Origin of the sequence: Xenorhabdus bharatensis, assembly GCF_037996705.1 — a bacterium.
GTDB classification, from domain to species: Bacteria; Pseudomonadota; Gammaproteobacteria; order Enterobacterales; family Enterobacteriaceae; genus Xenorhabdus; species Xenorhabdus bharatensis.
Window position 1 is genome coordinate 1 of sequence record NZ_JBBMXG010000002.1, and the last position, 115,343, is coordinate 115,343.

A 115,343-nucleotide genomic window follows, 5' to 3' on the forward strand; every position below is an offset into this window, starting at 1 on the left:
CCACTGGTGTTCGGGTTGTCATGCCAATGGCACTGCCCGGTAGCTAAGTGCGGAAGAGATAACCGCTGAAAGCATCTAAGCGGGAAACTTGCCTTGAGATGAGTCTTCCCTTGTCCCTTGAGGACACTAAAGGAACGTTCGAGACGAGGACGTAGATAGGCTGGGTGTGTAAGCGTTGCGAGACGTTGAGCTAACCAGTACTAATGAACCGTGCGGCTTAACCTGACAACACCGAAGGTGTTTTGCGGGCTTTTGAGAAAAGACGAAGTTTCAGAGAAAACAGTGACCGAATGAAGACGGTCAGGCAGCTTGTTCGGGATTGAAAACAGAATTTGTCTGGCGGCAATAGCGCGGTGGTCCCACCTGACCCCATGCCGAACTCAGCAGTGAAACGCCGTAGCGCCGATGGTAGTGTGGGGTCTCCCCATGTGAGAGTAGGGAACTGCCAGACATCAATTTATCCGTGTTGCCAGCCCAAAAGGCAGCATGAAACAGCATTCGGTGGTGCGGTAGTTCAGTTGGTTAGAATACCGGCCTGTCACGCCGGGGGTCGCGGGTTCGAGTCCCGTCCGCACCGCCACCGATTTAGAGAAGCCCCTGAGAGAAATCTCAGGGGTTTTTTCTATTTCAGACATCTTCATCAGTATCTTGATTCGATTTTCAATCAACCCTTCTGTATACTCGAGTATTCCAATATCTTCTCACCAGTAATTTCCTACCAAATACGTTACTTTTTTAATCAATGGGAAAGATTTTCTGTATAAAATCTATTCTGACATTTACCCTTACAATTCATACTGTATTTTTAATGCTAAGGATTGCAATCAATTATAGAGATGTCATATTAATGAAGGCAGATGCATTAAGATCGGTTGGGGTGCAATTTGATAAGAAATAGGTATGTAAGAAGAGCCCGTGAGAGAAAAAATCTGGCTCAAAAAAATTATGCAGTCAGGTATATCGCAGGGCAGCCTGTAGAGAGGGTTTTTCCTACTTCCACGCGATTACTTGAAGAAGCACTTTTACCTTGTGGAGAGCCATTCTTGGCTGATAATAATGTGTTTTCTGTTGCTATTTGGAATATCCATAAACAGCAACGTCCACTGTGGCAAAGCGTATTATCTTCCTTAATTGACAAAAGTGATCTTATTTTATTGCAAGAAGCACAGACAACGCCTGATTTACTTAAATTTATCACAGCCAGTGGGTTAGTTGCAGATCAAGTCCCTGCGTTCGCTATCCCTCAGCACCCGTCGGGTGTGATGACATTAGCTTCTTCTTCTCCTATCTATTGTTGCCCGTTAAGGGAAAAAGAACCGATATTAAGGCTTTCTAAATCATCTCTTATTACTATGTATCCTTTGGCCGATGAACAGCAGCTGATGGTGGTTAACGTACACGCCATAAACTTCAGTCTCGGCGTTGATGTTTATAGCCGACAGTTGGATAACATTGGTATCTATATTAAGTTGCATGATGGGCCGGTGATATTTGCCGGTGATTTTAATGCATGGAGCCGCCGGCGATTCAGAGTGCTGGAGCGTTTTGCTCAGCGTATGGGGTTAAAAGAAGTCTATTTTAATGATGATCATAGAACAATTGTATTTGGTAAACCCTTAGACTTTGTTTTTTATCGTGACTTAACTGTTCAGAGCGCAACCGTTTTAACAACCATTGCTTCTGATCACAATCCGCTTCTTATCCGGTTTTCGTTATAAGGTACGAAGCTCTGCAATGAACAAGAGTGGTGAAAGGTAAAGTAGAGTAAAACGCCGGAAATTACCCGGCGCTTTTAGAGACCAATTTTATTGGTTAGCACGGTGAGATGTGACAAGTTTTTTCTTTATACTGAAAAAATAAGCAAGGGTTAGGATAATCACCCAGCCAGCCCCAATGTATAAAGCATCTCTCGTTTGCTCGAAAAACCCGAGTAGTAGGATAATTGCACTCATAAAAACAATCGTAATGATGGGCGCAATGGGCCACATTGGTACCGGAAATTTCAAGGTTCTGACTTCTTCTGCACTCATTTTGCGACGCATAGCCACATGAGAAAGCAGGATCATCAACCATACCCAGACAGTGGCAAATGTGGCGACGGAAGCAATTAGAATAAAAATATTGCCGGGAAGCAGCCAATTTAGCATGACTCCAAGCAGCAGAACCACAATCATGACCAGAACAGTCATCCATGGAACCCCATTTCGGGTCAGCTTTTTAAACGCCTCAGGTGCCTGCCCTTCCTGAGCCATGCCATACATCATTCGTCCGGCACCAAAAATATCGCTGTTGATGGCAGAAATGGCAGCAGTAATAACAACAACATTCAGAACATGCGCAGCTGCACTGATTTTCAGATCAGAAAAAATTTGTACGAATGGGCTTCCATTCTGACCAATCTGATCCCACGGATAGATACACATCAGGATACATAAAGTCAGGACATAGAAGATTAAAATACGGAAGGGAACAGCATTAATAGCTTTAGGGATTGTTTTTGCCGGATCTTTCGCTTCACTGGCAGTGATACCAATGACTTCTATTCCACCGAAAGCAAACATCACAATCGCCAATGATGCAACCACTCCGCTGATGCCATTTGGCATAAAGCCGCCATGTTCCCATAAATTAGTGATCCCGGTGGCATGCTCTGTTGTCTGACCAAAACCAAAGATCATAATTGCAAGGCCACCAATGATCATGGCAATAATGGCAGTGACCTTAACGATAGAAAGCCAAAACTCCATTTCACCGAAAATCTTCACATGGCATAAATTCAGCGCGCCAATAAAACAGACGATACCCAGAACCCAAATCCATTGATCAACATCGGGGAACCAAAATTTCATATACAAGCCGAATGCAGTGATATCAGCGAGGCAAACAAACAGCATTTCAAGAACATAGAGCCAGCCCGTCAGGAAACCGGCTAATGGACCCAGATAATGGCTGGCATATTGAGAAAAGGAACCAGAAACAGGATGGTGAACGGCCATCTCGCCGAGTGCTCTCATCACCATAAATACGGCGGCACCGCCAATTAAATATGCCAGCAATACAGCCGGTCCTGCTTGCTGTATTGCCGCTGCTGAGCCATAAAACAGCCCTGTGCCTATTGCAGAGCCTAAAGCCATGAAGCGGATATGCCTCACACTCAGACCCTGTTTAAGCTGATTTTCATTGTCTTGCATTCGTTAATCCCATCTATCTTTCATGCCAGAGAGTATTTTCAGGCATACAATGCTATTTCAGGCATATGCTATTTCAGGTATACAATGCCCTGTCTGGTGTCAGATACCAGCAAAAGCAACCTCGTACGATACCATAAAGATGGATGTCCGCGGGATAGATATCTGTAATAATAACGGGCAGTTTATTAAAACCAGAGTTTTTTTATGATTTACCCAATAAATGAGATGTTTCAGACTTTGCAGGGAGAAGGTGTGTTCACCGGTATTCCTGCTGTTTTCATACGATTACAGGGATGTCCGGTCGGGTGCAGTTGGTGTGATACCAAGCATACTTGGGAAAAAGAAGCGGATAAGCAGCGGGCGATGGAGAACATCCTGGTAAAATCCGAAGATAGCGATACTTGGGGCGCTGCCACACCGCAGCAAATCATTAATTTGTTCACTCGTCAGGGGTATACCGCTCGCCATATCGTAATTACGGGGGGAGAGCCGTGTTTGTATGATTTACGTCCTCTGACCGAAGTACTGGAAAATGCAGGCTATCAGTGCCAGATAGAAACGAGTGGTACACACGCGATCCACTGTACTGACAAAACGTGGGTAACCGTCTCACCGAAAGTGAAAATGCGGGGCGGATACAAAGTATTGCCTGAAGCGATGAACCGCGCAAATGAAATTAAGCACCCTGTAGGACGTGAGCGCGATATTGAATCATTGGATGATCTATTGACTATGCTTGATGAAAATAACAGGCCGGTTATTGCCTTACAGCCCATCAGTCAGAAAGAAGAAGCAACCCGTTTATGTATTGAAACCTGCATTGCCCGTAACTGGCGTTTCTCGATGCAGACACACAAATACTTAAATATCGCTTGATGTACGTTTGGCGCTTATTTATTGTGCATTCAGCACCAAAATTTGGTGCTGAATGTCTTACTCTCCACGATAGATACAACCGGCACTACAGGTTTCTTTAACCATAACGGCGCTGAGCTGTGGCAAAGCAGGCTGTAACTCTCTCCAAATCCATTGGGCCAGCACTTCACTGGTTGGGTTTTCCAGACCGGGGATTTCATTGAGATAATGGTGGTCCAACCGCTCCCAAATTGGCTTGAAGATAGCTTTCACATCGGCAAAGTCCATGAGCCATCCGCTGTGAGGATCAATCTCACCGGTGATTTCCAGACGAACCATAAATGAGTGCCCATGCAAGCGACCACATTTATGTCCTTCAGGAACATGTGGCAGGTGATGGGCCGCTTCAAATTGAAAATCTTTAAAGATGGTAGTGCTCATAATACTTTTTCCTGAATTCAAAAGGCCGGCTATTCTACCTGAACTTTTGCGCCTAACGTGATTTTTCTGTAGAAATAAAATCCAGCGTTTAACAACTTTATCGATATATTAAATCTGTAAATAAAGTTAGGTAATTTAGTTATTAGATATTGCTAACCTTTCTTTAAGTCCAACGCCTGTTCTGGGATAACCTTATGATTACTCCATGTTTGTGACTGTTAATCATGGGTATCGGCTATAGCAAAGGGCACTGGATAATGACTGCAAAACCACCTTCAACTGCATTACTACCTGTATCTCAGGAACAACTGTCACGCCTGCAATCAGAGGTTAGTGATTTTTCTGGTCACCAACTGGCTTGGTTATCAGGCTATTTTTGGGGAATGTTGAACTCTCAACCGCAAACCAACACGGTAGTATCGTCAGATGTGCCTGAACCTGAACAGGAAACCGTGACACTGATTTCAGCTTCTCAGACGGGTAATGCAAAGCGTCTGGCAGAACAGCTCAGAGAGGCTTTACTGGCGCAGAATGTGAGTGTGAATTTAGTTAATGCTGGTGATTATAAATTCAAACAGATCGCAAAAGAGCGCGTATTGATTATTATTGCTTCAACACAGGGTGAAGGTGAACCCGCCGAAGAAGCTGTAGCACTGCATAAATATCTGCATTCCAAAAAAGCAGCTTCGATGAAAGAGACAGCTTACGCTGTATTTGGTTTAGGTGATACTTCCTATGAACACTTTTGCCAGTCAGGTAAAGATTTTGATAGCCGTCTGAGTGAGTTAGGTGCGCAGCGATTACTTGATCGTGTTGATGCAGATGTGGAATATCAGGATATTGCTACGCAATGGTGTCAACAACTGACTGATATTCTGAAACAACGCTTACCAGCCCCGGCAAATACAGCAACAGTCACAATAAAGGCAGAAGTAGCCGCTGGTGTAGCGCTCTCAAGCCCTTATACCAAAGAAGCGCCATTAACGGCTTCTCTGCTGGTTAACCAGAAAATTACCGGACGCACATCTGATAAAGATGTCCGCCATATTGAAATTGATCTGGAAGATTCTGGTTTGCGTTATCAGCCCGGTGATTCATTGGGGGTTTGGTTCGAAAACGATCCGGTGTTAGTGGATGAGTTGATTAGCCTGCTTCATCTGGAAGGCACTGAATCCGTGACAGTGCATGGAAAGTCACTTGCTTTGCGTGAGGCTCTGACCAGCCACCTTGAACTGACACAAAACACGGGAGTGATTGTCGAAAAATATGCCACCCTGACGAAAGATGAAAATTTGCTGGTGTTGATCTCTGAAAAATCAACGCTGCAACAATATGCGCAAAAAACGCCTATCGTGGATATGGTCAGGCAGGTCGCTCAACAACCTGAAGCTCAGCAATTTATCGATATATTACGTCCATTAACACCACGTCTATACTCTATTTCTTCTTCTCAGGATGAAGTCGAAAATGAAGTACATATTACTGTTGGTGTTGTTCGTTATGACATAGACGGTCGTGCCCGTACTGGTGGGGCATCAGGCTATCTGGCTGATCGGTTACAGGAAGATGACAACATCCGTGTTTTTATTGAGCATAACGATAACTTCCGCTTACCCGCCGACCCACAAACTCCGGTTATTATGATTGGCCCCGGCACCGGAGTGGCTCCATTCCGGGCCTTTCTGCAACAGCGGGATAATCAGGGCGCTGAAGGTAAAAACTGGCTATTCTTTGGCAACCCTCATTTTGTAGAAGATTTTCTGTATCAGGTGGAGTTCCAGCGTTACGTCAAAGAGGGATTACTCACTCGCATTGATTTGGCATGGTCGCGGGATCAACAGCATAAAGTGTATGTGCAGGACAAGCTGCGTGAGCAGGGTGAGGAAATCTGGCGCTGGATTAGTGAGGGAGCACATTTATACATCTGTGGAGATGCCAATCGTATGGCAAAAGATGTAGAACAGGCATTGCTGGATATCATTTCACAACAAGGTGGGATGGATGCAGAGCAGGCCGATGAATTCTTAAGTGAACTGCGCCTTGAACGTCGTTATCAGAGAGATGTTTACTAGCAAAAATAACGAAAAACGATAAGCAATAAAAAAACAACGGGCAATGAAAACGATCATGAAAACAATGAGCAATGAAAAACAAGATCCTTTGATTGTTGAAGGTAAACTCGCTGACAGTGAACGTATGAAGTCAGAAAGCAACTACTTACGCGGGACGATCAGCGAAGATTTAAAAAATGGGCTGACAGGCGGGTTTGAAGGCGATAATTTTCTCCTTATCCGTTTCCACGGTATGTATCAACAGGATGATCGTGACATCAGAGCTGAACGTGCGGAACAGAAGCTCGAACCCCGCCATGCCATGATGTTGCGCTGCCGCTTGCCGGGAGGAATTATTACTCCCCGCCAGTGGCTGGGTATCGATCGGTTTGCGACAGAGAGCACGCTGTATGGCAGCATCCGGCTGACTAACCGCCAGACATTCCAGTTCCACGGCATCCTGAAAAACAACGTCAAACCGGCGCATCAATTACTGGCTCAAATGGGATTGGATTCATTGGCAACTGCCAACGATGTTAACCGCAATGTACTGTGTACTTCTAATCCGGTACAATCGGCTTTACATCAGCAGGCTTATGAGTGGGCGAAGAAAATATCCGAACACCTTCTGCCTCGTACCAACGCTTATGCTGAGATTTGGCTGGATAAAGAAAAGATCGCTACAACTGACGAAGAACCGATCCTCGGTAAAACGTATTTACCGCGTAAATTCAAAACATCAGTTGTGATCCCTCCACAAAATGATGTTGATCTGCATGCCAATGATATGAACTTCGTTGCTATTGCAGAGAATGATCAGTTGATCGGTTTTAACGTGCTGGTGGGTGGCGGGTTAGCTATGACTCACGGCGATAAGAACACGTTTCCACGTTTGGCGAGTGAATTTGGCTATATCCCACTGGAGCATACACTGGCGATTGCCGAGTCTATCGTGACAACACAGCGTGACTGGGGTAACCGAACTGAACGCAAAAACGCAAAAACCAAATATACCCTTGAGCGTGTCGGCGTTGAAACCTTCAAGCAAGAAGTTGAAAAACGTGCAGGTGTGAAATTTGAACCAGTCCGCCCTTATGAATTTACCGGACGGGGCGATCAGATTGGCTGGTTAAAAGGCATTGATGATCAATGGCATTTGACCCTGTTTATTGAAAATGGTCGTTTGCTGGATTACCCGAACAAACCACTAAAAACCGGTGTGGCAGAAATTGCCCGAATTCATAAAGGTGATTTTCGCCTTACCGCAAATCAAAACCTGATAGTAGCGGGAGTGGCGGAAAGTGAAAAAGCGCATATTGAATCCATTGCCCGTGCGCATGGCCTTATTGATGATGGCGTGACTTCACTACGGCACCACTCTATGGCGTGTGTTTCGTTTCCGACTTGCCCATTAGCGATGGCAGAAGCGGAACGTTTCCTGCCGACCTTTGTTGATCATGTCGATGCATTAATGGCAAAACACGGCGTCAGTCACGAACATATCGTTTTGCGTGTTACAGGCTGCCCCAATGGATGTGGTCGGGCGATGCTGGCAGAAATCGGGTTGGTAGGCAAAGCGCCGGATCGTTATAACCTGCATCTTGGCGGAAATCGTAATGGTAGCCGAATTCCTCGTATGTATCAGGAAAATATCACCTCTGCTGAAATCCTGACTATTCTGGATGAACTTATCGGTCGTTGGGCAACAGAGCGTACTGAAAATGAAAATTTCGGCGATTTCCTGATCCGAACTGACATTATCAAACCTGTATTGAACTCAGCTATCGACTTTTACGATTGGCAGGAAGCAGTATGAGCCTGCCACATTTAGCTGAATTATTGGCTTTGCCTCCTGAGCAGCGCACGGAAGCGCTCGCTAAGACAAACCAACAACTGGCGTTACTGGATGCCCGTCAACGCGTCATATGGGCACTGGAGCATCTACCCAGTGAGTTTGTCCTTTCATCCAGTTTTGGCATTCAGGCGGCAGTTTGCCTGCATCTGGTCACACAGGAATACCCTGATATTCCTGTTATCCTGACGGATACCGGTTACCTGTTCCCAGAAACGTATCGGTTTATCGATAAACTGGCTGATAAACTAAACCTGAACCTGAAGATATTTCGTGCAGAGCAAAGCCCGACTTGGCAGGAAGCGCGTTATGGCAAACTGTGGGAGCAGGGAGTAGACGGGATTGAACGTTATAACCAGATTAATAAAGTTGAGCCGATGAACCGCGCGCTGAAAACGTTAAATGCGCAGACATGGTTTGCAGGCTTACGTCGTCAGCAATCGGAAAGCCGAGCTAATTTACCAGTGTTGGCAGTGCAACGCGGTGTTTACAAGATACTGCCGATTATTGATTGGGACAATCGTAAGGTACATCAATACCTGACCGAACATGGCCTTGAATATCATCCTCTATGGGAGCAAGGCTACCTTTCTGTCGGGGATACCCATACGACGCAAAAATGGGAACCGGGTATGAGTGAAGAACAAACCCGCTTTTTTGGCCTGAAACGGGAATGTGGATTGCATGAAGGCTGAGTTCCTTTTGAACCTTTGGAATGGCCGTTTTATTCGGCCATTTTTATATATTGTCTAATGACATAACCACTCCCCGTTTTAGTAAAAATTTTTTATCTGTTGTTTATCTTATATATTTATAATCAATATGAATATTTTTGAGGTGATTTTGGGTGTTTAAATACAGGTAAAAGTAATGCTGGATATAAAAGAATGGATAAAAATTTGTAGGATCTATTATGCTAGAGAATAACACTGGAAATCTTCTTTATATACTATGAATCTATTATTTTTTTGGAGTTTCATTAGTTGATAACAATCTGAATTTGTGGGTGATGTAGGTGTATTAGATATAATTAATGATTTTCCTTTGGCTCTCCATTTCAACATCTTTATATGCCATAACAAAGGATATTGGTATGAGCGACATGTTATATTGTCCCAAGGATCTAATACCCAGCTTTCAGAGTCTGTGTTTTTTATAAAAATATCTTCTAATATAAATTGATGAGTGTTAGATAAAAATAAAAATGCATGGCCAAATGTTTTTCTAAAAGATTTTATTCCTATAATTGAAATGGAGAATGGTTTTTTATATATATTAGAGATATCTTCTTTTTTGTTTTTTAATAATTCGAATGCCATATAGGAGTAATGGTCACAATTGCCAGCATGATCATCTTTACCTTGCACTTTTAAAAGAACTTTGTTGATTTCATATGGTGTTTTTGAATGACGTGAATCCTCATACACTCTATTTATTAATTTTATTCTTTCAGAAATTTTTTTTGCTGAATAACTCTCTCTTTTTTTATCCGGTAATCTATCTAAATTTAGGTATATTTTATTTCCTGATTTGAGATTGAAAAATTTCCTTGAATCTTCTAATACATTATTGAGGATAGATTTCATAGGGTCAGTCATAGTATATACTCCATGTATATAAGATTAATTAATGTGATTTTTTTAGTGTTAATTTTGTTAAAATGAATATATAAACATTGTTTTTTAGACAAGCTTGTAGTTTTTTTGTGCTCTTAAACTACTATAGTTGATTGTATTAAAATGGAAGGTTTGTTGAATTCATTGTTTTGGCATTAATTCTGATAGATTGTACTAAAATTGATTATGTGGTGTTTTGTGAATCTGGAATGAAATTATTCTAGGTAGCAATGACACTCGATCATTTTCATATGTAAAACTTATGTAGTAGGAGAAAGTAAAAAGGTTATATCATAAATTATGATAGGCCGAGTTTTTATTATTCGGGGTTTAAAAACGTTCCTTAAAGAAAGAATAACATGCTAAAAAATGATGAATTGTGATTTTTGTCACAAAATAAAACTGTGTCTGTAACGAGAGATGCTCAATAAAAGCACTTTAATTTCCTCTGAATATTTCGCATATCACCATTTCATAACCCATTAAAAAACCTACCTTATACGATTCAGGAACTAATAATTACTTTTTGACATTTCATAACCTTATCACAGCCTCATATATTCATCTCTTAGATAATTATTAATAAATTAAACTCTGGATGGCATGTCACTGTGGATTACTTACCCTTATTCGTTGAGCTGAAATCGCGTGCTGTTTTGCTGGTAGGTGGTGGCGAAGTCGCTTCCCGCAAGGCCAGCCTGTTATTGCGAGCAGGTGCGGCATTAACAGTCGTTGCTCCTGAATTACACCCTGAATTGCAACAACGCCATCAAAAAGGGGAGTTTGAGTGGCGAAAGGGGACATTCCGTACGGATTATCTTGATGGTGTATTTCTTGTGCTTGCAGCGACTGACGATCATGATTTAAATCAGGCTATTTTTACAGAAGCTAACCGTCGCGCTATTTTGGTCAATGTGGTCGATGATCAGTCACTGTGCTCTGCTATTTTCCCCTCAATTATTGATCGTTCTCCGGTTATGGTGGCGATCTCATCTGCTGGAAAATCCCCGGTATTAACTCGGTTGCTGCGGGAAAAGCTGGAATCGCTGTTGCCTTTTCATCTTGGCGCGATGGCTGAAATCGCAGGTCGTTGGCGTGGGAAGGTAAAACAGAGCCTGAATTCCCTGCGCCAACGTCGTTATTTCTGGGAGAAAGCCTTTAACGGGCGTTTTGCCACGTTAGTTGCTAATGGGCAGTTACAACAGGCTGAAGAGCAACTGGCTCAACAGATTACTGATGAACAACAAAAACAAACCAGCAAGCAAGGTGAGTTGGTATTAGTCGGAGCAGGCCCCGGTGATCCGGGTTTATTGACGTTAAAGGGATTGCAGGTTATCCAGCAGGCCGATGTGGTGCTTTATGATCATCTGGTCAGCGATGAAATACTCGAATTAGTGCGCCGTGATGCCGACAAAATCTGTGTAGGAAAGAGAGCTGGCAGCCATTCTGTTGCGCAGGAAGAGACAAACGCTCTGATCGTCAAACTGGCACATCAGGGGAAAAAAGTGGTTCGCCTGAAAGGTGGAGATCCTTTTATTTTTGGTCGCGGCGGAGAGGAATTACAGGTTGCCGAATCCGCAGGTATTCCTTTTCAGGTTGTACCCGGTATAACTGCCGCCGTTGGTACTTCGGCTTACGCAGGCATCCCTCTGACACACAGGGAACACTCCCAAAGTGTCACGTTTATTACCGGGCATTGTCGAGAAAATGGCAGTGAACTGGACTGGCCCGCACTGGCGCGAGGTAATCAGACACTGGCAATTTATATGGGGATCATCAAGTCAGCCTTGATTAGCCAGAAACTCATTTCACACGGGCGGGAAGCCAGTACACCGGTTGCGGTCATTGGCTGTGGAACCCGAGCTGAACAGCAGGTATTGACCGGAACGTTGTCTGAATTGGAACAGTTGGCACAGAACACGCCATCGCCAGCGTTGCTGGTGGTGGGAGAGGTTGCTCAGCTTCACCATCAATTAGCTTGGTTTGGGCAGAAGTCGGTTGAACATCAAAATCTGGCAGAACAAACAGAATCTACTGAGCCGGCAAATCGCCCTGCTGTTGTTGATTTAGCATAAAAACTAGTTATGGAAGAACGATTAATTAATGGGGGAGCATTAATGGACAACAAAAGACTGACTCATTTGCAGCAGCTGGAAGCAGAAAGTATTCATATTATTCGTGAAGTTGCTGCCGAATTCGCTAATCCGGTAATGCTTTACTCCATTGGTAAAGATTCTTCTGTGATGCTGCATCTTGCGCGTAAAGCATTTTATCCGGGAAAGCTGCCTTTCCCGCTGCTGCATGTCGATACAGGTTGGAAATTCAGGGAAATGTATGAATTTCGCGATAAGACTGCCGAGAAATACGGTTTTGAATTGCTGGTCTATCGTAATCCACAGGGTGAAGAACTGGGCATTAATCCCTTTATTCACGGTAGTGCCAAACATACTGATGTCATGAAAACGGAAGGTCTGAAGCAGGCGCTGGATAAATACGGGTTTGATGCCGCATTTGGCGGTGCCCGACGTGACGAGGAAAAATCCCGCGCTAAAGAGCGTATTTATTCTTTCCGTGATCGCTCTCATCGCTGGGATCCGAAAAATCAGCGTCCGGAACTCTGGCGTAACTATAACGGCCAGATTAATAAGGGTGAAAGTATCCGTGTATTCCCGTTGTCTAACTGGACTGAACTGGATATCTGGCAGTACATCTATTTAGAACAGATAGATATTGTTCCTCTCTACTTTGCGAAACCCCGTCCGATCGTGCAGCGCGATGGTACGCTGATTATGGTTGATGATAATCGTATCGATTTGAAAGCGGGTGAAGTTATCAGTCAGCGCAGAGTTCGTTTCCGGACGCTCGGTTGCTGGCCTTTGACCGGCGCAGTGGAATCGGAAGCTGAAACATTGCCGGAAATTATCGAAGAAATGCTGATATCGACAACCAGCGAGCGGCAGGGGAGGCTGATTGATAGTGATCAATCCGGCTCAATGGAGCTGAAAAAACGTCAGGGTTATTTTTGAGGCACAGCATTATTTTTTGAGGGGAGTATAAAGATGCCGGCACTCGCACATAATGAGGTTATCGCCAACCAAATCAGAGAGCAGGGTGGTGTTGAATCCTATCTGAGAGCACAGCAGGAAAAGGGGCTACTGCGTTTTCTGACCTGCGGCAGTGTTGATGATGGCAAAAGCACGTTGATTGGTCGCTTGTTACACGATACCCGTCAGATCTACGAAGATCAGCTGGCGACTTTACAGAATGACAGTAAGCGGCTGGGCACTCAGGGAGAAAAGCTGGATCTGGCGCTTTTGGTTGATGGCCTTGCGGCTGAGCGGGAGCAAGGGATTACTATAGATGTTGCCTATCGTTACTTCTCCACGGAAAAACGCAAATTTATCATCGCGGATACACCGGGGCATGAACAATATACCCGTAATATGGCAACAGGGGCATCAACCAGTGATCTTTCTATTCTTCTGATCGATGCGCGCAAAGGTGTACAGGAACAGACTCGCCGCCATAGTTTTATCAGTACGTTGCTGGGGATCCGCTATCTGGTGGTGGCAGTAAACAAAATGGATTTGGTGGAGTACCGGCAGGATGTTTTCGATCAGATCAAACAGGATTATCTGGATTTTGCCAGCCAGTTGCCCACCGATATGCAAATTTATTTTGTTCCTCTCTCTGCACTGGAAGGGGACAATATCGTCAGTCACAGTGAGAAAATGCCGTGGCACAGTGGATCAACTTTGCTGGATCTCCTTGAAACAGTAGATGTACAGAAAAATGCGTCAGAGCAGCCTCTGCGTTTCCCGGTGCAATACGTTAATCGTCCTGACCTTGATTTTCGTGGTTACAGCGGCACATTATCATCGGGAATTTTACGTCAGGGGCAAAAAATTAAAGTGATGCCATCAGGCCGGGTTTCCACGGTAGAGCGGATCGTGACTTTTGATGGTGATTTACCTTTTGCTGTACCGGGGCAGGCGATCACTATTGTCCTGAAAGATGAAATTGATATCAGCCGTGGTGATCTGTTGGTTGCAGTTGAAAACCAAATGACGGTAGCGCGCCATGCTCTGGTGGACGTTGTCTGGATGTCAGAAAAGCCGCTGATTCAGGGGCAAAGTCTGGATATCAAGGTAGCAGGTAAAAAAAGCCGGGCAAAAATTGATAATGTCCAGTATCAGGTCGATATCAACAATCTGACTCAGAAAGTCGCGGTTGAACTGCCGTTAAATGCTATTGGGCTGGTGGAGTTTTCATTTGATGAACCGTTGTTGATTGACCGTTATCAGCAAAGTGCGGATACCGGTGGCATCATTTTGATTGATCGACTGACTAACGTTACCGTTGGTGCTGGGCTGGTGCGGGAAATTCAGACTGATGTCTATCAAGAGCCGCACGAATACAGTGAGTTTGAACTGGAGTTCAACCGGTTGGTGCGCCGCCATTTCCCACACTGGGGAGCACGTGATTTATTGGGAGGGAAGTAATTGGTTCAGGTCAGGGAGAATTCTCCTAATATTATTTCCCATAATGCGGTTTCGCCTAATGTCGTCTGGCATTCACATTCTGTGGGCAGACAACAGCGGGAAGCTGTGAATGGGCATCCGGCTTTGGTTATCTGGTTTACCGGTTTATCGGGTTCAGGCAAATCAACACTTGCTGGAGTCTTGGAACAAGCGCTGTTTTCACAGGGGATCAAAACCTACTTATTGGATGGGGATAATCTGCGTCATGGGTTATGCAATGATTTAGGTTTTTCTGAAGCTGATAGGCAGGAGAATATCCGCCGTGTGGGCGAAGTTGCGAAACTGATGCTTGATGCCGGGCTGGTGGTATTGACGGCCTTTATTTCTCCCAACCGTGCTGAGCGGCAAAAAATACGGCAATCCATGGCGCCAGAGCAATTTATTGAAGTATTTGTCGATACACCTCTGGCAATTTGCGAATCCCGTGATCCGAAAGGCTTATATAAGAAAGCTCGAGCCGGAGAAATCCTGAACTTTACCGGCATTGATTCCGATTATGAGCCACCAGAACACCCCGAGATTCATTTAGATGGAGCACAATCCATTGAGTTATTGTTGGGAGAATTACTTATTTCGCTCAACGAAAGAAATATTCTGACTCCCTGAGATCCCATTTTTATTTTCCATTTTCTGAACACATTTCCCGGACAAAGTAAAAACACATTATTGCGAGTCAGGTAATGTGTTTCTACACTCATGTCACTCAGTATTCTTTTGTGATCCATTTGCGATTCGTTTGTGATAGTGGCGTCATCCCCTGAGTTATGGGATGATTGGCGGGTTTTTCAGGGGGCGGAAATGGGTAAACTAACGCTACTATTACTGGTTTTACTTGGCTGGTTACAGTATTCGCTGTGGATCGGCAAAAATGGTATTCACGATTATATGCGGGTTAAGGATGAGGTTGCAAAGCAAGAGAAGGACAACCTTTTTCTGAAATCGCGTAATGACCAGCTATTTGCGGAAATTAAGGATTTGACAGGCGGCCAGCAAGCAATTGAAGAACGTGCCCGCAATGAATTAGGTATGATTAAACCCGGTGAGTCTTTTTATCGCATGGTGCCGGATACAACGAAACAAAATGCACAACAGGCTTCGGGACAAAATAACGAGAAATAAAACAGTGAACAATAATTCAAATGAATTGCTCAACGCTTCACTCTCCTGCTGATATTTTTATAACTGAATTTTATGACTGAAATAGTTGCTTTAATCCCTGCTGCGGGTATCGGTAGCCGGATGAAATCGGAGTGTCCGAAACAATATCTCAGCATTGCCGAAAAAACGATTATTGAACACACACTCTCTGCACTGCTTGAACATCCCCGCATACAGCAGGCCATCGTTGTGTTACACCCTGCTGACAGACAATTTAACCAATTGCCTATCGCTTCTGATCCGCGTATTACAACAGTTATCGGTGGTGATGAACGCGCTGATTCGGTATTAGCCGGGCTGAATCATCTGGCTGGTTTGTCGCCGGAATGCCCGGGTTGGGTTTTGGTTCATGATGCAGCCCGCCCCTGTTTGCATCGGAATGATCTTGATAACTTACTGCAATTGCTTGATGAGAAATCGTCCTATTCTGTGCTGAGTAGAGGATCATCTGATGAAGGACGGTTTTGTGGGGGATTATTGGCCGCCCCTGTCAGGGACACAATGAAACGTATGATGGTTGCTTCTTCGGGAAGAATAGCTGAAACAGCGCCACAGGCAGTCGATCATACCGTTGATCGCAATGGTCTTTGGCATGCGTTGACTCCACAGTTATTTCCGTTGCTGTTATTACGTGATTGTCTGATGAAAGCCCTTGCCGAACAGGCCTGCATTACAGATGAATCTTCTGCGCTGGAGTATTGTGGTTATCATCCAGCTCTGGTCAACGGTCGGGCGGACAATATAAAAGTCACTCAGCCTGAAGATCTGGCTCTGGCTGAGTTTTACCTATCCCGAAAATCAAAGGAACGTATCGTATGAGAATTGGTCACGGTTTTGATGTACATAAATTTGGCGGAGAAGGGCCACTGATCATTGGTGGTGTCCGCATTCCTTATGAACAGGGGCTGATTGCACACTCAGATGGTGATGTTGCCTTACATGCTGCAACAGATGCTTTGTTGGGGGCGGCAGCATTGGGCGATATCGGGAAACTGTTCCCGGATACTGACCCGGCTTTTAAGGGGGCAGATAGTCGTGAGCTGCTGAAAGAGGCGTATCGCCGCATTCGTGAAAAGGGTTATCGGATAGGAAATCTTGATATCACCATTATTGCTCAGGCACCTAAAATGTTACCTCATATTCCCCAGATGCGCGTCAATCTGGCAGAAGATCTTGAGTGTCATATGGATGATATTAACGTGAAAGCAACAACGACTGAAAAATTGGGATTTGTAGGTCGTAAAGAAGGTATTGCCTGTGAAGCGGTTGCTTTGCTGGTGAAGGAATAAGCATGATATTAAGTGAATTACACTGGCTTTATGGGCGTCCGGAAGCCACTGGTGTTGTTAAATCGATTCCGGAAGATTTTATTGTCCGGGAAGATTTAGGTTTTTCTCCTGATGGAGAAGGTGAGCACTTAATGGTGCATATCCGCAAGACAGGATGTAACACGCAGTTTGTTGCTGATAACCTTGCCCGTTTTGCCAAAATACCTGCACGTTCTGTCAGTTATGCTGGCTTAAAAGATCGTAATGCGGTGACAGAACAGTGGTTCTGTTTGCATTTGCCGGGAAAACAAGATCCTGATCTGGCTGCATTTCAGCTTGAAGGGTGTGAAATACTGGCGACTGCTCGCCAGAAGCGCAAACTGCGCATTGGTACACTGAAAGGTAATGATTTTACACTGGTACTGAGAGAAATTTCTGATCGTCAGGCAGTAGAAAAACGTTTACAGCAGATAGCCCAGACAGGTGTTCCTAATTATTTTGGTGAACAGCGTTTTGGGCGTGATGGGCAGAATCTGGTGCAGGCGCAGCGTTGGGCCACAAATGAAATACAGGTTAAAGAGCGTAATCGCCGTAGCTTTTATCTTTCTGCCAGTCGTAGTGCGATGTTTAATGCAATCACCAGCATACGTATCGGACGAGGCGAACATCAGCAAGTACAAAATGGCGATGCGTTGCAGTTAACAGGGCGTGGTAGCTGGTTTGTGGCGGATGAATCTGAACTGACTGTATTACAGCAGCGGGTTATGGACGGTGAATTACAGATTACTGCACCATTACCGGGTGATAAGCCATTGGGAACGCTACATCAGGCGCTGGATTTCGAACAGCAATGTTTGCAGGATTACGAATCTCTTTGGGGATTGGTGAAACGTGAGCGTGTTGAAAGTGCTCGCAGAGCGATGTTAGTAAAACCGCTTAATCTGCATTGGGAATGGTTAGATGACCAAACGGTTACCCTGCATTTTGCTTTGCCATCGGGCAGCTTTGCCACCAGTGTTGTCAGAGAACTGATTAATCAGAAGCAAAACAATACGGCTGATATTTCCGAGTAATGATTATTGTCCGGGCATGACTTTAGATATTTCAAGTTGCAGCTTACTGACAAAGCCGCAACTTGAAAGTCGATGGGAGAATACTACTGTGCAGTATATCCACCATCGACAAGTAATGTCGTGCCGGTAATAAATGATGCATCATCACTTGCTAAGAATAATACGGCTTTCGCCACCTCTTCTGGTTTCCCTAAACGTCCCAGCGGGTGAAGCGAAATGAGCTGTTCTTTTAGTTCCTCGGGGATCTTACTTAAGAGCGGAGTGTTGATATAGCCGGGGCAAACTGTATTCACCCTGATATGATTTTTGGCATAGTCAATCGCTAAAGTCTGACTTAATAATTTTACGCCGCCTTTAGAGGCTGTATAAGCTGTAATGGCTTCGCGGCTGACAAAGCTGTGGATCGAACCACAGTTGACGATCACACCGCCTGATTTTTGTTTAAGCATTTCATGGATAACAAACTTATCACACAGAAAAACCCCGGTCAGATTCACATCGATAGTTTTCTGCCAGTTGGCAACTGTCAGCTTATCTGCACTGCTATCTATTGCTATCCCTGCATTGGCAAATAAGACATCAATGCGTTTAAATTTTTCAACTGTTTTCGAGACCATATACTTAATGCTCTCTTCGCTTGTGACGTCAGTTTTAATAAAAATACATTCATTGCCTTTTGTATTAAGTTCCTCAGCAACTTTTTTCCCGTGATCTGAGAAATCGGCAATCACAACATGGGCACCTTCGGCAGCAAATGCTTTTGCTGTTGCTTCACCAATGCCACTTGCTCCGCCCGTAATAATCACCACGCTATTTTGGAATCTCATATAAGCCTCTGTTATTCCTATTTAATGTAGATAATAACTCGAAAGTGGTATTAACTATTCTAGGTTAATATAATTACTCTGGTGAAAATTATTTTACGGGATAATATGGCTGATTATTTTTACGAGAGGATTGTTAAAATTATCTGAAAGTTAATCTGGTTATTGCAGTTGAAGTTTTCTATATTAATTTTTGGAGTGTATTTCACATAATTAATTGAAATTTATGGGTTGTCTTATTATTTCATACTTAACGGAATAAGGTGGATTATATCTAATCTAATTAGTGTAGGTCTCAAATAAAAATGCTCTTGCGAGTTAATAACCTTTATATTGCTCTGATTAATGGAAGGTAATTTAATGTATTCATCAAAAAGATCTTCATCTGAAAATACGCTTTGCCAAGATAAATCTATCTCTCAGGAAAAAACGACTCAGCAGCAAAAAGCGGTTTTTCACATATTATGTGGAAAAATTGCTTCGGGGAAATCGACCCTCTCTGCAAAGTTATCTCAGCAGCCAATGATAATTGTTATGAGTGAAGATAATTGGTTATCAACGCTTTATGGTAGCGACATGAAAACGGTGTCTGATTATGTGCGCTATTCGGAAAAACTCAGAATTGCGATGGAGCCACATTTAATCTCCTTATTAAATGCCGGGGTTTCCGTCATTCTTGATTTTCCTGCCAACACGATTGAAAACCGGAAATGGATGAAGAAAATCATTGATATAACAGGAGTCGAGAACTATCTTCATTTTCTTGATGTTCCTGATAGTGTTTGTCTGGCTCGTCTACACTTGCGCAACCAGTCTGGTAAGCATCAATTTTCGGTCACAGACGAGCAATTTTCGGCTATCAGCCGTGCTTTCGTCGCTCCTCAGAAAGAGGAAGGGTTTAATATTGTGCTACATGGTAATAAAGAGATAAATCTCTGAACAAAAGTGAGTGCAACCAACAAAGGTGCAACTTAAAAGAAGCTGAGTATAAGTATGCTCTTATTTAAGTAAACGGGATGCAAAGCGCTCCACAAAACTGCTTGCGTCATGCTAAGATCAAACGATTTTCTGGCTAACCCTGATGTTGTTTAAGCGAAGATTTTTAAGGCGCGAGCAGAATAGCACATAGGGAAGTGACGGTATTAATCTATGTTTTAACAAATACCATGTTTCAACATTTACCATTTTTTAAGTACATTTAATGAGATATTTTAATGCTTCGGATATTGCTGAGTAATGATGATGGTGTTACCGCCCCGGGTATTCAAACGTTAGCGGCCAAATTGCGGGAACAGTATCACGTGCAGGTTGTAGCGCCTGATCGTAATCGTAGTGGTGCATCGAATTCTTTAACTCTGGATCGTCCTTTGCGTATCAGCATGCTGAATAATGGTGATGTTGCAGTTCAGGAAGGCACTCCGACAGATTGTGTTTATCTGGGGGTCAATAAGTTAGTTCGTCCCCGCCCTGATATTGTTGTATCAGGGATTAATTGTGGCCCTAATCTTGGCGATGATGTGATTTATTCCGGAACAGTAGCTGCTGCGATGGAAGGGCGTCACTTAGGGTTACCCGCTCTGGCTGTGTCACTGGATGGTGACAAACATTACGAAACTGCGGCCGAAATCACTGTTCGTTTATTGAATATGTTACAAAAATTGCCATTGAGAGCCGATAATATTCTGAATGTTAATGTCCCTGATGTACCCATTGAACAAATCAAAGGGTTCAAGGTGACGCGGTGTGGCTGCCGAAGTGCAGCGGAAGAAGTTTATTCTCTGGAAGATCCTAAAGGTAATATGCTCTATTGGATAGGGCCACCGGGAGAAAAACACGATGCTGGCCCGGAAACTGACTTTGCTGCGGTAGAAGAAGGGTTTGTTTCCATTACGCCTTTACAGGTAGATTTGACCGCCTATAAAGCACAGGAGCTGGTAACGGATTGGCTGTTGAAAGTCGGGGATGTCGGAGCATGTTAAGTCGGTTAATGAAAAATTTGCTGACACAGCTACACCAGCAGGGTATCCATAATGAACACCTGCTGGAAGTGATATCCAAAGTACCCAGAGAAAGTTTTGTTGATGAGGCTCTGGCACATAAGGCATATGAGAATACCGCATTGCCCATCGGATACGGGCAGACTATATCTCAGCCATATATCGTTGCCCGCATGACTGAATTACTGGATTTAACGCCTGAATCTAATGTACTGGAGATCGGGACGGGGTCTGGTTATCAGACTGCGATACTTGCTCATTTAGCCGGACATGTCTTTTCTGTCGAACGGATTAAGGGATTACAGTGGCAGGCTAAACGCAGGTTAAAGCAACTCGATTTACATAATATCTCAACCCGCCATGGAGATGGCTGGAATGGATGGCCGTCAAAGGGGCCATTCCATGCCATCATCGTCACAGCAGCACCTCCAGAAATACCACAGGCATTGTTACATCAGCTGGCAGATGGCGGCGTGATGGTATTGCCCGTTGGTGAAAGTTCTCAGTCGCTGAAAGTGGTACATCGCTATGGGAACGATTTTCATAGCGAGGTGATCGAATCTGTTCGTTTTGTACCTCTTATTCAAGGTGAACTGGCATAATCTGCTGATTTATTTTTTTACCGCTATTTTTAAATTAGCAGTCATTTTTTTGAGATAAAAAAAAAGTATTTTGCCTTAAATATTTTTGTGAATCTTAATTTCTTTATAAATCATAATGCTTGTCGCTTATATTTGCCTTTATGGGGGAATAAGGTATGAAAGTAGGAAACTTAATGAAAAAAATACAGTGGATAATAATCTATACAATTGCAGGCACAATACTGGCTGGCTGTAGTAATACACCGAATCGTCCAGCCCCAATAGTGAGTGTGGATAATCAGGAAAAAAATAGAATAATATCCTCCCGACCCTCATCGATTTCGACTCCAATTCCATCGTCTCCCCCGGTAATTTCCAAAAATAGTACAACAGATAATTATCCTGCAAACGGTCAATATCCAGTTAGTCATGCTGGAAATAATAATTTACAGCAGGGAAGGATCGTCTATAACAGGAATTATGGGAACATTCCTAAAGGAAGCTATAACGGAAAAACTTACACAGTTAAACATGGAGATACTTTATTTTACATTGCGTGGATTACAGGTAAGGATTTTCGTGAGCTATCTCACACAAATGGCATTTCAGAACCTTATGGCTTAAATGTTGGCCAAGTCCTGAGAATTGGCAATGTAAACTCCAGTAATGGTGTATTGGTAGCATCAAATAGTACCCAATCTAAAATTGAGCGGGTTGATTTTCAAAAAGGTAATGCGTATCCTGCAAATATTGACAGGCATAATTCACAAAAAATGTTGCCAAGAGAAACAATTCCTGATAGTGACGGTGTCCCTTCAAAAGTATCGTCTGCAGCAGATTTAAATGCGAGTAAGGCTATCACGGGTAAAACTATCAATAGTTGGAGATGGCCTGCTGAAGGAAAAGTTCTTGACGGTTTTTCAGATTCTCAGGGTGGGAATAAGGGCATTGACATAGCGGGTAATCGTGGCCAACCCGTTTTTGCAACCGCCAGTGGGAAAGTTGTTTACGCCGGAAATGCATTACGCGGATATGGAAATCTAATAATAATAAAACATGATGATGACTACCTGAGTGCTTATGCTCATAACGATACTATGCTGGTGCGAGAGCAGCAGGATGTACAGGCAGGGCAGAAAATAGCAACTATGGGTAGCACCGGAACCAGTTCAGTAAGATTGCATTTTGAGATTCGTTACAAGGGAAAATCCGTAAACCCGCTGCGTTATCTTCCGCAGCGATAAACCGGGGCAGGAATCTGAACTCCTGTCCGCATTATCATGGGTAGGAGCAGCTGATGAGCCAAAGTACGCTTAAAGTTAATGAGTTGTATGAAGAGGCGGATTTAGACGAAAATGGCACGGAAGCCGATGACTTTGATGAAGCGTTGCTGAAAGACGAGGATGATTTAACCAGTTTTGATGAAGATTTGGAGTTGTTGCAAGGTGTTAACCAACGGGTTCTTGATGCAACCCAACTTTATCTCGGAGAAATTGGTTTTTCTCCTCTGCTGACAGCAGAGGAAGAAGTTCTTTTCGCTAGACGGGCATTGCGGGGAGATATTGCTGCGCGCCAACGCATGATTGAAAGTAACTTGCGGCTGGTAGTCAAAATATCCCGAAGATATAGCAACCGAGGATTGGCGCTTTTGGATTTAATTGAAGAAGGCAACCTTGGTCTTATTCGAGCAGTAGAAAAATTCGATCCTGAAAGAGGTTTCAGATTTTCTACCTATGCCACCTGGTGGATCCGTCAGACAATTGAACGGGCGATTATGAATCAAACTCGTACGATCCGTTTACCCATTCATATCGTTAAAGAACTAAATGTTTATTTACGAACTGCAAGAGAGTTAGCTCATAAATTAGATCATGAGCCAAGTGTCGAAGAAATTGCTGAAAAACTGGATAAACCAGTTGATGATGTGAGCCGTATGATGCGGCTTAATGAACGCATTACTTCAGTTGACACTCCGATTAGCGGGGATTCAGATAAAGCGCTGTTAGATATTTTATCTGATGAAAACGATTCTGGGCCTGAAACAACCATTCAGGATGATGATATGAAACAAAGTATTGTCAAATGGTTGTTTGAACTCAACGCAAAACAACGTGAAGTTCTGGCTCGTCGTTTTGGCTTGCTTGGATACGAAGCGGAAACTTTAGAGGATGTAGGGCGAGAAATTGGATTAACTAGAGAAAGAGTTCGTCAGATTCAAGTTGAAGGGTTGCGCCGTCTCAGAGACATTCTGCATACCCAAGGGTTGAATATCGAATCCTTATTCCGTACTTAAATTTTACACCTGAGATAAAGAGATAATTAAATTAAAAGGTGGGATAATATAAGGCCCACCTTTCTTTTATCTATCGGCATATTTTTAATTTACAGGTATACCGCTATGGAATTTAAAATCAGAGTCGGCTGACTGAATAAGTTCAGCTTCTATTTGACCAAAATATTTTACTCTTTCTGTAATATCATTTTTAGATATAGATTGAGCCAGTGTTAAATAATCCTGATAATGGCGTGCTTCTGAACGCAGCAGGGAAATATAAAATTTACCCAATTCTTCGTCCAAATGAGGTGCTAATTTAGCAAAACGCTCGCAAGAACGTGCCTCAATATATGCACCAATAATTAATTTATCCACCAGAGTATAAGGCTCGTGATTAGTGATATGCTGAAACAACGATCGGGCATAACGGCTGGCGCTGATGTTGTCATAGCTTATTCCTCTGGATTCCATAATCTCCAGCACCTGATAAAAATGATGTAGCTCTTCTTTAATCAGCAGCACCATTTTATCAATTAACGACTGGCTATAAGGTGACTTTTCCCGTGCAGTAATTTGTTTCGTAATTTGGCTTTTGCCCTTTAACGAATGAATATTGCCGATTTTTTTATAGGCAAAATCCTCATAGGGCTGAAACCATGCCAGCAGCGTATCCGCGCTCGTCGGATCAACTGCATATTTGCGGATCAGAAACATTGCGCTTTGCGCTGCTTTTAATTCACATAAAAGGTGATCACGCAGCAAAACCGGAAGGTTCTCCGGTTGCCGTGCTTTCTCCACCCATTGATCCGGCGTTTCACACTGTAAAAATTGATAAATGGGTTCTAACAGGCTGGTATCACCTTTTATGGGCAAGCCTGTTATTTTGCGCCCTGTCATTTGTAAATCCGTCATGCTTACACCATGTCTTTTAAACGGTAAATCCACTCCAGTGCCTGACGTGGCGTCAGGGAGTCCGGATTTAGGTTTTCCAGTGCTTCTACTGCCGGGGAGGTTTCTTCCGCCAATAATGTCAGTTGTGGAGTATCGACATGACCTGCTGTTGCATTGTTGGAGAGTGACTCAAGTTCTTTTAGTTTCTGGCGCGCCCGTTTGATAACATCACGGGGAACACCAGCCAGTGACGCGACCGCCAGCCCATAGCTCTTGCTGGCTGCACCATCCTGTACATTGTGCATAAAGGCAATGGTATCGCCGTGTTCAACTGCATCCAGATGGATATTAACCACGCCTTCTAATTTTTCAGGTAGTGTCGTCAATTCAAAATAGTGAGTAGCGAACAACGTCATCGCCTTAATGCGGTTAGCCAGATTTTCAGCGCAGGCCCACGCGAGAGAAAGACCATCGTAAGTTGATGTACCACGACCGATTTCATCCATCAACACCAGACTGTGTTCTGTCGCATTGTGCAGAATATTCGCGGTTTCAGTCATTTCTACCATGAAGGTCGAGCGGCCGGATGCCAAATCATCGGATGCACCCACGCGGGTAAAAATACGGTCTACAGGCCCAATCACCGCTTTTTCCGCCGGGACAAAACTACCGATATACGCCAGCAATGTAATCAAGGCAGCCTGACGCATATAAGTACTTTTCCCGCCCATATTCGGCCCGGTAATGATTAACAGGCGACGTTGTGAAGAGAGAGTTAACGGGTTAGCGATAAAGGGTTCGCTGAGTACCTGTTCAACTACCGGATGACGGCCTCCCGTGATTTGGATGCCGGTTCTGTCGGTTAATGTCGGACAGGTATAATTCAGTGTTTCAGCTCGCTCGGCCAGATTTGCCAGCACATCCAGCTCTGAAAGCGCTTCAGCACTGGTTTGCAGGGCTGACAGATGAGGAAGTAATAAGTCGAACAGCTCTTCATACAGGGCTTTCTCAATGGCGAGAGCCTTGCCTTTGGAGGTCAGAACCTTATCTTCATACTCTTTTAATTCAGGAATAATATAGCGTTCTGCATTTTTCAGGGTCTGACGGCGTACATAGTGAATCGGCACGAGGTGACTTTGCCCGCGACTGACCTGAATATAGTAACCATGCACTGCATTGAAGCCGACTTTCAGGGTATCAATGCCGAGTTTTTCACGTTCGCGGATTTCCAGTTTGTCGAGATAATCACTGGCACCATCTGCCAATGCCCGCCATTCATCCAGCTCAGCATTATAACCGGGGGCTATGACTCCGCCATCACGCACCAGAACAGGAGGCGTTTCGACAACCGCATTTTCCAGCAATTGCTGTAACTCGTCAAAATGACCAATACGTTGTTGTAATGCCTGAATATACGGAGAATCAGACGAATCCATGATTTGGTGGATATCGGGCAACTGCTGAAAAGCGTGGCGCATTCTTGCCAAATCGCGGGGACGGGCAGAGCGGAGAGCAAGACGGGCCAGCACACGCTCTAAATCGCCAACCTGACGCAAGAACGGTTGTAGCTCAAAGCCTATCTCCTGAAGTGCAGAAATAGCCTGCTGGCGATTTTCCAGTTTATCCCGGTTGCGGATTGGAGTATGGAGCCAGCGTTTCAACATACGGCTGCCCATCGGTGTCACACATTGATCGAGCACAGAAGCAAGCGTATTTTCAGTGCTTCCTGACAGGTTCTGAGTCAACTCAAGATTGCGGCGGGTAGCGGCATCCATGATGACCGTTTCTTGCTGGCTTTCCATTGTGATATTGCGGATATGCGGCAGCGCAGTACGCTGAGTGTCTTTGACATATTGCAGCAGACAGCCTGCCGCTCGCAGTGCCTGTGGTGCCTTTTCGACACCAAAGCCGATCAGATCACGCGTGCCGAATTGCAGATTAAGCTGCTGTTTTGCCGTATCCAGTTCAAATTCCCACATAGGGCGACGGCGCAGGCCCTGACAGCGTTCAATCAAGCTCATGTGCTCAAAGGCTTCAGGGTAGAGTAATTCAGCCGGACGGGTGCGCTGGAGTTCAGCAGCAATGGTATCTTCATCAGCCATTTCAGAAACACGGAAACGACCAGAAGTGATATCCAAAGTGGCGTAGCCAAACCCCTGACTATCATGCCAGATAGCCGCCAGAAGATTATCCTGACGCTCTTGCAGCAATGCTTCATCAGTGACAGTCCCCGGCGTCACAATACGTACAACTTTACGCTCAACAGGGCCTTTGCTGGTGGCAGGATCGCCAACCTGCTCACAGATTGCCGCAGATTCACCCAACTGAACCAGTTTTGCCAGATAGTTTTCAATTGCATGATAAGGAACTCCAGCCATTGGGATTGGCTGGCCTGCGGACTGCCCACGTTTGGTCAGAGAAATATCCAGTAACTTTGCTGCCTTTTTCGCATCGTCATAGAACAACTCATAAAAATCTCCCATGCGGTAAAGCAGCAAAATATCAGGGTGTTGCGCTTTTAGGCGCAGATACTGCTGCATCATGGGAGTGTGGGTGCTTACATCCTTTGCTGGAGATTCTTTCATGTTGATTTGATTCAATTTTATTGTTCCTGTTGACTCGGTTGGGCTATCGACACTCAGTCAACCCATCTAAATGACAAAACCTAAATATAATCAGCTAAGGATAGAACGCTAGTGAACCTCTGCTGGGCGAAAACACTATCTTATCACTGATAATCTGTGCGATTCATCTGTGGATTCGATGGCTGATATTAAGAGGAAGAGTCATGCAGTAGGTTATCAGGATTGTGATCGGGAATGTATCGGATTTTTTGACTATTAAATGGGATTGCGAAGCGGCTCGATTTTAATCTTTTTCCCTGATGTATCGATGTTGGTCACTTTTGAACCAGTGGTGTTGGAGAGATAAATTCCCCATTAATGATAATTGTTATTGTTTGCATTTGTTTTTAGCATTAATTATCATTACCGCACTCTTATAAGAATGATACAGACATACCAACAGCACACAACAAATGAGTATACCTATTATTTCTCGCCCTAATCCCCCGCGTTTGGGGAGTTTTTCATTATTATTTTTGGTCGGAACACTTTTACTCATAGGTTGGTTATACGTTGCTGACTCTGGTGCTCATCAGTTATTTCCTACCCCCCAATTACTTGATGCTGAAAAGGCAATACAGCCAACAGCCAGCAGTGAATCAGCAGAAATAACAGAATTAAAACGTTGGAAGCTTGCGGTACAGAAGCACCTTAAGCAATACAGCTATTATCCTGTATCTGCTCATAGAAACGGGGAATCCGGGGTCTCAGTTGTTCGGGCAGTCATTGATAGAAATGGTCATTTGATTACCAAAGAAATACAGCAGAGTTCCGGTATTGCTTCTCTGGACAGAGAGGCCATGCGGGTTTTTAAAAGGGCAGAGCCACTACCAATACCTCCGGAAAAGGTATTGAAAAATAATAAAGTCAGTATCGTTCTGCCTATTCATTTCAAATTGAACTAATTATCACACTGGACTAATAACCATAAAATGGAAGCATTAAAAGTGGAATCATCAACAAACTCGTTCAGTTCCCCACTGAACCTGAGAACAGGGATTTTGTTAGCATTACTGGGAAACACAGTTTTTCCATCTTACGCAGCAGACACCGATAAAACATCGAAAACCGCGCCAGAAAATCCTCATAAGCCAGAAACAGTAGTACTTAAAGAACTCAAAGTTTCCGGGTTCAGTGAAGCACAGCTAAATGCTGATTTACCTTATATGACACCCGGTTCTAGTACTCATATTTCAGCGGAGCAGGTAGAACAGCGCCGTGGCACATCCGTGGGTGATTTTCTGAAGGGAACGCCGGGTGTGCTGAATAGTGAGAACCGTAACTCTGGTGCGCTGGATGTCAATATCCGTGGGATGCAGGGACAGGGAAGAACACCGGTTATTGTTGATGGAGCCATGCAGGAGACAACGATTTACCGTGGTTATTCAGGAGTCGCCGGACGTACTTATATTGATCCGGACTTGATCAGTTCAGTGGATATTGAGAAAGGCCCGAGTACAGGGGCTGATGCGAATGGGGCCATTGGTGGGGTAGTCAGGGTCAGTACACTTAATGTGAATGATGTTGTTTTACACGGCCAGACATTCGGTGTGAGAATGACCGGCGGCTTTAATAATAACAGTACAAGGCCTCCGGAAGTGGGTACGGTTGGGGGTTATCCGAGAACCCCTAATTATTTTACCAGAAAGCTTTATGAAACCTATGATGAATCTGACGGGATGGATCGGCATGGAGGTTTCCGGCCAACGGGGGGAAATGGCAGTATTGCATTAGGGTTTAAAAGTGAATATCTGGATATGGTTGCTGCTTTTGCTCGCCGACAAAATGGTAACTATTATGCGGGTAAAAGAGGTAAGAATGCGCCCCAACCCTATTTTTCCTCATCCGAAAGACTGACTCCTTACAGAATGAGTGAGGAAGTACTGAATACCTCAATGGATAATATTTCTCATCTGTTGAAAGGAAAGCTGAAGTTTGGTGAAGGCCAAGCCCTTGAACTGGCTAGAAACGAATATATCAGCCGCTATGGTGAAATAATGCCATCATCAATAGTGCGTTTCGGTGCGCCTTATGAAGGTTTTATGAATAAAATTAATGTTACTTCATATACGGCACAATATCGTTTCAATCCAGAAGGTAATTATCTGGTCGATTTAAAAGCTAATGTATTTTATAACCGGGCTGTGAGTCATATTAATAGCTCAAGTCCTTTATCAGGAATAACAGTAGACCGTACTTATAGTCAGACAGATAAATGGGGAGTAGGTATTAATAATACATCAGAGATCCTGTTTCCTTATGGGGATCTGTCGTTTACCTATGGCGCATCTTACACGTATGAAACTACTGGTTATCCGAAGAATGAGACCTATGACGTGCTTAAGAGCGGTTCTTTTAGGGAAGGATGGCGCAATGATTACAATATTTTTGCTAATGCCGAATGGAAGCCTCTGGATTGGCTAACCTTTGATGGTGGTTTGCGCTACTCATATTTTAAATCCCATGATAATAACCCTATATTCCCAGATACTTTTGATGAGAATTATAAACCGAAGACAGTGATTGAACCGGTGACCTATGGAGAAGGCCTAGAACGTACTGCCGACGGTTGGTCTCCGATTATCAATATGACTCTTGAACCTTTAGAAGGTCTCCAATTCTATGGCAAGTATGGCTCTGCTATCCGGTTACCAAGCCTGTTTGAAACGACCAAAGGCTGGTCTCAGACTCCGAATACAAACCTCCTGTTATCACCTGAGCGTTCCTTGTCATGGGAAGTCGGGGTCAATGTCTTGAAGAATGATCTGTTGATAGATGGCGATAAATTCCGTACTAAACTGAGCTATTTTGATACACAGGTGAAAGATTATCTGACCAGAATAAACAATGCGAAATCCATGAAGTCAGGGCCTGAGCTTACAATGATCAATGTTGATAGAGCGGAGTGGCGTGGTTTAGAGCTTTCATCAAGTTATGATGTGGGTTTTGCTTACGCTGAATTAGGCTGGTCATATTACACACACACGCTATTTTGTTTAACGCCGGAACAGGCAAGCATTAATCCTAAAATGCGCTGTAATCCGGGGGGTATTCCGGACAGCTATGTTGTTAACCATATCCAGCCGAAGAATAGTTATACAGTGACATTAGGCGGACGTGCTTTTGATAAGGATTTGGATATGGGAGCTACGCTAAGTTACTTTGGTAGCCGGCCTAGTGTAGGGCTGAGTGATGTTAAAGGGCAGCGTTCAAGTGTGTTGGTTCACGTTGAATGGGAACCTTACACAACCGTTGACCTGTTTGTGAAATATAAAGTTAATAAAAACATCCGGATTCAGGCAGGTATTGATAACGTGACTGATGTCTATTACCTCGATCCGTTAGCAATGGGATTAATGCCGGGACCGGGACGTACTTTCAGAACGAATGTGACTGTTAAGTTTTAATTACAATCGTTGTGAACACCTGACTGAAATGCCTATTCCTGAACGGAGTAGGCATTTTCTTTTCTGTATTATTTTCATTTCGGTTGTGAAGGCGGGTAAGAATGTGACAACGGGGTTAATTCTTCTGATTCATGATTATCAAAATTTCCCAGAATTAATCCAATCGTCGGGCCATCATCAATCGCACCTAATGAACTACCACAATGATGACAAAATGCCCGGCTGGAATAATCAGAAGATCGATATAAAGAAGGAAATCCACCCTTTCCCACCCATCGAACTGAATCTTTCGGAAATTCAACCCAGCAGAGCATTAATGCCCCTGAGTGTTTCTGACACATCGAGCATGAACAGGTATGGGGATTATTAGGTATTCCTGTCGCAATGAATCGGATATTACCGCATAAACATCCACCTCGATATTCAGATGTCCCCATCACCTTTCCTCATAGAAAATAAATGTACACTTCGTTTTTCAAGCTGTTTTTTTGTTGGCTGCGCTCGCTTACCCCGGTCACATTGTTATCTATGTTCCCGGGGATTACTGAGAGGCTCCTGCCTCTCACCGGAGGCCAGCCTTTGGCTGGGCAAATTCGTTCCCGATGAATTTGTTACTCTCTTGCCGCCGCGATGCATCTTGAAATCCATTGTGTATAGCTTGATGCGCAATGAATAAAAGACCCTTGCTATTTTATTCACTGGGATAAATAGCAAAGGCCCTTTATAATATTGCGAATTAGCTATTTCACCCGAATAAAGACAGATAACGATCTCTTGACCAACGATAATATAGGGCCAGCATATTATTGACTTCTTCGGAATAAAATTTTTCAGGTGAAAATACCTTGTCCGGGGAAACTTCAGTTTCACCATGTACCCATTCAAACATTTCCTGATATTCTTCATGGGCCGGATCATTAAGAATATTAAGCAGATCCCTATAGCCATAGACTCCGCCACAATCTTCCGGAGGACAGGATTGTTCTCCTTCAAGGCAGAATATCGGCATTGGTAATTCTTCCGGTGAATAATTACTGTTTTCTAACAAGATTTCATGTTCCCAAGAATCACCAAAATCATAAAGATAGATGAATTGACTTCCTTTGCGTTTGATGAGTGAATCCAGTTTGAACTTCCCTTCCTCATGGCCTTCTTCTGGTGTTTCAGGTCTTTCGGTAAAACGTTTAGAATCAAAAATAAATTCATGTAAATGACTATCTTCCCAGCCCATTACAACTTGAATGACATCATGTAATCTATCCAATGAAATATTGGACGGGACAATGAAGCGACGCCATATAGCGGGTTTTGTTTCTGTAAGTGTAATCTTTAATTGATAAAACTTTTTCATTTATTACCCTTAATGACTTGAATAATTTACAAAGAAATAGATGAGTTCAGTAAGGCATCATTACAGTATGAATTCCTTATAATGATAATGCGAACAAATTTTAATAAATAGCTTGAGTTATTCACTTATGCAAGGGCATGATTAATATACTCGATAAACTTCAAGTTATAACGGGTAATATGAGGCGAGTCCTTGTATCTTGAAGTTGAATGGGTATAGAAGACTCTACCTACTGAAAAAATAAGAGAAAATGAATGGCTGATAGTACAGGCGTATTGATTAAAAATGCAGAAGAAATAAAACGAATGGAGATTGCGGGACGTATGACGGGGCAGGTTCTTGAAGCTGTTCGTCCGATTATAGTCCCCGGAGTGACGACATTAGAAATAGATGAGTTTTGTCATCATTATATCGTTAATTCACTGGGCGCAATTCCCGGTAGTCTGGGGCAGTATGGTTTTCCCTATACAGTCAATACATCCGTTAATCATGTCGTTTGTCATGGCTGGCCATCTGATAAGAAACTGAAAAATGGTGATATTGTTAATGTGGATGTGACAGTAAAAAAAGAGGGATACTATGGCGATAGCAGTGTCACGTTTTGTGTCGGAGAAGTTCCCTCGCATGCCAGACGGCTGGTGGAGATAACACAAGAGTGTCTGTACAAAGCCATCAGGATTGTCAAGCCAGGGATCACATTAGGGGATATCGGGCAGACGATACAGCAGTATGCTGAGGCGAATAATTATAGTGTTGTCCGCGAATATTGTGGTCATGGTATCGGGAGCGGTATGCATGAAGAGCCTCAGGTTCTGCATTATGGGAGTGCTGGTGAAGGAATTGTACTGGAAGAAGGGATGACATTCACGATTGAGCCGATGATCAATCAGGGGAAAAAAGAGGTTAAGCTGCATAAAGATGGCTGGACTGTGACAACGAAAGATCGCCGCTTATCAGCTCAATTTGAGCATACTATTCTGGTAACGCATGACGGTTTCAGGGTTTTGACCTTACGGGATGAGGAACGTGAGATATTTGAGCGTAGCGAGCTTCCCGGACTTGTACATAACTAATAGTTATCTTTCTTTGTGATTTTAAGCAGGCTGTTTTTTGTTTTCTAATAGTCTGCTATGACGTAGTATTATCGGAAATTAAAGTCTATTGTTTAGTATAGCCATCGTTTTTCTGGATATATAAACAATAAAGGAACTGACTTACAACAATATTTATGGTTATAAGGAATACCGATAATATTATGTCCTCACTTTATAAAAATAAAAACATTTTTTATTTAATCTCTCTTTTTCTGCTGATATTACTGATCCATAACTGTTTGGGATATCAGTTAAAATTAATATATGTTTGTAGTGCTTTTGCATTCTTTTTATTTCTTGCTTCCAGTAATAAACGTTTATATGCCGTACTGATCGCTCTGTTTTCCATTGTCGGAATATTGTACGCACCGCTTGGTCTCAACTACGGTTTTCCGGATATCAATGCTGTCGGTTCAGTGCTCTATACAAACCGGAATGAAACACTGGAATATATCAGTGGGTTTCCTGTATCAACTTATGTGACTGTGTTGGCTATTTTTGTTCTGATGTTTTGCTCGGTAAAATTAAATGTCACTTTTTCAGCAAAAGGGAAGAAATGGTTATTGGCACTGTTTTTTATTTCTGCATTTTGGTCACCTGTTAAGGGATATGTGAAGTCGGGTTTTGTGGATAGCTATGAACTTCTGAATACCAGTTTACCTGAAATCCGCTTTTTCAAAGATGCCTACCAAAGTTATGTGAAGGTTATGTCTGAAAATAACCGGTTTGCCAGCGTTATCAAATATCAGGATGACTGGCAGCCCACCGTTAAAGAAGATAAATATGATACCTACATTATGGTTATTGGCGAAAGTGTCCGTCGGGATTTTTTAGGGGGATATGGATTCCCTGAGAAAAACACACCCTGGCTGGATAAAACGAATGCAACAATACTGACTAACTATATTTCTGCTGCACCATCCACTCAGCTTTCATTGACGAACTCACTGGCAATGCGTCAGGAAAATAAGATTAAGTTGAATAACAGTATTATTACACTGGCAAATAAGGCTGGTTTTGAAACTCACTGGATTTCCAATCAGGGAATGAAAGGCGGGTTTGATTCTCCTTCCGCAATGATAGGTCAGCAGGCTACGCACTCTGTTTTTCTGAAAGAGGGAAGTTCAGATGATAGGAGCTACATGCCGGATGAAAATTTATTGCCTCATATCCGTAATGCCCTGAAACAGGGCCATAAGAAGAGATTGATTGCCATTCATTTGATGGGTTCACACCCCCAGCCCTGTGCCAGAACTAATAATAAATACAGCCACTATTTTCACTCCAAAGATATCTCCTGTTATGTACAGAGCATCCATAATACGGACAGTTTATTGGCTGAAATTGAGAATATCGCCAGACACAACCAACTGAACTGGACGATGCTCTATTTTGCAGATCATGGTTTGTCTTTTGTGCGTAAAGGTACGGATAAAGAGAATCTGAACCATAGTGATGCCAATAAACAGAATTATCAGGTGCCTTTCGTCATTACTGGCTATGACTATAACGTTAAGACCAAAATCGATGCTCACCGCAGCGGGTTTCACCTTTTACCTATGTTATCCACGTGGCTGGGGGTGGAAGAACCTCGGTTATCTTCTGAATGTCACTGGTTCTCTGAGCAGCAATGCGACGATCAACACACTGTCATTTCATTTGATGGTAAGTATGCTGACTTTAACAGCCTGAAAGATGATGCCATTGATTTTGGCTTGTAGACGATAAGTATATTCACGAAATATTTACGCTAAAGCCACTGTAAAACCACTGATAGAAGGATTCTGACCGCTTAATGTGTTATTTCACCGTTAGCGCAGATCCTTCCCATCCCGGCGGAAGAAGTTTCGTATCATAGTACAGTGTGGCGAGTAGTATCGCTTCCTGCGGTAGTCGGATAACTGGCGTATAGAAGCGGAGAAATGAAAGAGTAACTTGCTGTTCGTCTTACCTTAAAAAGGGTGTTTTATGAACAATAATAAATTTTTAAAACATATCCCCTGGATGATACTGGGGATAATTGGGGCATTTTGCCTCGGAGTTGTTGCACTGCGTCGGGGAGAACATGTTAGTGCTTTATGGATAATTGTTGCTTCGGTGGCAGTTTATCTGGTTGCTTATCGCTATTACAGCCTTTATATCGCCACTAAGGTGATGAAGCTGGATGCAACACGGGCAACACCGGCGGTTATTAATAATGATGGCCTCAATTATGTACCAACCAATAAAAATGTTCTGTTTGGTCACCACTTTGCTGCTATTGCCGGAGCGGGGCCGTTAGTCGGGCCAGTACTGGCGGCACAGGTTGGCTATCTGCCGGGAACATTATGGTTGCTGGCGGGGGTTGTTCTTGCCGGTGCAGTACAGGACTTTATGGTGCTGTTTATGTCTTCCCGCCGCAATGGAACATCATTGGGAGAGATCGTTAAAGAAGAGCTGGGGCGGGTTCCGGGAACCATCGCCTTGTTCGGTTGCTTCCTGATTATGATCATTATTCTGGCCGTTCTGGCACTGATAGTCGTGAAAGCACTGGCAGAAAGTCCGTGGGGAGTATTTACCGTTTGTTCTACAGTTCCCATTGCTCTGTTCATGGGGATTTATATGCGGTATATCCGCCCGGGACGCGTCGGTGAAGTTTCCGTTATCGGTATCCTGTTGCTGATTGCTGCGATATGGTTTGGTGGCGTTGTCGCCGCTGATCCTTATTGGGGGCCGGCTTTAACTTTCAAAGATACCACCATTACTTATGCCTTGATTGGTTATGCCTTTGTCTCTGCCTTGCTGCCTGTTTGGCTGATTCTGGCACCACGCGATTATCTGGCTACTTTCCTGAAAATCGGTGTGATTGTTGGTCTGGCGGTTGGCATTGTGATCCTCAATCCTGATCTGAAAATGCCGGCTGTAACACAATTTGTTGATGGTACAGGCCCTGTCTGGAAAGGTACGTTATTCCCATTCTTGTTTATTACGATTGCCTGTGGTGCGGTATCTGGTTTTCATGCTCTGATTTCTTCGGGCACGACACCTAAGTTACTGGCAAACGAAAAGGATGCTCGTTTCATTGGTTATGGTGCAATGCTGATGGAGTCATTCGTTGCGATCATGGCTTTAGTGGCGGCATCCATTATCGAGCCGGGGCTTTATTTTGCCATGAATACACCGCCATCGGCACTGGGTATTACCATGCCGGATTTGCATAATCTGGGCACATCTGAAGCGCCTGTAATTATGGCGGCTTTGCAGGATGTCACCACTCAGGCGGCTGCCACAGTAAGTTCATGGGGTTTTGTGATTTCACCTGATCAAATTCTGCAAACGGCAAAAGACATTGGTGAACCTTCGGTTCTGAACCGAGCGGGTGGTGCACCAACTCTGGCGGTGGGTATTGCTTATGTATTCCATCAGATCATTCCGGCCGCAGATATGGGCTTTTGGTATCACTTTGGTATTTTGTTTGAAGCGTTGTTCATTCTGACTGCTCTGGATGCAGGGACACGTTCCGGCCGTTTTATGTTGCAGGATTTGTTGGGCAATTTCGTGCCATCTCTGAAAAAAACGGATTCTCTGATTGCCAGTATAATTGGTACAGCAGGCTGTGTGGGAATGTGGGGCTATCTGTTATATCAAGGCGTTGTCGACCCACTGGGCGGTGTTAAGAGCCTGTGGCCACTCTTTGGCATTTCGAACCAGATGCTGGCAGCTGTTGCGCTCGTGTTGGGTACGGTTGTGCTGATCAAAATGAAACGTACTAAATACATTTGGGTCACGGTTGTACCGGCTATTTGGCTGTTGATTTGTACTACATGGGCATTAGGGCTGAAATTATTCAGCGATAATCCTAAGCTGGAAGGTTTCTTATTCTTGGCGAAGGAATATAAGCAACGTATTGCGGAAGGCGGAGCAGATCTGACTGCTCAGCAGATCAATGATATGAGCCATATTGTCGTGAACAACTATACGAATGCTGGCCTGAGCATTTTGTTCCTTATTGTGGTCTATAGCATCATTGTTTATGGTATCAAAACTGCGATAAAAGCGAATAAAAACCCAGAGCGTACAGATAAAGAAACGCCTTATGTTCCTGTTCCGGAAGGTGGAGTAAAAGTATCTTCTACGCACTGATGCTAATACTTAAGCCATAGAGTAGCTTTGGCAACCACGATACCCCACATGATAGGTTTTGTATTATGTGGGGTATTTCTTTAAGGTGTAGTTTTAAGGTGTAGTTTTAAGGTATAGCATTAAGGAAATCACTTTTGAGAACAGTTATAGGAGCGTGTTATGTTTGGTAATCTTGGTCGTGCCGGAAAATATTTAGGTCAGGCAGCCCGGATGCTGGTGGGAGTGCCTGACTATGATACTTACGTACAGCATATGAAGGATAACCACCCTGACCAACCTTATATGACTTATGAAGAATTCTTCCGTGAACGCCAGAACGCACGTTATGGTGGTGATGGGAAAGGGGGAATGCGTTGTTGTTAGTGAGTGTAGACGGTACAAACCTGAGGCGCTTCGTCACCTTATTTTATCAAAAAGTGTCGATCGCGCCTCAGGCTAAGTCAGGTCAATCTGGTGGCTAAGTTGGCTGAATAATATTTTTTCTGTCTATCCTGAATGGAGAGATATTAAAAGAAGTACTTCCGTTTAATGCAAGATCGGCACAGGCTTTGCCAAATAATGGGGCAAATTTAAATGACCAGCCACCTAATGATAAGATAATATTTTTGTATTGATCATATTGTTGAGGTATAAAATCCAGAACGGCCGTATTATCAGGTAAATCAGCATGTAATGCTCTTGCCATATCAATGGGGGTTGTATCGACTCCCCTCATATATTTGATAGCGAAATCTCGGGTTATATCAATATCTAATTCCTTTGGTGCAAAACATCTCTCTTCCACATTATCAAAAGTATACGAAGCCCAATCTACGGCAAGGCGGATAAAGCCCTTTCTTGCAAAGTCATAACTAGGAAAGCCATAGAACAGGTTGCTGTAACCATTTTTAGCATTCTCAAATTGAAAAAACATAGGATAGTTTTTTTCCGGAATTTCTCCTGTTAGTTTATAATATGAAAAACACATATCCCAAATAATATAATTTATTTTTATTCCTAATGAGTTAGGTAATATTTGATTGGTGAAAGCATTAGAGGTAATTACTATTTTATCAGATTTATAGCTTCCATTGTTTGTTATAATCGAAACGCCATCTTGGCGGCTGATTATTTTACAGACTTTTGTTTCCTCAGTAACGGTAACATTATTTGACTCTTTCAAGTATTGACCAAGTTTTTTGATAATATTCTTGACATCTATGGTTGCATTATCAGGGCTATATAAACCCATATAATTATCGGGCAGGTTTTTGAAAGGATACTTACTTTCCAGTTCATCTTTGGTAATTACTTCATATTTTTTATTGAGCTTTTTTAATACTCTTACTGGCCCGAAGAGAGTGCCTTGTGGTGTTTCACCTGTTGCTATACCAAAATTGAGTAATCCATTCATGTACATGAATTTAGAATTCAGCTCTTTTTCTAAATCATGATACATATCTCCGGATTTGAAAGATAATTTGGCATGTTCAAGGTCATCATAAACGGTTCTCCACATTCTGACATGCCCTGCTGAGCTTGAGTCTTGTGTTCCGATAGTATTCCTTTCTATCAGCAGAATACTCTTACCAGACTTAGCGGCATAATAAGCAGTGCACAAACCAATAATTCCTCCTCCTATTACACAGATATCATATTTTTTATTATGGATATATTTATTTTCATGATCTTTTAATAGTGATTCCGTTTTAATAACATCATGTCGATTCATCTATATTCTCCAATTTTATTTATTGTTAAAGTTTAATTTATTAACTATAAAACCAGACACAGATTGCACGCCAAACACGATTAAGACTAAAATAGTATTCTATCTTTAAATTCATTGTGTATAGATAATTATCGGCCTAAATAATATTCTTCATCTAACCACTCAGGCCAATTAAGACGAAATGTTTCTTGTAATAACTTTTCTGTGACACAAAATGCTCCTTCAGTCCAGCCCTGATCCCCTGAATAAGCCTCACCGATAATATGCACTGATTCATTTTTTATTGGATGCCTCATAAAGGGCATGACTTCGTCAACAGATACTCCGACTTTCCATGCATGATACCCGCCTCCATAAGGATCCTTAGACCAGTCTTGAATTCTGGCAATATAAGGAGGTGGAATATCAATGCCATGTAGTTCTTGAACCTGATTCATTGCTTCTTTGACCAAATGTTTAGATACAGGCTCTCCGGGTAAAGAAGATTCTTTCAATTTTTCTTTTGATATTATACGAGTTTCACTGGGTTCATAGATAGCATCTTTATCTTTTATTGGTATCAGTGCTTTCCAAAATGTTACAGACCGCATGTCGTTATAACTTGATAGAAATAATGAATGTGAATTTTTATCGTCTGTGCCGAAGTAGTAGCATTGGCGAATAGATAAATCAGTAATGGATGCACCGGACTTGGTTTTAAATTGCTTATTCCACCACGGATACTCGAATCCCATTAATAATTTTAATGATGGCTCAGGAATAACAGTATTAATATTCTTATTTAATTTGGGGTGTGAATGTTTATCAAAGAAAAAATTGTATTGATCCAGAAGATTAAGGGATTGTTTTGGCATTGCCAGAATAATAGTGTCAGTGTGTACTGTCCAATAAGTCTGACTGTTTTCATTTCTGAATTTTAATGAGTAACGACGATTTCCGCCATTATTATGTTGAAAAGTGATTAAGGTGTTTTTTAGCCATAGTTTAGCACCGTTTTGGTCTGTATAGGCTTTTGCTAAAGCATAGGCTAGTTGGTCATATCCATTTTTAATAGTTCGATATTCTATATCAGTTTGTGTAAAGTCACCTACCATATAAGACATTGATTCAGCAGCATTCCAGTTTATGGTATTTGAATAATATCCTCCGGCATCGGATAAGAAATTATACCCTTCCTGTCCGACCTGATCTTTAATTAAATTCCAGAATCCGATGTCCTTGACTTTCATTTTGTCATAGGGGCTTCCTTTTCTAATATAGGTAATATTCTTTTTGATGATATCCCACTGTCGTAGGCTGATTTTAAATTTGTAATCATACTTGTTTGTTTTTTCAACTAGATTGCCATAATTTTCCTTAAACCAAGGGTCTGCAACTAAAACATCATATATAATCTTATTAAATAGCTGTGATGCACTATATCCTTGAATATCATCATTAAGAAAGTATCGTATTTTGAATTTCTTGTCTTTTTTTTGCATTTCAGACCATATATCTGCTCTGAAACGCTGACCTCGCAAATAGACAAAGTTATTGGGTGAATCACTTTCTGGAAAGGGTCCATAATCTAATTTGAAAACATCTTCAATTAATGAAGTAGTGATTTTTTGCGATGTTAAATAACGCATTCCTCCTAACTCACCAATAATATCCATTCCGGGTAAGTTAACAGAGAGTAATCTTCCTCCTATCATATGATTTAAGTCAAAAATATGTACACTTGCAGGATGAGGGGAGTTATCAGAATAATGACCACTTAACAGACGGTATCCTGAATATAGACCAGATACACCAGCCCCAATAATAGCAATATCAATTGATAGTTCTTCCTGAGTCCCGGTACTATAAGGGATTTGATCCATCTCAATTCTTTTGTTTTTTTTCATGGCCCATCTCCATTAATATAAATAGTATTCTGCTGGCGTTGTTTTTTAATACAAAGATGAGAAAATAAGTTATTTTTATCGGCATGGTATTATTTTTCTAGAATTGGAGTAACTGGATTAATCTGATTGTTCAAATCGTGTATTATTGTTGATTACAGATTTTAATTATCTTTAAAATAAACAATTTTTATAGTGAAGCAGGAAAAATGAAACCTATATCAGTGACCATCCTTACAGGATTTTTAGGAGCAGGGAAAACGACATTATTGCAGCATATTCTTAATGCGGAACATGGTTATAAAATTGCTGTCATAGAAAATGAATTTGGTGAAGTACCTATTGATAATGAACTCATCGGCGATAGAGCAACACAAATTAAAACACTCAGCAATGGTTGTATTTGTTGTAGTCGCTCAAATGAGTTGGAAGATACTTTACTTGATTTATTAGATGGCATTGATAACAAACAGTTTGTTTTTGATCGCCTGATTATTGAGTGTACGGGGATGGCAGATCCCGGCCCAATCACTCAGACTTTCTTTTCTCATGAGGTGTTGTGTCAGCGTTTTTTACTGGATGGCATTATTACACTGGTGGATGCGGTTCATGCAGAACAGCAGCTTGATAATTTTTCCATTGCGCAATCACAGGTAGGATATGCTGATCGGCTTTTGTTGACGAAAACAGATATTGCCCCTGAGAATGACGCATTAATTGAGCGATTACTGAAGATCAATGCTAGAGCACCGATCCATAAGATCGTGCATGGTAAGGCTGATTTAGGTCTGTTTTTCGATCTGGAAGGTTTTATCTTGAATGATAAGCTGACTATTGCACAGCCTGTTTTTCGTTTTATCCCTCAACACCAAAATAGTGTTCAGTCGATAGTTGTTACTCTGAACCATTCAGTTGAATTAACTAAAGTCTCAAATTTGATGGAAGAATTGTTACTGAGTTTTGCTGATAATTTACTGCGTTATAAAGGTATTCTTGCCATTCAGGGAGAACCATGCCGGTTGTTGTTTCAGGGAGTGCAGCGTTTGTACAGTGCAGACTGGGATCGTGAATGGCGTGATGATGAACAGCGTCAAAGTGTGCTGGTTTTTATTGGAGTAGATCTGCCAGAGCAGAAGATCAGGGAAAAATTTGCACAGCTATAGTTCGGCATGTTTTATATAACAAGATACCTGTTTTACTGAACTTGAAAAATGAAGGGAATACTCCCTTCATTTTTTAAGCTGCCTCTTTGCTGGTGAAATCGATTCATCGCAGTGAGATGCTGGGTGATGCATTTTTCTCTATCTACCTTTCAGGTGCTGTATTACTGGCTGCAACCTGAAATTCATAATGTGTATTATTAAGTATAGGTAGAAATTTTCTGCCACATATTTAAATAGAAATTTATATTATAAATTCTAACCTGGAGTTTAAGTGTTATAAAAACAGCAAGCAGTTACTTAACAAATGCAAAACAATAAAGACAAATGTTATACATAAATCAGATTTATCATACGTTAAAGTTCATATTTGCATTATGATGAATTCACCTGTTTTTTTACCTGCAATCTTCCACAGAAGAGGTAGTGGAGATCGTTGCAATAATAGATCATGTTAGTAAAAACAGGGAATATAAACATAATGGGTTTCAAGATGCATCACGGTGGCAAGGGTGTAAATCCCCAGAAGCATAGATAACTATGTGACTGGGGTGAACGAGTGCAGCCAACAAAGAGGCAACTTGAAAGACGAAGTGTATAGATGGAAAGTCACTTAGAGTGTGTCTCCCAAATGTTAGAAAAACGTTTTACATTACTGGCCGTGTAAATCACGGTATGTGAAATATTTCGATGCCCCAAATAATCCTGAATTAAACGTGTATCACGACCGAGATCAGCCAGTGCATAACCACAGGCATGTCTTAGCATATGAGGGTGTGGAGAAACACTGACTGCAGCCTGCTTGCCATAACGCTTCAGTAATCCATAAACTTGTTGCCGTGAAACCGCTCCCGATTTTTGGGAGAGGAAAACCCATGGAGCATCAGCTTCTCGCCATTTTTGGCGTACATCCAGCCATTTTTTTAGTGCTTCAATTTCTTCCGGGATGAGTGGATGTGTTGTTGACAGGCCACCTTTTAATCGTCTGATATGAATAATTGATGAATTTAAATCGAGATCGGATAAACATAAATTACACAGCTCACTGACCCTGAAGCCATGAATAAAACACATCAATAACATGCAATAATCTCGTTCTGCATGACGTCCTTGTTTTGTTTCTGCCAAGATTGCATCTATTTCATATCGGGTTAAAAATTTACGTTGCTTCATGAAATTATCATTCCTATTACATCAGATCGATCAGATATTAATAACGGGGCTATTTAAACTAATCGAATACAATAAGCTACAAGAGCTTTTCAACATGATTGGATAAATACCAGATTAATATAATTAGAAAACAGTCAATGAAGAAATTTGCTGCTTCTATTTATCTTTTTTTAATGAAAATGTTTATTGAGAAAGTGTAAATATTTGTTATGTAACCCTCGTGAATAGAATGGGCTAATTATAAAGATAATTCTACTAAGAATGTTGTTTGGCTAAATTTTGCAACTAAACATTTTACTGGGTTTTATTTTTAGTTTTTTATTCTTATATTGTTCCTTTAGGGTGTAATGGTTTCGTCTTTTTACTGCATTTAGTGGAAAAAGTAAATGATTTATCTAATTAGATCAAAATATGCACTTATTTTGTGTGCTAAATATCTGCAAAAAGACTCTATGAGATATTTTTTGGATTAATATTTTATGTTTTTTGAATGCGCGATATTTTATTTCGATGTTTAATATTTAATGATGATAGTGGACACTTTAATACCAATAACGGGAGGGTTTTAGGGTGTTAAATGATCAATGGATATGGAGTGGATAATTATTATTTATGGTTACTATTTTTATATGTGATTATTTCATTTGAATTTAAATGGGTTTTATTATTTCTATTCAGACAGGACAAATGATTAAATAAATATAAATTATAATTAATAAAAAATGACTATTATCATTGAAATAATAGTTTATTAAAGGTATCTGATAACACAAATGCCTTATGGATTTCAAGATACATTGTGGGAGTTAAGAAATGAATTTATCCAGCTAAAATCTGCCTCCTGAATGAGAGGTTGTCATTTTGGGGAAATAGGTAATCGTATACTAATTCAACTTCAAGATGCGTGTTATATCTCCCCGCGACGCGGGGAGATATAAGAACTCGCTTCATATTACCCGTTGTAACTTGAAGTTTATTGAGTATTTTTTATAAAAACGGTAATAGAGGTATACCCAATGGATTTCGAGTTGCACCGCGGCGGTAAGAGAATTCATCTTCGGGAGCATAGATAACCATGTTCCCGGGGTGAATGAGCGCAGCCAACAAAGAGGAAGCTTGAAAGGTGAAGGGGTATAAATGCGCAAAGATAACAGAAAGGCGGGTTGAAATGTGTCTGATAAAGGCCTTCCATTAAGGAAGACCTTTATTTGTAAATAAATCTTAATCATAAAACAGCCAGTGACTGTTTTTGTCACATCAGGAAAAGGCCAGAAAAGGAGAGATACACAGTAAGATCCCTGTGAAGATAATTAAAACGAGTGATACTCCTTTGTAGTGATGAAGGCTGGGGACTTTATAAACCAGATAGGCTGGAATCAGACAGCCGACAATCCCAAATATTGGGCTACAGATAGAGGTGAAACTTAAAACAGGGGCATTCAGAATGATAGCTCCCCATGCTAATAAAATAGCAAATGCCATAATGCCTTTTTGGACCCACTTTTCATGGATTTTTGCAGCAGGCATTAACCGCCCGAGAAGGTTCATGGCTATTCCCTGACTGGCTTCGCGGAAGCCGAGGTAAACGCCAAAAAAAGCGGTCATGACAGCGAAGACATTGAGCATGACACTGACAAAAATGACCCAGCCACCGGGGAAGAATTGTGCGGCAATCGCAAGTGCGGAGATATTCTGCTCATAAGCTTTGATTGCTTCATCGTGTCCTAATGCCAGCGTAAAAGAGACAGCATAGAAAAATACCGTACAAAACAGGATAGCAAAGGCAATATTCATCGCCCGCAGTGCCTTATAACGGGCAACTTCACGGTTGCTTTCATGATTTCGATAAGAGATAACCATCGGACTTAGTGTCTGAATAAACAGAATGGAAGTCAGTGTGAAAGGTAGCGTAATAATGGCTTTTTTAATCAACATGGAAAAAGGAGGAAGCGCACCGATATTGTATAGGTGCCACATGCCAATCATGGAAAGACCCAGTGCAGCGACCACAACTAATTTTACCGTTACCATCAGGCTGGAAACTTTAAATAGTAACTGCTCACTACGGGAAGAAATCATCACCAAAATACAGATTAAGGCCAGCCCATAAAAAGGATTCTCGGATAGTAAGTTATCGGTCACTCCGAAGGTTTGTAGATATGAGGCACTATCGTTGGTAATTGCAGTGGAGTAAACAAACATCCAAATTACCAGCATAATAAAGTAGAGCACACCTAATAAAATCCCCCAGTTTTTACCAAGATAACCCCCGATAATACTGGGGTAGTCTTTGCATTCGGGTGATTCGGCAAGTGTATTAATGAACAACCGCTGAAAAAGATACATAGCCGGATAGCCGATAACTGAAGAGAGCAGGAAAACCCATAGCCCCATCAGACCAACCTGTACAGGAAGAAAAACAATCCCTGCTCCTATGGCCATACCAATACTCATGATTACCCAACCCATGTCAGTGCCATTGAACTTTATGGCCTGTTTCCATTCAGCTTCTGTCATATTGGCTCGTTTTGCCGCCGAAGAAACATGGGACATGGACTGATTACCTTTTTTTGCTGTTTTCATAATAGTTCTCGCTTACATTTTTGGTGTTGGGGTCGGGATTAGCTAAGAACAGAGAGACATACCATATAAACACCAAAGAACTGTTTGCTCAGAAAATGAATTAATGTGTGTTGATATTAAAGAATTTTATGAAGAAAATGTTTTCCGGATGACTCTGGCTTAATACGTTTTTGGGAAGAGTCATTTTTAGGCATAAATGATAACGGCTTATCATTTTCTTTTTATATCAGGAGGTTGTGATTGTCTGTAATATTGAAAATTTAAACAACCAGAGAAAAAACGATGTAATTTATCACATTCGAACTTGCTCAAAACATCCCGTTAGTATTAAATCCTTTTTATTATTTGCATTATGATATAATTTAGAATATTAATCTAGTTTTTTCTTATTGACGATAAGGGATGGATGAAAATTCATCTGTTCTGATGGATGTAAATTTAGTTTATTCATTTTTATGTTTTATTTAAGCTTAATCGATTCATGGTAAGATCTTTGTATGAAATTAGCGTCTTAAATAAAAATAACGGAATGAAATAGATGCTTATTAAATATTATTTAATCATTAATTAAACTATTTAAGATTTATATTGTTTGAAAATAGAGGGGCTATTTTTTTATTTTATTCATTTTAAATATTCTATTTATTTTGTTTTTCGGTTTTTTTAGCGCGTTATTTCTATTTTTAGAGAATAATCAGCAATTTTATTGCCGTAATGATATTCAAAATTCATCGGGTATAGTGGAGCAGAGCAGGCCTGGTGTGAGATGAGCTGTAAGGAGGATTAAGTATCATTTAAGTCATGGTTTATATAATTATTCCTGCTTTTTTCGGTTATTTTAACATAATACTCTGCGATATAGGGTATTTCTATAATGATATTTTTAGGTTGAATATCTTCAGTTTTATTTAACTATAATGGTTGGGTGTTGTTGATAATATCATGTTTTATTTCATGGACTTTTCCCATGATAAAACCTATTATTTGGCCGTTTTATCTTGGTCATATCTACCTGTATATACTCAATTTCTCTGAAATAGAAACCAGAAAGATAATATAAAGGTATAACTGACCAGACAGCTGTTAATCAAAAAATTTTCAGGAAGATAATAATGAAAAGTAAACTGACTTTAGCTTCTGTTTGTCTGGCTTCACTCATGCTGGCCGGTTGTGCAACAGAATCTTCATCAACACTTCAGGTTCAAAAAGTTTCCTCGTATAACACAACTTACAAAGGCATTCGCAGCCCTATCGCGGTGGGTAAGTTTGAAAACCGCTCAAGCTACCAGAATGGTATTTTCTCTGATGGTATTGATCGTTTGGGTAACCAGTCAAAAACTATTCTGGTGACAGATTTACAGCAAACCGGTCGTTTTAATGTGCTGGAGCGCACGAATATGGCCGAATTGCAAACAGAAGCCGGGTTACAAGGTAAGGCACAGAAGTTAAAAGGGGCAAATTATATCATTACTGGTGCAGTGACTGAATTTGGTCGCAAGGAAGTGGGTGACCACCAGTTATGGGGAATTTTAGGTCGTGGTAAATCACAGATCGCTTATGCAAAAGTGATGCTGAATGTGGTGAATGTAGAAACTTCTGAAGTCGTTTTCTCTTCAGCAGGCGCCGGTGAGTACAAGCTATCCAACCGTGAAGTTATTGGGTTTGGCGGTACTTCGGGTTATGACTCCACTCTGAATGGCAAGGTTTTAGATTTGGCAATCCGCGAAGCCGTGAATGATTTAGTGTCAGGTATTGAAAGTGGTGCCTGGAAGCCAACAAATTAATAATAAATATTATATAGGAAAAATCATTTAATGTTTTTGATGAAAAAGACGGGGATGTTACTGGGCACGTTAGTGTTAGTCGGATGTGTACAGGCACCTAAAACTATTTATGAATGGGGTGATTACCAGTCAACGCTTTACCAGTATTACCAACAAGATAAGACTGGGCCACTGGAGCAGATACAGGCTCTGGAAAAAGTGATTGAACAGGCAAAAGCTAAGGATAAACCTGTCCCTCCCGGCCTGCATGCACAAATGGGGCTACTGTATAGCAAAACAGGTAATATTGAGGATGCCTTTCAGCAGTTTGAAATAGAGAAAAAATTATTTCCTGAATCCGCACCTTATATGGATTTTCTGCTGAGCAAAAATAAGGGAGTGAAATAATGAACCGTATTTTGGGCGCGATTGGTGCTTTATTTTTGCTGATGCTGACTGGGTGTGCCAAACAGGCACCGCATGATTATTCTGCCTTAAGGGCAAGCGATCCTAAATCGATACTGGTTCTGCCTGCAGTGAATAAGTCTGTAGATGTGAAAGCCGCTGGCAGTGTGATTTCTCAGGTTACTTATCCATTGGCTGAGTCAGGATATTATGTTTTTCCTGTTGCGGTAGTGGAAGAAACCTTCCGGCAGAATGGCGTGTCTGAGGCTCAGGATATTAGCAATATCAGCTATAAAAAGCTGTATGATATTTTTGGCGCAGATGCAGCACTTTACTTGGATATCACGCAATACGGTACACAATATCAGATCATCAGTAGTGATACTCGTGTGACTGCTGAAGCTCGTTTGGTTGATTTGCGTACAGGTGAAAAAATCTGGGGTGGTATAGCAACAGCATCCAGCGCAGAGAATCGTAACAATGGTGGTGGCGGAATTATCGGTATGTTAGTGTCTGCGGCCATTGAACAAATTGTTAATACTGTAGCGGATAGAGGCCACGAGATTGCGGGTATTACCAGCAACCGCTTGTTAAGTGCCGGGCAATATTGGAATGGCCACTTGCTGTATGGCCCACGCTCAGCGTTTTATCGTAAAGAAAAAACAGAATAATTATTCCTGTTACCTTTCTGATTGTTTTATTACAAAAATGCCGCAGATAATCACTGCGGCATTTTTACTCACGTTCTTGAGTCTGATTAGACATCCAATCGCTTAGTTTGCCATTTTTTGGATTTCCAGCGCCACGCATTTACCAGACCACGAACCCACTCATCACAGAAAAAGCCGATCCAGATCCCCAGAATACCCATTCCCATGGTAATTCCCAGAAAATAGCCAATGGGAATAGAAATACCCCACATGAAAATCAGGGCGGTATAAAGTGGGAACCGGGCATCGCCGGAAGCTCGCAGTGCGTTTACCATAACGATATTAAAAGTACGCCCCGGCTCCAGAAACACAGATAGCAGGAAGAGTGGCAGTAACAGCTCAATGATTTTTTGGTCTTCTGTCATCAGGCCGAGAAGTGGTTGCCGGAACGCCCAGAAAGATAAAACAACCCCAATTGTGACGATAACACCGATTTTCAGGCTCTTGATACCTCGGATGTAGGCTTCTTCAAAGCGTTTTGCCCCGACAAGATGACCCACCATAATTTCATTACCAATACTGGTAGCAATCCCAAAAAGCATAATGAACAGCGATAGCTGGAAATACAGTGTCTGTGCTGCCAGAGATGTTTCGCCCATCAAACCGATAAATGCCTGTGCAGTCATGTACTGTAATATCCATACGAGGTTTTCACCGGCCGCGGGTAAACCGATATGCAGGATTTTACCAAGCATATTTTTTGACCAACATATGAGTAATTTTGGTACCAGTTTTATTTTCAGGCCATAAAATAACAAGCCACAAAGGAGAATAACCGCAACAGTACGACCGAAGACTGTAGACCACGCCACTCCTTCCAGCCCATATTTAGGCAGCCCGAAGAACCCGTACAGAACAATCATATTGCCGACAATTGTCAGCAGATTGGCAATCAGGGTGACATACATGGCTGATTTTGATTTGCCATATACTCGCAAGCACGCTGCCAGAATAATTGAAATGGCTTCTGGTATCAGACAGATACCTAAAATATGTAGATAAGCAAATCCATCATCCATCAGATTTTCTGGCAGATTCATGATATGCAGGATTTTGTAGCCGAAGAAAATAGTTACTAATGCACAGCCAAAACCCAACACAAAATTAAAGGCGATGGAAATATGGATCGCCTGACTGGCTTTATCCCGCCTTCCTGAACCGAGGTATTGGGCGATGACAACGCTGCAACCCACGCTGATGAAATTGAAGATAGTAATGAACAGATCAAAAACATGATTGCCAACGCCCATCGCAGCCAGATAAGCCGAAGAAATATGGCTGACCATATAGGTATTGATTAACAGCGTCGCCATATGAAGAAAAATATCAATGAAGATCGGCCAGCTCAGGGAAAAAAGCGAACGATCAACAACATCAGATTGATGCATTATAAAAAACCTATTGTTTGAATTGAAATGAGTGGTCTTTTTGTGGTGTGACATATACTCAGAAGACAGGCGTAATTTTACTTGGTTTATTGGTTGATTGATAGGCAAAACACACGATTTGCTGATAGATAACAGGTAATAAAATTTATGACTATGACTTGATTCTTATCCCCGATTCACTGGATAATCTTCTGCCTCAAATTATCTCACCATTTTTTTATCTCAAAAGCCAAACGATTGCGTATGAGAAATGGCTGAACTGATAGCATCAGCATTTTTAGTGTTATCAAGTGACGTAATCGTTTTCGTCGGGAAAGGAGTAAAGAAATGATGAGAAAAATAATGATTGATATTTAACACACTGGCAGGGGATAAACATGTCTGGCATGCAGGCACCAACTCAAGGCAAACTCGATAAGTATTTTAAGATAACTGAACGTGGAAGCTCGGTACGTAAAGAGATTCTCGCTGGGTTAACAACATTTCTGGCCATGGTTTATTCCGTGATTGTTGTGCCGGGTATGCTCGGACAAGCCGGATTTCCTCATACTGCGGTATTTATTTCTGTCTGTCTGGTGACTGGCATTGGCTCATTGCTGATGGGGCTATGGGTTAATTTGCCGATGGCGATTGGCTGTGCCATCTCACTGACCGCCTTTACGGCTTTTAGTCTGGTATTAGGGCAGCAAGTTAGCATTCCTGTTGCACTGGGTGCTGTTTTCCTGATGGGATGTATATTTACTTTTATTTCTGTTACCGGCATTCGGGCCTGGCTATTGCGCAATATACCAATGGGGATTGCACATGGAGCAGGGATTGGTATCGGGTTATTTTTGCTACTTATCGCCGCAAATGGTGTCGGCTTGGTAATTAAAAATCCGAAGGAAGGCTTACCCGTTGCCTTTGGTTCACTGACAGCTTTTCCTGTCTTTATGACCCTGTTTGGTCTGGCTGCGATTATCGGTTTAGAGAAGAAAAAAGTTCCCGGTGGCATTTTGCTGGTTATCATCGCTATTTCAATTATTGGCCTGATTTTCGATCCTGCGGTGAAATATCAGGGGTTTTTTAAACTGCCAACATTAGGAGATGATGGCCTTTCACTGATGTTCAGTATGGATATCATGGGGGCTTTACAGCCAGCTGTCCTGCCAAGTCTTCTTGCACTGGTGATGACCGCAATATTTGATGCCACAGGGACTATCAGAGCCGTGGCTGGGCAGGCTAACCTGTTGGATAAGCGTGGACAGATTATCAATGGTAGCAGGGCGTTAACGGCTGATTCTGTCAGTAGTATTTTTGCCGGAGCGATTGGTTCTTCCCCTGCTGGCGTTTATATCGAATCTGCCGCAGGAACTGCTGTAGGCGGAAAAACAGGGTTAACAGCAACCGTTGTCGGTATTTTATTTCTGCTGATCTTATTCCTTTCTCCTTTGTCATATCTGGTTCCTGCTTATGCCACTGCACCGGCTTTAATGTATGTCGGGCTGCTGATGCTGAGCAATGTGAGAAAGCTGAATTTCGATGATTCTGTTGATGCTGTGTCAGGGCTGTTGTGCGCCGTATTCATCGTTCTGACCTGTAATATTGTTACAGGAATTATGTTGGGTTTCAGTACGTTAGTTGTCGGTCGTATTTTTGCCGGTGAGTGGCGTAAGCTGAATATGAGTACGGTAGTCATTGCCACTGCACTGGTGGTATTCTATGCCAGCAGCTGGGCCATTTAGCCAGAACTAGCCTGAAAGTTATGCGTAAGCGGTTAACGTTTGCGCATACATTCCCTTGCCCGATAATTTTTAAAACCTGTCAAATTTTCGACAAAATCCGTCAGATAAGTATAAAATAAGAAAATGGCTTGCGGGTCATTGATTCACAATGTGATTGTTTTTTGATTTTCCAGAATAACTTCAATTTTTGTGGTTATTAGCGCTGTTATTAGAAAGAAAAAACAGTCACAATCTCCTCACCGACGGATTTTTGGCAATTTGTAAGGGTAACATGGAAATATTCTTTACTATCTTGATCTTGATTTTGGTGGTGTCAGTTTCTGGTGTTCTTACTAAGGTGATCCCGTTCCGTGTCCCTTTGCCGATAGTGCAAATAGCAATGGGGGCGTTGCTGGCTTGGCCTCATTTTGGTTTACACGTTACTTTCGACCCTGAATTATTCCTCGTTTTACTTATCCCTCCTTTGTTATTTGTTGATGGCTGGAAAACACCGACCAGAGAATTTTTTCACCATGGGCGTGAAATCGTTATTCTGGTTTTAGTGCTGGTTTTAGTAACAGTTGTCGGTATTGGTTATTTGATTTACTGGTTACTGCCGAGTATTCCGCTTATTGCGGCTTTTGCTCTGGCCGCCGTGTTGTCACCAACCGATGCCGTTGCCTTATCCTCAATCGTCGGGAAAGGGCGCATTCCTAAAAATATGATGAGTGTGCTGGAAGGTGAAGCGTTGATGAATGATGCTTCGGGTCTGGTCGCTCTGAAATTTGCTGTGGCAATTGCCATGGGAACAATGGCATTTACGGTCACCGGTGCAACATTCGAATTCTTTAAAGTGGCAATTGGTGGTCTGGCATCGGGTGTTGCTGTCACTTGGTTGTACAGTAAATCACTGCGATTGATGAGCCGCTGGAGTGGCGATGATCCCGCGACTCAAATTATGTTCATGATGTTGTTGCCATTTGCTTCTTACATGATTGCTGAACATATCGGTGTTTCTGGCATTCTGGCTGCTGTTGCGGCGGGTATGACTATCAGTACGGCCGGCGTGATCCGCAATGCACCGCTGGATATGCGTCTGCGGGCGGATAATGTCTGGGGAATGCTGGCATTTGTATTTAACGGGCTGGTATTCATCATGCTGGGGTTACAATTGCCGGGAATTTGGGAGACGTCTGTTGCTCAGGCTGATCTTGACCCGCATGTAGAAACCTGGATGCTGTTCGCTGCTGTGGGCATTATTTATGGCGCACTGGTATTGCTGCGGTTCTGCTGGTTATGGCTGATGAAAAATACCAGTAAAATCCTGATGAAGAAGAAACCACTGGAATTTTCAACCTACACTACGCGTGAATTGTTGTTGGCTTCGTTTGCGGGAGTCCGTGGTGCCATTACTCTGGCTGGTGCTCTGTCCGTGCCGCTTTTCCTGCCGGATGGTGATCCGTTTCCTGCCCGTTATCAGTTGATCTTTATCTCCGCAGGTGTGATTCTGGTTTCACTTTTTGTTGGTGTTATTGCCCTGCCACTTTTGCTGAGAGGGATGAAAGTGGGAGACAAACAGGCTGATCTTGATGAAATCAGAATGGCGAAAGCAGCAATGGCTGAAGTTGCGATTGTCAGTATGAATAAAATGGAAGAGCGCCTGTCTGCCAGCACAGAAGAAAAATTAGATGCAGAAGTGATTAGCGAAGTTGCTTCCCGGGTGACCGGTTACTTACGGCGCCGTACTGCGGGTACCGACGAGGGTGAACACAGCTTGGAGGTCGAAGAACTGGAGCGTCGTTTCCGCCTGACAGCATTACGTGCTGAAAGAGGGGAACTCTATCACTTGCGCGCAACCCGTAAGGTTAGTAATGAAACATTACAGACGCTTTTGCATGACCTTGACTTGCTGGAAGCACTATTAGTGGATAAATCTCAATAAATATGTGGCTATTAACAATCACAACATTTTTGTGGGCCGCTTCATTCAGCCTGATCGGTGCTTATCTTGCCGGTCAGGTTGATAGTTGGTTTTCTGTACTCATCAGAGTAATGCTTGCTGCTCTGGTATTCCTGCCATTTCTGCGCTGGCGTGGGTTATCGCTGAAAATTATTTCGCTGTATATGGCAGTGGGCGCTTGCCAGCTGGGTGTGATGTACTTGTTTGTATTTCATGCATACCACTATCTGACAGTGGCAGAGTTTTTGCTGTTTACTGTCATGACACCACTGTATGTCACACTGATCTACGATTTGCTGAAGCGTCAACAACTGCGTTGGGGATATGCGCTCAGTTCACTGCTGGCTGTTGCCGGAGCTGCGATTATCCGTTATGACCGGCTAAGTGAATCTTTTTGGATTGGCTTGATTTTGGTGCAACTGGCAAATATTTTCTTTGCCATTGGTCAGGTTGGTTATAAGCGTTTGATGGAAAAGCATCCGATCCCACAACGAGTGGCGATTTCATGGTTCTATTTAGGTGCCTGTGTTGTTGCAATTATCGGATGGTTAATCTTTGGTAACCCACAGAAACTGCCGACAACGCAATTACAGTGGTGGGTTCTGATCTGGTTAGGCGCAGGAGCCTCCGGTATTGGCTACTTTATGTGGAACTATGGTGCAACTCAGGTTGATGCCGGAACACTCGCAATTATGAATAATATGCTGGTTCCGGCCGGGTTACTGGTTAACTTTGTCATTTGGCAGCAGCATCCGGATTGGTTGAGCTTTACCATTGGAGGCAGCCTGATTGTTGCATCGCTTTGGGTGCATCACCGCTGGATATTGAAACCCGTTTTACAAAAGACAGGCTATCCACCGCGTGCTGGCGCGCAGAACGAATAAATGTATCAATAGCCGGTTGGTGTTGCTCTCCTTTACGGCAGGCAGCGTACAACCGGCTCCATAATCCCTCTCCCAGCGTCTGCGTGACCACTAAACCCTGTCTTTCAAATGTTTCCACGGCCCAGTGAGGCAATGCTGCAATACCTAAGCGGGCTGCCACCATTTGAATCAGTAATAGCGTGTTATCGACGGTTTTCAGGGTGGGAGTGACTTCAGCTGGTTGGAGGAAACGTCTCCAAATATCAAAACGTTGCCGTTGAACAGGATAAATCAGTAACGTCTCAGATGCGAGATCTTGTGGCTGAATATCCCGCTGACTGGCTAATGGATGATCCGGAGCAACCACTAACTTTACCTCATAATCAAACAGCGGCGTATAGTGCAGATCACTGTCGGAAATAATATCGGATGTCAGTACAATATCCAGCTCTTTTTGTTGCAGGGCCGGTTGTGGATCGAATGTTACCCCGGATTTGAAATCCACATTAACCAGCGGCCAGCTTTCCCGGAAAACCTTTAATGCAGGTGTGAGCCACTGAATGCAGCTATGACATTCAATTGCAATGCGTAGGTTCGTTTCTTCCGGCTCATTACACTCACTCAGAGATGCTTTGATCATCGGTAAAATCTGTTCAGCCAGCTTTAACAGAACTTCTCCCTGATGTGTGAGTTGCAGCGGCTGGCTTTTACGAATGAAAAGTTTGTATCCCAGACGATGCTCTAATTCACTGAATTGATGTGAAAGAGCAGATTGAGTTTGATGCAAGTGATTCGCAGCAGCTGCCAATGAGCCACAGAGATTTAATGCTTGCAATGTTTTTAAGTGTTTAATTTCGATCATGAAAAACCTTCAAGTTGATGATGAATAATTTGCGCTTGTGGTTTATACATTACCTGTTGATTATAGAAGTGTAAACATCTAGACGGCTAAAATTTGCGGGTGACGACATGACAGTTTTAAATCATACATTAGGTTTTCCACGTATCGGATTGAAAAGAGAGCTAAAAAAAGCACAAGAAAGCTATTGGGCAGGTAAAATTTCTCAACAAGAATTGCTAGAAACAGGCCGTGAATTACGTGCACGTCACTGGCAACAGCAAACAGCAGCAGGAGTAGATTTAATTCCTGTCGGTGATTTCGCTTGGTATGACCAAGTATTGACGACCAGCCTGCTGTTGGGGAACGTTCCTCCCCGCCATCAAAATGAAGATGGAAGTATTGATTTAGATACACTATTCCGCATTGCTCGTGGTCGGGCACCGACAGGTACTCCGGCTGCTGCGTCAGAAATGACCAAGTGGTTTAACACTAACTACCACTATATTGTTCCTGAGTTTCAGGAAGGGCAAGAATTTAAATTGGGATGGACTCAACTGCTGGATGAGGTCGATGAAGCACTGGCATTGGGGCATAACGTAAAACCTGTTTTACTGGGACCGGTGACATATTTATGGCTTGGAAAGGTAAAAGGTAAAGCCTTTGAACGTCTCTCTTTGCTGGCTGATATCCTGCCAGTATATCAACAGGTGCTGGGTGAACTGGCAAAACGTGGCATCGAGTGGGTACAGATAGATGAACCTGCACTGGTGCTGGAATTACCAGAGGAGTGGTTGGCAGCATTTCAGCCTGCTTATCAGGCGCTTCAGGGGCCGGTTAAGTTATTGCTGACAACTTACTTCGATAGCATTGGCCATAATCTGGAAACCATTAAAGCCTTGCCGGTACAGGGTCTGCATATTGATTTAGTTGCAGGGCAGGATTCGCTGGATGAACTGCATAAATCTTTACCAGAAACATTCCTGCTGTCGTTAGGTGTTGTTAACGGACGTAATGTCTGGCGGGCAGATTTGAGCGCAAAATATGCACTTGTTGAGCCATTACTGAGTAAACGGGATATTTGGGTCGGTACTTCTTGCTCATTATTGCATAGCCCGATTGATCTGAATGATGAAACAGGGTTGGACGAAGAAGTTCAGAGTTGGTTTGCCTTTGCACTACAGAAATGTGCGGAACTTTCTTTGCTCTCTCAGGCATTGAATGCTCCACAAGGTAGCAGGCAGTCTGAGCTGGATGATTACAGCGCACCAATTCGTGCCCGCCGTAGCTCCGCACGAGTGAATAATCCGGCTGTAGCTGAGCGCCTTGACAAGATCCAGCCACAGGACAGCGAACGTAATCAAGTTTATGAGGAGCGCGCCAGACTTCAGCGTCAACGTTATAAACTGCCTTTGTGGCCAACAACAACGATAGGTTCTTTCCCTCAGACAACAGAGATCCGTGGTTTACGTCTGGATTTCAAGAAAGGTCGCGTTGATGGCAATCATTACCGCACCAATATCAGTGAACATATTAAACAGGCAATCACTGAGCAGGAACGGTTGGGATTAGATGTGCTGGTGCATGGTGAAGCCGAACGTAATGACATGGTGGAATATTTCGGTGAACATTTTGACGGTTACGTCTTTACACAAAACGGCTGGGTACAAAGTTACGGTTCCCGCTGTGTTAAGCCACCGGTCATTATCGGAGATATCAGCCGTCCAGAAGCCATTACAGTCGATTGGGCAACCTATGCACAATCTCTGACAGATAAACCAGTAAAAGGCATGTTAACCGGGCCGGTAACGATTCTTTGTTGGTCATTCCCAAGGGAAGATATCAGCCGTGAAACGATTGCCAAACAGATTGCGCTGGCTCTGCGTGATGAAGTGGATGATTTGCAGAAAGCGGGTATTGGCATTATTCAGATTGATGAACCAGCCCTGCGCGAAGGCTTGCCGCTGCGCCGTGAAGAATGGCAGGCATATCTGGACTGGGCGGTGGATGCCTTTAAACTAAGTGCAGCCATTGCGGAAGACGATACTCAGATCCATACCCATATGTGTTATTGCGAGTTCAATGACATCATGCCTTCCATTGCAGCACTGGATGCGGATGTTATCACCATTGAAACTTCTCGCTCAGATATGGAATTGCTGGATTCATTTGAAGATTTTTCATATCCAAATGAAATTGGGCCAGGCGTATATGACATTCACTCGCCGAATGTGCCGAGTGTTGAGTGGATTGAAGCCTTGTTGCGCAAAGCTGCTGAACGTATTCCGGTTGAACGTTTATGGGTTAACCCCGACTGTGGCCTGAAAACCCGGGGCTGGGTAGAAACCCGCCAGTCATTGGCAAATATGGTTGAAGCTGCAAAACGTCTGCGTGATTCGGTTAACAGCTAAGTAATTTAAGTGATACGTTAATCTGCCCACTATAGGAAAAGATAAATATGGTGGGCAGATTAATTTATTTAGTCAGTGATTTATTTTTCAATAAATTCATCCCTACTGATTTTAGATCCAGATTTTCAGGTAATTCACCATTTGGTGTAACCTTATCGATAAGATTCGGCAGATGTTGTGAAATGAGTGATGAGGCTTCACTGGGGTCGATACCCATTTTTTCTGCTAATGTTTGGATTGTGGAGGAACCAAAAATAGAAGAAACCTGATCAGCATGAATAGGCGTATTTTCCCCCGAACCAATCCACGAATGAATTGTGCCATCCAACCCTTGCTGGGAAAACTTTTCAACTAACCCACTTATTCCTCCCTGACCTTCAACCCAGTCCATTATATGCTGAATTTGTTGGCTCTTACCCCGACTCAGCATATTCGAAATTTGATCAAAAAAGCTCATCGTAATTTCCCTCCTTTGTTGAGGTTTTACTAGCTCAATCGATATAAAACACTAATTTTTGTGTTTTTACAGGAATGAATTAGCGTAAATGTTATAAAGCAAAGGGTAATTCAAGATTTAATTATTAAAGTAGCACAGGATTTTTAATCCGGTTTATTTTGGGTAAATTGTAGTACTAGGTTATCTAGATTTTTGGGTTATGCTAATCACACTATAGTGTGAAATGTTTTTTCTTTTGAATGAAAACAATTCATTTATATTCAGTGTGTTAATTGAAAATTACTTACTTAGAAATTAACCTTTAATGTGATTTTTGTCGTTTTTTTGTGAAACTACCTATGTAACCATATAAAAATAACGAATAATAACAGCACCAGGGAATTTCATAAGAATAATCAATATGAAAATAGCTATTATAAGACTTGGAACGATAGAAACAGAAGCAGTATTGAAAGATAGTTTTAAATAGGGAGGAGGAATTAATTATAATAAATGTGACTCAAGCTGATATTAATATAATCAAAGGGATAACTTTGCCTGAGAAGAATAATGGCTATTAAATTAGGAGTGATTGCTGATGATTTAACTGGAGCGACTGATATTGCCAGTTTTATGGTACAAAATGGTTGGAAAGTTAGTCAGTTATTAGGCGTGCCGAATGAAGATACTCTTATCCCTTATGATGTAGATACGGTGGTGATTAGTTTGAAAAGCCGCTCTTGTTCTACTAAGGAAGCTATAAGGAGTTCGTTAAAGTCTTGCCGATGGTTACGAGATAAAGCAAACTGTCGGCAATTCTTCTTCAAATATTGTTCAACTTTTGATTCTACATCAAAAGGAAATATTGGCCCGGTTATAGACGCTTTAATGGATGAACTCCAGATCGATTTAAGTTTGATTTGCCCTGCTATCCCTATCAATGGCAGAACTGTGGTACATGGACATTTATTTGTTAATGGTCAATTACTAAATGAAAGTGGTATGCAATATCACCCTGTTACTCCGATGAAAGATGCGAATTTGTTGAGATTAATTGAACAACAATCAAAAGGGGTAGCAGGATTAGTTGATCTCAATTGTGTACGTCAGGGAGGGTTATCTATTCGGAATTACTTGAATATATTACGTTGTAATGGAATCCGATATGCGGTAGTGGATGCAATGATGATGAAAGATTTGATGTCGATTGCAGAAGGTGTGTCGGAGATGATTCTTGTAACTGGTGGCTCAGGGTTAGGTGCCGCTCTTGCTAGCTATCATACTGGGTTCAGTCTTTATTCTGAATATGGTCTATCAAAATCCTCAATGGGTAAAACTCCACCAATTATAGGTAGGAAGGCTGTTATCCTTTCAGGAAGTTGCTCTGCTGTAACATATCAGCAGGTGATGGAATATAAAAAATTTGCGCCGGCCATTACGTTAGATGTGGGGGAGTGTATTAACAATCCAGAATATTCTAGCTACTTAGTTGATTGGGTTATTCAACATATGAAACAGAGTCTAGCACCAATGTTATATTCTACACAATCAACTGATATTTTGAGGAAAATTCAGAGGCAGCATGGCATGATACAATCTAGTAATGCTGTTGAGAGAGTTTTTGCTCAAATAGCTAGAGAATTGATATATCGGGGGTTTAATACTTTTATTATTGCTGGTGGAGAAACTTCAGGCCAAGTTGTAAAAAAAATAGGGATTAAGCAACTTAGTATTGAGGCAACTGTTGCACCAGGTGTTCCTTGGGTATATGACGAGCAGAGTAATTGTTGGTTAGTGCTTAAATCAGGAAATTTTGGAGAAATAGATTTTTTTAAACGTGCTCAAGATATACAACATGGATAAGAAATAAGTAGTTGGTGAAGTAGATTATAACTTTATTGATAAGAGTAAGGACTGATGGTGGCTAAATTTGCAGCGAATTTGAGCATGATGTTTAATGAGGTTCCTTTCATGGAGCGTTTTGCAAAAGCATCGGACTCAGGTTTCGAAGGAGTAGAATATTTATTCCCTTATTATTATGCATCATCAGAAGAGCTTTCTGCGTTATTAAAGAGATATCAACTAACACAGGTGTTGTTTAATATGCCTGCGGGAATTTGGGAAGCCGGTGAGCGGGGAATTGCTTGTTTACCTGGGCGGGAAAAAGAATTTGCTGCTGGGACGTATGAAGCTTTGAAATATGCTGTAGCGTTGGATTGTAAGCAGGTTCATGCAATGGCTGGTAAATTAGATGATAAATTTAATCTGGAACAACAATATGAATGTTATATCAAAAATATCCAGTATGCAGCAGATGTTATGCATGAATATGGTGTTAATGTTCTAATTGAGGCAATAAATACGAGAGATATACCTGGTTATTTTTTGACGACACAGAAACAAGCAGAAATGTTGTTGAAGGACATTGGACGTAAAAATGTTTTTATTCAGCTGGATCTTTATCATTGTCAGGTTATGGAGGGAGACTTATTTAAAACGATAGAGCGATTGTGGGGGAAATTTAGGCATATTCAGATTGCTTCAGTACCAGGGCGTAATGAGCCTGATATCGGTGAAATTAATTATTTTTGGTTGTTAAAGAAATTGAATGAAGTGGGTTATCAAGGATGGTTTGGGTGTGAGTATCATCCCATAGGGAATACTGAAGATGGGCTTGGGTGGTTGGTGAAAGCACAATCATTATCATGATGGGCTAGTAATGTAGTAATTAATAGGAGAATGAATGAGCCCTATAGAGCGTAGAGATTTTATTTATCGTCACTTACATGAGAATCAAACAGTTTCTATTGCTATTCTTGTTGAATTATTGAATGTTTCACACATGACTATAAGGCGAGATATTCGTATTTTGGAGGATGAAGGAAAGGTTATTAGTATTTCTGGAGGAGTCCAATTAAGTGATTCTTTAAGGCAGGAATTACCCTGGAGTGAAAAAGCACTTATTAATTATACTCACAAACGCTTACTGGGTAAATATGCTGCTTCATTGGTTAAAGATGGTCAAGTAGTTTATTTGGATGCAGGAACTACAACCTTCGAAATTGCTCAAGTATTAGCAGAACGCTTCAATTTAACGATTGTTACTAATGATTTTTCAATAACTCAGTATTTGATGAATAAACCTCAGCTGAATTTATTTCATACTGGTGGGCAAGTAGATAAACGTAATTACTCCTGCGTTGGGAATACCGCAGCTATGGTATTACGTACTTTGAACATAGACATTGCATTTATAAGTACTAGTTCGTGGGACATTAAACATGGGATTTCTACACCTCACGAAGAAAAAGTTTTTGTAAAACAGACAATATTGGAAATTTCTCGTAGAAAAATATTGATTTCAGATAGTAGTAAATATGGTAAGTACGGTATGTTTAATATTTGTCCGCTGTCAAATTTAAATGATATTGTATGTGATGAACAACTACCGATATCGGAACAGAAAAAATTGCAGGACAGTGGACTGAAATTACATATTGTCAATGTGTGAAAACTTATAAAAATAATCTTATTTATAAAAAATCTTAAAAGGGAGTTTTAGATGAAAATTATTATTACTGGTGGAGCAGGGTTTCTGGGACAGCAGTTAGCTTCTGCTTTAATTAAAAATAGATATGAATTTAATTTTAATCAATTGTTATTGACTGATATTCACTGTCCGATTTCTCCGATAGATGACCCAAGAGTACAATGTTTGGCTGTAGATTTAACACAATTTGATGAAATTGAAAAATTAATTGATGAAGAAAGTGATGTCTTGTTTCATCTGGCAGCCATTGTTAGCAGCCATGCTGAACAAGAATTTGAACTAGGAATGAATGTTAACTTTCATGTCACGAATAGCCTATTAGAAGTTGCTCGTAATAAAAAACCTAAACTGAAATTTATTTTTAGTAGTTCACTGGCTGTATTTGGTGGGAAATTACCAGAAATAGTGACAGATAATTATGTTGTTAATCCTCAGTCATCATATGGTACGCAAAAAGCGATGTGTGAACTGATGATAAACGATTATTCTCGTAGAGGATATGTTGATGGACGAATTCTTCGTCTACCAACTATTAGTGTTCGTGCAGGAAAACCAAATATGGCAGCCTCTTCATTTGTTAGTGGTATCATTCGAGAGCCACTGAATGGAGAAAGCTGCATCTGTCCTGTGTCTCGCCACCTTGCACTATGGATCTCTAGTCCTGAAACAGTTATTCGTAATCTGATTCATGCAGCTCAAATGACAGCAGAACAATTCACATTTTCTCGTATTGTAAATTTGCCGGGCATTAGTACTACGGTTCAGGAAATGATTGATGCTTTGGAAGAGATAGTAGGCCAAAAAGCAGGAGAGCTGATTCGCTTTGAAGAGGATGAAAAAATTAATCAGATAGTGTCAAATTGGCCGGGAAATTTTAATATCAGTCGTAGCCTAGCATTAGGGTTTAGCGTTGATCGTTCTATTCGAGATATCATTCACACCTTTCTCGCCAATAATACAGATTGAAACGGGGTTTTATGGTTGATTTTTATATTCCAATTATTGGATTGGGAGTGGCGGTATTTTCGCTGATTTTTCTGGTGTTACGTACTCGTATTCATGTGCTTGTTGCTATGCTAATTGCTGCAGTTATTGCAGGAATATCTGGTGGTTTGAGTATGAGCCATGTTGTTGACGTTATTGCCAAAGGATTTGGTACGACATTAGGTAACATTGGTATTGTGATTGGGCTTGGAAGCATGATGGGGCGGATATTGGAAGCCTCTGGTGCAACGGAGCAAATTGCTTATAGCCTGATTAAATGGCTGGGTAAAAGGCGTGAAGAGTGGGCGCTCGCAATCACCGGTTATATTGTCAGTATTCCTATATTTGTGAATTCGGCTTTTATCATCCTTTATCCACTGGTAAAAGCGTTAGCGAAGAAAGGTAAACGTAATGTATTAACGTTGGGTGTAGCACTGGCCGGAGGGTTAGTGGTGACTCACCATATTGTTCCGCCAACGCCGGGGCCGCTTGGTGTAGCCGGAATATTTGGGGTAAGTGTCGGTAAGGTCATGTTGGTTGGGATGGTACTAGCAATCCCATGTGTTATTGGTATCACCTGTTATGCTAAATGGCTGGAGACTAAATACCCTGAGTACCTGCTTGTGGAGGCAGAAGGAAATCTGCAAGAAATTCATCAGCAGTACATGGAAGAAAAAGCCAGCAAGCCTCTACCGAGTCTCTTCATTTCTCTTTTACCTATCATTGTACCTATTGTTCTCATTTTTACCAGTGTTATCAATGGACTGTTGTTAAAGACAGCGCTATTCGCAGGAAAGGATGATTATCTTTACTTTCAGGTTTTTAATTTCCTTGGGTCACCGATTATTGCTCTGGCGATAAGTGTGTTACTGGCGATTTATAAATTGATGCCAAATGTCAGTAAACATGAGGTAATAGAACACTTGGAAACCGGTTTACAGACGGTAGGAATCATTTTATTGGTATCAGGAGCCGGAGGAGCCTTAGGCGCCGTGTTAAATGAGGGTTCGACCGGGACAATAGTGGCACAATATGTTGCCGGCCTACCAATAACACCTGTTTTGATCCCTTTTATTATCGCCACGTTAATACGTATTATTCAAGGTTCAGGCACTGTGGCTATGATCACCGCAGCATCTATTTCTGCGCCAGTTATCAAACAGATACCAGATATTAATATGTTGGTAGCGGCTCAGGCTGCAATGGTGGGAACACTGTTTTTCAGCTATTTTAATGACTGTTTTTTCTGGGTCGTAAATAGGATGATGGGAATTAAGGATGTGAAAAAACAGATAATCATTTGGTCCATTCCGACCACAATTGCGTGGGGAATCGGGTTGTGTGGAATATTACTTCTTAATCTCATCATGTAAGTGTTCCAATAGCGCTCAAAAAGGGCGCTTTTTTGTGACTGCTCTTCGAATATTATTTCTATTACAGCTTTATACTCACAGTGTTACCTACATACATTAAATTGTGATTAAAATCACAATTTAATGTATGCGTTTCTTTTTTAATTTAATTAAATGTGACTTTAATCATTAAAAAATGTCAGAGTATTCACTAGATTTAGGTATCTCCATTTTATTTGGATTTTGAATTATTCCCGTTGAGGAGCCAATATGTCTGATGTATTTCACTTAGGTATCACCAAAAATGACTTACAGGGTGCAACCCTGGCTATTGTTCCAGGCGATCCTGATCGTGTTGAGAAGATTGCAAGATTGATGGATAACCCGGTTCATCTGGCTTCCCATCGTGAATTTACAACATGGCGTGCTGAAATTGACGGCAAACCCGTTGTTGTCTGTTCGACGGGTATTGGTGGCCCATCAACGTCAATTGCGGTAGAAGAACTGGCTCAATTAGGTGTGGGCACATTCCTGCGTATTGGTACAACCGGCGCAATTCAGGAAAATATCAACGTTGGTGATGTGTTGGTGACCACTGCAGCTGTTCGTTTAGATGGCGCCAGTCTGCATTTTGCACCCATGGAATTTCCGGCAGTGGCTGATTTTGAGTGTACTAATGCACTGTACGCTGCAGCAAAATCTTCAGGTACTACAACGCATGTTGGTGTGACAGCTTCTTCCGATACGTTCTATCCGGGACAGGAACGTTACGATACCTATTCTGGCCGCGTTGTCCGCCGTTTTCAGGGTTCAATGAAAGAATGGCAGGAAATGGGCGTCATGAACTTTGAGATGGAATCAGCAACTCTATTAACAATGTGTGCAAGTCAGGGATTACGCGCCGGTATGGTGGCCGGTGTGATCGTTAACCGTACTCAGCAGGAAATCCCCGACGTTGAATTGCTGAAGAAAACAGAAAGTAATGCTTTAAGCATTGTTGTTGATGCGGCTCGCCGTTTGTTGTAATTGCTGAAATCATGGGCCGGGATTCTCTGGCCCGATGACCTGAATTTTCTGTTTTCTTTACTTCCTTTCATTCTAAAATCTGATAATGTCATAACATTTTGTATTAAAGATGATTTGTCTCAGCTACAAACTGTCTCAATCGTGCATTAATTTCAATAAAAAAGAGTGATTATGACCACAACCACAACATTGATATCTCACCCTTCATTACTCCCTTTAAATGGCGGTATTAACTTCCGCGATTTAGGCAACAGAACATTAAGTAATGGTTCTAAGATCAAATCAGGTCTGTTATTTCGTTCAGGCTCTCTGGATATGTTGACTGATAACGATCAGATTTTCTTGGCTGAGCAGAACCTTTTCCAGATCATCGACTATCGGGATAGCAGTGAAATTGTAGACAGGCCGGATCAGGTATGGAGTGGTGCGAGCTACCATCATGCTCCGGCTAATCCGCTTTCTAAAGAGGTTGATGCTAATTTCGACAAGCTAAGTCATGAGGCGCTGGAACAGTTTGATGCTAAAGATTTTATGTTGCGGTTATACCAATTGCTACCAATTAATAACCCGGCTTATAAGACATTAGCCAGTTTATTATTACAACCGGAAAAAGGCGGAATTGTACAACATTGTGCCGTTGGTAAAGATAGAACAGGAATCGGTTCTGCTTTGGTATTGTTTGCTCTGGGAGCAGATCTGGATACCGTAATGGAGGATTATCTGGTAACTAATATTACTCTGACACCGTTCCGGGAATATTTATTGAATAAATATGCGAAAAGTATGAGTGATAGTTTGGTTGAGAAAATGTCTTATGTATTTTCAGTCAGGGAAGAATTCTTAATGACAGCCCTGAACAGTATCAATCAGCATTATGGCAGTGTAGATATCTGGTTGGAAAAAGACGTCGGGCTTGATATGGCAGCTCGGGAAAAATTGCAGAACTATTTTCTTGAATAAATCCATTTTGTTAGCGTAAAGAAAAGCAAGGTTAGCACTCGTTTATTGATTTGCTGCTAACCTGAAACTCAGTAAAGATTAACACAGGAAAGATGAATGTGAGCTTGCATGAAGTCGTTGAAGTTATTACTAATTTTGTGAAAAATCATGAAGCATGGGCAATCCCCATTATTTTTCTGCTGGCTTTTGGGGAGTCCTTAGCATTTATATCTTTGTTATTGCCGGCCACGATCATTCTGTTAGGGCTAGGAGCGTTGATTGGTGAAAGCGGGTTAAATTTCTGGCCAATATGGATTGCAGCGGCGGTAGGTGCATTCTTTGGTGACTGGGTTTCTTATCTATTTGGTTATCATTACAAGGAAAATGTCGGCAAGATGTGGCCTCTTTCACGTCATCCACAAACCTTAGTACGCGGACATCAATTTTTTGAACGTTGGGGTATATGGGGGATTTTTATTGGTCGATTTTTTGGCCCCTTGAGAGCCGCAGTTCCTTTGGTCGCAGGGATTTGCGCGATGCCACAACGTCATTTTCAGCTGGCTAACTTTGCTTCTGCACTGATTTGGGCATTTGGTATTTTAGCACCGGGTGCTTTCGGTATACGTTGGCTTGCAGAATGGATGGGGTAATTGCGAGCCGCTTTGCAAACTGAAATAAATCCTGTAAACAATCTGGACATCTATACAGCCTCTATTTAACTTACATTAAGGTCAGTCATTAAGTACAGGCGCTGGTGTAATGTGAATGGGGTGTATAGATGGATGTCTATTGGTTATATCTGTTAATTGGTGGTTTAAGTGGGTTATTGTGTGGAGGGATCTTCGTTTGGTTTTCTGTTCACCAGCGTATTCAGCACAAAGAAAGGGAATTGCGTGAATTACACGGCCAGCTTGCTGTCAGCCATGAAAGGCTGGAACAGTTACACTACTGGCGTACGGAGTGTGAACAACTAAATCAGGAATTGCTTGCACAGCGTGAAATCAATAGCGTACAGGAAGCAGAGTTACGTGAATTGAGTACCCGCCTTGAAGAGAGCAAGCTGGCAGCTGAAGAAAAACAACGTCTTTTGATCAATAGTGAACAGCGCCTGAATGCTCAATTTGAAAATCTCGCCAATCGTATTTTTGAACAAAACCGACGCCGTACCGATGAATATAGCCGCCAAAGTCTCAATGATCTGTTAATGCCTTTTCGTGAACAGTTGGAAGGGTTTCGTCGTCAGGTGCAGGATAGTTTTGGACAGGAGGCTCGTGAACGCCATACGCTAGCTCATGAAATCCGTAACCTCCAGCAGCTTAATGCTCAAATGGCAAAAGAAGCGATTAATCTGACCAAGGCCCTGAAAGGAGATAATAAAATACAGGGTAACTGGGGGGAGATGATACTCACACGAGTTCTTGAAGCATCTGGTTTACGCGAGGGGCATGAGTTTCATACACAGGTCAATATTAAAACTGATAACAGCGAACGCTTTCAACCTGACATTATTGTGCATCTACCGCAAAGAAAAGATGTCATTATTGATGCCAAAATGTCACTGGTTGCCTATGAGCGCTATTTCAATAGTGATGATGAAACAGAGCAGGTTCAGGCATTACAGGAACACATTAACTCTATAAGGGGTCATATACGGGGGCTCGGGCGTAAAAATTACCAGCAGTTACCCGGATTACGGTCGTTGGATTATGTCCTGATGTTTATTCCGGTTGAGGCTGCTTATCTGGTTGCGCTCAATCAAGCGCCCGAAATACTCGATGAGGCGCTGAAACATAATATTATGCTGGTCAGCCCGTCAACACTGTTAGTGGCTGTGCGCACGATCAATAATCTCTGGCGCTATGAATATCAGAGCCAGAATGCAAATCTGATTGCGGACAGGGCGGCCAGAATGTATGACAAAATGCGCTTATTTGTGGATGACATGCAGGGGTTAGGGCAAAGCCTCAGTAAAGCACAGGCAAGTTATCATCTTGCGATGAAAAAACTGGCGGAAGGAAAGGGGAATCTCATTAGTCAGGCAGAAGGGTTTCGCGATTTGGGAGTGGATATCAAACGCCCTATTGATTCACAGATTATTGATAAATCCTTCCAATCGTTACCAGTCAATGAACATACCCAGTAGATTTTTCCGGATAGGGTTTTGTCGGAAAGGCTGGTAAACTTGCTATAATTTTTTGAATGAAAAGCGGACAAAGAAAATGCCAGATCAATCGAAAGAAACCACACATTTTGGTTTCCGTACCGTAGCTAAAGACGAAAAAAAAGATATGGTGGCGGAAGTATTCCACTCCGTTGCAGCAAAATATGATTTGATGAATGATTTGATGTCATTTGGCATTCATCGTATTTGGAAGCGTTTCACTATTGATGCAAGTGGCGTCCGTCGTGGTCATAAAGTTCTCGATCTGGCTGGAGGAACAGGGGATCTAACCGCAAAATTCTCCCGTCTTGTTGGAGAGAAAGGCGAAGTTGTACTGGCAGATATTAATGATTCCATGCTGAAAGTTGGCCGGGAAAAATTGCGTGATAACGGTATTGTCGGTAATGTCAGCTATGTTCAGGCGAATGCTGAAGAATTGCCATTCCCGGATAACTATTTTGACTGCATTACCATTTCATTTGGTCTGCGTAATGTCACGGATAAAGATAAAGCTTTGCGCTCAATGTTCCGGGTTCTTAAACCGGGCGGGCGTTTACTGGTACTGGAATTCTCCAAACCCGTACTGGCACCTCTGAGTAAGATTTATGACACCTATTCGTTTCATATCCTGCCACGAATTGGTCAGGCGGTTGTTAAGGATGCAGACAGCTACCGTTATTTGACTGAATCCATTCGTATGCACCCTGATCAGGAAACATTAAAAGGTATGATGGAAACTGCTGGTTTTGATCTGGTTTCCTACTCCAATATGACCGGTGGAATTGTTGCACTGCATAAAGGGTTTAAATTCTGACATGGAAACTCCCTCATTAAGCCATAGCGTGAACTCTACGGTACTGTTTCCGGTTTTAACCGCCTTTCTGGAAACAACACTGAATCACCTGCTGTATCGGGAAACGGTATTGAAATCAGCCCGTATGAGATTGGCGGGTAAAGTGCTTTCCATTGAACTGAAAGAAATTGAAATTCCGTTGATATTGGTTTTCAGTGAAAAACAGGTCGATGTTTTAAGTCAGTGGTCAGAGTCTGCTGATTGCTCAATGAAAACCACATTACCAGCCCTGCTTAAATTACGTGATCGCCAATGCCTCTCATCTTTGATCAACAGCGGTGAAATCATTATTGAGGGAGATATGCAGGTTATTCAGCAGTGGTCGGCTCTGCTGGATATGCTGGAATGGGATCCGGCTCATTACCTTTCACCTTATGTTGGCGATATTGTGGCGGAAGGGCTTAATCGGGTAGTGAGAAATAGCATCCGGTTTGCCTGTAATACTGTCTCAAGGCAGAAAACCTACCTGACTGAATCACTGACTGAAGAGTGGAAAATGACACCCGGCGCTTTGGAATTGGCTTATTTCAGTGAAGAAGTTAATGCTGTTGCCAATGAACTGTCTGACATGGAAAAACGTCTGGCAGCGATGGAGAAAAAATATGACGCCCAGTGAAATAAAGCGCCTCTATTTTATCATTAAAGTTTTCCTTACTTATGGATTGGATGAGCTGATCCCAAAGATCCGTCTGACATGGCCATTGCGTTTTGGCCGTTCTTTCCTGTTCTGGCTGCCTAACCGACACAAGGATAAAGCATTAGGAGAACGTTTACGTCTGGCATTACAAGAGCTTGGGCCAGTATGGATTAAACTTGGTCAGATGCTGTCTACCCGCCGTGATCTCTTTCCTCCTGCAATTGCTGATCAACTGTCTCTCTTGCAGGATCGTGTCGTTTCCTTTGATGGTGCCGTTGCTCGTCAATCCATCGAAACCGCATTGGGCGGGGCTCTTGAAACGTGGTTTGACGATTTTGAACAGCAACCACTGGCTTCAGCCTCCATTGCTCAGGTACATACCGCGCGTTTGAAAGAGAACGGAAAAAATATTGTCATTAAGGTGATCCGCCCTGATATTCTGCCCGTTATAAAGGCGGATGTCCGGCTAATGTACCGTTTAGCGAATCTGGTTCCTTTACTACCTGATGGTCGTCGTCTTCGCCCACTAGAAGTGGTTCGCGAATATGAAAAAACGTTGCTTGATGAGTTGAATCTGTTGCGGGAAGCTGCAAATGCTATTCAGCTGCGACGTAATTTTGAAAAGAGTCCGATGCTTTATGTACCGGAAGTGTATCCTGATTACTGCCGGGAAAACGTACTGGTGATGGAGCGCATTTATGGTATTCCGGTATCCGATGTTGCTGCATTAGAAGCTCAGAATACCAATATGAAATTGCTTGCTGAGCGCGGTGTTCAAATCTTTTTCACTCAGGTATTCCGTGACAGCTTTTTTCATGCCGATATGCATCCGGGTAATATCTTTGTGAGCTATGAACGACCGGAAGATCCGACTTATATCGGCATTGATTACGGTATTGTCGGCTCACTGAATAAAGATGATAAGCGTTATCTGGCCGAAAACTTTATTGCTTTCTTTAATCGTGATTATCGTAAAGTTGCTGAGTTGCATGTGGATTCAGGCTGGGTTCCGGCAGACACGAATGTAGAAGATTTTGAGTTTGCTATCAGAACGGTATGTGAGCCTATTTTTGAAAAACCCCTGGCAGATATTTCATTTGGCCATGTGTTGTTGAATCTTTTCAATACTGCCCGTCGTTTTAATATGGCAGTGCAACCACAGCTCGTTTTGTTGCAGAAGACACTCCTGTACGTTGAAGGCTTGGGCCGGCAGTTGTATCCACAGCTCGATTTATGGAAAACAGCAAAACCATTTTTGGAAGATTGGTTGCATGATCAGGTTGGCATTCCGGCTATCATGCGGGCGTTTAAAGAAAAAGCCCCTTATTGGGCGGAAAAACTGCCGGAACTTCCTGAATTGGTTTATGGCACACTGCAACAACATAAACGTTTGCAAACGAGTATTGATCAGATATCACAGCAGTTAAAACAACAGCGGCATAATCAGCAGAAATCCCTTTACTTACTTGGGATTGGTGCAACACTGTTTATCTGTGGTGGTCTGTTTTTTATTTCTGATCTGGCTCATCTAGCATCGGGGTTAATCGGAGCAGGAATAATATCGTGGCTACTGGGCTGGTTTAAACTTAAATAGTGACTTCTTGACGTTCTGACGTTCGACGTGGTTGCGGTATTTTCGAACATAAGGTTCGTAGATTATAATAGAAGTATTAATGTTTCCCACGAACATGAGGTAGATCAGTATGGGTGGTATAGGTATTTGGCAATTGCTTATTATTGCTGCCATTGTTGTCTTGGTGTTCGGCACTAATAAACTACGTACTTTGGGTTCAGATTTGGGTGAGTCGATAAAAGGCTTCAAAAAAGCGATGAGTGATGATGAAAAATCAGATCAGGCAGAAAAGAATAGCCATGATGCTGATTTTGAAACCAAAAACCTCACTGATAAGCCTACGGTTGATCAATCTGAAAAATCAGAGAGTAAAAACAAAGACAAAGAGTAGGTATAAACCGTGTTTGACATTGGTTTTAGTGAACTGCTATTAGTGCTGGTGCTTGGTCTGATTGTTCTGGGGCCAGAACGTTTACCTGTTGCTGTCAGAACAGTGGCTGGCTGGATCCGGGTATTACGCTCACTGGCGACAAATGTCCAGAATGAACTTGCAAAAGAATTAAAATTACAGGAGCTTCAGGACAGTCTGAAAAAAATGGAAGAAAAGGCAGATTTACAATCCCTCTCTCCAGAATTACAGGCATCAATGGATAAATTGAGGGAAGCTGCTGAATCGTTGAAAGAGTCTTATCAGCTGACCCCCGAAGAAGCTAAAGAGCTGGAAGAAGATGAAACACATTTTCATCCTCCTGTATCTGATAAAAAATCCAATAGTGAACGCTAAAACATGTCGATGGACGATACTCAACCTCTTATCAGTCATCTGATTGAACTCCGTAAGCGGATTCTGAATAGCCTGATTACTGTGCTGGTCGTTTTTCTGGCGCTGGTTTATTTTTCTAACGATATTTATCGGCTTATTGCTGCTCCCTTAATGGAACAACTCCCTGTGGGAGCAAATATGATTGCGACAGATGTCGCATCGCCTTTTTTTACGCCAATCAAATTGACCATTATGGTATCCGTTTTTGTTTCGGCTCCGATGATCTTATATCAGGTATGGGCATTTATTGCGCCGGCACTGTATAAGCATGAACGGCGTTTGATTGTGCCATTACTGTTTTCCAGTAGTGTCTTATTCTACTTGGGGATGATTTTTGCCTACTTTGTGGTATTTCCTCTTGTATTTGGTTTTTTTACCAAAACTGTTCCCACTGGAGTCATGATTGCAACAGATATCAGTAATTATCTGAGCTTCGTTATGGCGCTTTTCCTGGCATTTGGTGTTTCATTTGAAGTGCCGATAGCGATTATCCTGCTGTGCTGGAGTGGGGTAGTGACTCCTGAGTCATTAAAAAGAAAACGTCCTTATATTTTGGTCGGAGCATTTGTGGTAGGCATGTTACTTACACCACCTGACGTTTTCTCGCAAACTTTGTTGGCTGTTCCCATGTATTTGTTGTTTGAGCTGGGGGTATTTTTGTCGCAGTTTTATGTAGGAAAACGCAAACTACATGAAACTGAAAATGGCTCTGAACGTGAGACAGACGGTAATCCGAAAAAATAATCAGCCATCCGACAGTCGTGATTATTGCTACAAACTTGAAGGGTTAAGTTCTGTAGTATTAAAAATAACAGTTCGTAATGGCAAAATTAGCCCAGTGTAATTCTGCTGGGTTTTATATTAGGAGAGCAGTAATGAGCTATGCATTTCCAGGTACGTTTCCTGGCCGCCGTATGCGCCGTGTACGCCGCCATGATTTTTCCCGCCGTTTAGTCGCTGAAAATCAACTCACTGTTAATGACTTAATTTATCCTGTGTTTGTGATGGAAGGAACTAATCAGCGTCAGGAAGTGCCTTCTATGCCGGGAGTATATCGTTTGACTACCGACCTTCTGCTGAAAGAGGCCGAAGAAGTTGCCCGATTGGGTATTCCTGTTTTGTCTCTGTTTCCGGTCATTGAATCCGATAAAAAATCACTGGACGCAAAAGAGGCTTATAACCCGGATGGTTTGATTCAACGTTCTATTCGTGCGTTGAAAGATGCGGTTCCTGAATTGGGATTACTGACCGATGTGGCGTTGGATCCTTTTACAACACATGGGCAGGATGGGATCATTGATCAGGATGGTTATGTTATCAACGATATCACCAAAGAAATTTTGGTCAAACAGGCGTTATCTCATGCAGAAGCAGGAGCTGAAATCGTTGCACCAAGCGATATGATGGACGGCCGTATCGGGGCGATTCGCGCACAACTTGAGAATGATGCGCATATCAACACGCAGATCATGGCTTATTCTGCCAAATATGCTTCCTGTTACTATGGGCCATTCCGGGATGCGATAGGTTCCAGTGCTAATCTGAAAGGTGGTAACAAGATGACCTATCAGATGGATCCGGCAAACAGTGATGAAGCATTGCAGGAAATTGCGCAGGATCTACAGGAAGGGGCTGATAGCGTGATGGTAAAACCCGGAATGCCTTATCTGGATGTGATCCGGAGAGTAAAAGATACGTTCGGTGTACCGACATTCGCTTATCAGGTATCCGGTGAGTATGCGATGCATATGGCTGCTATTCAGAATGGTTGGTTGAAAGAACAACCGGCAATTATGGAGTCATTACTCTGTTTTAAACGAGCAGGGGCTGATGGGATCCTGACTTACTTTGCTAAACGTGCGGCACAATGGTTACATGAGCAAAAGAGCTGATACTTTTTAAAAAATAGCTGAGAAGTGAAACGGATGAATAATAAAAATTATTCATCCGTTATGACAACTTATTGATTAAGGTGTTTTTCGATAGCGTCTAAAATGCCCGCCGAATCTAACCCTAAGTCAGAATGAAGTTCTGATTGTGTGCCCTGAGGTATAAAGTAATCGGGTAACCCTAGGTTTAACACCGAAACTGAGCTGCCGGTTTGCATCAGTAGTTCATTAACCCCACTGCCTGCACCGCCCATGATGGCATTTTCTTCCAGTGTTACCAGTAAATCATGTCGGGAAGCCATCTCCAGAACCAGTTCTTTATCCAGTGGTTTGACAAAGCGCATATCAACAACGGTTGCATTCAGGGATTCAGCCGCCTGTAATGCGTTTGGCAGTAATGTACCAAAGTTTAAAATGGCAATTTTTTCTCCCTGACGGCGGATAATCCCTTTGCCAATTGGTAGCATTTCCAGTGGCTGCAGTTCTGCGCCTGTGCCTGTGCCACGTGGATAACGGACAGCGGATGGACCATCCTGATATTGGTAGCCGGTATGCAACATCTGTCGGCACTCATTTTCATCGCTTGGTGCCATAATCACCATATTGGGAATACAGCGCAGGAATGAAAGATCGAAGGCACCCTGATGAGTCTGCCCGTCAGCGCCGACAATTCCACCCCGATCGATAGCAAAAAGGACAGGTAAGTTCTGGATAGCGACATCATGGATAAGTTGATCATAAGCACGTTGCAGGAAAGTAGAATAAATCGCGACAACAGGCTTATATCCCCCAATTGCCAGACCAGCAGCAAATGTCACTGCATGTTGTTCAGCAATGGCAACATCAAAGTATTGCTCTGGATATTCACGGGAGAAACGCACCATGCCTGAGCCTTCTCTCATTGCAGGCGTTATCGCCATAAGTTTTTTGTCAGTGGCAGCTTCTTCGCATAACCATTCACCAAAAATTTTCGAGAATGTCGGGCGGGTATCTGAGCTTTTTGGCAGAGAACCTGTTGATGGATCAAATTTAGGAACCGCGTGCCAACTGATAGGATCTTTTTCCGCAGGAGCATATCCACGGCCTTTTTTGGTCATGATATGCAGAAATTGCGGCCCTTTCAGTTCACGCATATTTTTCAGGGTCTGAGTGAGTGCTAATACGTCATGACCATCAACAGGGCCGATATAGTTGAACCCAAGCTCTTCGAACAGAGTCCCGGGAACAACCATACCTTTGAGGTGTTCTTCAGTCTTTTTCAGTAACTCTTTAATGGGAGGCAGACCTGAAAAGACTTTTTTGCCGCTTTCGCGCAGAGTTGTATACAACTTACCGGAAAGAAGTTGTGCCAGATGGTTGTTCAATGCACCAACGTTCTCAGATATCGACATTTCATTGTCATTGAGAATGACAAGCATATCCGGGTCGATAGCCCCTGCATGGTTCATGGCCTCAAAAGCCATACCTGCGGTAATGGCACCATCACCAATCACACAAACTGTTTTGCGGCCTTTATCTTCATGTTTTGCCGCAATTGCCATACCCAAACCGGCACTGATTGAGGTTGATGAGTGCCCGACACAAAGCGTGTCATATTCACTCTCATCCCGCCACGGGAAAGGGTGGAGGCCATTTTTCTGGCGGATAGTGTTGATACGCTCACGGCGCCCGGTCAGAATTTTATGTGGGTAAGCCTGATGGCCGACATCCCAGACTAAATTGTCAAAGGGTGTCTTATAAACATAATGGAGTGCGACGGTTAATTCGATAGTTCCAAGGCCGGAAGCAAAGTGGCCGCTGGAGCGACTGACACTGTTTAGCAAAAATTGGCGCAGTTCATCGCATAACTTTGGCAACGTGTCTTTAGGTAGCAGGCGAAGTTCTTCAGGGGTTTCCGCCAATGCCAATGTTGGATATTTCGCTATATCAATGCTCATGCTATGCCTGTTAAAATGCTATGCACGTTATATCCTTTGTCTTTCAAGTTGCCTCTTTGTTGGCTAAGCTCATTCGCCCCGGTCACCGTTTTTATGAACATACGGTTATCTATGCTCCCGTGCCTCATTCCCTTGCCGCCGCGATGCCACTCGAAATCCCTTGGATATATAAATTGAAGATTAAGAACCCTGATATTATTAGCATGTAATTGCGGGGGTTCTCCCGAGAAGGCCATATTCTATTTTATTTTGAATTTATGTAACCGATAACTCATCAATCAGCGGTTTTCATGACCTGAATTTTTAGCTGTTTCTCTCAATGATGAAGCCCGCCAGCCGTTTTAGAGTCTCTGTATTATAGAATTGTTTTTCCAGTTCTGTGAGAGCGGCAATAGCATCTTCATACAGATCTTTGGCTTTTTTCTGAGCCTGCTTTAATCCCAGTAATGCGGGATAGGTGCTTTTACCAAGCTGCTGGTCGTTCCCCTGACGTTTGCCGATAATTTCTGTATTGCCAATGACATCCAGAATATCATCATGAACCTGAAACGCGAGGCCGATAGCTTGCGCATATTGATCGAGCAAAGGCAATACTTCCCGACCACGTGTACCTGCGCCATACGCTCCGAGTCTGACTGCGCAACGAATTAGCGCACCTGTCTTGTGTCGGTGAATCTTTTCCAGAGCGGCTAGATCGATTTGCTTTCCTTCAGCTTGCAAATCCAGTGACTGCCCGCCGCACATACCCGCAAGACCACTGGATATTGCTAACTCAGCAACCATATCAAGGCGATCTGATAGTGCAATATTTGGCATGTCGTGCTTTGACAGGATTTCAAATGCTAATGACTGCAAAGCATCCCCGGCCAGAATGGCATGATCTTCACCAAATTTGATATGGCAGGTAGGCTGACCACGTCGTAAATCATCGTTGTCCATCGCGGGTAAATCGTCGTGGATTAGAGAATAGGCGTGAATGCATTCTATAGCGAGGGCTGGTGCATCAAGGCTCTCTTTGGGCAGTCCAAGCATTTCACCGACGGCGTAAACCAGAAATGGACGCAGCCTTTTTCCACCCAGTACAGCACCGTGTTGCATCGCAGTTGCTAATGGGCTGCCTAAAAAGGGGAGCGAAGAAAATGTTGCCATCAACTTCTCGTTGATATGTTGCTGGCAATTGCTTAATTGCTCTTCAAAAGGAGCCTTACATTGTTCAGACATAAAGTTACTCAGCATCAGGCGAAAATTCATCAAGTGGCGATTGTGCATCATTACTCAATAGAATTTGTACTCGTTGTTCCGCTTGTTGGAGGGTTTTTTGCCCTTGTCTTGCAAGTTGAATTCCGCGTTCAAATTCATTTAATGCATCCTCTAAAGGAAGCTCCCCTGATTCCAGCCGAATGACGATTTCTTCCAGCTCTTTCAGGGATGTTTCAAAAGTCGGTGCCTGCTCGGTTGCTGATATTCGGTTTGCCTTAGACATAATGATTTTATGGTATGATTATTTAACGAGCTACAGTGAAGTAAATCCGTTACAGAATTGCAGAGTACCCTACTACACTGAAAGAAATAAATCATTCGTTACTACTGTTTTTTTACAGACAGACTGTTTTTTTACAGGAGATATAATGAGATAGTGTTATACTCTGCGCCCTATCCAACTGAACTATTTAAGAACAATCATCGATACTGCTTGTGATAGTTCAATACTGAATGACTACTATATCTTACTATGAAGTTTATCATTAAATTATTCCCAGAAATTACGATCAAGAGCCAGACTGTCCGCTTACGTTTTATTAAAATCCTTGCCAGCAATATCCGGAATGTACTGAAAGCATTCGGAGAGGGAACTGCTGTTGTTCGCCATTGGGATAATATAGAAGTTCGAACTAAAAATGATAACCTCGGCGCAGAAATTTGTGATGCACTTACACGTATTCCGGGTATTCACCATATCCTGCAAGTAGAAGAGAGAGAGTTTCGTGACTTGCATCATATCTTTGAACAAACCTACGAAGCATACGGGCATTTATTGCATGGAAAAACATTTTGTGTCCGTGTAAAACGTCGGGGTAAACACAGTTTTACTTCCAATGAAGCTGAACGATATATTGGTGGCGGCCTGAATCAGCATATTGAATCCGCCAAAGTCAAACTGACTCATCCGGATGTGACAGTTAATCTGGAAATTAATCAGGACACACTGGTTCTGGTTAAAGCTCGTCATCCGGGGATTGGCGGATTTCCAATCGGAACACAGGAAGACGTTCTTTCACTTATTTCAGGCGGGTTTGATTCCGGTGTTTCCAGCTATATGCTGATGCGCCGAGGCTGCCGTGTTCACTACTGCTTCTTTAATCTTGGTGGTTCTGCCCATGAAATTGGGGTGAAACAGGTTGCTCATTATCTGTGGAACCGATTTGGCAGTTCTCACAAAGTCCGTTTTGTTGCTGTTGATTTTGAACCCGTTGTCGCAGAAATTCTGGAAAAAGTGGATGACGGTCAAATGGGGGTTGTGCTGAAGAGAATGATGGTCAGAGCCGCCTCCAAAATTGCAGAGCGCTATGGTGTTCAGGCAATCGTCACAGGAGAAGCGTTAGGGCAGGTATCCAGTCAGACGCTGACTAACCTGAGACTGATCGATAATGCTTCCGATACACTGATCCTTCGCCCTCTGATTTCTCATGATAAAGAGCACATTATTAAGCTGGCTCGCGAGATAGGCACAGAAGATTTTGCCCGTACTATGCCCGAGTTCTGTGGTGTGATCTCTAAAAGCCCGACAGTGAAAGCAATCAAAGCCAAAATTGAAGCAGAAGAAGATAAGTTTAATTTCGATATTTTGGATCATGTGATAAGTGAAGCTCAGAATCTGGATATCCGTCAGATAGCTGAGCAGGCTGGTGAGCAAGTTGTAGAAGTAGAAATGGTGACTGAGTTTTCTTCTGATGATGTATTACTGGATATCCGCTCACCGGATGAACAGGATGACCGTCCACTGAAAATGGAAGGTATCGATATCCATTCACTGCCTTTCTATAAGCTGAGTACCCAGTTTGGTGATTTACCAAAAGAGAAAAACTACCTGCTGTATTGTGAGCGTGGAGTAATGAGCCGTTTACAGGCGCTTTACCTGCGTGAACAGGGTTTCGAGAATGTGAAGGTTTATCGCCCTTAATTAGAAAACATCTAAGCTGCTGGCATGATATATTGTTACCAGCAGCTTATAATTACCAAAACTATTATTGCTGGTTTTGGTAATTGTTGATCCCCGGCGGCAGAACTAACTGAGCAGCAACTTCTGCGGCAGTCTCTTTCCCTTTCAAAAGCTCAATCAGTTTTAAAGCGAAGTCAAAAGCAGTCGCAGGCCCCTGACTGGTGAGTAGATTGACCCTCTCATCAAAGTAGACCCGTCGATCTATCCATTTCTCTGGCGCGATTTTATCTTTCATACTGGGGTATCCCGTCATATTACCAACTGGAAAAAGTTGATGATGTTCCAGAACAATCGCTGGCGATGCACAAATTGCAGCAATGATTTTCCCCTGACTTTGTGCCGTGCGAATTTTTTCCACAACTAGCTCGCTATCACGAAAACATTCCGCTCCTTTTATTCCGCCCGGCAGGATAACGGCATCAAAATCCTCGTCAACAACTTCTACCAGAGGGACATCTGCAACGATCTTGACACCACGTGAGCAGGTTAATATCAGTGCGCCATCTGTTGCTGTACTGGCGATGGTGATGCTAATACCGGCTCTGGCCAGTAAATCAATAGTTGTGACAGCTTCGGTTTCTTCACTACCGTGAGCGAGACAAATGAGAGCTGAGGCGTTCATATTCCTCCTCCTGTCGTTTGATATAACGATAAATTTGTGTGTTTTCTGTCAGTATCAGCCCATGTTCACGGGCCCGATTGAGTAGAAAACCAGTAATGTAGTCTATTTCTGTACGTCGCTGTGAACGGATATCCTGCCGCATAGATGAAGAGTTTTCTGATGTCTGTATGATGATATCCATAATGTAATCTATCAGTGCTTGCTTGGAGATCGGAATACCATCATGTTTCATTACCTGATGAACTTCATCACATAAAGCATGGACTTTAGCAATATGGTTTAGTAACCCGCCATTTTTACAGTCGCAAAGTACGGTGAGTGGGTTGATAATGCAGTTTGCAGCAAGTTTTAGCCAACTGATAGCATAAATATCATTGCTCCAGATTACCTCTGGCAGAGCATTGTTCAGAATATCTGCTAATACACTGAATTTATTAGCATCAGGTAGGGTAGAACCAATTTGGGTTATTCCCGGTGATTTATGATAAACAATACCATTCTCCTGATAGGCTCCATGCGTCGTTACCCCGGATAAAATAGGATTAGGCAGAGGTAAAAGTTCTTCCTGTGTTCCCATCCCGTTATGCAGTAACAGTATCGGGCAATCGGGAGAAAGTTTGGGGAAGATATTATTAATGGCATCGGGAACCTGCCAGGCTTTCAGACAAACAAGCAGTAATTCGCTTTCAGCAAGATGCTTTTCGTCATTGGCAAGGAATTGCTGTTCAAATGTTCTGTTTTGTAATTGATTAATACGAACAGCTAACGAAGGTTGTGGGATTTTTAGCCATGCCTGAACCTGATGCTGTTGTTCAGACAAGGCGGCAAGCCACAATTTGCCTATGGCACCACAGCCCAGAACAGTTATTTTCATTGTTCTTCCTTGAGAGATACTTTCATCGGAAACATTAAAATTATGCAGTTCTTGCATCAATCTCAGACTACCTAATATCGCGGAAATCAGAATGATCACTTAGCCTGAGAAGTATAGATCTTTTGCCAATAATGGAAAGCGGTTATCATGCCGGATTATTGATTAGCTGGAGGTGACTGGTAATGCCATCATTTGATATTGTTTCAGAAGTTGATATGCAGGAAGTGCGCAATGCAGTAGAGAATGCGCAGAGAGAATTAACCAATCGCTGGGATTTCCGCAATGTCAATGCGAGTTTTGAATTAAACGAGAAGAACGAATCCGTTAAGATCGCGAGCGAATCTGATTTTCAGGTTAACCAACTTATCGATATTCTGCGTGAAAAATTTGCCAAACGAGGAATTGATGGCTCGGTGCTGAATGTTCCTGAAAATATGGTCCATAGTGGTAAAACCTACAGTGTGGAAGCAACCATGCTACAGGGTATTGATACACCATTAGCGAAGAAAATCGTTAAGCTGATTAAGGACAGTAAGCTGAAAGTTCAGGCCCAAATTCAGGGTGAACAAGTACGAGTTACTGGTAAAGCCCGTGATGATCTGCAAAGTGTGATTACATTAGTTCGCGGTGCAGAGTTGGGCCAACCTTTTCAGTTTACTAACTTCCGAGATTAACCGTAATATAAGCGGATTGTTCTTTTTGGCCTGAGCCAAATATTTAAGGGAAGCTCGTCATGATTGATTATTGTTGCTTCCCTTAATTCCACTACTATAAATATCGGCTACCCTGAACTTTATGATGAATGGGCAGTGACAATCTGTTCTAATTGTTCACGGTTAGTCTGCTTAGTATCTACTTTTATATATGCGCTGAGTTCCTCTGGCACAATAACGACATCTTTCACACCCACCTGAGAACGCATTTCTTTTTCCAGAACGTCAGGAGTACTTAATTGAGCAGGTAAAACTAGCCTGATGCTACTGACATAAGGTGGTTGTCGCATGGTAAGACTGAGAATAAACCAGAATAGAGTAAGAATAATTCCAGCCATAAAGACTAATGATGCACCTTGTATTTCGTATAGCATACCACCAAGACTTCCCCCCAACGCAACGCCGATAAACTGGCTGGTGGAGTAAATCCCCATCGCTGTACCTTTATATCCTGCTGGTGCTTCTTTACTGATTAATGAAGGTAAAATGGCTTCCATGATATTAAACGCAAGGAAGAAAATCTGAATACCAGCAAATATTCCCCAAAGATGTGAACCTAAAGACCACAATACAAATTCAGCAATAAACAACATGCCGATGCAAAGCAGGAAAACCTGTTTCATTCGGCGTTTTTTTTCTGCATAAATAATGAATGGTAAAACAGCAATAAAGGAAATAAGTGTAGTAATTAAATAAACTTTCCAATGTTGCTGGGGAGGAAAACCGACTTTTTCCATAATAAGGGGTAGGGCAACAAAACTCGACATTAATAAGGTATGCAGGCTAAGTATACCAAAATTGAGTTTTAGCAGCTGAGGATCAGAAAGCACACGCCGGAAACTACCGCGGACAATACCGGATTCCCGATTCAATAAGTGCTTATGTGTCGAAGGTACTGCAAATAATGTTATTAAGATACCGCAACTGGCAAGGATTGCTATCGTACCAAATAGACCATTTAATCCAATATGGTGAGTGACAATAGGGCCGATGACAATGGCAAAGGCAAATGTGATACCAAAACTGATCCCAATAAATGCCATCGCTTTTGTGCGGTTTTGCTCACGGGTCAAATCCGATAGTAATGCCATAATGGCGGCAGAGATTGCCCCCGTTCCCTGCAACGCTCTTCCGGCAATAACACCCCAGATGGAATCGCTAAAGGCGGCAATGATACTGCCTAAGACAAAAATAAGAAGCCCAATGATGATTAAAGGTTTTCTGCCGATTTTATCTGAAAGCAGCCCGAACGGGATTTGAAATATTGCTTGTGTTAAACCGTAGATACCAATTGCAATGCCGATCAAAGCTTCGGAGGCACCCCGTAATTCTAAACCGTAGGTTGTCAGGACGGGTAACACCATGAACATGCCTAACATGCGTAGAGAAAAAACAGAACCTAAACCCCATGTTGCTCTGAGTTCAAGGGGCGTCATTTTATTATCGTTCATGGGTACCTCATACCTTCAAAAATTCGATATGACATTTTAGCTAGACAGGAGTAAAGCAATGTTTGCAAGAGAAAAGGAAAGAGAAATGGCAGGGTTTCCCTGCCATTTGAATACTACCGGATGTAAGTTAGCACTATTTCTGGAGATGCCGCAGAATCCACAGACATCATGATACTCAAAGACATGATGGCGACAATAGAAAATATAAATAACTTACGAGCCCAAGCTCGATCATTTGTGGTTTTATAACCTGATAATGCCATACCCAACCACCAGATACTGACTGCTGCAGCAACGATGAGGTATTTATAACCTGCGTAGCCACTGATTGTCAGCATCAGCGTAGCAACCATAAATGCCAGTATATAGAGGGTAATGTGGTTTTTTGCCACAGAGATACCCTTAATGACAGGCAAAACCGGAATATTGGCGGCTTGGTAATCTTTGAACCGAAAAATAGCAATGGCGTAAGAGTGGGGCATTTGCCATAAGCTGAAAATCAGCAATAGGATCAATGCTCCCGTGTCAAACTGCCCTGTTACGGCACAGTAACCGATAACAGGAGGTGCTGCACCTGACAAGCTACCTACCAGCGTGCCATAAATTGAATTCCTTTTCATGTAGAGGCTATAAACCCCCACATAAATGACAAACCCGATGAGAGCTAACTGCATTGCTAAGGCATTGGCTGCTACATAGAGCAGCACCATGCCAGCAATACCTAACACTGAGGCGTAAATCAGGCTGATTTTCGGATTGATAAGCCCTTTCACAAGGACCCTTTCTTTTGTTCTTTCCATGATCCTGTCAATATCGCGATCAATATAGTTGTTAAATACACAACCTGATGCGACTACCAACGATACTCCGACCATTGTTGCAAAGAACAAGGGGTAATCTATTACGCCCTTGGAAGCGAGTAGAAAACCACCAATCACAGAAATTAGATTTCCGAAAATAATTCCTGGTTTGGTCACTTGTAGGTATTGCTTAATCATTCAAATCAACTCTTAATCAACCATCATATTGATATTCAGGTTGTACATAATCCACAGGGAGCCCACGACAACGATGGCAATAACCAACAATGTGAATATTAAAGCAACAAGGTTCCAGCGTTCTTCAGATGATGTATTCATATGCAGGAAGCAGATGAAATGTACAAAAATCTGAATAACAGCCATGACAACCACGGTGACGAGGATTGTACTGTGTGAAGCAGTACCGTCCATTACCATCCAGAATGGGATCACGGTCAATATGACTGACAGGATAAAGCCAATCATATAAGTTTTGAAGCTACCGTGGCTGGCGCCGGTATGAGAAGTATTTGGATGACTCATCACATAGCTCCCATCAGATAAACGACAGTAAATACACAGATCCAGACAACGTCAAGGAAGTGCCAGAACAGGCTCAGACAGTTCAGGCGTGTTTGGTTCACGTTAGTCAGGCCACGGCGTGCAACCTGAACCATCAGGACAATAATCCAGATCAGACCAAAGGTAACGTGCAGACCGTGAGTCGCAACCAGTGCGAAGAAGGATGACAGGAATGCACTGCGATCAGGACCAAAACCTTCTGAGATCAGTTTGTGGAATTCGTAAACTTCCATTGAAACGAAGCCCAGACCCAACAGGAAGGTAACGAACAGCCACAGGTTTACCTGACCTGCTTTACCTTTGTTCATGCCCAGCATGGCGAAACCGTAAGTAATACTACTGAACAACAGCAGGAAGGTTTCTACCAACACGAATGGCAGTTCAAAAATTTCTTTACCTGACGGGCCGCCGGCTGTGCCGTTAGCCAGTACCACATAAGTTGCAAACAGGCTTGCAAACAGAACAAGGTCACTCATCAGGTAGATCCAGAAACCAAATACTTTGTTGGCTCCTGTATCGTGGTGCCCATGAGCGTCATGGGCGGCTGTGTTATTAAGGGTTTGAGTCGACATTATTTCGCACCTGCCTTTCTCAGTTCTTCGTAACGCTGATCTTCAACTTTTTCAACTTCAGCTACAGGAACGTAGTAATCAACGTCTTCGTCAAAGCTTTTCACGATGCAGCTGATGACAATACCTGCGAAACTTGCAATAGCCATCCACCAGATATGCCAGATAAATGCAAAGCCCAGCACCAGACAGAATGCACTGATAATCACGCCAGCACCTGTGTTTTTAGGCATATGAATTTCTTCATATTTAGCAGGACGCTTATATTCAGTACCTTTTTCTTTCATATCCCACCACGCATCACGAGTCTGGATGTGTGGAACTTCCGCAAAGTTATAGAACGGAGGTGGAGATGAAGTTGACCATTCCAGAGTACGGGCACCCCATGGGTCACCAGTCAGATCACGGTTCTGCTCACGGTCACGGATACTGACGTAGAACTGGATAACCTGACACAGAATACCAAGAGCAATCAGGACAACACCACCTGCTGCAACTACCAGCAAAGGATGGAATTCTGGGTTGATATCCTGGCTCAGACGGCGGGTCATACCCATGAAGCCCAGTGCATACAGCGGCATAAAGGCAACGAAGAAACCGGTGATCCAGAACCAGAATGCACGTACACCCCATTTTTCATTCAGGGTGAAACCGAATGCTTTCGGGAACCAGTAAGTTGTACCAGCGAAACAGCCGAATACCACACCACCGATGATAACGTTATGGAAGTGAGCAATCAGGAACAGACTGTTATGCAGTACGAAGTTTGCACCCGGTACGGCCAACAGAACACCGGTCATACCACCAATGGAGAAGGTGACCAGGAAGCCGACAGTCCACAGCATCGGAGTTTTGAATTCGATGCGACCACGGTACATGGTGAACAGCCAGTTGAAGATCTTAACCCCGGTCGGGATAGAGATAATCATTGTGGCAATACCGAAGAAGGCGTTAACGTTCGCGCCGGAACCCATAGTAAAGAAGTGGTGCAACCATACGATGAACGACAGAATGGTAATAACAATTGTCGCCCATACCAGAGAGGTGTAACCAAACAGACGTTTTTTCGAGAAGGTTGCCGTAACTTCAGAGAAGATACCAAAGACAGGCAGAACCAGAATATAAACTTCAGGATGACCCCATGCCCAGATCAGGTTGATGTACATCATCATGTTGCCGCCCATATCGTTGGTAAAGAAATGGGTGCCCAGATAACGATCCAGGGTTAACAGTGCGATAGTGACTGTCAGAATAGGGAATGCTGCAATAATCAGTACGTTGGTACACAGTGAAGCCCAAGTGAAAACAGGCAGTTTCATCATGGACATCCCTGGCGCACGCATACGCAGGATGGTCACGAAGAAGTTAACACCTGTCAGCAACGTACCTACACCGGAGAGCTGGAGACTCCATATCCAGTAATCAACACCAACTCCTGGGTTGTATTCCAGGCCGGATAGAGGCGGATAGGCCAACCAGCCAGTTTGTGCGAATTCACCGACCCCCAGTGAGAGGTTGATCAGAACGACGCCCACAACAAACAACCAGAAGCTCAGGGAGTTCAGGAATGGGAATGCGACGTCACGTGCCCCGATTTGCAGAGGGACCACGATATTCATCAGACCAACAACGAAAGGCATCGCCATGAAGAAAATCATGATAACGCCGTGCGCGGTAAAGATCTGATCATAATGGTGCGGGGGCAGGAAACCTGCTTCACCAGCGGAAGCCAGGGCTTGCTGTCCACGCATCATGATGGCGTCAGCAAAACCACGCAGCATCATTACCATGGCAACGATGATATACATGACACCGATTTTTTTATGGTCAACACTTGTCAACCATTCGCTCCAGAGCCATTTCCATTTGCCGAAATAAGTGATGGAACCAACTACTGCCAGTCCCCCGATAAGGATCCCCAATAAAGTAACCACAATAATGGGTTCATGTAATGGGATCGCATCAAGTGTTAATTTTCCCCACATGTCTTTATTCCTCAACACCTGCATGAGCCGGTTGACTCATATTCATATTATGACCCGCAGCTTCACCATGTTCTGCTTTGTCATGGCCTGTTTTGCCGTGAGACATACCAAACATACCGCCATGACCCATATCACCCATAAACTTGGCGATAGTTTCCTGGAACAGTTTTGGTTTCACGCTTGAGAAGTATTCAACTGGGTTGTTCTGGCTAGGTTTTGCCAATGCATCGAATGCCTGCACTGTGTCCAGAGTTTTAGGTGATGCTTTAACTTTTTGTACCCACTCTTCAAACCCAGCACGATCTTCAGTTGCCGTTGCGGTGAATTTCATGCCAGAGAAGCCATGTCCACTGTAACTGGCTGAGAAGCCATCGTATTTGCCTGCTGAGTTAGCAATCAAGTGCAGTTTTGTTTGCATACCTGCCATTGCATAAATCTGACCGCCTAACTGTGGGATGAAGAAAGAGTTCATCACAGAGTCAGAGGTGATTTTGAAGTTAATTGGCACATCTTTAGGGAATACAATTTCATTTACGGTTGCAATACCCTGCTCCGGATAGATAAACAGCCATTTCCAGTCGAGGGAAATAACTTCAATCGTAACCGGTTTCACATCACTGTCCAGTGGCTTATATGGATCGAGCTCATGAGTCGTTTTCCATGTAATCGTGGCCAGTACGATGATAATCAGGATAGGCACAGTCCAGACAACAAGCTCAATTTTATTTGAGTGTGCCCAGTTTGGACGATAGGTTGCAGATTTGTTGGCTTCCCGGTAACGTAAAGCAAAGACGATTGCCATTACGATAGCCGGGATAACAACGATCAGCATCAGGCCAAACGCTGTCAGTATCAGCGTTTTTTGCTCAACGCCGATCGCCCCTTTGGGATTCATCAATACCATATCACAACCACTTAGCATTAAAGTGGCTGCGAGTAGTGACGATAACCCAATAGTTTTTTTGTATTTCATAAGTCTCATTAGAGCGACCCCAGATAACAAAAGCTTTATTGTCGTTTCATCAGTGCGGGCATTCTACGGTAAGGTTACCGGAGTGTAAACAATTGTAATAGAAGCAGGATGGCTTGTAGGCTTTTTATGCTAGAGGGATCACATGCAATATGAGATTTAACAAAAAGTTAACTTCGGGTTGTTATTGTATCCAATAAATCAAAATAGGCAATGTTTTTTATATAACTGTCTATTTTAAAATGAAGTTTTCTTAATGAAAATTACAGGTAACGTTTTTAAACAGGTAATATTTCAGTAAATAAATTATAACTTTTAATCTTGGTGAACAGTTTTGGACTGTTCACCAGTTAAACTAATTATCAGAAGTTATATTTTACACTGTAAACAATACCATCCTGAAGGAAATCTTCCCCTAATTTATTGTCAGCATAACGATATTGAATTCCGGCAGTAAAAGAAGGATGCGGATTCCACCATAACCCTACTGCGCCGTTGACTCCGTCACGGCCACCGTTGCCATAACGCTTATTACGGTTTAATTCAATTTCATTCCAGTTGGTGACGCTGAATTTTTGTTCCCACAGGTTGAAATCGTATCCGGCAACCCAGCCTGCGATATAACCGTTGTTTCCTGAGTAGAACGTGTTGTCGGTATAATTTAAAGCAATGAACGGTTTGAACCACAGACCTGCGAAGGTTGTATTATAACCTACTCCATAGAGTGTATTGACTTCATGGAAGTTACCGCCATTGCCGGGAAGCGAGTAGGTTCCGTAAACATGCCCGTAAAGATTGAAACCTGTCTCTCCCAGATAATAACGGCCTGTTGTTTTGAAAGCGTAACGTAGGTTATCACCGGGTTGTGCAGTCTTGCTGTTAAATGGATTCTCTAAATCAAAGAAGCCATATAGTTCTCCCCAGCTGAAGCCCGCTCCACCTTCTAGTTCCATATAGGCAAAGTCATCTTTGTGAGAAGAGTGCCCGGTTTTGTGTGTTGTGTGTTTGCTCCAGTCAAGGTAGTTCATGCTGACATTGGCAAACCCCCACTGGTATTCCGCGCTGGCTGAAGCAGAAACCAAAGCGGCAGCAACTGCGGTGAGTGTCAAAATATGTCTTTTCATAAATTCCCTTTATATGGTTTAGATAAATAAAGATATTTTGGATAGTTCGAAACAAAATAAATATGAACGTGAGAATAATAATATTTATTAGTACAAATATAAATGTTCCCCTTCTAGAAAAGATGTTTCTTGGGTCACATAATTTTAGTTTTTTACTATTATTGTGATAATAATCACTAAATAAGAGCAACAAAAGACTGAACTTTATCAGCCTTTTGTTGTAATGGTAGGAATTTTAAGCAAATTAACTTTTTTTCAATGCGATATAGTCCAGGATACCTCCCAGCAGTAATCCTATGACACCAATGACAACGCTCCAGGACAACATAGGATATATAAAGTCACTTATGTTATTAAAAAGCTCGATATATTTTGGAGAGATGAAAAGCACTAAAGTGACAATATGCGTTATGACAAACAACAGGCTATTTATAATCAGCCAGACAGCAAAAATAAGTGCGGCCAGAGTCATCGTCAGGAAGGCTAGTCGATAATAGGTACTGAATAATGTCCGGGGAATAAAACTATCCGTTTTTTGGGTATAAGCCAGTGTACTACGACAAACCAGCAGGAGAGCCAGACCCGGAAGCCCAATCACAATGGAAAACAGGTAAAACATTGGCCAGCCATGAGCCTCAGCAAACCAGCCTGCAATCGGGCCGACATACACTCGTCCTACCGCGGCTAACGCTGAAAGAAGAGCAAATTGTGTCGCTGAAAAAGACTTATTGCACAGTGTCATGAGTAAGGCAACAAACGCGGCTGTGCCCATGCCACCACAGATATTCTCCAAAAATATAGCGCCCCCCATGACATAAATATCTTTAGGGGTGACGGCAAGTATCCAATAACCGAAATTGGAAATGGTTTGGAGGATCCCGAAGATCATCAGTGCCCGGAACAGACTCCACTTCTGCATTAAATAACCACCATATAGTGCTCCTATAATGGTAGCGGCCAGACCGAGAGTTTTATTGATCATACCGACTTCGGCCGGATTAAAACCAACTCCTCGGATAAGAAAAGGCGTGCTGAGAGAGAGCGCGAAAGCATCCGCCAATTTATACATAATGATTAGCAGAAGAATAAGCCAGGCATTATTTCGACTAAAAAAATCAAATAAAGGTTCTACAACAGCCTGATGTAACGTCTTTGGGGGCGCTTTATCTATTTGGGGTTCTTTAGCTGTAAGAGTGGCATAAACACCAATCAGCATCAGACCGGCCATAAGCCAGTACATATAATTCCAGCCAATATAAGTTGTCACCCATAGGGCCAAACCACCGGAAACCAGCATTGCCAACCTGTAGCCCAATACAGAAATCGCAGCTCCGGCACCGCGTTCTTCCTGTTGAAGCAGGTCAGTTTTATAGGCGTCGAAAATAATATCCTGAGAAGCAGAAAAGAAAGCGACAGCAACAGCTAATGCGGCTAACCACCATAAATGTTGTGAGGGATTCAGAAATCCCATCCCTGCTATACTGATAATAAGGAAAAGCTGGGTAACAAGCATCCATCCACGTCGCCGTCCCAGAAATGAAGGGGAATAGCGATCCATGGCTGGTGCCCAGAGAAATTTAAAGACATATGCCTGACCCACTAAAGTGAAAAAGCCGATAGTTTTGATATCAACATCTTCCACTGTCATCCATGCCTGTAATGTTCCTGCTGTAAGGGCGAGAGGAAGGCCGGATGCAAAACCCAGTAAAAGAAGAATGCGGTAGTTACGTATTGCTGATAAGTTAAGAGCATGATTTGCCATAAAAGCCCCTCCAATACTTTCTGCCTATAGTCTACTGAAAGTTGCTCCAGTAGAATCAGGCAGAAAGCATATTCATATTCTGTTAGCGAACGTTTTGTTTGATGAAGGTGCTGATTGACGAATCTTGAGCCATATCTGCGATAACATCAGATAATACGGTATTAACAGCATCAGCAATTTTCGCGTTAGTCGCACTTAATGGAGCCTGAACATTATAGCTGGTGCGGTAGTTTTTGATTTGCTTACTGCCATCCTGAGCATAAACAATCACTGAAATTTCTGCTTTTGCTGAAATATCGTGACGCAAACTGCCTTCTTTAACATTGGCATAAAGCTGATTGACAACAACTTGCAAGTTGGCATTAGCCGGAGAGCCAATCATATAGCCCCGAGCGACCATTTGCTTTTCCAGTGCTTCTTGCAGTAAAAAGCGTAAATCGCGTGAAGGTAGCAGCGTGACTAATTTTGCATCCCGGTTGACTTGGGCCAGGGCTTGAGATTGGCGCTGGTCGACCCCACTAATACTGATTGTGATTGCTTTCATCGTCGGGTCTGCTGATGGCAGGGCAATTTTAGGCTGAATAGCGAGTGTATTGCTGGGGTCTGCACAGCCAGTCAGGTTGGCTAAAAAGAGAAGTGCGGTAAGTGGAATAAGTATTTTCTTTAGCATGTAAATGGTCTCATTCTGGATACGGATACCCGGTATAGTAATACAGGTAGTACAAACCGTTGCAATCATAACACTGCGATAGGTAGTGGCATATCCCTAATGCTTACTAATTGAAAGATATAGGGAAATAAACAAAATGCATTTGGTTTAAGATAATTAGATGTTTGAATCCTATAAATCGCGGGAAATAAACTAAAATCATATATGGTTGATTAATAACCTTTGGTGACTAAGGAGAATGAGATGGTTCGTCAGGAAATAGAAACAAAGTTACGGGCGGCATTTAAGCCTTCTCATCTGGCCGTTATTGATGAAAGTTATCGTCATAATGTACCAGCAGGTTCTGAAAGCCATTTTAAAATCATTGTGATCAGTAATGAATTTGTTGATCAGAGGATGCTTAACCGCCATCGCTCAGTATACAGTACTCTGGCTCATGAGATGGCTGGAGGAGTGCATGCTCTGGCACTTCATACTTATACAGAAAAAGAGTGGATGGAATTGGAGGATACTGTTCTGAACTCGCCAGCATGTCGGGGAGGAACGGCGACGACTTTATGATCTTACAGAGTAGAGAGCTTGTACTTACTTTTTAATTAATTTGGTTTCACGTTAAACTACAGCCTTCGGGCTGTATTTTTGTTTATACCCGTCGTTTTAAGTTATAGCGTTGCTGATTATGCATGCTCTTCCGATGACATAATGCTGTTATGTAACTGAGGAAGTTTTCTTGCCGTCGCGCTCTATCTTGAAGTCTATGGGGATATTCATATTGAATAACCAATGGCATGATGTGGTTATTGAGCAATGCTTATCACATAAGTCAACGAATATTGCACGCTTTTGCCTGCAATTCTCGACTCATCCTGTCTGCATCGCTATAATGCTGCGTCTAAATTTTTACAATAGTTTCGGGGCGCTTCTGATCACAGGGATTCTCGGTTTTTAAATGCGACCACCCAGGTTCTTGAAGAGTGCTGCAATTTGCCCGTATCAGGCGTTGTACCATTCTGAAGTTGACCGAGCACTATGATTTTTTTGAGGTAACAAGATGCAAGTTTCTGTTGAAACAACTCAGGGCCTAGGGCGTCGTGTATCAATCACCGTTCCTGCTGCCGACATTGAAAAAGCAGTTAACAGTGAGTTGGTTAATGTAGCGAAAAAAGTACGTATTGACGGTTTCCGTAAAGGTAAAGTACCTATGAAAATCGTTCAGCAGCGTTATGGCGCCTCTGTCATGCAGGATGTACTGGGTGATCTGATGCAGCGTAATTTCATCAATGCGATCATTGAGAATAAAATTAACCCAGCCGGTGCACCAAGCTACAAACCAGAGCAGTTTAAAGATGGCGAAGACTTCGTTTACGCAGTTGAATTCGAAGTATACCCAGAAATCGAACTGAAAGGTCTGGAAGAAATCGAAGTTGAGAAACCTGTTGTTGAAGTGAAAGATGCAGACGTTGACACAATGCTGGAAACTCTGCGTAAACAACAGGCTGACTGGAAAGAAACCGATGAAGCAGCAGCTGCAGAAGATCGCGTAACTGTCGATTTCAATGGCTCTGTGGACGGGGAAGAGTTCGAAGGCGGTAAAGCAACAGACTTCGTTCTAGCAATGGGCCAAGGCCGCATGATCCCAGGTTTCGAAGAGGGTGTTGTTGGTCACAAAGCGGGTGAAGAATTCACTATCGATGTGACTTTCCCTGAAGATTACCATGCTGAAAACCTGAAAGGTAAAGCGGCGAAATTCGCAATTAACCTGAAGAAAGTTGAACAGCGTGAACTGCCAGAACTGACTGAAGAGTTCATCAAGCGTTTTGGTATTACTGAAGCGACAGTTGACGGTCTGCGTGCAGAAGTTCGCAAAAACATGGAACGTGAACTGAAAAATGCAGTACGTAACCGCATTAAAACTCAGGTTCTGGATGGTCTGGTTAAGGCTAACGAAATTGACGTTCCGGCTGCGGCTATTGATGGCGAAGTTGATGTATTGCGTCGTCAGGCGGCACAGCGTTTCGGTGGTAATGAAGCGCAAGCTCTGGAATTGCCTCGTGAGCTGTTCGAAGAGCAGGCAAAACGCCGTGTTGTTGTTGGTCTGCTGTTAGGTGAAGTTATCAGCAGCAATGAGCTGAAAGTTGATGATGAGCGTGTTAACGCGCTGATCGAAGAAATGGCTTCTGCCTATGAAGATCCAAAAGAAGTCGTTGAATACTACAGCAAAAACAAAGAAATGATGAACAACATCCGCAACGTTGCTCTGGAAGAGCAAGCTGTTGAATTGGTTCTGAGCAAAGCGAAAGTTTCTGAAAAAGAAACTGGCTTTAATGATCTGATGAATCAGAACCAAATGGCATAAGTTTCATTTATTGATTACCTGAGATGAACAATTTTTCTCTCAGTAATGTAAACCCGCAGGCGAAGCTTGCGGGTTTTTTTTATTTTTCTTGAAAAAAACAGATTTAACCTCATATCCTTTCTTACTATTATGTAACGGCTTACTACTTTTTATAGAGGGAAGCCCTCTGTTAGTTAACTTTGGATCATGGTCATCATCGCTTATCTCAAGTAGAATCAGTTATGAATGGCACCAGCGTGAGTTCTATTAGGAGACGGAAATGTCATACAGTGGCAAGCAAGATCAAAATGCACCTAACATGTCTTTGGTGCCGATGGTGGTTGAACAGACAGCACGTGGGGAACGTGCCTTTGATATTTATTCCCGCTTATTAAAAGATCGAATTATTTTTCTGACTGGTCAGGTAGAAGACCATATGGCGAACTTAATTGTCGCTCAAATGCTATTCCTGGAAGCAGAAAACCCAGAAAAAGACATTCACTTATATATCAACTCGCCGGGCGGGGTTATCACAGCTGGTATGTCTATTTATGACACCATGCAATTTATTAAGCCAGATGTGAGTACTATTTGTATGGGACAAGCCTGCTCAATGGGAGCGTTCCTGTTAACAGCTGGTGCAAAAGGGAAACGTTTCTGTTTGCCAAATTCCAGAGTTATGATCCATCAGCCATTAGGTGGATTTCAGGGGCAGGCAACAGATATTGAAATCCATGCGCAGGAAATACTCAAAGTTAAAGCTCGTATGAATGAATTGATGGCAAAACATACGGGGCAATCGCTTGAGAAGATAGTCGAAGATACAGAACGTGATCGTTTCTTATCAGCCGGTGAAGCCGTAGAATACGGATTGGTTGATAGCATATTCACCCAGCGAAACTAATTTATTGATAATTAATTTATTACTCCAATACGATAATTTTAAGATTGATTTTCGTACAGTCAATCTGATTGGACGGAGTAATGACAGCGTTTTTTCTGTTATGCCAGATAGACTGGGATAACAGCTCATAAAGTGAGGTTGACTGATGACAGATAAGCGCAAAGACGGTTCAGGAAAGCTGCTGTATTGCTCTTTCTGCGGGAAAAGCCAACATGAAGTCCGGAAATTAATAGCTGGCCCGTCAGTGTATATCTGCGATGAATGTGTCGATTTATGTAATGATATCATTCGCGAAGAAATTAAAGAGTTAGTACCACATCGTGAGCGTAGTACATTGCCTACCCCTCATGAAATTCGCCAACATCTGGATGATTATGTCATCGGTCAGGAAATGGCGAAAAAAGTACTGGCGGTAGCCGTTTATAACCATTATAAGCGTCTGCGCAATGGGGATACTAATAACGGTGTGGAATTAGGCAAAAGTAATATTCTGCTCATCGGGCCAACCGGTAGCGGAAAAACTTTGCTGGCAGAAACACTTGCCCGTTATTTAGATGTACCTTTTACCATGGCTGATGCTACAACCCTGACCGAAGCCGGTTATGTCGGGGAAGACGTAGAAAACATCATTCAAAAGCTTTTGCAAAAATGTGATTATGATGTACAGAAAGCGCAGCGTGGTATCGTTTATATTGATGAAATAGATAAAATCTCCCGTAAATCTGATAATCCTTCAATAACACGTGATGTGTCAGGTGAAGGTGTTCAGCAGGCACTGTTGAAACTGATTGAAGGTACAGTAGCCGCTGTTCCTCCTCAGGGGGGGCGTAAGCATCCACAGCAGGAGTTCCTTCAGGTTGATACGTCTAAAATTCTGTTCATCTGTGGTGGCGCATTTGCCGGGTTGAGTAAGGTTGTCAGCCAGCGTATGAATGTCAGCTCAGGAATAGGTTTTAGTGCTACAGTTAAAGGTGAATCAGAGAAAGCAACTGAAGGTGAATTGCTTGCTCAGGTTGAGCCGGAAGATTTAATCAAATTCGGCCTAATTCCTGAGTTCATTGGTCGTCTGCCGGTTGTGGCAACGTTGGGTGAACTTAATGAAGAAGCCTTAATCCAGATTCTGCAAGAGCCAAAAAACGCGTTGACAAAACAGTATCAGGCTTTATTTAATCTGGAAGGTGTTGAACTGGAGTTCAGAAAAGAAGCTCTGACAGCGATTGCTAAAAAAGCAATGATGCGCAAAACAGGTGCCCGTGGTCTTCGCTCAATTGTGGAAGGTGTTTTATTAGACACAATGTACGATCTTCCATCAATGGAACATGTAGAAAAAGTTGTCGTTGATGAGACGGTTGTTGAAGATAAATCCGCACCATTATTGATATATAGCAAACCGGATGCTCAAGTTTCTGGTGAGTGATGAAAATAGGGTAAGAAGTACCGATCATCAATTCGCATTGAAAAAATAAAATGAGGGATTCTCCCTCATTTTGCTTTTTGCAGACATAGGCTATTGAATGTCGGATTCCTGTCCCCATATATTTTATATTCTTTGAAGTGAAACTCGTGAAAACCGTGTTTCACGAGATTCCTAAAAACTGGCGAAAGCTAAACGAAGAGAGAGCTCTATGAATCCTGAGCGTTCCGAACGCATAGAAATCCCTGTATTGCCTTTGCGTGATGTAGTGGTTTACCCACATATGGTGATCCCTCTGTTTGTTGGGCGAGAGAAGTCGATTCATTGTCTGGAAGCAGCAATGGATCATGACAAACAGGTCATGTTGGTAGCGCAGAAAGAAGCATCCACTGATGAACCGGGAGTCAATGATCTATTCTCCGTAGGCACAGTGGCTTCTGTTTTACAGATGCTGAAATTACCAGATGGCACAGTGAAGGTTCTGGTTGAAGGCTTGCAGCGCGCCCGTATTACTACACTGACAGATAACGGTGAGTACTTTTATGCGCAGGTTGAATATCAGGACTCCCCGATCGTTGATGAGCGCGAGCAGGAAGTTCTGGTAAGAACCGCGATTAATCAGTTTGAAGGCTATATCAAACTGAATAAAAAAATCCCGCCGGAAGTGCTGACCTCACTACACAGTATTGAAGATGCTGCAAAATTGGCTGATACCATTGCTGCTCATATGCCATTAAAAATCAATGACAAACAGGCTGTTTTAGAAATGTCTGATGTTGTTGAGCGTATTGAATATCTGATTGCAATGATGGAATCAGAAATCGATCTGCTACAGGTAGAAAAACGTATTCGTAATCGCGTTAAAAAACAGATGGAAAAAAGCCAGCGCGAATACTATCTGAATGAGCAAATGAAGGCGATCCAGAAAGAATTAGGTGAGATGGATGATGCACCTGATGAATATGAGACGCTGAAACGTAAGATCGAAAATGCCAAAATGCCTAAAGAGGCACGGGAAAAAGCAGAAGCTGAGCTGCAAAAATTAAAAATGATGTCCCCAATGTCAGCGGAAGCGACGGTTGTGCGCAGCTACATTGACTGGATAGTGCAGGTTCCGTGGAACGCACGCAGCAAAGTGAAAAAAGATTTGGTGAAAGCTCAGGAAATACTGGATATCGATCACTACGGTCTTGAGCGAGTTAAAGAACGTATCCTTGAATATCTGGCAGTACAAAGCCGTGTCAGTAAAATTAAAGGGCCAATACTTTGTCTGGTTGGGCCTCCGGGTGTGGGTAAAACCTCACTGGGGCGTTCTATTGCTCGTGCAACTGGCCGCAAATACGTCCGTATGGCACTGGGTGGAGTACGTGATGAAGCTGAAATACGCGGTCATCGCCGTACTTATATCGGCTCAATGCCGGGTAAGTTAATCCAGAAAATGTCTAAGATCGGGGTTAAAAACCCACTGTTCCTGTTAGATGAAATTGACAAAATGTCGTCTGACATGCGCGGTGATCCAGCTTCGGCTTTGCTGGAAGTGCTTGATCCTGAGCAGAACGTGACATTTAACGATCATTATCTTGAAGTGGATTATGATCTGTCTGATGTGATGTTTGTGGCGACATCCAATTCCATGAATATTCCAGCACCTTTGTTGGATCGTATGGAAGTGATTCGTTTGTCAGGTTATACCGAAGACGAAAAACTGAATATTGCCAAGCGCCATCTGTTACCTAAACAGATTGAACGCAATGCATTGAAAAAAGGTGAACTGACCATCGATGATGGTGCGATTCTTGGCATTATCCGTTATTACACCCGTGAAGCCGGTGTGCGCAGTCTGGAACGTGAAATTTCCAAACTGTGCCGTAAGGCAGTTAAGGCGTTGTTGATGGATAAAGCGCTTAAGCATATCGAGATCAATGCTGATAACCTGAAAAATTATTTGGGTGTTCAGAAAGTAGATTATGGTCGTGCCGACACCGAAAATCGAGTTGGTCAGGTAACCGGGCTTGCATGGACTGAAGTTGGCGGCGATCTACTGACTGTCGAAACAGCCAGTGTTCCGGGTAAAGGTAAATTGACTTACACCGGTTCGCTGGGAGAAGTCATGCAGGAATCCATTCAGGCAGCGTTGACAGTAGTCCGGGCTCGTGCGGATAAGCTGGGCATCAGTTCTGATTTCCACGAAAAGCGCGATATTCACGTGCATGTGCCTGAGGGAGCAACACCTAAAGATGGCCCGAGCGCAGGTATCGCAATGTGTACAGCGCTGGTTTCCTGCCTGACCGGTAATCCGGTTAATGCCAATGTGGCGATGACTGGTGAAATTACTCTGCGCGGGCTTGTTCTGCCTATTGGTGGTTTGAAAGAAAAATTACTGGCAGCTCATCGTGGCGGAATTAAAACGGTTATCATTCCTGATGAGAATAAACGCGATCTGGAAGAAATCCCTCAGAACGTGATTCAGGATTTGGAAATTCACCCTGTTAAGCGAATAGAAGATGTTTTGACTATTGCTTTGCAGGAACCTGCTTTTGGTGCAGAAGTAGTATCACTAAAGTAGTACAAAAATAGTGAGCTGAATCAAGACGCTGTATGAAAATAAGGTTGGTAAGCTAATTCAGGCTTGCCAGCCTTTTTTTATCTCATTAAGTTAGCTTAATCTAAAGATCTGATTAAATATTTTGCTGTTCTATGATTTCTTGCTAATACTGGAATTGATTGATATAACGGCAAGACTGTCGTGTTAGCTGTTATAAATAGGCATTTGTTACGATAGTAAAACTAAATGGGGATGATAAGCGTGAATAAGTCACAACTGATCGACAAAATTGCTGCTGATGTGAATATCTCTAAAGCAGCAGCCGGGCGTGTAGTAGATGCATTCATTTCTTCAGTTTCTGGAGCATTGAAAGGCGGTGATGATGTCGCTTTGGTAGGGTTTGGAACATTTACTGTACGTGAGCGGGCTGCTCGTATAGGACGTAACCCTCAGACAGGCAAAGAAATCAAAATCGCAGCAGCCAGAGTACCTGCTTTCCGTTCCGGAAAAGGCTTAAAAGATGCTGTTAACGGGTAATTGTTAAATAGCCACCTTATTTACCATTACAGTTATACCCTATGGATACAAGATGTCATCAAACGAAGCTGCCATTTGGAAATAAAGTGCAGATTGAACTGGTTGGCTGGAATCGATAGGTTAAAATATAAGCGCGTCACTTGATTGATGCGCTTTTTTTCTCTTAGCGTTCGAATTAGCGTAATATGGCAGTTTCTTTTTCACTAAAGCGGAGTTTTACGTCTTTATGATGGACAACCTACGCACAGCGGCGAATGGCCCAGTGCTTAAAATCGTGTTGGCTCTAATTATCCTGACCTTTTTGGTGACGGGTTTAACAGGCTACCTGTCAGGTGAAGGCGGTAATTATGCTGCCAAAGTGAATGGTCAAACCATTAGTCGTGCTCAATTAGAGCAGGTATTTCAACAAGATAAAATGTCATTACAAGAAAGACTGGGGGATCAATTCTCTGCCCTGCTAAGTAATGAGCAGGAAGTGAGAGCTTTGAAGCGCCAGTCATTGGACAGTATTATCAATACCGTTTTGCTTGAACAATATGCAAATAAGCTGGGGCTATCAGCTAGCGACGAACAGGTAAAGGAAGAAATTCGTAAGCAGCGTTATTTCCAGACTGACGGTAAATTTGATAACGAAAAATATTTACAGGTGCTCACAAACGCTGGCCTGAATCCAGATAATTATGCGGAGCAGATTCGGCAGGATCTGATTTCCAGCCAGTTGCGTACAATATTAATGAGTACGGAAATTGCTTTACCAGCAGAAATTAAGCAGCTTGCTGAATTATCACTACAGGAAAGAACAGCTCGTCTGGCAACTCTTGAACTGAAATCAATCGAAGCACAGCAGTCTGTGACAGATCAAGAATTGAAAAATTACTACAATATGAACAGCAAGCATTTCACTGTTCCTGAGAAAGTCAAAATCAGCTACATCAAGATGGATGCTGCGGATGAACTTAAAAATGTTACCGTGACTGATGCTGATATTGAAAAGTACTATAAAAATAACCTGTCAAAATATACGCAGTCGGAAAGGAAGAAATACAGTCTTATCCAGCTGGCATCTGAAGCTGACGCAAAATCGGTTCTGGATGAATTGAAAAAAGGGGCTGATTTCAGCAAATTAGCAGAAGAAAAATCAACAGATAAATATTCTGCTAAACAAGGCGGGGATCTTGGTTGGATGGAAGATAGCTCCTCACCTGACGAAATCAAATCAGCTCATTTAACAGAAAAAGGGCAACTTTCTGCTGTTATAAAATTGTCTAATGGCTATGCCATTTTCCGTCTGGATGATGTGAAGCCTCAGGTAGTGAAGTCACTTGCTGATGAGCGTTCAGCCATAGAGAAAACGGTTAAGCAGGAAAAAGCAATTGATGCATTCTACGCATTACAGAGAAAAGTGAGTGAGGCAGCAACCAATGATAATGAGTCTTTAGCCGCGGCAGAGCAGGCGGCAGGTTCTAAAGCAGTAACCACAGACTGGTTTGATAGAGAGCACGTTCCGGCAGATATCAATTTCAGTCAGGTAGTTCAGGCTATTTTCTTTGGTAATTTGGTTGATGATAAAAGCCCTTCAGGAACCAATTCTGACGTGATATCTGTTGATGGCGACAGGGCCTTTATCGTTCGCGTTGATGAGGTTAAACCTGAATCTATTTTGCCATTTGAAGAAGCCAAAACTGAGGTGACTGAGTTGGTGAAACGTCAGAAAGCTGAAAAACAGTTACAGGTTGATAGTGAAAATCTGCTTACAGCATTAAAAGCAGGCAAGGGCGATCAAGCACTGAAAACGGCAGGAATTCAGTTTGGTGAACCAACGGTAATGGCACGTAAAACCAGTCCGGTTACTGATGTATTATTCACCCTAGCTCACCCTAAAGACGGTAAGCCTGTATATGGGGTAGCATATGATGGAATTGGTAATGCTGTTCTGATTCAATTAGATAAAGTCATTCCAGGCTCTATTTCAGAAGAGCAGATTAAACAGGCAATGATGATGGAGCAGTATCAGGTTAGCAATACTATGTTTGAATCCCTGATCAATAATTTGCGTGATAATGCTGAGATTAAATTAGGGCAAATAGATTAAATTGCGATGCTATTCGCAGTTTCTCTTGCAAAATAGTAATTGAAAAAGGCCACTTTCGTGGCCTTTCGCATATCTGGATCTTCCCTGTTGTGTTGAAATTTTGTTATGGCACTCTTTATCCATCAACAAAACATGGAGGAATTTCTATGAAGTATCTAAAGGGACTATTTAATTCATTTGTTCTTATTTTGGGTATCAGTATGCCATTATCTTATGCTGTTGCAGCAGGAGAGCTCGTAAATAAAACAGCACAGGTTCAACCAACTGATACTCATAAGATAACGACTGAAAAAAGTGAATTAAATAACAGGGAAGAAAAAACACTTTCAGAAAAAGTAAATATCAACACAGCGAGTGCTGAACAATTAGCGAAAGAACTTAGTGGCGTTGGTGCCAAAAAAGCACAGGCGATTATTGAGTATCGTGAAAAATATGGTCCATTTACAGCTATTGAACAGCTACAGGAAGTACAAGGTATTGGCCCAGCGTTTATAGAAAAAAATCGAGATAAATTAATCCACTGATTGAAAGCCTTCTTGATGAATATGCTGACAATTTTATCAAGAGGGCTGTGATACTGATCAAGAATCATTGATTAAACATTATTGTAAGCAAAATGTTCTGCTATTGTTAATCGACTTTCTGGTCAGATGAGTTTAAGGAAAAGAATAATGAGTACAATTATCAAAGTCAGAGGTTATCATATTGATGTTTTCCAACATGTAAACAATGGGCGTTATTTAGAGTTTATGGAGGCCGCTCGTTGGGATTTGCTTTCTGATAGTGATACATTAATGTGGTTAAATAATAACAAGATTGCTTTTATTATAGCCAATATTAATATTAATTATCGGCACCCAGCCGTGCTAGGAGATGAATTGGAAGTGCATTCATCCATGCAGGAATTACGTAACAAAAGTGGTGTTTTTTTTCAGAAAATTATACGTAAAGGGGATAACAGGATTATCGCTGATGCTTTAAGTACATTTGTTTGCGTTGATTTAAAGACGCAACAAACGTTAGTGCTTGAAGGTGAATTACGCGAAAGACTAAATGAGTTTAAAAATGAGACAGTGAAGTGAGAGATATTTACTATCTCCCACTGATAGACTGAATTATTTGTATTAGTTCAGTTGCGTTTTGGATTTCATTTCTGCCATTGTCGACTCGGCATTATTTAAATAAAGATTTAACCCGTTAGCACGAAGATGGCAGGCTGCGCACTCACCACAGCCATCACCCTGAATTCCATTATAGCAAGTGAGAGTCTGGGAACGGACAAAATCCAGTTTTTGGTAATAATCCGCTAACGCCCAAGTTTCCGCTTTGTTGAGCCACATCAAAGGAGTTTCAAAGCGGATATCGCGAGCGATGCCAAGACAGACAGCATTGTTCAGGGATTTGACAAACTCATCACGGCAGTCAGGATAACCGGAAAAATCTGTTTCACAAACGCCAGTAATAACGGCTTCAGCTTCAACCTGATATGCATAAATTGCAGCCAGAGTTAAGAACAGGATATTACGGCCAGGAACAAATGTATTTGGTAGGCCATTTTTTTCGCTTTCACTAAAATCGGGTACAGGAATGTTATCTCTTGTCAGGCTACTGACCGCAAGCTCATTCAATAAAGTAACATCAAGTACCTTATGAGCTGCTGCGCCAAGCTCTTTACTAATACGGCTGGCAACATCAATCTCAGCACGGTGGCGTTGACCATAGTCAAAAGTGACACAATGGACTTCATCATATTGGCGGAGTGCCTGAATTAAGCAAGTGGTGGAATCTTGCCCACCACTGAATACAACAACGGCTCGTTTCATGATACCTACCTTTTTAAATTGAAGGCGGTATGTTACTCATAACCATTTAATTTGGGTAGTTGTGTGAGATATTGCGTGAGGTCACCGATATTATTTTTTACCCAGTCAGGATTGTAATAGGTATCAAGGTAGCGTTCACCGCTATCACATAACAAAGTCACGATTGAACCTTGCTGGTTGTTATCATGCATTTGTTTGGCTAACTGTAAAGCTCCCCAGACATTAGTTCCTGTTGAGGCGCCTGTTTTTCTGCCAATGAGTTTTTCCAGCCAGTGGATAGTAGCGATAGACGCACAATCAGGAACTTGCATCATGTCATTGATTACATCGGGTATAAAAGAAGGTTCAGCGCGAGGGCGTCCAATACCTTCGATTCTACTGCTGATACTACTACGGATTTGTCGGCAGTTTTGCTGGTAGCAATCATAGAAAACGGAGTTTTCAGGATCAACAACAACAAGCTTAGTAGCGTGTCCCTGATAGCGCATATAACGGCCCAGTGTTGCAGAGGTTCCGCCAGTTCCTGCTCCCATCACAATATAAGTTGGTTCAGGAAAGGGTTCTAACTCCATCTGGCGGAAAATGCTTTCGGCAATATTATTGTTACCTCGCCAGTCAGTTGCGCGCTCAGCATAAGTAAATTGATCCATATAATGGCCATTCAATTCTTTTGCCAGACGTTCTGACTCTTCATAAATCAGGGCTGAATGTTCTACAAAGTGACATTTTCCACCGTAAAATTCTATTTCCTGAATTTTGCGTTTAGCTGTGCAGGTAGGCATTACGGCAATAAAAGGCAGGCCAAGTAAACGAGCAAAGTAAGCTTCAGAAACAGCGGTGCTGCCGGATGAAGCTTCAATAATGGGGGTTCCTTCATCTATCCAGCCATTACTGAGTGCATAAAGAAAAAGTGAGCGTGCCAGTCGGTGTTTAAGGCTACCGGTAGGATGAGTACTTTCATCTTTAAGATATAGATCAATCCCTGAAAACATAGGTAGATTGAGTTTAATCAGATGGGTATCAGCACTACGTTGATAATCAGCTTGAATAGATTTTATGGCATTAGCAGCCCATAAAGATGACATAAATTGACCCCGGGTAAAATATATTTTCAATGTATAGAATACTCTTACATTTGGAGAAATAGGTTGTTATCTTTTTGAAGCTGTTCTTTATTTTTAGGAAAATTTTCTACAGGATATAGGTATGTTAGATAAAACAGACCGCAAGCTATTAAAGCTTCTCCAACAGGACTGTAGTCTGTCCTTGAATACGCTGGCAGAAGCCGTTAATTTGACCTCTACACCTTGTTGGAAACGTCTTAAACGGCTTGAAGATGAAGGATATATCGTTGGAAAAGTTGCGTTGCTTAATGGAGAGAAGCTGGGATTAGGGCTGACAGTGATTGTCATGATAAAAACTCAGCAACACAGTAGCGAGTGGTATGAGCAGTTTGTTACTTTTGTTAAAGAGATGCCGGAGGTTTTAACATTCTATCGTATGGCTGGAGAATATGATTATTTAATGCATGTAGAAGTTGTTGATATGAAAAGTTATGATCAGTTCTACAAACGCATGGTTAATGGGATACCTGGCTTGATAGATGTAACCTCAAACTTTGCAATGGAAAAAATAAAATATACTACAGCGTTACCTATACCAGATTAGACAATGACTAAAATCTCTTTGGTGAAGTGGGCGCTGATCCTTTCATTTTTTACCTCGGGAATAGGTTTGTGAGATTATTTTCTCAATTACGTTGGTATTTTCTTAGTGAATGGCGCCGCTATTTAGGAGCCATTATTTTTCTTGTGATGGTGGCGATACTGCAATTAATTCCTCCGCGTCTGGTTGGAATTATTGTTGATGGCGTCAGTACCAAAACAATGTCATCCAATCAGTTATTGATGTGGATAGGCATCATGCTCATTATCGCGATAGCTATATATGGACTGCGATACGTTTGGCGGGTGTGGCTATTTGGAGCCTCCTATCGTTTGGCTGTAAAGCTGCGTAGTGATTTTTATCAGAGATTGAGCCGTCAGGATCCTGAATTCTATTTACGTCACAGAACGGGGGATTTAATTGCCCGGTCAACAAATGATGTTGATAGAGTTGTTTTTGCAGCAGGTGAGGGAGTACTTACTTTCGTTGATGCCTTAGTCATGGGATGTGCTGTACTTATTGTGATGAGCGTGGAGATAAGCTGGCAATTGACGCTATTATCATTGCTGCCGATGCCTATTATGGCATTAGTCATTAAACGATATGGTCAACAGCTTCATCATCGTTTTAAATTAGCACAAGGTGCTTTTTCTGCACTGAATAATCACGCTCAGGAAAGTCTGACCAGTATTCGCATGATCAAAGCTTTTGGATTGGAAGACTTACAATCCAGCCAGTTTGAAGAAGTAGCCACCGAAGCTGGACGCAAGAATATGCGTGTTGCACGAGTTGATGCTCGTTTTGATCCCACTATTTTTATTGCTATCGGGTTTTCGAACTTACTGGCAGTCGGTGGAGGAAGCTGGATGGTCGTAAATGGCTCCCTGACACTAGGGGAGCTGACGAGCTTTGTCATGTACTTAGGGCTGATGATTTGGCCTATGTTAGCGCTGGCATGGATGTTCAATATTGTTGAGCGTGGCAGTGCGGCATATACACGTATTCTCAGTCTGTTACAGGAACCTTTGGTGATCGAAGACGGCTCACACTCCTTATCTGCGGAGCGTGGGACATTAACTGCGGATATCAACACCTTTATTTATCCTGGCTATCGCGAGCCTGTTTTGCGGAATATCCAGTTTCAGTTATTACCGGGGCAGTTATTAGGGGTTTGTGGACCGACAGGGTCAGGAAAAAGTACATTACTTGCCATATTACAACGTCAGTTTGATATTACTGATGGTGAAATTCTATTCCAGTTCCAAAATATTTCTACATTGAGGATGGATGAATGGCGCTCACGGCTGGCTGTTGTGAACCAGACACCTTTTTTGTTTTCAGATACAGTTGCAGGGAATATTGCTTTAGGGCGTCCAGATGCTACTCAAGAACAAATTGAGGAAGTTGCCCATCTAGCAAATGTCCATGATGATATTCTGCGGTTACCACAAGGTTATCAAACAGAAGTCGGAGAACGGGGTGTTATGCTTTCCGGTGGTCAAAAGCAACGAATTTCTATCGCAAGAGCACTTCTATTAGATACAGAAATTTTGATTCTGGATGATGCCCTTTCTGCTGTAGATGGTCAGACTGAACACCAGATCATGAAAAACCTCAGCCAATGGCGGCAGCAACGTACTGTAATTATCAGTGCGCATCGATTATCCGCTTTAGTAGACGCTGATAATGTTCTGGTTATGCAAAATGGTATGATTTCTCAACAGGGGCAACATAAACAGCTCATTGCACAATCGGGTTGGTATTCAGAGATGTACCAATACCAACAACTTGAGGCCGCACTGGATGGTGAATATGAGTAACACTGGTATGGAAAAGCCTAATACACGCAAACTCTGGCCGTCTTTAAAGCGTCTGCTGTCTTACAGTAAAAATCATCGCAAGCCCATTGCCTTGGCTGTACTTATGTTATGGATCGCTGCGTTGGCAGAGGTCAGTGGCCCGATGCTCATTAGTTATTTTATCGATAATATGGTTTCAACCGGCCACATTCCGCTTGGTATTGCCTGTGGTCTTGCGGCTGTATTTTTGATATTACAGTTGGTGGCTGCTGCGTTACATTATTTCCAATCTCTACTGTTTAATCAGGCATCTGTAGGCGTGGTGCAGCAGATTCGGACAGATGTTATGGATTCAGCTCTGCGTCAGCCGCTGAGTACTTTTGATAACCAACCAGTGGGGCAGTTAATTTCCCGTGTGACAAATGATACGGAAGTTATCAAAGATCTGTTTGTGAATGTCATTCCTACAGTTTTTCGTAGCGTTGCACTGATTGGCGCAATGTTAATGGCAATGTTCTTTTTAGATTGGCGTATGGCGAGTGTTGCGCTGACTATCTTCCCTGCTGTTTTTCTGGTTATGATACTTTATCAGCGTTTCAGTACGCCTATTATTCGGCGGGTAAGGGGGTATCTTGCTGACATCAATAATGTTTTTAATGAAGCTATTAACGGCATGACTGTCATTCAGCAGTTTCGTCAGCAGGCGCGCTTTGGTGAGAAATTGTTCGCTACTAACCGGGCTCACTATCAGGCACGAATGCAAGCATTGCGCTTGGATGGCGTTTTGTTAAGGCCTTTATTGAGCCTGTTTTCTGCTGCGGTATTGTGTGGTTTATTACTGTTGTTTGGTTTTCAGGGAACAGACTTTATTGGGGTAGGGGTATTGTATGCATTTATCAGTTACCTTGGACGCCTGAATGAGCCATTGATTGAGCTGACAGCGCAGCAGTCGTTATTACAGCAGGCAGTGGTTTCAGGTGAACGTGTTTTTGAATTAATGGATAGTCCACAGCAGCAGTATGGTGTTGATAAACAAACGTTAGCGAGTGGCAGAATTGATGTTGAAAATTTAAGCTTTTCTTATCGTAATGACAAAGTTGTGTTAGATAATATCAATTTGCATGTACCATCACGGGGCTTTATTGCTTTGGTTGGGCATACTGGAAGTGGTAAAAGTACACTGGCTAATTTGCTGATGGGCTATTATCCATGGCAAAGCGGTGAAATTTATCTTGATGGGCGGTCGGTATCTTCGCTTTCTCATACCACCTTGCGCAATGGTGTGGCAATGGTTCAACAGGACCCTGTTATTCTGGCTACCTCATTTTTCGATAATATCACGTTAGGACGAGATATTTCTGAGGAAAAAGTCTGGCAGGTACTTGAAGTGGTACAACTGGCGGGGTTTGTACGCAAATTACCGGAAGGTATTTATTCAAGGCTGGGAGAGCAGGGAAATACGCTTTCTGCCGGACAAAAACAACTTTTGGCAATGGCCCGGGTTTTGGTGCAAACACCACAAATTCTGATTCTGGATGAAGCGACAGCAAATATTGATTCAGGAACAGAACAATCTGTCCAACAGGCGTTACGGATGATCCGCAAGCAGACAACCTTGGTAGTTATAGCGCATCGTCTTTCAACCATTGTTGAGGCTGATTCCATATTTGTGCTGCATCGTGGTGCAATTGTAGAGCAGGGGCAACATCAACAGTTGCTAGAAAGGCGCGGCCGTTATTACCAGATGTATCAGCTCCAACAAGTCGGTGAAACATTAAACGAACCTCTGCACATTTAGTGTGCATACTGGGAGTGGCTGAACAGGTTACTCCCGTTTTCACATCTCCTTTCGATACAGTTCATTTATAACCATTTGATTATAATTTCTTTTTAATTCTTGGCATTCCCTTTGCAAATATCTTCTGTAACTCATTCTTGTAAATACTATTTGATAAGTACAGATAAAAAGCGGGGGAAATATGAAGTTGATCACTACCATTATTAAGCCCTTTAAATTAGAAGAGGTAAGGGAAGCCCTTTCAGATATAGGCATACAGGGCATGACTATTACTGAAGTAAAGGGTTTTGGTCGTCAGAAAGGTCATTCGGAGCTTTATCGGGGAGCTGAGTACAGTGTCAACTTCCTGCCAAAAGTCAAACTTGATATCGCCACGCATGATGAACGAGTAGAAGAAATTATTCATGTGATAAAGCAGGTCGCTTTCACGGGAAAAATGGGCGATGGCAAGATATTTATTTTTGAATTACAGCATGCCGTCAGGATTAGGACTGGTGAAGTCAATGATGCAGCATTGTGAATGGGGGAAGATAAATGAGAAAACAGCAATTAATTATGGCCAGCATGGTGGCTGGCGTTCCTTCTTGTGCTTTTGCGGCGGGAAATTCGGTAGATAAAGCTGATACTGTATTTATGCTGATAAATACAATCCTTGTGATTTTTATGACTATACCCGGTATTGCTTTATTTTATGGTGGATTATTGCGCCGTAAGAATGTTTTGTCATTGATGTCACAAGTGATTGTCAGTTTTTCACTCGTTTGGGTTCTTTGGATTATTTATGGTTATAGTCTTTCTTTTGAAGCTGGAAACCCTTTTTTCGGTGGATTTGAGCAAGTTATGCTGAAAGATATATCCATCTCTGACTTAAGTGGTAGTTTTTACCAATTAATTTATGTCGTTTTTCAGGGGGCATTTGGCTGTATTACCGTGGCGTTAATTGTTGGAGCTTTGTGTGAAAGAGTCCGTTTTTCTGCGTTACTGATTTTCATTGTATTGTGGTTTACTGCTTCTTATATTCCTATGGTTCATATGGTGTGGGGTGGTGGCTGGCTGGCTCAGGACGGGGCTCTGGATTTTGCTGGTGGAACCGTTGTGCATATTAACGCGGCTGTTGCAGGTTTAGTTGGTGCTTACTTACTAGGGAAACGCTCAGGGTTTGGTAAGGAATCTTTTAAGCCGCATAATCTGCCCATGACTTTTATTGGCACGGCGATCCTTTATATTGGCTGGTTTGGGTTCAATGTCGGCTCGGCTGGAGCGGTAAATGCTATTGCAGCACTGGCACTTGTGAACACAATGGCAGCAACGGCAGGAGCCGTGTTGTCATGGGTTTTCTCCGAATGGGTATTTCGTAATAAACCCTCCCTTTTAGGTGCATGCTCTGGCTGTATTGCCGGGCTTGTTGCCATAACACCCGCAGCTGCGACTGTTGGAATTGGGGGAGCTCTGGTGATTGGTATAATCGCGGGTATCACCGGTTTATGGGGGGTTGTTGTATTAAAACGCTGGTTGCGTGTCGATGATGTTTGTGATGTTTTTGGTGTTCATGGCGTATGTGGCATTATTGGTTGTTTATTAACGAGTATTTTTACTGCGTCTACTTTGGGTGGGACTGGGTTTACGGAAGGCATGACGATGTTGAGGCAAATTGGTGTACAGGCAATTAGCATCTTGGTGTGTGTTGTCTGGTCAGCTGTAGCCGCTTATCTCTCATTCAAGATTGCTGATAAGATAATTGGGTTACGCATCAGTATTGAATCAGAAAGAGAAGGGTTAGATATTACTGCACATGGAGAAAGTGCCTACAATTGATGTGTTGCCTTCTCCTGTCACCATTTTTACAAACATACGGCTGTCTAGGATGCTCTCAGAGGCTAATTAGAGGCTCTAGCCTCTCACCGGAGGCAGCCGTTGGCTGGGCTAATTTGTTCCCGACGAATTTGTTACTCACTGCGATGGATCTTGAAATTCATTGTGTATCTACATAATTTTAAATTGATATTTTATGTTACCGAATTTATTTGTTGATTGTTACACTTATAGTTGCATTAGTCATTTTTATTAGTTGGTTATTTAGTTTAATGATTGTTTTGCTGTGCCTGAACAATAATTTTTTAAGTGTAATTCTTTAAATATCATTTTATTAATATAGTGCTGATTAAATCCATTTAAATAGAAATTTTCTAGTGAGTAATCTTATTAAACTATTTTATTTGTTATTTTAATTAAGAGCTTGATTATAATTTTCATGAATTATACCCTCAGCTTTTTCTGGGGGCTTCTTTTGTTGGTGGCACTTACTCTGGCACTAACATAGGGTTCGGTTATTTATGTTATCGGGAGACTCTTTGGTTACCGTTAATAAACTTTGAGGTTCATTGAGCCTACTAAAGATAGATAACTGCTCTGGCTCCTGCGTAGAGTCTGTGCAACTAACATAGTGGTAATGCGACTCAGTCAAATTAAGTGAGTGGTTGCTGGTGATGTGCTATGTCTAATAAATAGACATTTAGACTAGAGTGGCTTGCTATTTTTAATTGTATGCAAGATAATGAGCGCCGCTTTGAAGTTGAAAGCAAACGTCAATGAGGGCTCTATTGGTTCTCCCGCAATGCTAACTTGTTAACTTGGTCAGATCTGGAAAGAAGCAGCCATAGCAGGGGATGTGTGTGCTGGGATGTCGCTGATAGAGCCCTCACCCATTTTAGTCCGCTACTCTTATCCCATATTCAGTTCAATCAAGTAATATCCAGTATATGGGGAGCCGATAATAGTTACCGGCCTTCACTACTTCCTATCTGATCACGACAACGTATTATCGAACAAATTTCCAGACAGATGATGGGATTTTGTCATAGAGTTTATTCATAGTCAGTTCAGCCAGACGGTGATCAGCTGCGGAATAGAACAATTCCAGTTCATCGTCCGAAAGCTCATATTTGTTTTTTTCAATTACACGTTCCAGCGTTTCAATAGAAGTGCATTTTCTCAAACGCATCAGATAGTCAGTTTTAGTCATGGTCGCCTTATCTTATTTGGTATAAAAATGGTTAAGAATATATTTATCAGATTTTGCTTAAAGAAGCGTTCAAATCTCGTAGTAGAATACTTGTTAAGTGTTCGTTTGTTTTTTGCCAGTTCGTTAGTTCAACAAAGCTTATCTTATCACTACCAAACAAATTATATGTTTCATCCAGATATTTATCAATTAAGGTACTGAGATTGTAGTTATCAGTATATTTAATTTTAAAACTCCAGACAAACGCCGTAATGTGCTCAATCAATTCGTTTAGTCTTAAGTTTTTTTCGGAAGTCAGATCATTGATCCAATGATTATCAGTGCGATTCAACACCGAAAATGCTTCGTGAATTAAATTCTCACATAAGTACTTTAATTCAGCAATATCATGTCTTCTTGGTGAATATTCATCCATAAACACCCTCCCGTAAACAACGCACGGCTTATTTGAACTAAGGCTTATACATATCAATTATTATAGTCGTTCTTTTAAAATTAAGCCTATCAAAACATGATTATTATTTATTAATAATAAAACTCTATTTTGCTGTTCACCACCAGTTCATTTAAACGATTGCCAATTTACGTTTGGCTTCGGCCGAAGGCTAGCTATCAGCTAAAAAGGTGGGTATAAACGTATGCGTCATTGAATATATTGAATTATACTAATATAGTAGATGTTATAGCAATAGGTACGCAAATCATTATATACCTACCCTCTTTCAAATTGCTACTTTTTTGCTGGCTGTGCTGTCAGCAGTACTCACTTACATCGCGTCTTATACAGTTATCTATCATAGTGCTCATGAGCTGGCTTTATGCTTGCAGCTTGAGTTTGGCCTAGATATGAATTGTTTTGTAACGTTAAAAATGAATATGATGCCATTATTGCATATGTCATCAGTGGGGGGGAACATTTTTTATCATTAAATGGCTAATCAGAAGAAAAAGATACCAAGTTCCCGACTTATCTTCCCTTTATTATAAAAAAAGTAAAGGTATCACTTTTAAATGTAAGGTATTTTTTATAAATATTTATTTTGCTTACTGTCAGCGTGTTTGTCTTTTGTTGAAATATCAGTGAAAAATTTTTTCATCTAATGCCATTCTGCCAATATAAAAGGCCACCAAAGTGGCCTTTTAAGTTATTTACTGAGTTTAATGAGGAGATGAAATGTGTTCAGTATCCTCACTTTTTTTGCTAAAACGGCGTTTAATGACAACGAAGAATACAGGGACGAAGTAAATTGCCAGAGATGTCGCCGCAATCATTCCTCCCAGAACGCCAGTTCCTACGGCATTTTGAGCACCGGAACCTGCTCCGGAGCTCAGTACCAGAGGCATGACACCTAACATGAAGGCCAAAGATGTCATCAGAATAGGGCGTAAGCGCATTCTGACGGCTTCCATCGTTGATTCAATGAGCCCTTTACCCTCTTTTTCCATCAAGTCCTTAGCGAATTCCACGATAAGGATGGCATTTTTTGCAGACAGGCCGATTGTTGTCAGCAAACCAACTTTAAAGTAGACGTCATTATCCATACCGCGCATAAAGGTTGCCAGTAATGCACCAATAACGCCCAATGGAACAACCAACATCACAGAGAATGGTATGGACCAGCTTTCATACAGGGCTGCCAGACAGAGGAATACCACAAGCAGAGACAGGGCATATAGCGCCGGAGCCTGATTACCTGAAAGTCGTTCCTGATAAGACATTCCCGTCCAGTCATAGCCAATACCTGCCGGTAATTGTGACGCGAGTTTTTCCATTAAAGCCATTGCTTCACCAGTACTTTTTCCAAGTACAGATTCACCAACAATTTCCATGGACGGTAACCCGTTATAGCGTTCAAGACGCGGAGGGCCGTAGATCCACGGTTCTTTGGTTGCGTCCATGAATGTAGAGAATGGCACCATTTCACCGTAGAGGTTACGGACATATAATTTGCCAATATCTTTTGGCAGCATGCGGAAACGGGCATCAGCCTGAACGTAGACCTGTTTAATACGACCACGATCAATAAAATCATTCACATAAGTACCACCAAACATTGTACTGAGCGTGGTATTAATCGCATTGATGGAGACACCCTGTGCTTCTGCTTTCTCCTGATCGATGTAGAAGCGGTATTGAGGCGTATCATTCTGACCATTAGGACGCACACCGGTCAGTGTATCTGGATGTTGAGCCGCCATGCCCAGTAATTGATTACGGGCATTTGTCAGTGCTTCATGCCCAAGGTTTCCTTTATCAATTAACTGGAAGTCAAAACCACTGGCAGAGCCTAATTCCACAATAGACGGAATGTTAAATGCGAATACCATCCCTTCTTTAATTTGTGAAAAACGAATATTAGCTCGGTTTACAATGGCAGGAACTTTATCTTGGTCTTTCTTACGTTCATCCCAGTCTTTTAAGCTGACAAACGCCAGCCCCATATTTTGCCCCTGACCGGCAAAACCAAAACCGTTTAAGGTAAATACAGACTGAACAACGTCTTTTTCATTGGTATGGAAGTAATCATTAACTTCATTCAGTACCTTCTGTGTTTGCTCCTGTGTCGAGCCGGGAGGTAACTGAACCATTGCCAGCAATACACCCTGATCTTCTTCTGGAAGGAAAGATGCCGGGATACGAATGAATAACAACGCCGTTCCTGCGATAAGCACGACATAAATCAGCAGGTAACGTCCTGTACCGCGCAGCATACGTCCGATACTGTCAGTATAATGATGAGTGCTTTTTTCGAATAAACGGTTAAACCAGCCAAAGAAACCTGTCTGAATACCGTGGCTGCCTTTGGCAATCGGCTTAAGCATTGTTGCACAAAGTGCTGGTGTCAGGATCAGGGCAACAAATACAGACAAGATCATTGCCGATACGATGGTGATGGAGAACTGGCGATAGATTGCCCCTGTTGCGCCACCAAAGAATGCCATCGGAACAAATACTGCGGAAAGAACCAGCGCGATGCCGACCAGAGCACTTTGGATCTGCCCCATTGATTTTTTTGTTGCTTCTTTTGGTGAAAGCCCTTCTTCCTGCATGACGCGCTCGACGTTTTCTACGACGACGATCGCATCATCAACAAGCAGGCCGATGGCTAATACCATAGCGAACATGGTTAATGTATTGATGGAATAACCAAATGTCGCCAGAACAGCAAATGTCCCCAGCAATACGACCGGAACAGCAATGGTAGGGATTAGCGTCGCCCGGAAGTTTTGCAGGAACAGGTACATGACAACAAATACCAACAGAATCGCTTCTATCAGTGTTTTCACCACTTCGAAAATAGAAATCTTAACGAAAGGGGTGGTGTCATACGGGTACACAATACTTAAGCCATGCGGGAAGTAAGGCTGCATCTCTGACAATGCTTCCTTGACGGCTTTAGATGTATCCAGCGCATTAGCACCCGTTGCTAATTTGATACCTATACCTGATGCCGGTTTGCCATTAAATCGGGCAAGAAAACCATAGTGCTGGGCACCGAGTTCAACCTTGGCAACATCGCCCAGAGTGATTTTGGAACCATCAGGATTAACACGCAGAAGGATCCGGCTAAATTGCTCAGGAGAGCTCAGGCGAGTCTGAGCGATAATAGAAACATTCAGACGCTGACCGGGAACAGAAGGCGTTGCCCCTAATTGCCCGGCGGCAACCTGATTATTCTGCTCCTTGATGCTCTTCATGACATCCAGTGCGGTCATTTTATAGTTGAGCAGTTTATCGGGGTCGAGCCAGATACGCATGGCATATTGAGTACCAAGCAGCATGGCTTCACCCACCCCACTCACGCGGCTCAGGGAATCTTTGACATTAGCTCCAACGTAATCGGAAATGTCCTCCTGAGACATGGTATTATTCTCAGAAATGAAACCCGCCACCATTAAAAATGAACTGGTTGTCTTCTCAACGCTGACACCTTGCTGTTGGACCTCCTGAGGTAACAGAGGCAGTGCCCGCTGTAGTTTATTTTGTACCTGAACCTGAGCTGTATCAGCATTGGTTTCTGCTTCAAAAGTCAGAGTGATACTTGTATGTCCTGCTGAGTCGCTGTTGGAAGACATGTATACCAAGCCATCGATGCCATTCATATTTTGCTCGATAACCTGAGTGACCGTATTCTGTAACGTT

At 42.4% G+C, this 115,343-nt stretch carries 98 protein-coding genes, 1 tRNA gene, 2 rRNA genes and 1 other RNA gene (1 of these 102 running past the window's edge); 68 read left to right on the forward strand and 34 right to left on the reverse strand.

The genetic code is table 11. From position 1 onward, the window contains the following. The 4 genes from AAC855_RS01695 to AAC855_RS01710 all read left to right on the forward strand — a co-directional run. Positions 1–225, forward strand: a 23S ribosomal RNA gene (locus AAC855_RS01695); the annotation flags it as partial. Positions 226–335: 110 nt separating this feature from the next. Beyond that, positions 336–451 (forward strand): 5S ribosomal RNA (gene rrf, locus AAC855_RS01700). 52 nt (positions 452–503) lie between these two features. Then, positions 504–580: transfer RNA gene (locus AAC855_RS01705), tRNA-Asp, on the forward strand. 349 nt (positions 581–929) lie between these two features. Further along, positions 930–1,718 (forward strand): endonuclease/exonuclease/phosphatase family protein, encoded by a 789-nt coding sequence (locus AAC855_RS01710; protein WP_340608253.1) that lies wholly within the window; start codon positions 930–932, stop codon positions 1,716–1,718. Between the two features lie 87 nt (positions 1,719–1,805). Here the strand turns inward: AAC855_RS01710 and AAC855_RS01715 are convergent, their stop codons facing one another. Further along, positions 1,806–3,191, reverse strand: a complete 1,386-nt coding sequence (locus tag AAC855_RS01715) for an amino acid permease (protein ID WP_340607919.1) — start codon at positions 3,189–3,191, stop codon at positions 1,806–1,808. A gap of 204 nt (positions 3,192–3,395) precedes the next feature. Here AAC855_RS01715 and queE point away from each other — a divergent pair, with 204 nt between their 5' ends. Beyond that, entirely contained in the window at positions 3,396–4,067 is a 672-nt protein-coding gene (gene queE, locus AAC855_RS01720) for a 7-carboxy-7-deazaguanine synthase QueE (RefSeq protein ID WP_340607920.1), read from the forward strand. A 57-nt stretch (positions 4,068–4,124) separates the two neighbouring features. Here the strand turns inward: queE and queD are convergent, their stop codons facing one another. Then, on the reverse strand, positions 4,125–4,487 hold the full coding sequence (gene queD / locus AAC855_RS01725; protein ID WP_340607921.1) for a 6-carboxytetrahydropterin synthase QueD: 363 nt from the start codon (positions 4,485–4,487) through the stop codon (positions 4,125–4,127). A gap of 257 nt (positions 4,488–4,744) precedes the next feature. On the opposite strand from queD, the gene cysJ reads away from it, so the two are divergent. From cysJ to cysH, 3 genes are all read left to right on the forward strand, one after another. Continuing rightward, positions 4,745–6,559 carry an NADPH-dependent assimilatory sulfite reductase flavoprotein subunit gene (gene cysJ / locus AAC855_RS01730; RefSeq protein WP_340607922.1) on the forward strand — a complete coding sequence of 605 codons (1,815 nt, stop codon included), beginning with the start codon at positions 4,745–4,747 and terminating at the stop codon, positions 6,557–6,559. A 64-nt stretch (positions 6,560–6,623) separates the two neighbouring features. Next, positions 6,624–8,354 carry an assimilatory sulfite reductase (NADPH) hemoprotein subunit gene (gene cysI, locus AAC855_RS01735; RefSeq protein WP_340608254.1) on the forward strand — a complete coding sequence of 577 codons (1,731 nt, stop codon included), beginning with the start codon at positions 6,624–6,626 and terminating at the stop codon, positions 8,352–8,354. Beyond that, entirely contained in the window at positions 8,351–9,085 is a 735-nt protein-coding gene (cysH, locus tag AAC855_RS01740) for a phosphoadenosine phosphosulfate reductase (protein WP_340607923.1), read from the forward strand. Before cysI ends, cysH begins: the two co-directional genes overlap by 4 nt. 216 nt (positions 9,086–9,301) lie before the next feature. Here cysH and AAC855_RS01745 read toward each other — a convergent pair whose 3' ends face one another. Continuing rightward, entirely contained in the window at positions 9,302–9,988 is a 687-nt protein-coding gene (locus AAC855_RS01745; protein WP_340607924.1) for a hypothetical protein, read from the reverse strand. A 629-nt stretch (positions 9,989–10,617) separates the two neighbouring features. Between AAC855_RS01745 and cysG the strand changes: the two genes are divergently transcribed. From cysG to truD, 8 genes are all read left to right on the forward strand, one after another. Further along, a complete protein-coding gene (cysG, locus tag AAC855_RS01750; RefSeq protein ID WP_340607925.1) occupies positions 10,618–12,081 on the forward strand; it encodes a siroheme synthase CysG in 1,464 nt (487 codons plus the stop codon). Positions 12,082–12,090: 9 nt separating this feature from the next. Further along, positions 12,091–13,032 (forward strand): sulfate adenylyltransferase subunit CysD, encoded by a 942-nt coding sequence (cysD, locus tag AAC855_RS01755; RefSeq protein ID WP_340607926.1) that lies wholly within the window; start codon positions 12,091–12,093, stop codon positions 13,030–13,032. 33 nt (positions 13,033–13,065) lie between these two features. Next, positions 13,066–14,508, forward strand: coding sequence for a sulfate adenylyltransferase subunit CysN (gene cysN, locus AAC855_RS01760; RefSeq protein ID WP_340607927.1), 1,443 nt, complete (start codon positions 13,066–13,068; stop codon positions 14,506–14,508). Further along, a complete protein-coding gene (gene cysC, locus AAC855_RS01765) occupies positions 14,509–15,153 on the forward strand; it encodes an adenylyl-sulfate kinase (RefSeq protein WP_340607928.1) in 645 nt (214 codons plus the stop codon). Between the two features lie 192 nt (positions 15,154–15,345). Next, positions 15,346–15,666 (forward strand): cell division protein FtsB, encoded by a 321-nt coding sequence (gene ftsB, locus AAC855_RS01770; protein WP_340607929.1) that lies wholly within the window; start codon positions 15,346–15,348, stop codon positions 15,664–15,666. Positions 15,667–15,738: 72 nt separating this feature from the next. Continuing rightward, positions 15,739–16,524 (forward strand): 2-C-methyl-D-erythritol 4-phosphate cytidylyltransferase, encoded by a 786-nt coding sequence (gene ispD, locus AAC855_RS01775; protein WP_340607930.1) that lies wholly within the window; start codon positions 15,739–15,741, stop codon positions 16,522–16,524. After that, positions 16,521–16,994 (forward strand): 2-C-methyl-D-erythritol 2,4-cyclodiphosphate synthase, encoded by a 474-nt coding sequence (ispF, locus tag AAC855_RS01780; protein ID WP_086955344.1) that lies wholly within the window; start codon positions 16,521–16,523, stop codon positions 16,992–16,994. Before ispD ends, ispF begins: the two co-directional genes overlap by 4 nt. 2 nt (positions 16,995–16,996) lie before the next feature. Next, positions 16,997–18,046 (forward strand): tRNA pseudouridine(13) synthase TruD, encoded by a 1,050-nt coding sequence (gene truD / locus AAC855_RS01785; RefSeq protein WP_340607931.1) that lies wholly within the window; start codon positions 16,997–16,999, stop codon positions 18,044–18,046. 83 nt (positions 18,047–18,129) lie between these two features. Here the strand turns inward: truD and AAC855_RS01790 are convergent, their stop codons facing one another. Then, on the reverse strand, positions 18,130–18,873 hold the full coding sequence (locus AAC855_RS01790) for an SDR family NAD(P)-dependent oxidoreductase (protein ID WP_340607932.1): 744 nt from the start codon (positions 18,871–18,873) through the stop codon (positions 18,130–18,132). Positions 18,874–19,230: 357 nt separating this feature from the next. Here AAC855_RS01790 and AAC855_RS01795 point away from each other — a divergent pair, with 357 nt between their 5' ends. The 5 genes from AAC855_RS01795 (at position 19,231) to rpoS (ending at position 23,741) form a co-directional block, all read left to right on the forward strand. After that, positions 19,231–19,809, forward strand: coding sequence for a P-loop nucleotide/nucleoside kinase family protein (locus AAC855_RS01795; RefSeq protein WP_340607933.1), 579 nt, complete (start codon positions 19,231–19,233; stop codon positions 19,807–19,809). Between the two features lie 275 nt (positions 19,810–20,084). Next, positions 20,085–20,849, forward strand: coding sequence for a 5'/3'-nucleotidase SurE (gene surE, locus AAC855_RS01800; protein WP_340607934.1), 765 nt, complete (start codon positions 20,085–20,087; stop codon positions 20,847–20,849). Then, positions 20,843–21,469: a protein-L-isoaspartate(D-aspartate) O-methyltransferase gene (locus AAC855_RS01805; RefSeq protein WP_340607935.1), complete on the forward strand. Its 627-nt coding sequence runs from the start codon at positions 20,843–20,845 to the stop codon at positions 21,467–21,469. Before surE ends, AAC855_RS01805 begins: the two co-directional genes overlap by 7 nt. Before the next feature lie 155 nt (positions 21,470–21,624). Further along, on the forward strand, positions 21,625–22,692 hold the full coding sequence (gene nlpD, locus AAC855_RS01810) for a murein hydrolase activator NlpD (protein ID WP_340607936.1): 1,068 nt from the start codon (positions 21,625–21,627) through the stop codon (positions 22,690–22,692). A gap of 53 nt (positions 22,693–22,745) precedes the next feature. Continuing rightward, positions 22,746–23,741 carry an RNA polymerase sigma factor RpoS gene (gene rpoS / locus AAC855_RS01815; protein WP_099111078.1) on the forward strand — a complete coding sequence of 332 codons (996 nt, stop codon included), beginning with the start codon at positions 22,746–22,748 and terminating at the stop codon, positions 23,739–23,741. Between the two features lie 84 nt (positions 23,742–23,825). Here the strand turns inward: rpoS and miaE are convergent, their stop codons facing one another. Further along, positions 23,826–24,620 (reverse strand): tRNA isopentenyl-2-thiomethyl-A-37 hydroxylase MiaE, encoded by a 795-nt coding sequence (gene miaE / locus AAC855_RS01820; RefSeq protein ID WP_340608255.1) that lies wholly within the window; start codon positions 24,618–24,620, stop codon positions 23,826–23,828. Between the two features lie 17 nt (positions 24,621–24,637). Then, a complete protein-coding gene (gene mutS / locus AAC855_RS01825; RefSeq protein ID WP_340608256.1) occupies positions 24,638–27,199 on the reverse strand; it encodes a DNA mismatch repair protein MutS in 2,562 nt (853 codons plus the stop codon). Between the two features lie 452 nt (positions 27,200–27,651). Here mutS and AAC855_RS01830 point away from each other — a divergent pair, with 452 nt between their 5' ends. Together AAC855_RS01830 and AAC855_RS01835 are read left to right on the forward strand one after the other, a co-directional pair. Beyond that, a complete protein-coding gene (locus tag AAC855_RS01830) occupies positions 27,652–28,143 on the forward strand; it encodes an energy transducer TonB family protein (RefSeq protein ID WP_340607937.1) in 492 nt (163 codons plus the stop codon). A gap of 27 nt (positions 28,144–28,170) precedes the next feature. Then, positions 28,171–30,645, forward strand: coding sequence for a TonB-dependent receptor domain-containing protein (locus AAC855_RS01835; RefSeq protein ID WP_340607938.1), 2,475 nt, complete (start codon positions 28,171–28,173; stop codon positions 30,643–30,645). A 74-nt stretch (positions 30,646–30,719) separates the two neighbouring features. On the opposite strand, the gene AAC855_RS01840 is transcribed toward AAC855_RS01835, so the two are convergent. Further along, the gene (locus AAC855_RS01840; RefSeq protein WP_340607939.1) at positions 30,720–31,082 is read right to left on the reverse strand and encodes a GFA family protein; all 363 of its coding nucleotides are present in this window, start codon (positions 31,080–31,082) and stop codon (positions 30,720–30,722) included. A gap of 308 nt (positions 31,083–31,390) precedes the next feature. Further along, complete coding sequence (locus tag AAC855_RS01845) at positions 31,391–31,996, reverse strand: plasmid pRiA4b ORF-3 family protein (RefSeq protein WP_340607940.1); 606 nt, start codon at positions 31,994–31,996, stop codon at positions 31,391–31,393. 254 nt (positions 31,997–32,250) lie between these two features. On the opposite strand from AAC855_RS01845, the gene map reads away from it, so the two are divergent. The 4 genes from map (at position 32,251) to AAC855_RS01865 (ending at position 37,575) form a co-directional block, all read left to right on the forward strand. Next, positions 32,251–33,069, forward strand: coding sequence for a type I methionyl aminopeptidase (gene map, locus AAC855_RS01850; RefSeq protein ID WP_340607941.1), 819 nt, complete (start codon positions 32,251–32,253; stop codon positions 33,067–33,069). A gap of 182 nt (positions 33,070–33,251) precedes the next feature. Further along, positions 33,252–34,811: a phosphoethanolamine transferase gene (locus AAC855_RS01855; protein ID WP_340607942.1), complete on the forward strand. Its 1,560-nt coding sequence runs from the start codon at positions 33,252–33,254 to the stop codon at positions 34,809–34,811. A gap of 247 nt (positions 34,812–35,058) precedes the next feature. Next, entirely contained in the window at positions 35,059–37,212 is a 2,154-nt protein-coding gene (locus AAC855_RS01860) for a carbon starvation CstA family protein (RefSeq protein WP_340607943.1), read from the forward strand. A gap of 159 nt (positions 37,213–37,371) precedes the next feature. Further along, positions 37,372–37,575, forward strand: a complete 204-nt coding sequence (locus AAC855_RS01865) for a YbdD/YjiX family protein (RefSeq protein WP_047678653.1) — start codon at positions 37,372–37,374, stop codon at positions 37,573–37,575. 94 nt (positions 37,576–37,669) lie between these two features. On the opposite strand, the gene AAC855_RS01870 is transcribed toward AAC855_RS01865, so the two are convergent. Beyond that, positions 37,670–38,923 carry an FAD-dependent oxidoreductase gene (locus tag AAC855_RS01870; RefSeq protein ID WP_340607944.1) on the reverse strand — a complete coding sequence of 418 codons (1,254 nt, stop codon included), beginning with the start codon at positions 38,921–38,923 and terminating at the stop codon, positions 37,670–37,672. Positions 38,924–39,051: 128 nt separating this feature from the next. Then, positions 39,052–40,809 carry a flavin monoamine oxidase family protein gene (locus tag AAC855_RS01875; protein WP_340607945.1) on the reverse strand — a complete coding sequence of 586 codons (1,758 nt, stop codon included), beginning with the start codon at positions 40,807–40,809 and terminating at the stop codon, positions 39,052–39,054. 206 nt (positions 40,810–41,015) lie between these two features. Between AAC855_RS01875 and yjiA the strand changes: the two genes are divergently transcribed. Further along, the gene (yjiA, locus tag AAC855_RS01880; protein WP_340607946.1) at positions 41,016–41,969 is read left to right on the forward strand and encodes a GTPase; all 954 of its coding nucleotides are present in this window, start codon (positions 41,016–41,018) and stop codon (positions 41,967–41,969) included. 606 nt (positions 41,970–42,575) lie between these two features. On the opposite strand, the gene AAC855_RS01885 is transcribed toward yjiA, so the two are convergent. Further along, positions 42,576–43,139, reverse strand: a complete 564-nt coding sequence (locus tag AAC855_RS01885) for a tyrosine-type DNA invertase (protein ID WP_340607947.1) — start codon at positions 43,137–43,139, stop codon at positions 42,576–42,578. A gap of 1,257 nt (positions 43,140–44,396) precedes the next feature. Continuing rightward, complete coding sequence (locus AAC855_RS01890) at positions 44,397–45,722, reverse strand: SLC5/6 family protein (RefSeq protein WP_340607948.1); 1,326 nt, start codon at positions 45,720–45,722, stop codon at positions 44,397–44,399. A gap of 1,112 nt (positions 45,723–46,834) precedes the next feature. Between AAC855_RS01890 and AAC855_RS01895 the strand changes: the two genes are divergently transcribed. The 3 genes from AAC855_RS01895 to AAC855_RS01905 are packed head-to-tail and all read left to right on the forward strand — an operon-like array spanning position 46,835 to position 48,561. Then, positions 46,835–47,506, forward strand: a complete 672-nt coding sequence (locus AAC855_RS01895; protein ID WP_340607949.1) for a CsgG/HfaB family protein — start codon at positions 46,835–46,837, stop codon at positions 47,504–47,506. A 30-nt stretch (positions 47,507–47,536) separates the two neighbouring features. Then, positions 47,537–47,893 (forward strand): DUF4810 domain-containing protein, encoded by a 357-nt coding sequence (locus tag AAC855_RS01900; RefSeq protein WP_340607950.1) that lies wholly within the window; start codon positions 47,537–47,539, stop codon positions 47,891–47,893. Further along, positions 47,893–48,561, forward strand: a complete 669-nt coding sequence (locus AAC855_RS01905) for a DUF799 domain-containing protein (protein ID WP_340607951.1) — start codon at positions 47,893–47,895, stop codon at positions 48,559–48,561. The genes AAC855_RS01900 and AAC855_RS01905 overlap by 1 nt, the downstream gene beginning before the upstream one ends. An 86-nt stretch (positions 48,562–48,647) precedes the next feature. Here the strand turns inward: AAC855_RS01905 and AAC855_RS01910 are convergent, their stop codons facing one another. Beyond that, positions 48,648–49,988: an MATE family efflux transporter gene (locus AAC855_RS01910; RefSeq protein WP_340607952.1), complete on the reverse strand. Its 1,341-nt coding sequence runs from the start codon at positions 49,986–49,988 to the stop codon at positions 48,648–48,650. A gap of 377 nt (positions 49,989–50,365) precedes the next feature. Here AAC855_RS01910 and AAC855_RS01915 point away from each other — a divergent pair, with 377 nt between their 5' ends. The 3 genes from AAC855_RS01915 (at position 50,366) to AAC855_RS01925 (ending at position 54,535) form a co-directional block, all read left to right on the forward strand. Beyond that, positions 50,366–51,712, forward strand: coding sequence for an NCS2 family permease (locus tag AAC855_RS01915; protein ID WP_422824336.1), 1,347 nt, complete (start codon positions 50,366–50,368; stop codon positions 51,710–51,712). Between the two features lie 271 nt (positions 51,713–51,983). After that, positions 51,984–53,633 carry a Na+/H+ antiporter gene (locus tag AAC855_RS01920; RefSeq protein ID WP_099111095.1) on the forward strand — a complete coding sequence of 550 codons (1,650 nt, stop codon included), beginning with the start codon at positions 51,984–51,986 and terminating at the stop codon, positions 53,631–53,633. A 2-nt stretch (positions 53,634–53,635) separates the two neighbouring features. Then, complete coding sequence (locus AAC855_RS01925; RefSeq protein ID WP_340607953.1) at positions 53,636–54,535, forward strand: carboxylate/amino acid/amine transporter; 900 nt, start codon at positions 53,636–53,638, stop codon at positions 54,533–54,535. Here AAC855_RS01925 and metR read toward each other — a convergent pair. Continuing rightward, on the reverse strand, positions 54,420–55,376 hold the full coding sequence (metR, locus tag AAC855_RS01930; protein ID WP_340607954.1) for an HTH-type transcriptional regulator MetR: 957 nt from the start codon (positions 55,374–55,376) through the stop codon (positions 54,420–54,422). The genes AAC855_RS01925 and metR overlap by 116 nt on opposite strands. A gap of 107 nt (positions 55,377–55,483) precedes the next feature. Here metR and metE point away from each other — a divergent pair, with 107 nt between their 5' ends. Beyond that, the gene (gene metE / locus AAC855_RS01935) at positions 55,484–57,763 is read left to right on the forward strand and encodes a 5-methyltetrahydropteroyltriglutamate--homocysteine S-methyltransferase (protein WP_340607955.1); all 2,280 of its coding nucleotides are present in this window, start codon (positions 55,484–55,486) and stop codon (positions 57,761–57,763) included. A gap of 64 nt (positions 57,764–57,827) precedes the next feature. On the opposite strand, the gene AAC855_RS01940 is transcribed toward metE, so the two are convergent. Next, positions 57,828–58,220, reverse strand: coding sequence for a YidB family protein (locus AAC855_RS01940; protein WP_340607956.1), 393 nt, complete (start codon positions 58,218–58,220; stop codon positions 57,828–57,830). Positions 58,221–58,769: 549 nt separating this feature from the next. Between AAC855_RS01940 and otnK the strand changes: the two genes are divergently transcribed. The 16 genes from otnK (at position 58,770) to hemB (ending at position 73,989) form a co-directional block, all read left to right on the forward strand. Then, on the forward strand, positions 58,770–60,062 hold the full coding sequence (gene otnK / locus AAC855_RS01945; protein ID WP_340607957.1) for a 3-oxo-tetronate kinase: 1,293 nt from the start codon (positions 58,770–58,772) through the stop codon (positions 60,060–60,062). A gap of 57 nt (positions 60,063–60,119) precedes the next feature. After that, positions 60,120–60,908 carry a 2-oxo-tetronate isomerase gene (gene otnI / locus AAC855_RS01950; protein WP_340608258.1) on the forward strand — a complete coding sequence of 263 codons (789 nt, stop codon included), beginning with the start codon at positions 60,120–60,122 and terminating at the stop codon, positions 60,906–60,908. 34 nt (positions 60,909–60,942) lie between these two features. Then, on the forward strand, positions 60,943–61,710 hold the full coding sequence (locus tag AAC855_RS01955) for a DeoR/GlpR family DNA-binding transcription regulator (protein WP_340607958.1): 768 nt from the start codon (positions 60,943–60,945) through the stop codon (positions 61,708–61,710). Between the two features lie 51 nt (positions 61,711–61,761). After that, a complete protein-coding gene (denD, locus tag AAC855_RS01960) occupies positions 61,762–62,715 on the forward strand; it encodes a D-erythronate dehydrogenase (protein WP_340607959.1) in 954 nt (317 codons plus the stop codon). An 11-nt stretch (positions 62,716–62,726) separates the two neighbouring features. Beyond that, positions 62,727–64,106, forward strand: coding sequence for a GntP family permease (locus tag AAC855_RS01965; protein ID WP_340607960.1), 1,380 nt, complete (start codon positions 62,727–62,729; stop codon positions 64,104–64,106). A 249-nt stretch (positions 64,107–64,355) separates the two neighbouring features. After that, the gene (gene udp / locus AAC855_RS01970; RefSeq protein WP_340607961.1) at positions 64,356–65,111 is read left to right on the forward strand and encodes a uridine phosphorylase; all 756 of its coding nucleotides are present in this window, start codon (positions 64,356–64,358) and stop codon (positions 65,109–65,111) included. A 171-nt stretch (positions 65,112–65,282) separates the two neighbouring features. Continuing rightward, on the forward strand, positions 65,283–66,071 hold the full coding sequence (locus AAC855_RS01975) for a tyrosine-protein phosphatase (RefSeq protein ID WP_340607962.1): 789 nt from the start codon (positions 65,283–65,285) through the stop codon (positions 66,069–66,071). Between the two features lie 92 nt (positions 66,072–66,163). Further along, positions 66,164–66,700 carry a DedA family protein gene (locus AAC855_RS01980; RefSeq protein ID WP_422824337.1) on the forward strand — a complete coding sequence of 179 codons (537 nt, stop codon included), beginning with the start codon at positions 66,164–66,166 and terminating at the stop codon, positions 66,698–66,700. A gap of 128 nt (positions 66,701–66,828) precedes the next feature. Next, complete coding sequence (gene rmuC / locus AAC855_RS01985; protein WP_340607964.1) at positions 66,829–68,193, forward strand: DNA recombination protein RmuC; 1,365 nt, start codon at positions 66,829–66,831, stop codon at positions 68,191–68,193. A 76-nt stretch (positions 68,194–68,269) separates the two neighbouring features. Then, positions 68,270–69,025 (forward strand): bifunctional demethylmenaquinone methyltransferase/2-methoxy-6-polyprenyl-1,4-benzoquinol methylase UbiE, encoded by a 756-nt coding sequence (gene ubiE / locus AAC855_RS01990; protein WP_340607965.1) that lies wholly within the window; start codon positions 68,270–68,272, stop codon positions 69,023–69,025. Position 69,026: 1 nt separating this feature from the next. Further along, positions 69,027–69,680, forward strand: coding sequence for a ubiquinone biosynthesis protein UbiJ (ubiJ, locus tag AAC855_RS01995; protein WP_340607966.1), 654 nt, complete (start codon positions 69,027–69,029; stop codon positions 69,678–69,680). Then, a complete protein-coding gene (gene ubiB / locus AAC855_RS02000) occupies positions 69,667–71,295 on the forward strand; it encodes a ubiquinone biosynthesis regulatory protein kinase UbiB (RefSeq protein ID WP_340607967.1) in 1,629 nt (542 codons plus the stop codon). Before ubiJ ends, ubiB begins: the two co-directional genes overlap by 14 nt. Positions 71,296–71,404: 109 nt before the next feature. Continuing rightward, entirely contained in the window at positions 71,405–71,665 is a 261-nt protein-coding gene (gene tatA / locus AAC855_RS02005) for a twin-arginine translocase TatA/TatE family subunit (protein WP_340607968.1), read from the forward strand. Positions 71,666–71,674: 9 nt separating this feature from the next. Further along, positions 71,675–72,058: a Sec-independent protein translocase protein TatB gene (tatB, locus tag AAC855_RS02010; protein ID WP_099111108.1), complete on the forward strand. Its 384-nt coding sequence runs from the start codon at positions 71,675–71,677 to the stop codon at positions 72,056–72,058. Between the two features lie 3 nt (positions 72,059–72,061). Then, positions 72,062–72,841 carry a Sec-independent protein translocase subunit TatC gene (gene tatC / locus AAC855_RS02015; protein ID WP_340607969.1) on the forward strand — a complete coding sequence of 260 codons (780 nt, stop codon included), beginning with the start codon at positions 72,062–72,064 and terminating at the stop codon, positions 72,839–72,841. Positions 72,842–72,972: 131 nt separating this feature from the next. Continuing rightward, entirely contained in the window at positions 72,973–73,989 is a 1,017-nt protein-coding gene (gene hemB / locus AAC855_RS02020) for a porphobilinogen synthase (RefSeq protein WP_340607970.1), read from the forward strand. 68 nt (positions 73,990–74,057) lie between these two features. On the opposite strand, the gene dxs is transcribed toward hemB, so the two are convergent. The 3 genes from dxs to xseB form a co-directional block, all read right to left on the reverse strand. Next, complete coding sequence (gene dxs / locus AAC855_RS02025; protein WP_340607971.1) at positions 74,058–75,923, reverse strand: 1-deoxy-D-xylulose-5-phosphate synthase; 1,866 nt, start codon at positions 75,921–75,923, stop codon at positions 74,058–74,060. Positions 75,924–76,226: 303 nt separating this feature from the next. Beyond that, complete coding sequence (gene ispA, locus AAC855_RS02030; protein WP_340607972.1) at positions 76,227–77,144, reverse strand: (2E,6E)-farnesyl diphosphate synthase; 918 nt, start codon at positions 77,142–77,144, stop codon at positions 76,227–76,229. A gap of 4 nt (positions 77,145–77,148) precedes the next feature. Further along, positions 77,149–77,406 (reverse strand): exodeoxyribonuclease VII small subunit, encoded by a 258-nt coding sequence (xseB, locus tag AAC855_RS02035; RefSeq protein ID WP_340607973.1) that lies wholly within the window; start codon positions 77,404–77,406, stop codon positions 77,149–77,151. Between the two features lie 249 nt (positions 77,407–77,655). Between xseB and thiI the strand changes: the two genes are divergently transcribed. Next, a complete protein-coding gene (gene thiI / locus AAC855_RS02040) occupies positions 77,656–79,104 on the forward strand; it encodes a tRNA uracil 4-sulfurtransferase ThiI (RefSeq protein WP_340607974.1) in 1,449 nt (482 codons plus the stop codon). A gap of 64 nt (positions 79,105–79,168) precedes the next feature. On the opposite strand, the gene yajL is transcribed toward thiI, so the two are convergent. Continuing rightward, on the reverse strand, positions 79,169–79,765 hold the full coding sequence (gene yajL, locus AAC855_RS02045; RefSeq protein ID WP_340607975.1) for a protein deglycase YajL: 597 nt from the start codon (positions 79,763–79,765) through the stop codon (positions 79,169–79,171). After that, positions 79,728–80,639, reverse strand: coding sequence for a 2-dehydropantoate 2-reductase (panE, locus tag AAC855_RS02050; RefSeq protein ID WP_340607976.1), 912 nt, complete (start codon positions 80,637–80,639; stop codon positions 79,728–79,730). Before panE ends, yajL begins: the two co-directional genes overlap by 38 nt. A gap of 182 nt (positions 80,640–80,821) precedes the next feature. Between panE and AAC855_RS02055 the strand changes: the two genes are divergently transcribed. Beyond that, positions 80,822–81,313 carry a YajQ family cyclic di-GMP-binding protein gene (locus AAC855_RS02055; protein ID WP_099111550.1) on the forward strand — a complete coding sequence of 164 codons (492 nt, stop codon included), beginning with the start codon at positions 80,822–80,824 and terminating at the stop codon, positions 81,311–81,313. A 119-nt stretch (positions 81,314–81,432) separates the two neighbouring features. Here AAC855_RS02055 and AAC855_RS02060 read toward each other — a convergent pair whose 3' ends face one another. The 9 genes from AAC855_RS02060 to AAC855_RS02100 form a co-directional block, all read right to left on the reverse strand. Further along, entirely contained in the window at positions 81,433–82,803 is a 1,371-nt protein-coding gene (locus tag AAC855_RS02060) for an MFS transporter (RefSeq protein WP_340607977.1), read from the reverse strand. A gap of 113 nt (positions 82,804–82,916) precedes the next feature. After that, positions 82,917–83,801, reverse strand: coding sequence for a heme o synthase (cyoE, locus tag AAC855_RS02065; RefSeq protein ID WP_340607978.1), 885 nt, complete (start codon positions 83,799–83,801; stop codon positions 82,917–82,919). Between the two features lie 12 nt (positions 83,802–83,813). Next, entirely contained in the window at positions 83,814–84,146 is a 333-nt protein-coding gene (locus AAC855_RS02070; RefSeq protein WP_086955395.1) for a cytochrome o ubiquinol oxidase subunit IV, read from the reverse strand. Next, on the reverse strand, positions 84,146–84,757 hold the full coding sequence (locus tag AAC855_RS02075) for a cytochrome o ubiquinol oxidase subunit III (RefSeq protein WP_340607979.1): 612 nt from the start codon (positions 84,755–84,757) through the stop codon (positions 84,146–84,148). The genes AAC855_RS02070 and AAC855_RS02075 overlap by 1 nt, the downstream gene beginning before the upstream one ends. Beyond that, a complete protein-coding gene (gene cyoB / locus AAC855_RS02080) occupies positions 84,757–86,739 on the reverse strand; it encodes a cytochrome o ubiquinol oxidase subunit I (protein WP_340607980.1) in 1,983 nt (660 codons plus the stop codon). The genes AAC855_RS02075 and cyoB overlap by 1 nt, the downstream gene beginning before the upstream one ends. A 4-nt stretch (positions 86,740–86,743) precedes the next feature. Beyond that, positions 86,744–87,721, reverse strand: a complete 978-nt coding sequence (cyoA, locus tag AAC855_RS02085; RefSeq protein ID WP_340607981.1) for a cytochrome o ubiquinol oxidase subunit II — start codon at positions 87,719–87,721, stop codon at positions 86,744–86,746. Between the two features lie 350 nt (positions 87,722–88,071). After that, on the reverse strand, positions 88,072–88,833 hold the full coding sequence (locus AAC855_RS02090; RefSeq protein ID WP_340607982.1) for a nucleoside-specific channel-forming Tsx family protein: 762 nt from the start codon (positions 88,831–88,833) through the stop codon (positions 88,072–88,074). 244 nt (positions 88,834–89,077) lie between these two features. Beyond that, positions 89,078–90,595 (reverse strand): muropeptide MFS transporter AmpG, encoded by a 1,518-nt coding sequence (gene ampG, locus AAC855_RS02095; RefSeq protein ID WP_340607983.1) that lies wholly within the window; start codon positions 90,593–90,595, stop codon positions 89,078–89,080. An 82-nt stretch (positions 90,596–90,677) separates the two neighbouring features. Continuing rightward, positions 90,678–91,265, reverse strand: coding sequence for a lipoprotein (locus AAC855_RS02100; RefSeq protein WP_340607984.1), 588 nt, complete (start codon positions 91,263–91,265; stop codon positions 90,678–90,680). Between the two features lie 243 nt (positions 91,266–91,508). On the opposite strand from AAC855_RS02100, the gene bolA reads away from it, so the two are divergent. From bolA to AAC855_RS02145, 9 genes are all read left to right on the forward strand, one after another. Further along, positions 91,509–91,826 (forward strand): transcriptional regulator BolA, encoded by a 318-nt coding sequence (gene bolA / locus AAC855_RS02105; RefSeq protein ID WP_340607985.1) that lies wholly within the window; start codon positions 91,509–91,511, stop codon positions 91,824–91,826. A 490-nt stretch (positions 91,827–92,316) separates the two neighbouring features. Beyond that, complete coding sequence (tig, locus tag AAC855_RS02110; RefSeq protein WP_340607986.1) at positions 92,317–93,621, forward strand: trigger factor; 1,305 nt, start codon at positions 92,317–92,319, stop codon at positions 93,619–93,621. Positions 93,622–93,880: 259 nt separating this feature from the next. Then, entirely contained in the window at positions 93,881–94,504 is a 624-nt protein-coding gene (gene clpP / locus AAC855_RS02115; RefSeq protein ID WP_340607987.1) for an ATP-dependent Clp endopeptidase proteolytic subunit ClpP, read from the forward strand. 145 nt (positions 94,505–94,649) lie between these two features. Further along, positions 94,650–95,921 (forward strand): ATP-dependent protease ATP-binding subunit ClpX, encoded by a 1,272-nt coding sequence (gene clpX, locus AAC855_RS02120; protein ID WP_340607988.1) that lies wholly within the window; start codon positions 94,650–94,652, stop codon positions 95,919–95,921. 208 nt (positions 95,922–96,129) lie between these two features. Next, positions 96,130–98,484, forward strand: coding sequence for an endopeptidase La (gene lon, locus AAC855_RS02125; protein WP_340607989.1), 2,355 nt, complete (start codon positions 96,130–96,132; stop codon positions 98,482–98,484). A gap of 240 nt (positions 98,485–98,724) precedes the next feature. Further along, entirely contained in the window at positions 98,725–99,000 is a 276-nt protein-coding gene (hupB, locus tag AAC855_RS02130) for a nucleoid-associated protein HU-beta (RefSeq protein WP_340607990.1), read from the forward strand. A 226-nt stretch (positions 99,001–99,226) separates the two neighbouring features. Then, the gene (gene ppiD, locus AAC855_RS02135; RefSeq protein WP_340607991.1) at positions 99,227–101,092 is read left to right on the forward strand and encodes a peptidylprolyl isomerase; all 1,866 of its coding nucleotides are present in this window, start codon (positions 99,227–99,229) and stop codon (positions 101,090–101,092) included. Positions 101,093–101,238: 146 nt separating this feature from the next. After that, a complete protein-coding gene (locus AAC855_RS02140) occupies positions 101,239–101,616 on the forward strand; it encodes a ComEA family DNA-binding protein (RefSeq protein WP_340607992.1) in 378 nt (125 codons plus the stop codon). A gap of 147 nt (positions 101,617–101,763) precedes the next feature. Continuing rightward, entirely contained in the window at positions 101,764–102,174 is a 411-nt protein-coding gene (locus tag AAC855_RS02145) for an acyl-CoA thioesterase (protein WP_340607993.1), read from the forward strand. A 42-nt stretch (positions 102,175–102,216) separates the two neighbouring features. On the opposite strand, the gene queC is transcribed toward AAC855_RS02145, so the two are convergent. Further along, positions 102,217–102,915, reverse strand: a complete 699-nt coding sequence (gene queC, locus AAC855_RS02150; RefSeq protein ID WP_340607994.1) for a 7-cyano-7-deazaguanine synthase QueC — start codon at positions 102,913–102,915, stop codon at positions 102,217–102,219. Between the two features lie 32 nt (positions 102,916–102,947). Then, a complete protein-coding gene (locus tag AAC855_RS02155) occupies positions 102,948–104,000 on the reverse strand; it encodes a PLP-dependent cysteine synthase family protein (RefSeq protein WP_340607995.1) in 1,053 nt (350 codons plus the stop codon). A 121-nt stretch (positions 104,001–104,121) separates the two neighbouring features. On the opposite strand from AAC855_RS02155, the gene AAC855_RS02160 reads away from it, so the two are divergent. The 6 genes from AAC855_RS02160 to ffs all read left to right on the forward strand — a co-directional run bounded on the left by AAC855_RS02160 (position 104,122) and on the right by ffs (position 110,872). Continuing rightward, positions 104,122–104,583, forward strand: a complete 462-nt coding sequence (locus tag AAC855_RS02160; RefSeq protein WP_099111568.1) for an Lrp/AsnC family transcriptional regulator — start codon at positions 104,122–104,124, stop codon at positions 104,581–104,583. Positions 104,584–104,651: 68 nt separating this feature from the next. Next, a complete protein-coding gene (locus AAC855_RS02165; protein ID WP_340607996.1) occupies positions 104,652–106,400 on the forward strand; it encodes a SmdA family multidrug ABC transporter permease/ATP-binding protein in 1,749 nt (582 codons plus the stop codon). Further along, positions 106,384–108,177, forward strand: a complete 1,794-nt coding sequence (locus AAC855_RS02170; protein WP_340607997.1) for a SmdB family multidrug efflux ABC transporter permease/ATP-binding protein — start codon at positions 106,384–106,386, stop codon at positions 108,175–108,177. Before AAC855_RS02165 ends, AAC855_RS02170 begins: the two co-directional genes overlap by 17 nt. A gap of 181 nt (positions 108,178–108,358) precedes the next feature. Then, entirely contained in the window at positions 108,359–108,697 is a 339-nt protein-coding gene (gene glnK / locus AAC855_RS02175) for a P-II family nitrogen regulator (RefSeq protein WP_340607998.1), read from the forward strand. 14 nt (positions 108,698–108,711) lie between these two features. Further along, positions 108,712–109,992: an ammonium transporter AmtB gene (amtB, locus tag AAC855_RS02180; RefSeq protein ID WP_340607999.1), complete on the forward strand. Its 1,281-nt coding sequence runs from the start codon at positions 108,712–108,714 to the stop codon at positions 109,990–109,992. A gap of 783 nt (positions 109,993–110,775) precedes the next feature. Continuing rightward, positions 110,776–110,872: signal recognition particle sRNA small type (ffs, locus tag AAC855_RS02185), an RNA gene on the forward strand. 123 nt (positions 110,873–110,995) lie between these two features. Here the strand turns inward: ffs and AAC855_RS02190 are convergent. From AAC855_RS02190 to AAC855_RS02200, 3 genes are all read right to left on the reverse strand, one after another. Beyond that, the gene (locus AAC855_RS02190) at positions 110,996–111,199 is read right to left on the reverse strand and encodes an HHA domain-containing protein (protein ID WP_010845060.1); all 204 of its coding nucleotides are present in this window, start codon (positions 111,197–111,199) and stop codon (positions 110,996–110,998) included. Between the two features lie 46 nt (positions 111,200–111,245). Beyond that, positions 111,246–111,614 carry an Hha toxicity modulator TomB gene (gene tomB, locus AAC855_RS02195; protein WP_340608000.1) on the reverse strand — a complete coding sequence of 123 codons (369 nt, stop codon included), beginning with the start codon at positions 111,612–111,614 and terminating at the stop codon, positions 111,246–111,248. A 743-nt stretch (positions 111,615–112,357) separates the two neighbouring features. Further along, positions 112,358–115,343 carry the 3' portion of an efflux RND transporter permease subunit gene (locus tag AAC855_RS02200; RefSeq protein ID WP_340608001.1) on the reverse strand. The gene runs 164 nt beyond the window's last position, so only the last 2,986 of its 3,150 coding nucleotides appear in the window; the start codon falls outside the window, past its right edge — the gene reads right to left on this strand; its stop codon occupies positions 112,358–112,360.

Coding starts and splice junctions, on each gene's coding strand:
- AAC855_RS01715 (WP_340607919.1), bottom strand. CDS start 3,191: ATGCAAGACAATGAAAATCAGCTTAAACAGGGTCTGAGTGTGAGGCAT.
- queE (WP_340607920.1), top strand. CDS start 3,396: ATGATTTACCCAATAAATGAGATGTTTCAGACTTTGCAGGGAGAAGGT.
- queD (WP_340607921.1), bottom strand. CDS start 4,487: ATGAGCACTACCATCTTTAAAGATTTTCAATTTGAAGCGGCCCATCAC.
- cysJ (WP_340607922.1), top strand. CDS start 4,745: ATGACTGCAAAACCACCTTCAACTGCATTACTACCTGTATCTCAGGAA.
- cysI (WP_340608254.1), top strand. CDS start 6,624: ATGAGCAATGAAAAACAAGATCCTTTGATTGTTGAAGGTAAACTCGCT.
- cysH (WP_340607923.1), top strand. CDS start 8,351: ATGAGCCTGCCACATTTAGCTGAATTATTGGCTTTGCCTCCTGAGCAG.
- AAC855_RS01745 (WP_340607924.1), bottom strand. CDS start 9,988: ATGACTGACCCTATGAAATCTATCCTCAATAATGTATTAGAAGATTCA.
- cysD (WP_340607926.1), top strand. CDS start 12,091: ATGGAAGAACGATTAATTAATGGGGGAGCATTAATGGACAACAAAAGA.
- cysN (WP_340607927.1), top strand. CDS start 13,066: ATGCCGGCACTCGCACATAATGAGGTTATCGCCAACCAAATCAGAGAG.
- ftsB (WP_340607929.1), top strand. CDS start 15,346: ATGGGTAAACTAACGCTACTATTACTGGTTTTACTTGGCTGGTTACAG.
- ispD (WP_340607930.1), top strand. CDS start 15,739: ATGACTGAAATAGTTGCTTTAATCCCTGCTGCGGGTATCGGTAGCCGG.
- ispF (WP_086955344.1), top strand. CDS start 16,521: ATGAGAATTGGTCACGGTTTTGATGTACATAAATTTGGCGGAGAAGGG.
- truD (WP_340607931.1), top strand. CDS start 16,997: ATGATATTAAGTGAATTACACTGGCTTTATGGGCGTCCGGAAGCCACT.
- AAC855_RS01790 (WP_340607932.1), bottom strand. CDS start 18,873: ATGAGATTCCAAAATAGCGTGGTGATTATTACGGGCGGAGCAAGTGGC.
- AAC855_RS01795 (WP_340607933.1), top strand. CDS start 19,231: ATGTATTCATCAAAAAGATCTTCATCTGAAAATACGCTTTGCCAAGAT.
- surE (WP_340607934.1), top strand. CDS start 20,085: ATGCTTCGGATATTGCTGAGTAATGATGATGGTGTTACCGCCCCGGGT.
- AAC855_RS01805 (WP_340607935.1), top strand. CDS start 20,843: ATGTTAAGTCGGTTAATGAAAAATTTGCTGACACAGCTACACCAGCAG.
- nlpD (WP_340607936.1), top strand. CDS start 21,625: ATGAAAGTAGGAAACTTAATGAAAAAAATACAGTGGATAATAATCTAT.
- rpoS (WP_099111078.1), top strand. CDS start 22,746: ATGAGCCAAAGTACGCTTAAAGTTAATGAGTTGTATGAAGAGGCGGAT.
- miaE (WP_340608255.1), bottom strand. CDS start 24,620: ATGACAGGGCGCAAAATAACAGGCTTGCCCATAAAAGGTGATACCAGC.
- mutS (WP_340608256.1), bottom strand. CDS start 27,199: ATGAAAGAATCTCCAGCAAAGGATGTAAGCACCCACACTCCCATGATG.
- AAC855_RS01830 (WP_340607937.1), top strand. CDS start 27,652: ATGAGTATACCTATTATTTCTCGCCCTAATCCCCCGCGTTTGGGGAGT.
- AAC855_RS01835 (WP_340607938.1), top strand. CDS start 28,171: ATGGAAGCATTAAAAGTGGAATCATCAACAAACTCGTTCAGTTCCCCA.
- AAC855_RS01840 (WP_340607939.1), bottom strand. CDS start 31,082: ATGGGGACATCTGAATATCGAGGTGGATGTTTATGCGGTAATATCCGA.
- AAC855_RS01845 (WP_340607940.1), bottom strand. CDS start 31,996: ATGAAAAAGTTTTATCAATTAAAGATTACACTTACAGAAACAAAACCC.
- map (WP_340607941.1), top strand. CDS start 32,251: ATGGCTGATAGTACAGGCGTATTGATTAAAAATGCAGAAGAAATAAAA.
- AAC855_RS01855 (WP_340607942.1), top strand. CDS start 33,252: ATGTCCTCACTTTATAAAAATAAAAACATTTTTTATTTAATCTCTCTT.
- AAC855_RS01860 (WP_340607943.1), top strand. CDS start 35,059: ATGAACAATAATAAATTTTTAAAACATATCCCCTGGATGATACTGGGG.
- AAC855_RS01865 (WP_047678653.1), top strand. CDS start 37,372: ATGTTTGGTAATCTTGGTCGTGCCGGAAAATATTTAGGTCAGGCAGCC.
- AAC855_RS01870 (WP_340607944.1), bottom strand. CDS start 38,923: ATGAATCGACATGATGTTATTAAAACGGAATCACTATTAAAAGATCAT.
- AAC855_RS01875 (WP_340607945.1), bottom strand. CDS start 40,809: ATGAAAAAAAACAAAAGAATTGAGATGGATCAAATCCCTTATAGTACC.
- yjiA (WP_340607946.1), top strand. CDS start 41,016: ATGAAACCTATATCAGTGACCATCCTTACAGGATTTTTAGGAGCAGGG.
- AAC855_RS01885 (WP_340607947.1), bottom strand. CDS start 43,139: ATGAAGCAACGTAAATTTTTAACCCGATATGAAATAGATGCAATCTTG.
- AAC855_RS01890 (WP_340607948.1), bottom strand. CDS start 45,722: ATGAAAACAGCAAAAAAAGGTAATCAGTCCATGTCCCATGTTTCTTCG.
- AAC855_RS01895 (WP_340607949.1), top strand. CDS start 46,835: ATGAAAAGTAAACTGACTTTAGCTTCTGTTTGTCTGGCTTCACTCATG.
- AAC855_RS01900 (WP_340607950.1), top strand. CDS start 47,537: ATGTTTTTGATGAAAAAGACGGGGATGTTACTGGGCACGTTAGTGTTA.
- AAC855_RS01905 (WP_340607951.1), top strand. CDS start 47,893: ATGAACCGTATTTTGGGCGCGATTGGTGCTTTATTTTTGCTGATGCTG.
- AAC855_RS01910 (WP_340607952.1), bottom strand. CDS start 49,988: ATGCATCAATCTGATGTTGTTGATCGTTCGCTTTTTTCCCTGAGCTGG.
- AAC855_RS01915 (WP_422824336.1), top strand. CDS start 50,366: ATGTCTGGCATGCAGGCACCAACTCAAGGCAAACTCGATAAGTATTTT.
- AAC855_RS01920 (WP_099111095.1), top strand. CDS start 51,984: ATGGAAATATTCTTTACTATCTTGATCTTGATTTTGGTGGTGTCAGTT.
- AAC855_RS01925 (WP_340607953.1), top strand. CDS start 53,636: ATGTGGCTATTAACAATCACAACATTTTTGTGGGCCGCTTCATTCAGC.
- metR (WP_340607954.1), bottom strand. CDS start 55,376: ATGATCGAAATTAAACACTTAAAAACATTGCAAGCATTAAATCTCTGT.
- metE (WP_340607955.1), top strand. CDS start 55,484: ATGACAGTTTTAAATCATACATTAGGTTTTCCACGTATCGGATTGAAA.
- AAC855_RS01940 (WP_340607956.1), bottom strand. CDS start 58,220: ATGAGCTTTTTTGATCAAATTTCGAATATGCTGAGTCGGGGTAAGAGC.
- otnK (WP_340607957.1), top strand. CDS start 58,770: ATGGCTATTAAATTAGGAGTGATTGCTGATGATTTAACTGGAGCGACT.
- AAC855_RS01955 (WP_340607958.1), top strand. CDS start 60,943: ATGAGCCCTATAGAGCGTAGAGATTTTATTTATCGTCACTTACATGAG.
- denD (WP_340607959.1), top strand. CDS start 61,762: ATGAAAATTATTATTACTGGTGGAGCAGGGTTTCTGGGACAGCAGTTA.
- AAC855_RS01965 (WP_340607960.1), top strand. CDS start 62,727: ATGGTTGATTTTTATATTCCAATTATTGGATTGGGAGTGGCGGTATTT.
- udp (WP_340607961.1), top strand. CDS start 64,356: ATGTCTGATGTATTTCACTTAGGTATCACCAAAAATGACTTACAGGGT.
- AAC855_RS01975 (WP_340607962.1), top strand. CDS start 65,283: ATGACCACAACCACAACATTGATATCTCACCCTTCATTACTCCCTTTA.
- AAC855_RS01980 (WP_422824337.1), top strand. CDS start 66,164: ATGAATGTGAGCTTGCATGAAGTCGTTGAAGTTATTACTAATTTTGTG.
- rmuC (WP_340607964.1), top strand. CDS start 66,829: ATGGATGTCTATTGGTTATATCTGTTAATTGGTGGTTTAAGTGGGTTA.
- ubiE (WP_340607965.1), top strand. CDS start 68,270: ATGCCAGATCAATCGAAAGAAACCACACATTTTGGTTTCCGTACCGTA.
- ubiJ (WP_340607966.1), top strand. CDS start 69,027: ATGGAAACTCCCTCATTAAGCCATAGCGTGAACTCTACGGTACTGTTT.
- ubiB (WP_340607967.1), top strand. CDS start 69,667: ATGACGCCCAGTGAAATAAAGCGCCTCTATTTTATCATTAAAGTTTTC.
- tatA (WP_340607968.1), top strand. CDS start 71,405: ATGGGTGGTATAGGTATTTGGCAATTGCTTATTATTGCTGCCATTGTT.
- tatC (WP_340607969.1), top strand. CDS start 72,062: ATGTCGATGGACGATACTCAACCTCTTATCAGTCATCTGATTGAACTC.
- hemB (WP_340607970.1), top strand. CDS start 72,973: ATGAGCTATGCATTTCCAGGTACGTTTCCTGGCCGCCGTATGCGCCGT.
- dxs (WP_340607971.1), bottom strand. CDS start 75,923: ATGAGCATTGATATAGCGAAATATCCAACATTGGCATTGGCGGAAACC.
- ispA (WP_340607972.1), bottom strand. CDS start 77,144: ATGTCTGAACAATGTAAGGCTCCTTTTGAAGAGCAATTAAGCAATTGC.
- xseB (WP_340607973.1), bottom strand. CDS start 77,406: ATGTCTAAGGCAAACCGAATATCAGCAACCGAGCAGGCACCGACTTTT.
- thiI (WP_340607974.1), top strand. CDS start 77,656: ATGAAGTTTATCATTAAATTATTCCCAGAAATTACGATCAAGAGCCAG.
- yajL (WP_340607975.1), bottom strand. CDS start 79,765: ATGAACGCCTCAGCTCTCATTTGTCTCGCTCACGGTAGTGAAGAAACC.
- panE (WP_340607976.1), bottom strand. CDS start 80,639: ATGAAAATAACTGTTCTGGGCTGTGGTGCCATAGGCAAATTGTGGCTT.
- AAC855_RS02055 (WP_099111550.1), top strand. CDS start 80,822: ATGCCATCATTTGATATTGTTTCAGAAGTTGATATGCAGGAAGTGCGC.
- AAC855_RS02060 (WP_340607977.1), bottom strand. CDS start 82,803: ATGAACGATAATAAAATGACGCCCCTTGAACTCAGAGCAACATGGGGT.
- cyoE (WP_340607978.1), bottom strand. CDS start 83,801: ATGATTAAGCAATACCTACAAGTGACCAAACCAGGAATTATTTTCGGA.
- AAC855_RS02070 (WP_086955395.1), bottom strand. CDS start 84,146: ATGAGTCATCCAAATACTTCTCATACCGGCGCCAGCCACGGTAGCTTC.
- AAC855_RS02075 (WP_340607979.1), bottom strand. CDS start 84,757: ATGTCGACTCAAACCCTTAATAACACAGCCGCCCATGACGCTCATGGG.
- cyoB (WP_340607980.1), bottom strand. CDS start 86,739: ATGTGGGGAAAATTAACACTTGATGCGATCCCATTACATGAACCCATT.
- cyoA (WP_340607981.1), bottom strand. CDS start 87,721: ATGAGACTTATGAAATACAAAAAAACTATTGGGTTATCGTCACTACTC.
- AAC855_RS02090 (WP_340607982.1), bottom strand. CDS start 88,833: ATGAAAAGACATATTTTGACACTCACCGCAGTTGCTGCCGCTTTGGTT.
- ampG (WP_340607983.1), bottom strand. CDS start 90,595: ATGGCAAATCATGCTCTTAACTTATCAGCAATACGTAACTACCGCATT.
- AAC855_RS02100 (WP_340607984.1), bottom strand. CDS start 91,265: ATGCTAAAGAAAATACTTATTCCACTTACCGCACTTCTCTTTTTAGCC.
- bolA (WP_340607985.1), top strand. CDS start 91,509: ATGGTTCGTCAGGAAATAGAAACAAAGTTACGGGCGGCATTTAAGCCT.
- tig (WP_340607986.1), top strand. CDS start 92,317: ATGCAAGTTTCTGTTGAAACAACTCAGGGCCTAGGGCGTCGTGTATCA.
- clpP (WP_340607987.1), top strand. CDS start 93,881: ATGTCATACAGTGGCAAGCAAGATCAAAATGCACCTAACATGTCTTTG.
- clpX (WP_340607988.1), top strand. CDS start 94,650: ATGACAGATAAGCGCAAAGACGGTTCAGGAAAGCTGCTGTATTGCTCT.
- lon (WP_340607989.1), top strand. CDS start 96,130: ATGAATCCTGAGCGTTCCGAACGCATAGAAATCCCTGTATTGCCTTTG.
- ppiD (WP_340607991.1), top strand. CDS start 99,227: ATGATGGACAACCTACGCACAGCGGCGAATGGCCCAGTGCTTAAAATC.
- AAC855_RS02140 (WP_340607992.1), top strand. CDS start 101,239: ATGAAGTATCTAAAGGGACTATTTAATTCATTTGTTCTTATTTTGGGT.
- AAC855_RS02145 (WP_340607993.1), top strand. CDS start 101,764: ATGAGTACAATTATCAAAGTCAGAGGTTATCATATTGATGTTTTCCAA.
- queC (WP_340607994.1), bottom strand. CDS start 102,915: ATGAAACGAGCCGTTGTTGTATTCAGTGGTGGGCAAGATTCCACCACT.
- AAC855_RS02155 (WP_340607995.1), bottom strand. CDS start 104,000: ATGTCATCTTTATGGGCTGCTAATGCCATAAAATCTATTCAAGCTGAT.
- AAC855_RS02160 (WP_099111568.1), top strand. CDS start 104,122: ATGTTAGATAAAACAGACCGCAAGCTATTAAAGCTTCTCCAACAGGAC.
- AAC855_RS02170 (WP_340607997.1), top strand. CDS start 106,384: ATGGTGAATATGAGTAACACTGGTATGGAAAAGCCTAATACACGCAAA.
- glnK (WP_340607998.1), top strand. CDS start 108,359: ATGAAGTTGATCACTACCATTATTAAGCCCTTTAAATTAGAAGAGGTA.
- amtB (WP_340607999.1), top strand. CDS start 108,712: ATGAGAAAACAGCAATTAATTATGGCCAGCATGGTGGCTGGCGTTCCT.
- AAC855_RS02190 (WP_010845060.1), bottom strand. CDS start 111,199: ATGACTAAAACTGACTATCTGATGCGTTTGAGAAAATGCACTTCTATT.
- tomB (WP_340608000.1), bottom strand. CDS start 111,614: ATGGATGAATATTCACCAAGAAGACATGATATTGCTGAATTAAAGTAC.